Consider the following 115,343-nt stretch of genomic DNA (forward strand, 5'->3'; position numbering starts at 1 on the left):
AGAAGGTGCTGCGCTGGATGAACGAGGCCGGGGTGTTCGGGCGCTTCGTGCCGGACTTCGGCCGCGTGGTCGCGCAGATGCAGTTCGACATGTACCATCATTATACAGTGGATGAGCACACCATCCGCGCCATCGGCCTGCTCTCCCAGATCGAAAAGGGCGAGTTCAAGGTCGATCATCCGCTGGCGAGCGCGATCATCGAGAAGATCATCTCCCGCCGCGTGCTCTATGTCGCGGTGCTGCTGCACGATATTGCCAAGGGGCGCGGCGGCGATCACAGCATTCTGGGCGCGGAGGTGGCGACCAAGCTCTGCCCGCGCCTGGGCCTGAGCGATGCCGAGACCGAGACCGTCGCCTGGCTGGTGCGCTACCATCTGCTGATGTCCGCCACCGCCTTCAAGCGCGACCTCTCGGACTTCAAGACCATCCTCGACTTCGCCGAAGTGGTGCAGAGCCCCGAGCGGCTGCGGCTGCTGGTGATCCTGACCATCGTCGACATCCGCGCGGTCGGACCGGGCGTGTGGAACAGCTGGAAGCGCCAGCTCCTCGCCGAGCTGTACGACTCCGCCGAGGAGGTCATCCGCCCCGGACACAAGCAGCGGGGCCGTCAGGAGCGCATCGAGGAGAAGCGCGACGCACTGCGCGCGAGCCTGGCGCTGGACGACAAGGCCTTCGACAGGCTGGTGAAGCGCTTCCCGCAATCCTACTGGATCGCCGAATCGCAGGACATCTTGGAGCGCAATGCGCGGCATCTGCTGGACGCCGGGCAGTCCGATCTCTCCATCGATGCCCGTTCCTATCCCGAGCGCGGCGCCACGCTGGTCACCGTCTATGCCTCGGACCATCCCGGGCTCTTCTACCGCATCGCCGGCGCGATCCATCTGGCCGGCGGCAACATCATCGATGCGCGCATCCACACCCTCAAGGATGGCACGGCGCTGGACAATTTCCTGGTGCAGGATCCGCTTGGCGGCCGCTTCGATGCGCCCGAGCAGTTGCAGCGGGTGAAGACCTACATCGAGGACGCGCTGCTCAACCGCCACAAGCTGATGCACAAGCTGGACGAGCGCCCGCTGGCCCGCCGGCGCGCCGAAGCCTTCCAGATCGTGCCGCAGGTGCTGATCGACAACAAGGCCTCCAACCGCTTCACGGTGGTGGAAGTCATGGCTCGCGACCGCCCTGCCCTGCTGCTCAGCCTCGCCTTCGCGCTGTTCCAGTCAAAGACCATGGTCCACAGCGCGCATGTCGCCACCTTCGGCGAGCGCGCCGTCGATACCTTCTATCTGACCGATCTTCTGGGCGGAAAGCTGGAGAGCAAGACCCGCCTCGCCACGCTCGAACGGCGGCTGATCGAAGCGGCCGGCAATCAGGCCGGCGAACTGATCGACACCAACAGCTTTGCCATGGCCAACTGAGGCGCGCCCCATTGCGGGATGCGCGCCTCGATGGCGCCTCAGTGAGAGAGCAGGATCGGGATCGGCGCCTTGGCCAGCAGCGTCCGGGTCGTGCCGCCGAACAACTGCTCGCGCAGGCGGCTGCGGCCATAGCAGCCCATCACCGCCCAGCTCGCGCCGGAGGACCGCATGGCCTCGATCAGTTGGTCGCTCACCGCGCCAGCCTTGGGCAGGCGCCGGCTGACGACCTTGCAGCCATGCCGGTCAAGATAGGCGGCCGCCTCGTCCGGGTCGCCTTCCCCTTCGCCGATCGTCACCACCTCGACCTCGCTGGCCATGCGCAGCAGCGGGATCGCCGCCCGCAGCGCGGCATCGGCCGCGCGTGATCCATCCCAGGCGACCAGCGCCTTGCCGAAGAGATCCAAGCGCTTCTGCTCCGTCGGCACCAGCAGGACCGGCGCGGAGGTCAGCGCCGCGAGACGCGAGGCCGTGTCCCCGGTCTCGTTCACCGCGCCGAAGGCCTGCTTGCCGACGACGATCATGTCGACCAGCCGGACATTGTCCGTAATGCCCTCGTCGGACTGGCTCTGCACGCGCGCCCACTCATAGCTCACGCCTTCGTTGGCGAGCCGGGGTTCGAGCGCCTCGATATTCTTGTCCTCCCGGTCGCGCTCATCCATCATCAGCACGCCGGTGCCGCCGCCCGCGCCAAAGCCGTCGGCGATCATGGGAATCTGGACGACATCGAGACACAGCAGATGCCCCTCGACCGCGCGCACAATGTCGAGCGCGGTTTGCAGGCGCGCTTCCTGACTCGGGTCGTCATGGATCAGAACCATCACCGTCTTCATGGCAGCCTCCTTGTTCACCGCATCGGGATCGTGCGAAACTGGTGCCATATTAATGCGACGGGGGCGAGGAGTCGTTGACCGGAGTCAAATCAGGCCCTTAGCTAAGGGGCTTGCGTCGGCGCGCGGCCGCGCTTATACGCCCGCGCTTCCATGTCCTATGGAAGACCGCAAGGACGGGCCGGCCAGTAAGGGCTGCCGTGTTCGTCCGTAATCGTCTGCGAGCATCCTCCACGGTGCTTGCGCTAAGACAAAGGAGACGAAAATGCCCAAGCTCAAGACCAAGAGCGGTGTGAAGAAGCGCTTCAAATTCACCGCCACCGGCAAGGTCAAGCATGGTGTCGCCGGCAAGCGCCACCGCCTGATCAGCCACAACGCGAAGTATATTCGCCAGAATCGCGGTACGGAGGTTCTCTCCGACGCGGATGTCGCTCACGTGCGCCTCTGGGCGCCCTACGGCCTCAAGTAAGGAGCAGGCGACATGGCACGTGTCAAACGCGGTGTAACCACCAAGGCGAAGCACAAGAGGATTTTGGATCAGGCGAAGGGCTATTATGGCCGTCGCAAGAACACGATCCGCATCGCGCGTCAGGCTGTCGAAAAGGCTGGCCAGTACGCATATCGCGACCGCAAGGTGAAGAAGCGGAGCTTCCGCGCCCTGTGGATCCAGCGCATCAACGCAGCTGTCCGCATGGAAGGCCTGACCTATGGCCAGTTCATGCACGGCCTCAAGCTGGCGGGCGTCGAACTGGACCGCAAGGTTCTGGCCGACATCGCCATGCATGAAGGCGATGTGTTTAAGGGCATCATTGCCCAGGCGCGCGCGGCCCTGCCCGCAGCCTGAGCATCTGCACAATCATCGCGAAGAGGGCGTCGGATGCTTCCGGCGCCCTTTTTGTATCATTTTCGGGACTCTCTGGAATTTTGGTTAACACTTCGGAAACCTTTTCCGCACTGCAGCATTGCGAGTGCGTGGGACTATAAGTGGAGAACCAAATGAAGGGACTGCTATTGGGGGTCGCGGCGACGCTCGCCCTCCCGTCCGCTGCGCAGGCAGCAACGTTCATCAACGGCGATTTCGAGACCGGTAATGACCCAGGCACCTATTTCCTCCGCCTGGGCACCGAGAGCACGGCCCTGACGGGTTGGACCATCACATCCGGCAATGTGGAGCTGATCGGTGGCTATTGGCAGTCGGGCAGCGGCAGCCGCAGTATCGATCTGAACGGCAGCGCCCAGGGCGCGATCGCACAGACGTTCGATACCATTGAAGGCATGACCTACAATGTCGACTTCCTGATGGCCGGCAATCCCGAAGGCGGGCCGGCGGTCAAGACGTTGGAAGTCGCCGCGACAGGCAATGACGGCCAGCTGTTCAGCTTCGACAATACGGGCTTCTCGAAGACCAATATGGGCTGGACCAACTACACCTACACCTTCACGGCATCGGGCAATCTCACGACGCTCAGCTTTGCGTCGATGACCGACTCGCCCTGGACCGGCCCGGCACTGGATGGCGTGACGGTTACCGCCATGAGCGCGGTGCCGGTGCCCGAGCCGACGACCTGGGCGCTGATGCTCGGCGGTTTCGCGCTGATCGGCAGCACGCTGCGTCGTCGTCAGTCGGTCGTTCAGTTCTCCTGATCAAAACCGGGTCGCAACCATCAAAGGAAAGGGCGTCGGCATGCCGGCGCCCTTTTCGTTTGCGGTGAATTAGGCTAGCGGACGCGGCCATGACCGACGTCACATCCCTCAAGGACGGCCTCATCGCCGACATCGCCGCCGCCGACACCCTCGATGCCGTGGAAGCGCTGCGCGTCAGCGCGCTGGGCAAGAGCGGCGCCATCACCGCCCTGCTCAAGACATTGGGGCGGATGAGCCCGGAAGAGCGCCAGCAGCAAGGCCCCGCGATCCACGACCTGCGCGAAAGCGTGACGAGCGCTATAGCCGCCCGCAAGACCGCGCTTGAAACGGCAGCGCTCGATGCCCGCCTCGCCTCCGAGACGCTGGACATGACGCTGCCGGTGGACCTGCCGCCGCCGGGCAGCATTCATCCCGTCAGCCAGGTGATGGACGAGCTGGCCGAGATCTTCGCCGACCTGGGCTTCGCGGTCGCTACCGGCCCGGAGATCGAGGATGACTGGCGCAACTTCACCGCGCTCAACATCCCCGAGACGCACCCCGCCCGCGCCATGCACGACACCTTCTACTTCGGCGACAATGCGCGCGCGACCGGCGGAGACGGCAATCTGGCCGCGATGTTGCTGCGCACCCACACCTCGCCGGTGCAGATCCGCACCATGACGAGCACGCCGCCGCCGATCCGCATCATCGCGCCTGGCCGCGTCTACCGCTCGGACAGCGACGCGACCCACACGCCGATGTTCCACCAGATCGAGGGTCTGGTGATCGACAAGGGTATTCACCTCGGGCACCTCAAATGGACGCTGGAGACCTTCCTCAAGGCGTTCTTCGAGCGTGAGGACATCGTCCTGCGCCTGCGCCCCAGCTACTTCCCCTTCACCGAGCCTTCGGTGGAAGTGGACGTGGGCTACACCATCGAGAAGGGCCAGCGCGTCATCGGCGGCAGCGGCGATGCGGAAAATGGCGGCTGGATGGAAGTGCTCGGCAGCGGCATGGTCCACCCCAATGTCATCCGCAATTGCGGGCTGGATCCCGCTGAGTGGCAGGGCTTTGCCTTCGGCACCGGCGTCGACCGGCTCGCCATGCTCAAATATGGCATGAACGACCTCCGCGCCTTCTTCGACGGCGATCTGCGCTGGTTGCGCCATTACGGCTTCTCCGCGCTGGATGTGCCTACGCTGAGCGGAGGAGTGGGCGCATGAGCCATTTCTTGCGAGTTCGTGTTACTGCGAAAGCAGGAACCCAGGGCGCAGCCGCCGTCCTTCACCGCCCTGGGCTCCTGCCTTCGCAGGAGCACGGGTTTGATCTTACCGGCAATACCGGAGCCCGCGCATGAAGTTCACCCTCTCCTGGCTCAAGGACCATCTCGACACCAGCGCCTCGCTGGAAAAGATTCTGCGCGCGCTCAATGACATCGGCCTTGAGGTCGAGGGCGTCGAGAACCCCGCGGAGAAGCTCGATGGCTTCCGCGTCGCCAAAGTGCTCACGGCCGCGCCGCATCCGCAGGCCGACAAGCTGCAGGTGCTGAGCGTCGATGTCGGCGATGGTCCGCTGCAGGTCGTCTGCGGCGCCCCCAATGCCCGCGCCGGTCTGGTCGGCGTGTTCGGCCTGCCCGGCGCCACGGTGCCGGCCAATGGCATGGTGCTGCGGGTCGCGGCCATTCGCGGCGTCGAATCCAACGGCATGATGTGCTCCACGCGCGAGCTGGAGCTGGGCGAAGATCATGAGGGCATCATCGAGCTGCCTGCGGACGCGCCCATCGGCACGCGCTTTGCCGATTATGCGCAGCTTGACGATCCGGTCATCGAGGTCTCGGTCACGCCCAACCGGCAGGATTGCATGGGCGTGCGCGGCATCGCGCGCGATCTCGCTGCCAAGGGCCTTGGTACGCTGCGACCGCTCGATGATATCATCGGCCAGCTCCCGGCAATCGACGCGCAGGGCGCAGGCCCGGACGTGCGCACGGACGATGTGGACGGCTGCCCGGCCTTCTACGCCCGCGCGGTGCGAGGCGTGCGCAACGGCGCCTCACCGGAATGGCTGCAGCGGCGCCTCAAGGCCATCGGCCAGAAGCCGATCAGCGCGCTGGTGGACATCACCAACTTCGTCATGATCGGCCTTGGCCGCCCGCTGCATGTCTATGACATGGCCCGCCTCGATGGCGGCCTCGTCGCCCGCAAGGCGAAAGCCGGCGAGCAGGTGCTGGCGCTCAACGGCAAGACCTATACGCTGGCCGAGGGCATGACGGTGATCGCGGACGCCTCCGCCGTTCACGATATCGGCGGCATCATGGGTGGCGAGCATAGCGGCGCGCAGGAGAGCACCACCGATGTGCTGATCGAATGCGCCTATTTCACGCCCGAGAGCATCGCGCGGACCGGTCAGGCGCTCGGCCTCACCTCCGATGCCCGCCAGCGCTTCGAGCGCGGTGTGGACCCGGCGTTCCTGGATGAGGGGCTGGACATCGCGACGCGGCTGGTCCTCGCCTTGTGCGGCGGCACGCCCACCGAGGCGACGCGCGCCGGCACTCCGCCGGCAGAGCCGCGCGTCATCGAGGGCTATCGGCCCGACATGGTCGATGCGCTGGCCGGCATGACGGTGCGCGCGGAGCGCCAGCAAGCGATCCTCGCGGCGCTCGGCTTCACCGTGGACACTGGCGCGAGCTGGCGGATCACCATCCCGACATGGCGCCGCGATATCCACGGCACCGCCGACATCGTCGAGGAAGTCGTGCGGATCGAAGGGTTGGACAACGTCCCGTCCGTGCCCCTGCCCCGCACACCGGGGGTCGCCCGCCCGACCGCGACGCCACTGCAGCTTATCGAGCGGCGCGCCCGGCGCGCGGCTGCCGCGCGCAGCCTCAACGAGGCGATCAACTGGTCCTTCATTTCTGAAAGTGAAGCCGCGCCCTTTGGTGGCGGCGACTGGACGCTCGCCAACCCGATCAGCGAAGATATGAAGGTGATGCGGCCGACGCTGCTCGCCGGATTGCTCTCCGCCGCGCGACGCAATGCCGATCGCGGGGCATCCTCGATCCGCCTGTTCGAGATCGGCCGGCGCTATTTCCGCGCCGATGATGGCAGCAGCCACGAGAAGCTGACCCTCGGCATCCTGATGGCCGGCGAGAAGAGCCCGCGTGGCTGGCAGGGCGGCAAGGCCCGCCCGTTCGATGCCTTCGACATCAAGGCGGAGGTCATTGCGCTGCTGGCGGCCGCCGGTGCGCCCGCTGCCCGCCTGCAGATGATGGGCGAGGCTGGCGATGCCTATCATCCCGGCCAGTCCGGCACGCTGCGCCTCGGCCCCAAAAATGTGCTTGCCGCTTATGGCGTGCTGCACCCCCGCCTCGCCCGCGCCTTCGATCTCGATGGCACGGTCGTCGCAGCGGAAATCCACCTCGATGCGCTCCCGGTGCCGAAGAAGACCACATTCATGCGCACGGCCTATGCGCCGCCGGCCTTGCAGGCCGTCACGCGCGATTTTGCCTTCCTCGTGCCAGCCGATCTGGAAGCCGACGCGCTGGTGCGCGCCGTGCGGGGGGCGGACAAGAACGCCATCGTCGATGCGCGCCTGTTCGATCTCTTCGCCGGGCAAGGCGTGCCGGAAGGGCAGAAGAGCCTCGCCGTGGAAGTCACCCTGCAGCCCGGCGAAAAGAGCTTCACGGACGAAGAGTTGAAGGCCATCGCCGACCGCGTGGTGGCTGCAGCCACCAAACAGGGCGCGACACTGCGCGGATAAGAACCAGAGGAGCGGCGGAAGTCCGGGTGATCAGTCCGCTTTCCGCTTCTCCTCCTCGGCCGGAGCGGGCGCCGGCGGCACGGGTAGCTTGCAGCCTCGGCTGACCGCCAAGCCGCGCAGATAGCCCCGACGCGCGACGCCACCGTTGATGGCAGCCTGCAGGCGACGCTCGGCCCCTGCCGCGCCGCTCACTTCGCGAACGAGGCCCCGGAACGGAATGATCGAATTGACGATCGCCGCGCCACCGGCGGCCGCGAGGTTGCCGAACTTGTTCTCATTGGCCTTGCTGTTGGCGTCGAAGTCGGGGCCCAGCACCGCATTCAGCTCGGCGATCTGGTCGATCACCGCGTGGCAGCCCTTGCCGGCCGGCGCATAGGGCTGCTCGACAGCGCGGGCCAGCACCTCGGGGATTTTCGTTTTCTCGATGCCCACGTCCCGCGCGGGCTGCGTCACGATCTCGCCCGCTTTCTGCGCCGTCTTGTCCTCCTTCTCCGGCTCGTCCTGCGCAAAGGCAGGAGCTGCCGCAAGGACGGCGCTGAGAAGGGCGGCGCGGATAAGCCTGTTCATGATGACCGTGTCTCCGACCGCAACAGCTGCGATGCCTGCAGAATTGTGATCCCTGCCATCTGGTTCCCGCCTCGGGGCACAATCTTCGCCGGCGGATAGCCCCAAAAACAAGGCGGGCGCAGCCTTCGCCGCGCCCGCCCTTTTCGTCTGACCGCCGGGCGTGTCATCACGCCCGAGGCAGGATCACTGATAGTTGACGCGCAGGCGCAGGCCAATCGTGCGCGGCGTCACCCGGATGCTGGAAGTGTTGAGCGTGAGCACAGCACCATCATAATCGCCGAGATTTTCGCCGAACAGCGTCAGATCATAGGCCTTGTACCGCAGGCCGATGTTGGCGCTGTATACGCTATAGGCCTTCACATACTCGCCGTTGGTCTGGAGGCGGTTGCCATTGTAGGTCCATGCGACGTTGAACAGGCCGTTGAGGTCACCGCCCAACGATGTCTCATAGGTCGCATCCACGCGGGCGTTTTCCTCGAGCGTGTTGACGAGCCGCGTACCGGGACGCAGGTACGGCAGGCGCGCCTGCACGGCGGGATCGACCGTGTCATACTTGCCCTGGTTGATGTTCGCGACTGCGCTCAGCGTCAGCCCGTCCAGAGGCGTCCGCCAGCGCATCTCGATATCGACGCCCTTGCTGGTGCCGTCACCGAAGTTCGAGAAGCCAGAGACGTTCGCGTCCAGCGTCGGCGTCGGCGTCAGCATGTCCTCGAGCTTGTTGACGTAGAAGTTCAACCCGACGTTGAGCGTGCGATCGGGCGAGCGCCACTTGATGCCGGCCTCATAGTTGGTCGAGCTTTCGGGACGGGTCTGGGTGCCGGCAGGGATGCCGACGTCCGCAAGCAGGTCCGCCTGGATCTGCGACTGCACGATACCCGGACGGAAGCCGGTCGCCGCCGTAGCGAACACCGTCAGATCATCATTGGGCACGTAGGAGAGGTTGACGCGCCAGGTCGTCACGTTCTTCTTGTTCGTGTTCGTCGTGTTGGCGTCTTCGAACGTGCGCTTGTCATGATAATAGCGCAGGCCGACGCGCGGACGCAGCTTGCCATCGAACAGGTCGTAACCCAGTTCGCCATACACCGCCCAGTTCTTGGTGATGGTGTTGTTGTCGGCATTGGTGTCGATGCCCGCAACGGGAATGCGCAGATAGTTTTCCTGCGGGCCGCTGCCGTCCTGATAGGCGCCGCCGAGCAGCCAGTGGAACGGGCCGTCGGTCGTGGAGTTGATCCGCACTTCCTGGCTGAACATGTCCGGGAAGAACTGGCTCGAGAAGGCACCCGCCGGCGCGATCGGCACGTAAATGCCGAAATTGCCCTTGAGGTACGTGGTCGCACTGGAGATCGAGAAGGTATCGAAGTCCAGACCGGCCGACAGGCTGTAGAGCTTGAAGTCGCCATTGCCGAAGCTCGGCTGAGCCGCCGTGTTCGCGTAATAAGGCGGCTGGGTCGAGGCGAGACCGCCCAGGAACTGCTGGCGCGGACGGAAATGCCAGTACTGCGCGCGGATATTCAGGTTGTCGACCGGACGGAACAGCGCGACCACGCGAATGTCGTCGTCGCGAACCTCGTTCACGCCCTTGCGATCCGGCGTGCCGTCGAACGCACCATAATATTCGTCTGCCCAGCCCGGATTATAGGAGTGGCCACCGCTGACGCGGACAGCAAGCACGTCCTTGATGATCGGCACGGAGACGACGCCCGCGACGCCATAGTTGAGGCCACCGGCCCCGCGCGTCTGAGAGGCCTGCGCCTCGGCAGCGAACTTGATCTCGGTCAGGTCAGGATCGCGGGTGTGGAAGATGAACACACCGCCGGCCGAACCCTGGCCGTAGAGTGTGCCCTGCGGACCGCGCAGAACCTCGACGCGGTCGAGGTCGAGAAAGCGGATCGGCGGCGCGATGCCGAAGTTGGTGACCACGAACGGCACGTCGTCGACATAATAGCCGATGGCCGAGTCGCCATTGGCAGCGCCGGCGCCGGCGCCGCGGATGCTGAACGAGCGCGAGGCGACCGACTGGCGCTGGCTCTCGGAAATGCCCGGAATCGCCGTGGCGAGATCCGCGATATTGTTGATGTTGCGCTCCTTGAGGTCTTCACCGCTGAACGCCTGGATGGCGAGCGGCACTTCCTGCAGCGCCTGCACACCGGACTTCTGAGCGGTGACGATGATTTCGTCAGGCGCGGTATCAACACTGTTTGTGGTGGTCTGCTGTGCGCGAACTGGCGCTGCACCCATGACAGCCATCAGTGCCAAAACCGCAACACCGGCGTGAAGCCGCTTCATCATCCATCTCCTGCAAAAAACAAAATCGAGCAATCGATTGCATAGAGAGATGCATGACAATGTCCAACGCACGATGCGCGCGCAGAGCAGTTTATGGTGGAGTGTTACCGAAATGCTACGGTCATCGGCGACGCGGGGCGTCCCGATTTACGTCTATCAACCGGCTTTCAGTACAATCGATTACCGGCAGCACGTCAACCCCTTTGGTGCAAGCTAGGACTGAAACACCATGCAGCCCGCTCGTGCGCGGATAGGAAGAGCGCGCGCCTGATCGATGCCCCCCCCACGACACGCTCGCCCTGTGCAAAGCCGCGCCTTGCAGGATCGCCGCCCCAGCCCCTATAGCAGCGCCACATTTGTGCCGGCCCGACCACGCCCGGCGCGCTCGCTCCCTGGATTAAGACGCTTGCTATGACGATCCCTTCCCGCCGCACGTTCGCGATCATCTCCCACCCGGACGCGGGCAAGACGACCCTCACCGAAAAGCTCCTGCTCGCCGGCGGCGCCATTCACCTTGCCGGCGAAGTGAAGGCGCGCGGGGCCAATCGTCGCGCGCGCTCGGACTGGATGAAGATCGAGCAGCAGCGCGGCATCTCGGTGACCAGCTCGGTCATGACCTTCGAGCGCACCCAGCCCGATGGCAGCGTGATCACTTTTAACCTGCTCGACACGCCGGGGCACGAGGACTTCTCGGAAGACACCTACCGCACCCTGACCGCCGTCGACAGCGCCGTGATGGTGATCGACGCTGCCAAGGGCATCGAGCCGCAGACGCGCAAGCTCTTCGAGGTCTGCCGCCTGCGCAACGTTCCGATCATCACCTTCGTCAACAAGGTGGATCGCGAGGGCCGCGACAGCTTCTCGCTGCTGGATGAAGTGGCCGACGCGCTCGCGCTGGATGTCTGCCCGATGAGCTGGCCGGTCGGCATGGGCGGCGAGTTTGAGGGCATCTACGATTTTGCCACCGACCGGCTCTACCAGCCGGTCGGGCCGAGCAAGGAGTTCGACGGCAGCTTCACCCAGCTCACCGGCCTGGACGATGAGAAACTCGCGACCGTGCTCTCCGCCGCAGGCCTCGCGCGCCTGCGGGAAGAGGCCGAACTGGCGCAGGCTGGTTATGCCGCGTTCGACCTGACCGCCTATCGCCATGGCGACCTGACGCCGGTCTATTTCGGCTCCGCCCTCAAGCGCTTTGGTGTCGGCGAGTTGATCGATGCGCTCGCCGCCCACGCCCCGCCGCCGCGCACCCAGCCGGCCGAGCCCGCGCCGGTCGAGCCGGAACGCGGCGATGTGACCGGCTTCATCTTCAAGGTGCAGGCCAATATGGACCCGCAGCATCGCGACCGCATCGCCTTCATGCGCCTGTGCTCGGGCAAGTTCCGCCGCGGCATGAAGCTCACACCCTCCGGCAGCGGGAAGCCGATCGCCGTCCACTCGCCGATCCTGTTCTTCGCGCAGGACCGCGAGATTGCCGACGAGGCCTTCCCCGGCGACATCATCGGCATCCCTAATCACGGCACGCTGCGCGTGGGCGACACGCTGAGCGAAAAGGCGGATGTGCGCTTTACCGGCCTGCCCAATTTCGCGCCGGAAATCCTGCGCCGCATCGCGCTCAAGGACCCGACCAAGACCAAGCAGTTGCGCAAGGCGCTGGACGATCTCTCCGAAGAGGGCGTCATCCAGGTCTTCTACCCGGAGATCGGCAGCCAGTGGATCATCGGCGTCGTCGGCCAGCTGCAGCTCGATGTGCTGATCAGCCGGCTGGAGGCGGAATATAAGGTCGGCGCGGTGCTGGAACCGGCGCCGTTCGACACGGCCCGCTGGCTGACCGGCGAGACCAAGAAGCTGGAAGACTTCGCCAGCATCAATCGGACGAGCATGGCCAAGGACCGCGACGAGAACCCCGTCTTCCTCGCCAGATCGGCATGGGATGTGGGCTATCAGGCCGAGCGCAACCCGGACATCAGCTTCAGCGCCACACGCGAGCGCTGATCGGAGGAGTTAGCCCCGGCCTCCTGCTCACTTACCCGAAATCGCTCTTGATCAGCTTGAGTTCGGTCGGCTGGCCGCTATGCGTCATGCGCCCGTCGATCTGGCCGCCCGTCGCGATGGTGATGCGCTCATAGCTGACATCGCCGGTGATCCGGGCGGTCGCCTCCACCACCAGCTCCTCTGCCGTGATCGATCCCTCGATCAGGCCGCCGATCCGGGCGCTCTTGGCCTTCACATGGCCAGCGATGCGGCTTTCGGCGCCCTGCACCAGCGCCGCGCAGGCAATGTCGCCCTCGATCGTTCCATCGATATGCAGATCCACGCTGGCTTCCAGATTGCCCGTGATCCTGACATCGCTGCCGAGGATCGAGAACGGCGTGTGCTTAGCCCCTGTTGCCGCTGTCGGCGACGCGCCGCTTGGCCGTTTGCTGGACTTCGAGAACATCCCTGCGTGCCTCCAGAAAGGGACGCGGATTGACGGCCGCGCCATGGACATGGACTTCGAAATGCAAATGCGTGCCGGTCGAACGGCCCGTGGATCCCATGCGCGCGATCTGGGTGCCGCGCGCGACCTTCTGACCCGGCCTGGCATTGAAGCCGGAGAGGTGCGCATAGAGCGTCGAGAGGCCCTTGCCATGGTCGACTTCCACGACATTGCCATAGCCATGCTTGGTGCCGACGAAGGTCACCGTGCCGGGCGCGGCGGCGAGGATGGGCTGACCCATGCGTCCCCGGAAATCGATGCCGCCGTGGAACGCGAGGCTGCCGTTGAAGGGGTCACGCCGATAGCCATAAGAACTGGTGGTCATCGGCGCCGCCGTCGGCTTGCCGGAGGGGATCGCCGCCAGCGCAGCTTCCATGGTGTTGAGACGGGTCAGCAGCAGCGCGATATCCCGCAGCTCCGGCTGGTCGGCGACAATCGAGGCGACGGGAATGAATGGACCACCCTGTCCGCGCTCGCGCACCGCCATGCGGGCCGGATCGAGGCCGAAACTGCGGATCGCCTTTTCCACCGCTGCAAGGCGATGTTCGACGGCGCCAGCCAGGCGCGTCTCGAGCACTTCCTGATGACGCCGCAGCGCCTCCAGGCGCGAGGCTTCGGGCGAGGCCGCGCTCAGCGGCTTGCTGACCTCCGGACCGTCAGCGGGCGCGTTCGCGCCGCCCTCTTCGATCCCCGTGCCGAGGCTGGAGCGCAGCAGTTCATCGAGGGCCTTCTGCCGCTGCTCGATATCCTGAGCGATATCGTTCACCGACTCGCGATAGGCCTTCACCTTGGCCTGCTGGGAGAGAACCTCGGCCCGATCCCGCGCGACATGGCCGCGCTCGAGAAGCAGGCTGGCCTGATTCCACAGGATCGCAAACGTTCCGATGGCCCAGAGCAAAGCCAGCACCGCCAGCGCGCTGGCAGCGACGATCTGGAAGCGGGTGGAGATACGGATGAAGCGCACGCGTCCGCCAGTGCGGAGAAAAATCTCCCGCTTGGGCGCGAGAGACAGCAGACGTGCGATCACACCCCCGGAATTGGTTTTGTCAGCGGACAAGGATTGCTCTGTTCTATATCGTTTGAAGTGCCACGGCGGCTACCAGAGCGACCCTGCGCAAGCGAATCGCGGCGCCAAGCCCTGCGATGAGTCGAAAAGTGGACACGACGAGTCGATTAATGATGGTGGAACGGCGGCGCGTGTTCCGCGTTGGTTCGCGTCCGGTTGCTCCGAAACCGCCACCGGGCACTGCGTCGAGTCGCATCATTTTGCGATCCCCGTCACGCCTGCCTACCAGAGCTTGTTGGCGCGATAAATTGCAGCCTTTCGAGAATCAGGCGACACCGGGCGTTGCCATGCACGAACAGCCTGTTTATAGGCCGCTCTCAGCCGGTACGGGACGCCACTTCCCCCGGTGAGCGCGGAGACGTGGGTGAGTGGCTGAAACCAGCGGTTTGCTAAACCGTCGTAGCCTTAAGGGGCTACCGAGGGTTCGAATCCCTCCGTCTCCGCCAGCCGCCTTGTAAGTGTCGGATAATTCACCATCTGGAGATCATCGCCGGTCTCCATATTGGCACACTGTGCCAACTGGTGATCCGCTCACACGGGGCTGGCCCCTCGTTAGGCGAACTCGAACGTGTCCGTATGGGCTGTTCGTGTTGGAATAGGCGACGCGAACCACTCAGGCTTCACGTCGCTCGTCAGCGTCAGCTTCTAGGCCACTCACACTCATTTGCCTCGATTGGGGAGCCTTCGCCATGTCTGGCTTAGGGTCTCCGTTTCTGATGCGTCGCTCGGGCCTGTTCTACGTTCGCGTGGCCGTCCCGAAAGACCTCGTCGAGCGCGTGGGTTTGGTGGAGGTTCGCAGGTCGATGGGACCGAGGCGCTTTCACGAAGCTCGTTCGCTCGCATCGAAGATCGGGGCGCGGCTGAAGGACGCGTTCATGAAAATTCGTAATGCTGATGACCTCACTCCTACCGAGGTCCGCAATCTAATCAGAGACTGCTACGCGACATTGGAAGACGAACGGGGACAAGGATTAAAGCCCACAACCAACGATCTGGATATGGAACAGCGGGAGCAGCGCGTTTTGGCGCAGGATCATGCTACCGCTCTCCAACTCCAAGTCGATCAGCGAGAGTTTGCCCCCGAAACATTAGGCGTTGCCCGCAGGGTCGCAGCACAGCATGGGGTGGACCTGACCGATGGGTCGAACCTTCGCTTGCTCCAAATAGTTGAAGGTATAGCGCGCGCCTTAATCGAGGCTGACAGGCTCTACGTTGCCCGTATCGATGATCGGCTCTCGCCGTATGTCCCGTCCGACCCGCTCTTCGTTGAGAGCGGGCGCAATATCACGGCGGGCATAGGGATGACGGTTCAAGAAATTGCAGACGAATATCTGCGTGTGCATCGCAAAAGTTGGACGCCGAAAACGCAGAAGACCCACAAGCCTAAGCTGGACCTCCTCGTCGAATTTTTAGGCGGAGATCGGCGCGCAGAAGACATCACAAGAACCGATCTGCTCCCCTATCCCGAAGCGTTGCTTCGCCTTCGCCGGAATTATGCTTCGAGGGTGAGCACCACGTTCGCTTCCCACCAGACCGCGTCTGAGGAAGGGAGAATACAGTCGTCAACCGCTGCAACGATCCTGGCACGAGCAACTGCAATGTTCAGGTGGGCTTTCAAGCAAGGATACATCTCAAAAAATCCGGCGGAAGCTCTGTCCATCGTCGAACCCAAAAAGAAGAAAGGGTTGAGAAGCAGGCGGGCGTTCAACGTCGCGGAACTGGAGACACTGTTCACGACACCGCTCTTCACCGGCGTCCGATCAAGGCATCGGAGATTTGAAAAGGGTGATGCCCTAATCCGGGACGAGTATTTCTATCTGCCGATCTTGGGTTACTACACGGGCGCAAGGCTTGGCGAACTGGTGCAACTCCATCTGACCGATGTGATCCTAGACACCGATTTTCCCCACATTTCGGTGAACGAAGAGGGATCGGAAAAGCACGGTGAAAATGGGTTCAAACACGTAAAGACCGAAGCGGGTGTCCGCCTAATTCCGCTTCATCCCGACCTGATGGAGCTTGGGTTTGCCAACTTCGTCGCCCGACAGAAGAAGTTTGAGGGCAAGGGCAAGCGAGTGTTCGAGGGCATCAAATATGGAGCCGATGGCCAGCCATCGACCGTATTCTCCAAATGGTTCGGTCGGTTCATGACCAAAGCGGGTTTGGATGACCCTGCTCTCGTTTTTCACAGTTTCCGACACACCGCCGAGGACTTTCTCAAGGCAAGCTTAGCCCCGAAATATCTGATCGATCAGATCATAGGACATGAGGACCAATCGGCCTCGGCGGACTATGGCGTCGGCATTGGACTGGAGGTGACATTTCCTCTGGTCGCTAACCTGAAGCTGCCGGTGAGAATTCCTGCGTTGCTCGCATAATCTGTCGACGGCAACCAGTCCTGCTGCTAGTCAGAGTGCAGCGGGACTGGTCGCCCCTTCGCCACAAGGCACGTGTTGTTGCTGTTGTTGTTAGGTCGTGAATGCCAGTCAATATCGCGGGCGATGACGTTTCGCCTCTAACAAGCCCCCCGGCACCGATCCCGATACCAGATAAGCCGCTGTTCCATGAGAAGACGCTGTCTGATGGAAGACAGATATGGGTATCAGCACCACAGCCTGACAGACTGAGCTTCGTCATACCGCTGAGCAAGTATGTATATGCGAAGCATATCCCTAAAGAGACATCGGTGCCGGACTTCGTCGGGTTAGTGGTCGAGCAGCTTACCAACCCGAAGACCACCAATGTCGATCTTGTCGGAAAGAGCAAATACGCCAATCAGGGCCAGGATTGGCGGGCAACGACGCTAAGCATGGGAAAGCGGGAAAGCCGCGTCCATTTCAGCTACTACAAGCACAAGACCCTAGGCATATCGCTCAGGGTCGAAATGAACCCCCGCAAGCTGGGGCCTCTCGGGTTCAAGCACCTTGTGCAATTGCTAGCACCGCTTTTCGATATGAAAGGCATGGCGGAAGCTGCGCGTGTAACCCGCCTCGATATCGCTATCGATGTTGTGGGCGTTCATGTCAGCGAGGTGATCGCCCGTCACAAGAAGGAGGGAAAGCGTTCCCTCTACATGGGGAATGACGGCAGGCTTGAGACGATCAACATCCATCGCAAGCGACCTGCGTTCAAACAGAAGTTTGATGAGCTTGGCGAACCGATCAAAGCATTCCATCCGTCGCAGCCAGCGGAAAAGGTTCTTGTCCGGATTTATGATCGGATGAGAGAGAGGACCGCTATCGGTCAGGCACCGCCGTTCGGAGACGCGCCGATCACACGGATCGAAATCGTGAAGGACCGTTTCAAGAAAACACACCTCGCCTCTCTCGCCGGTCTCCCCGATCCGCTGGCGGAAGTTCGCGTCGGATACGGTCCCAGTCAAACAAGCGGCTCGCATAGTCGCTGGCACCGCTACTGGCATCTGGCTCGATCTCTGACACCCGAAGAAGCCGGGGCACTCCTCGTTTTGCCGAAGGGTCTGGGCCAGAGATTTTGGAAATCCAGTCAGGTGCCGACCGCCGACCTGTCAGCACCAGAAACCTCATGGGAAGGCTGGCACACCGGACTAAAGAGCACTGGATTGAGCTTGTTACTGCCGTCAGGCTCGTTGCAATCAATTGCAAAATGATGCGGGCTTTGCCTTCTAGCAGTCGGCATGCCCCTCGCGCATTCACTGTGTCTCAATCGCCTCTCGAATAAGTTCGGACGGCAGAGCAGCGGAAAACCGCATCTTCTCAAGACTGTTGGGAGTGCCCCATTGTCCTTCGAGCCAATTGATGGTCATGCCGATGCAGTGACCGTCGCGACTAAGAACAGGCCCCCCGCTGCCGCCCGGTGAGACCAGATTGGAAATGATGAGGGCGGGGCATTTCTCCGCGTAGAGGTTGGTTCGGGCATTCATCTCGCCTCGATGCCCCAACAGCACTGGTTCGGCTCGTGGGACATAAGGATAGCCTAGGGTAAAAACCTCATCGAAGACCTCGACGCGATCCGAAAGGGCGAAATGGGGACCATGGCTATCGCCTAAGAGGTGGGCCACTGCGATGTCGTATTGCTTGGACACTCGCATAGCACCCAATTTCAGGCGGTCACCCGCTGCGGTCTCGACGGACTTTATCTCAATGCCTTCGGCAGGATCGACGTTGTGTTTGCAGGTCACGAATACGGAACGTCCATTGTGTCTAACGAGGAAGCCGGTTCCTCTGAATGGATCGTCACCCTTGAGCACGTCCACTGCTGCTACCGCGCTCTGATATCGATCCAGGAGGCGCGCAGGCGGCAACAACAGATTGAGAAACGTGCGATCAACAAGATGCCCGATAAGTTGCTTTTCATCGATTTGATGGTCGGCAAGTGGGCTACCTTTGAGAGCGCCCCAAGCGGGTATGACAATACCCGAAGAGACTAAGCGTTGCCATAAAATGGTTACGTATGCTGGCCTGTAAGCCTCTCCTCCACAAATCATCGCCTGAAAGAGTTCTAACGAAAAGAAACTCAGATTGCGGGCAAAATCGATCTTCTTATCCGCATAGCCATCACCGCCTCCAAAGTTCAGACCAGCGCGCAACCTATCTTCAAAAGCTGTCGGATCGGAGTGTCGCAGCCCAAACCATCGTTGCGCCAAAATGGCATACTTCATCAGATCATTTTCGATTTCCGAAGCATACACCGTCGTCATAACCGGTTTCCCTATCCTCGGTCGCTCTTTGAGCTTTTGAGCGAATTAGAATGGACAGCATTTGCTTTTCAGGCAAAGTTTAACAGGCAAACCAACCTTAACATGTTAAAAGTATGGAACGATTTGTTGTTTACTGCAGAGTGTCTACCGGAAAGCAGGAAGCATCCGGCTTAGGTCTCGAAGCGCAGCGGGAAGCAGTAGAGCGATACGTCCAAAGAGTGGGCGGTGATATCGTTGGTGAGTTCGTCGAGACGATCAGCGGGACGAAAGCGAACCGCCCTGAACTTGCTCGGGCATTGGCTTTATGCCGCCGCGAGAAAGCAACGATCCTGATCGCCCGCTTAGACCGGTTATCGCGGTCCCTTTCATTTGTGGCGCAATTGTTGGACGCCAATGTCGAGATACGCTGCGCCGACATGCCGGAGGCAAACAGGCTCCTGCTCCAGATGCTGGCGGTTTTTTCTGAGCACGAACGGCAGATGATACGAGATCGGACGAAGGCTGCTCTCGCAGCGGCAAAAGCAAGGGGAGTTTTGCTAGGGGCGAATGGTCGTGTTCTTGCTGAGAAGAACCGTTTAGAAGCTCGTGCGCATGCCATAGGTCTTCGATCCGCCTTTGCTGATGCGCAAGAAGCGGGCTGCCGTACCTTGTCGCAGATTGCTGCCTTCCTGACCGCACAGGGCTATGCCACCGCTACGGGGGGGAAATGGCATGCCATGACTGTTCGCCGGATACTGGCGCGTTTGGAGCAGACGTCAGCCTAACGTCTCGATTTTAACGCCACATCGATAAGTTCAGTTACGAGTTGCAGGTCAGCATCTGACAGCGTCGCCAGCCTTGTTGTAAGGCGGCTGAGCAACGGACGCTCCAGCTTGCCATGGGGCACTTGCGATGTGAACAACTCCGCTGGATCAACCTGCAAGCTGTCCGCCAGTCGCTGGATGTTGGGAAATCTAACTCCCGTACCACCGCTTTCAATCCGGACGATCATGTCCACGCTGATGCCGGAAGCATCAGCTAACGCAGCCTGCGTCATTCCCATGCGTTTGCGGTGGGCTGTAACCAACCGTCCAAACCGTCTCATGAGTTCTGTCAGATCGCCCATATCGTCCTCGCAGCGGACTTTAGGGCCGGGCCGAGCGAACCGTCTGTGCAATCACTTGCAACATTTCAAATAACTTGCAATTACTTGCAACTTCCGGCTTGGATCAAACCGGTAAATCACTTCCGGGTCTATATCCGAGGGTGCAGTGGAGTTGGGGGACCATGAACGCGCGTTCCATTTTCATGCTTTCGATCATCATTGCCGCCACAGCATGTGGGCAGAACCCAGAACAGGCGCATATAGAACAGGCCCAGGAAGCTGTCCGTGCTCTGCTCACTGATCCGGCGTCCGCCCAATTTCGCAACGTGGTGATACACAATGATCGAGAGGGGCGGCCTCATTCAGTTTGCGGAGAGGTGAATGGCAAAAACCGGATGGGCGGCTATGCGGGGTTCGAGGACTTTTACTACGTTCTGGCTAATCGGCAGGCCGCCATCGATCCAGGTATAGTGCCAAGCTTGGACCCGCTCTTGGGGGCCAAAGGGCATTATGAATACATGAACGTGCGGCTGAAAGTTTGTGAGGCTGTCAGCCTTCCCACCATTGAAGAAAGCAACGCAGCCCGCGACAAAGCATTGCGGGAACTGAAGGCTCTCAACGAGGATGGTAAATGACGTCAATCGGGGGGCGTCGGATCATCGCCAACTGGCGGCAGCGCTGTCCGGTAATAGCCGGGTTTCTGCCGTTTTCTCTGTCCACCGCCTTGTTCAAAAGTTAGTCTCAAGTGGCATAAGTCACTGGAGATGCTATGATTTTTTCCATCGGATACTCAAACCGATCCTTGTGTGAATTCCTCTACGAGGTTGAGAGGCGGTGCATCACCCAGCTTTGGGACGTGCGGTCATCACCTTGGTCCCGGAATACGCATTTCAATGCTTCTCAGATTGAGAGGTGGGCTTGTAAGGCCGGGATTATGTATCGTCGTGAAGGCGAGATTTTGGGCGGCATGAGAGACGTATGCTTAAGAGACCCCCGTTATCTCGAAGCTCTCGTCAGACTGTTGGACGCTTCAGGCCGCGAACACATCGCCATCATGTGCGCCGAAGGTGATCCGGAACACTGCCATCGCACTTGGGACATTGCGGCTTCGCTGCTCGTCCGCTGGGGCGTTGTGGTGAAGAGCGTACGCCGAGACGGCAGAAACGAGGATAGTACGTCATCTCTAGCCAGAGTGCGCAAACGCCATTTTGATCCCGCAATTCGGGATGCTGTTTCCAGAGTGCTCCGGGGCGATCTTATCTAGGGTTCGGGGGAGACGATTGTCGAAAAAGCCCCGATATGTGCCGGCGCCGTCCGAGCATAGCCTACAAGATTTGTCGGATGACCACGTCGTGCGTTTAGCCCACAGCCAACCGAGAAAGGCGGCAGACATTTGCAATCAATTGCACACTCCCGGCTAAAAACTGGTCTCACAAGTGATACAGCTTCTCATCTCCCAGCCTCCATTTGCGTCAGCTTTCTGCCTCCAAGGACGTCTACGGGTGATCCTGAGATCATTAACCGCTCCTTCCTACGTTAGGCTGGATTAGTCGCACAGCGCAGTGTTAAGTCCGCTCACCATACCGAGGGGGATACGTGACAAAGCTGACGCAACAAGAACTTGAGCGCCATCTGTGGGGCGCGGCGGACATCCTGCGGGGCACCGTCGATGCCGGGGATTACAAGCAGTACATCTTCGGCCTGCTGTTCTATAAGCGCCTGTGCGACGTGTGGGAGGAGGAGTTCGAGGCTCTGCTCGCCGAGACGGGCGACCGCGAGGAGGCGGCTGACCCGGATGAGCATCGCTTCCACATCCCCAAGGAACACCGCTGGGAGGCTGTCCGGGAGCAATCCACCCTGATCGGCCAGCGGCTCAACAACGCGCTGGCAACCATCGAAGATGCCAACCTGCGGCTGCGCGGCGTGTTTGGCGATGTTGACTTCGCCAATCAGGATCGCTTCTCCGACGCACTGTTGGAAAAACTGCTCACTCATTTCGAGAAGCACAGGCTGCGCAATGCCGATGTGCCAGCCGACATGCTGGGTGACGCTTATCTCTACGTCATCAAGATGTTCGCCGAGGGCGCGGGCAAGAAGGGCGGCGAGTTCTACACGCCCCGGCAGATCGTGCGCCTGATGGTCGAGATCGTCGAGCCGCGCCCCGGCATGTCGATCTACGATCCCACTTGCGGCTCTGGCGGCATGTTGCTGGAGGCGGTGCAGTATCTGAAGGACCGGGGTGAGGATGCGCGCACCCTGTCGCTCTATGGGCAGGAGAAAAACTTCGCTACGTGGGGCATCGCCGAGATCAACCTGTTTCTGCACAACGTGGATGATGCCTTCATCGCCAAAGGTGACACCATCCTGTCCCCCAAGCGGTATGACCCCAAGGCCCGCGAGTTCGTGGAAGGCATCGGGGCCTATGATCGGGTGCTGGCCAACCCGCCTTTCTCGGAAAAGGTGTGGGGCTACGATGTCTGGCAGAACGGCGATCCGTTCGGGCGCGATACCTATGGCTGCCCGCCCAAGGGATACGGCGATCTGGCGTTCGTCCAGCACATGCTCGCCAGTCTGAAGGATGACGGGATGCTGGCGGTTGTGGTGCCGCATGGCGTCCTGTTCCGTGGTGGGGCCGAGGGGCGGATCAGGGAGGCCATGCTGGCCGGAGACGTGATCGAGGCGGTCGTGGGCCTAGCCCCCAATCTGTTCTACGGAGCGGGCATCCCTGCTGCCCTGCTGGTGTGCCGGAAGAAAAAGCCAGCCGAGCGGCGCGGCAAGGTGCTGATCGTCAATGGCGGTGCCACCTACCAGCCGGGCAAGGCACAGAACTTCCTGACCGACGAGCATGTTCGCACGCTCGCCGATGCCGTCCATGCCTTCGCCGATGTTGAGAAGCTGGCCCGCATCGTTCCGGTCGAGGAGATCGCAGCCAACGGCCACAACCTCAACATCAGCCGCTACGTCCAGACCGCCGCAGATGCCGAGGCGGTCGATGTCGCAGCGGAAGTCGCTAAGCTGCAAGACTTGATCGCCAAGCGCAACGCGGCCGAGGCGGTGATGTTCGGCCACCTGCGGAGGCTCGGCTATGTCGAGTGACGTGGCCGAACTGGTCCGAGGGGCAGATGTTTTGCTTGATGGTTGGCAGGTCGCCGAGCTTGGCAAGCTCTGCAAGATCGCCATCGGGGGCACCCCGGCGCGGGACAAGCAAGAGTTTTGGGCAACTGATGGAGCCGGGCATCCATGGGTTGCGATCTCCGACCTTCGCCAACCAGTGATTGTGGCAACGAAGGAACGCATTACCGACGCTGGCGTCACACACTCCAACGTCAAGCTGGTGAAAGCTGGGACCATCCTGATGAGCTTTAAGCTCACCATTGGTCGTGTGGCTGTCGCGGGCATCGATCTTTTTACGAATGAGGCAATCGCGGCATTTGAGCCGTTCACCGGCCTCGACCAATCGTTCCTACCCTATTGGTTGGAACGTATCGTCGCAGATGCCGACACCGATCAAGCGATCAAGGGTGCCACCTTGAACAAGCAGAAGCTCGCAGTGCTGTCGGGGCTTCTCCCACCGCTCGACGAGCAGCGGCGGATCGCCGAGGTGCTGCGGTCGGTGGATGAGGCGATTGCGGCGCAGTCTGCTCTGTGCTCGCAACTTCGGCAGACCGCTGACAATCTGGCTGACGAGGTTTTCGCCAGCGAGATCGCACACTGCCGAGACGACCTCGTGGCCTACGGCGACGCATGTGAAACAGTGCAAGTTGGCATCGTTGTAAAGCCCGCCTCCTATTACGTGGACGAAGGCGGGGTGCCTGCATTGCGTTCCACCAACATCAAGCGCAACCAGATCGACTTCACGGCGCTTGTCCAGCTTTCCCATGATGGCCATCAGATCAACAAGAAGTCAGCGTTGCGGGCTGGGGATGTGGTGACAATCCGGACTGGTGAGCCCGGCAAGACAGCGGTCATTCCCCCCGATGCACCTTCGGCTCTCAACTGCATCGACATCATCTTCTCGCGCCCGAAGCCGCACCTGCGGTCTTCGTTCGCGGCCTACTTCATCAACTCTCGCACCGCCCGTAGGCAGATCGCCGCAATGCAGGGAGGGCTGGCGCAGCAGCACTTCAATGTGGGCGAGATGAAGAAGCTGACCTTGCCAGTGCCGAGCCCTGATCGGCAGGACAATGTCGTTTCCGTTCTGGACGCCGCGTGGAGGACGGTTCATGCCGAGGAAGCGCAGTTGGATACCCTGCAAGCAACGAAGACTGCCCTCATGTCCGACCTCCTCTCCGGTCGCGTGCGGGTGCCCGCATGAGCGAGTATCGCCTTGCCGAAAAGCCCGCGCTCGATGCGCTGGCGGCGCTCGGCTGGCAGGTGCTGACCCCGGCGCAGGCGCTGGCGATGCGCGAGGAGGAGAACCGGGTCATCTTGAAGCCAGTGCTGATCGACGCAATGCGCGACCTCAACGGCATCGGCGCGGCGGACGCCGAGGCGATCTACAACGATCTCGCCACCCTGTCCGACAACGAGGACTGGCAACGCAAGCTGCGCGGCGGCTATTCCCGTCGCCTGACCGGCGAGAACCGCGACAGCCCGATCACGCTGATCGACTTCAAGGATACCAGCCGCAACCGCTTCCACGTCACCCGCCAGTTCCGCGTTGCCGCCCAGCGCCCGCGCATCCCGGACGTGGTGCTGTTCGTGAATGGCATCCCGCTGGTGGTGATCGAGGCCAAGTCCCCGCTCAAAGCCACGGCGCGGGCCGAGGAAGCCTTCGAGCAGATCAAGCAGTATGAGCGCGACATCCCGCGCCTGTTCGCGCCCAACGCCTTCAACATCGTCACCGATGGCATGGCGACGCAATACGGCGCGACCGGCAGCCCGGCGCAGTTCTATGCCCCGTGGCCCGACGCATGGCCGCGCACCCGCGCCGACTTCCCGGACGACCTGTCGAAAGACCTGTGGTGCCTGTGCGAGCCGTCGCGGCTGCTCGATCTGCTGGCGCACTTCATCGTGTTTGAGGTGGACCCCGAAACGGGCAAGAAGATCAAGAAGGTCTGCCGCTATCAGCAATTCCGCGCCGTCAACAAGGCCGTGCAACGGGTTGCAGCGGGCGAACACCGCAAGGGGCTGATCTGGCACACGCAGGGCAGCGGCAAGAGCCTGACGATGGTGTTCCTCGCCCTCAAGCTGAAAACTCATCTGACGCTCGACGCGCCCAGCCTTGCCAACCCGAACATCCTTGTCCTGACCGACCGGATCGACCTCGACGACCAAATCGCCAAGACTTTCGTCGCCTGCGGCCTGCCCAACCCGGCACAGTGCGGTTCGGTGGCGGCGCTGCGCGAGGCGGTGAACCGGGGCGGCAACGGGCAAATCCTGCTGTCCACCATCTTCAAGTTCGCCGGATCAAAAGACCCGATCCCCAACTCCGGCAACTGGATCGTGCTGGTAGACGAGTGCCACCGCACGCAGGAAAAGGACTTGGGCGCGTTCCTGCAAGCGACGCTGCCCGATGCGCATTTCTACGGCTTTACCGGCACGCCGATCAAAGCGACCGACAAGGACACCTACGCCCGGTTCAGCGTGGCGGGCGAAGGTTACCTCGACAAATACGGGATTGACGACGCCGTGCGCGACGGCGCGACCGTGCCGATCCTTTATGAAGGCCGCAAAGCCGACTGGTCGATCAACGAAGCCGAGATCGACATCCTGTTCGACCGATGGTTCGTCGATCTGCCTGACGACAAGCGCGAGGAACTGAAACGCAAGGGCCTGACGCTGGCTACCATCGCCAAGCACCCCGAGCGTATCCGTCTGATCGCGTATGACATTTGGGAACACTTCAAGCAGGTCTGCCAGCCGGACGGCTTCAAGGCGCAGATCGTGGTCGTAGATCGCGAGGCCATCGTGCTCTACCGCGCCGCCATGTCCGGCGTGATCGCCGCCGATCTGGTCAAGGGCGGCGTGGATGCCGACGCAGCACAGGTGCAGGCCGACGCCATGATCGCCTGTGTGTTCTCGAAGAGCCAAGAGGACAACAAGCCGAGCGAGAACGCCGAGGTGCAGGCGCTGCGCGACGGGCTGGAGGCATACTACCTCGATGCCGAGGGTGAGAAGGACGCCAAGAAGCGGTTCAAGGCATACGGGCAGGAACCCAGCTTCCTGATCGTGTGCGACAAACTGCTGACCGGGTTCGACGCGCCCATTGAGCATGTCATGTATCTCGACAAGCCGCTTAAGGAGCACAACCTGCTCCAAGCCATTGCCCGGACCAATCGCACCTGTTCGATCAAGCTGCCCAGCGGTGGCGAGATCGAGAAGCCCAATGGCCGGATCGTCGATTACATCGGCGTCACCAACCATCTGGACGAGGCGCTCAAGTCCTACCGCGCCGATGATGTCGAGAACGCGCTGCGGGACATCGCCGTGCTGCGCAACGACCTCAAGGAGGCCCACGCCCGCTACCGGGCGCAGAAGCGCGCCATGGGGCTGGAAGGCATGGACGAGAAGGGCGCCGCCTACGCCGCCGCCAAGATCGCTGCCGATGGCCGTGAGGATGAGTGGTTCGACCTCCAGCGCCTGACCCGCATTTTCATCAAGGTCTACGCTGACCTGTCGCCCGATCCGGCCATCCTGGACTTCACCGCCGAAGTGAAATGGGCGGCGGCGTTCCTGCGGCTGGCCACGCAGGCCGTCGCCAAGGACGAAAGCCTCGATCACCGCAGCTACAGCGGTAAGATCAGGGAAATGCTGGAAGAGCACGTCCACGTCACCGGCCTGTCCACCACGATCCGCCTGCGCAACATCACCGATCCTAACTTCGCCGACGACTTTGCCACTGACGACAAATCCGAGGCGGAGTTGCAGGAGGCGTTCGTGCGCAAATCCGCCGAGCTTCGCCGCGTAACCCGCGAACTGGTTGACAAAAACCCGGCACAATATGGCCGCTTCTCCGAGCGGGTGCTGGAGATCATCCGCCGCTTCGAGGCCGGGCAGGTCGCCGCTGCAGATGGCTTGGCAGACTTCGAGGGCCTGACCGGCGACATTCAGGCCGAGCAGGGCGCACACGCCGAGCTAGGCATGGACGAGAACGCCTTCTCGATCTTGCGCATCATGGAAGCCATTGCCCCGAACACCGCGCATGACATCTTGCAGGACGCTGCCGTTACCATCGGCGCGGTCTATGCCGAGGCCGCTGCGACGCAGCCTGCCTTCGCGCATATGGAAGCCTACCTACGATCCTTGCGTCAGCAGGTCCGCCGCATCTTGACCGACTACGACATCGGCGAGACCAAGATCATCCGCGAGAAGGTCGAGGAGTTCGCGGTACACGCCTACGGGAGCGGGTACTGATGCCGACACTCCAGATTGGCCGAGCCGAGATCGCCTACGAGCTTCGCCGGTCGGCGACCGCATCGGAGCGGCGCATCACCATCACGCCAGGCCATGTCGAAGTGATGGCGCTCTCTCGTGACAATGACGCTGACATAGCCGGGTTCTTGGAACGCAAGCGCCGGTGGGTATTCAACACCGTGCGCGAGATGGAGCGGATCACCTCCACGCGCCATTCTGTGCCTCGGTTCGTGACTGGGTCGAAGATACCCTATCGCGGGCGTAAGATGCCGCTGACCGTCCGACGCACGGATGCCGAGCGGATCGCTATCGCCTATCGAAACGGCTTCATCGTCGACCTGCCGGATTGGGCGGGACAGGACGCCGATCACCTTATCGCCAGCGAGTTACAGCACTGGCTAAAGCAACGCGCCCGCCGAGATGTGAAGGAGGTCGCTGCCGAGTATGGCAAGCGGTTTGGCCTCATTCCCCGGTCAATCCGTGTTGTGGACTTGGCCAATGGGTGGGGATCATGTGGCCCGGAAGGCAATGTGCTCATCAACTGGAACCTGATCTTCGCGCCGAGGAAGGTGCTTGAGTATGTCGTGGCGCATGAGCTTGCGCACCTTGGGCATCGTTCGCACGGGCCAGAATTCTGGCGATATCTTGCAGTTTTGTATCCAGCTTTTGAGACGCCCCAAGCTTGGCTCGACCATCAGTACGCGCAACTATCGGCGGCATTTTTGCGAACTTCCTAAGAGGCAGATGGCAAGCAGCCAAAGTGCTCTCTTGCTGATCCATTTTGGTCCACCAACTGTGCCACATTTTCGGGATTGTCCGCAGAAATCCTAGGGTATAGCAGGGCTATAATGGGTCACATTGTCTCCCTCCGTCTCCGCCAGATCCTGAACCTCAGCGATCCCCCTCAACCTAATGCGAGCCCACAGCATTTGAGAAAACTGCGGTTTTCGTGAAATCGCGTGTCGCGCCAGTTCGTCAGAAACGCGTACAACCGAGCCGATTTTATGACCAATTTCATGACTTGATCCCGCGAGACCGCTCTCATAGCTGATAATGGGCTGCGCACTCGAACAAACTAAACGTCAAGCAGGTGGAGCGACTCACGAAGCCTGGAATCTATTCCGACGGCGGCGGTTTATATTTATGCCCGCTCCTTCCTCGTCCCGCGCTTTCGGAATACGATCGGTATCGCCGAGCAGGTCTCGTCCTGGAACTACCTCTACGCCTTCCTGGGCGCAGGAGAGCAGAATCCGGCGCTTCCGACCGGAATGCGATCGTCATGTTTCGCGCAGGCGCCAATCCCGACCTGAAAACGCAGAAGGCCGACACGTTCACATTCGGCCTCGATCTGACAACGGCCTTCATTCCGAACGTAATGATCAGGACGGGCTATTATCGCATCAAAATCGCGGGACGGGTCGTGACGCCATCGCAGGACGACAGCGTGTCGCTTCCCGAGCTTCAAGGGTTCAACATCCGCAATCCCACCCGCGCCCAGATCGAGAACATCATCAAAAATCCTGCCGTGTTCCGGTGGTTTACGGCCGATATCCCATTCATCGCTGACGGCGGAACGGAAATCTACAGCAGCGCGAACCAGATTCCCCAAGGCCTGCTCTCGCAGGTGCAAGCCGTGGCGGATATTCGCCCGCAGAACTTCGCGGTCGAGAAAACCGACGGCATCGACCTCGATCTTAGCTATCGCACGCTGCTGTTGGGTGGCGATGCCTCGGTGCACCTCACCGGCCAATATATCCTCAATCTCGCGCTGGACGCCGGTGCCGGCAGCGCGGTCTCGCGGCTGGACGGCTATGCGCAGCCGGCCGACCTCCAACTGAACAGGACCTTCATCTGGGGACGCGACGGCGTGTCGGTCGGCTCGGTCGTCAACTATGTCAACGGGCTCACCGATAATCGCCCCGGCCAGACCCCGCGCAAGGTCGCGACCTATACCACGGCGTCTCTATTCGTCGGCTTCGACCTCGGGCGCCTTACATCCACACCTGCGCTCGACCAGAGCGAGATGCAGCTTCTCATCGCCAACCTGTTCAATAACCGCCCGCCAAATATCGCAGACTCTGTGCTCGGCTATGACCCGTATAATAATTCTCCCAATCCGCGCATGATCGGCCTGGTGCTCACCAAGCAGTGTGACAGCTTTCAGCCATGTCGGTCGATCGCTGTTGCGGCGATGAATGGCAGCTTCCAGGGAGCCGTTTCTAGCGGAATGTCTGCGATGTTGGCGAAATTTCCGGTTCGCCGACAGCGGCAAGCCCTTCAACCGAAGCTGTGATTACGCTTGATCGCCACGTCCCGATGAGGGCTCACCCCGACGAAACGAGCGCTCAAGTCATTCCAGGATCTTTGAAATCCGCTAGGATCATCCTGTCATGAGGAGTTGATGCCTATGCATTTTGCCAAATTTGCCTTTGTCACCGCTATCCTTGCCATTGCCGCCCCCACGTTTGCCCAAGCCACCTTCGAAGGAGCTGGCGAACACGGCGAACTCGACTGCGGCGGCGGAACCGCAACGATTTCGGGCGCCAGTAACCGGATGACGGTCACTGGTGGCTGCCAACAATTGGTGATTGAAGGCGCCGGCAACGAGGTCCGGGTCGAGCTTGCCTCAAAAGGCGTGATCCGCATTGTTGGTGCCAGCAACCGCGTCCAGTGGACCACGCCCGACGGCAGCAAGGCGCAACTGCGGGTGAGCGGCGCAAGCAATCAGGTATCTATGATACGGTAATCCTGAAAGGACTTAACAAAGGCTAGAGCTTGGAACTTTGCCGGAACGAAAGCACATCAGTCCGGTTTTGTCGCCAAGGTCAGGGAGGGTGTGATGAAACTTATCGTATGTGGCTTCTTTGCATTGGCGACGATTTCACTATCGGGATGCTCAATCGGAAGCAGCAATGAACAGGCTGCGGAACCTGGCGCAGAAAATAATGTTACGGGGGCGCCGACGCCAGCATTGGCGGCAGAAGCCAAAGGTCGCGTTATCCCGATCAGCGCTCAAGGCGTAGCAGATGTAGGCTTGACTGTCCGCGTCAAGAGCGTCGAGCTCGGCGTAGATGCTACCATCCTCGATATCAGCGCCTCGTACGGAGGCACAGCCAGCGGTGATGTCGACCTTGCCTTTAGCCCGACATTCATCAGGGACGAGCAGGGCAACAAGCTGATGCTCAAGCGGATCGCCGGTAATGAGGATTTGAAAATTCGAGCGGGTGAACAGATGGACGGTCGTCTCGTCTTTCTCGGCGCAGTACCGCCCTCTGCCAAATCGATCACACTGGTCCTGAATGAGGGCAACGATGGGTCGGCGATCACGGGTCCGGGGCTCAATATCCCTATCAACCTGCAGGCAGGTGCGCAGTGACACGGCTGTTTGGCGGTGGCTTCGCGATTATCGGCGCCGCCTTGGTGCTTTGTGCGTGCGATAAGATCGATGCTCCACTGCCAAGCCTCAAAAATGAGATCGGTCATTTTCGTCCCGCGCAGAACGCGCCGGAATCCAGGTTTGGGCCAGCGGGTGAGAATAGTTCGGCTGTAGACAGCGATGCCAATAGCAGCTTTACCCCCACATCTGCAGACGCCAGCGAGTTTAGACTGGTTGAAGTGCCCCCTAGTCGTTTGGAAGAGACGCGATCGCTGCTAACGGAACTGGACGCAAAAAAGGATGCCGATCAGGCGATCCGATTTTCTCTTCCGGCCGATATCCTGTTCGATTTTGATAAGGCGAGTTTGCGCCCCGATGCGCTGCCGCCACTGCGCAAGGCAAAGCAGTTGGTTGCTGCTTATCCCAAAGCGCCTGTCACCATCATCGGTTACACAGATGCCAAGGGAGATGACGCGTATAATGATCGCCTTTCCATGGCTCGCGCCAGGACAGTATCGGCCAGCCTGATGGAGGGGGACAATCGACATGCCATTGTAAAGGGTCTCGGAAAACGTGACCCCGTCGCACCCAACGCTTGCCCTGATGGCAGCGACGATCCTGAAGGCCGTCAGCGCAATCGTAGAGTAGAGATCATTCTTTCACCGGTTCCGAAGACGGAGAAAGGGTGAGCATGGCTCTGATGCAATGTCCTGAATGCAGTCGCAGCGTCTCGACCCATGCTGCTGCATGTCCCGGTTGCGGATATCCGATCAGCGAGAGGAAGGCTGGAGAGATCAATGGCAATGTGGCGGGCAAGGTGGTCACAGGTTTAACCGCGTGGTTAGTCTTTCCTTGGATCGCACGAGCCATTTTTGCTGTCGTAGGCGTGATCGCATTGTTCATTTTTCTTGGGACGCGATAATCTCCACGGAGATGCCACTTATTGGACAGTCTTGGTGCTGGATGGCTTCACGATTTCGCGCTTACAAAGATACAGGCGATCGGTTCGGTACAGCAGGTTACCGTGCACAGCTCTACAGCCAGCACGCCGCCGACGTTCCTTGTCCCGAGATTTGCTTTGGATTAAGCGCGCGCTTTGCTCCTATGGTTCTTCCAGCATTCTAGCCTTGGCGCTTGTTCGTAACGGATACGTTTTTCAGGCATCACCATGACTTTTTCTCAAAAGGCCAGATTGATCGTCTGGAAAACACCTCAGAATAGAACTTGCGGATGCGTTGAGGCCTCTGCCGACCAACATTTTCCCCTCGACGGCCGGTAGTGAACGGCAGCCGATGCAGCAGCCTGCCGCTCTTATAAGTCAGCAGAATTAGAACTGCTCACCACAAACGCAAGAGCCAGCAAGGCCTGCAGCGCCCGGCAAAGTGTCGGGTATTGACGTGGGCGGGGGGATCAACGCGTTTCTGGGCATCCCTTACGGTGCGGACACGGGCGGCGAAAACCGCTTCCTGCCACAACGCCGTGGCGCGGCATTCGCCCGGCCGTGTGCCACGAGGACCGACCGAGTCGGCCAGGACAGGAGCTGCCTCAGGGCGTCGTTGAGGCTCGCTGGGTTGAGAGATCTGATCTATTGCTGCTCAATGACCGTCACCGGCGTGGGGGACGTGAATCCTAATTTGGCGATCCGTGATCCAGTGACGATGATCCGGTTGTCTGCCTGCTCGCTACTCGTGACCTAGTTGGACGGGTCAACCTGACCGGCGCGTTCCGTTGGCTGCGACGTGCTGTCCTGTGCGGCCGCAATTGACGGACATGCGATGATCAGCGCCATAACGGACGCTGCGCAATACGAGCGGTATTTCATAATCTCTCCCCATCCGGTAGCCGTTGCCTTCTTTTTGACTGTGCAACGTCGGGGTATCTTTCTTAGGAACCAATGGATGCGTGTCTAATGCGCTCGCACTATCGATCTATGCGATCTCCGTATTGATGCTCGTTGTTCCCCGATGGCGGCTGATGCGAACATAGCGTCTTTGTCCAGCCTCCGGATTTCTTAAGGCTAGCCGCCAGCGAGACACGGCATAACTTCCAATGTCTGCAGGCGGCCGTTCCAGTGCCTATGCGGGGTCCTAGAAGCATGATGCAGGGGAAGGATGAGAAGAGGCGCACGTCCCACAATTTTTGCGCGGCAGCCTAGTGGCCTGGCTCCGTCCGGAGGAGCCAATCAAGAATCTCGGCCCGATTTTCATCGAGGCGAGGCGGGACTTCGCCGACTTGAAGGCCGGGAGTGAGGCGGAAGCCGGCTCCGGGGTAGCGCACTGGTCCCGTAAGAGGTCCCTCGGGGATATCGAAGGATACAAGCGCATCCGGGCGCGCCAGTTCGGCCGCTTCATCGACCCGGCGCACCATCCCGCAGGGGATGCCAGCTTCGCTCAATCCTGCTTCCCAGGCGGCCGCATCCCTTGTGGCGAACACCCTCTCCAGTTCCGCCTTCATGGCGTCGAAATTGGCCCGCCGGGCTTCTGGCGTGGCGAACAGTGGATCAGTCAGCCAGTCCTCTCGTCCGGTAAACCGGGCAAGCGCGGCAAACTGGTTGGGCTGCACGACGCCGAGCGAAATCTGCCGCCCGTCCCTGGCTGTGAACAACGAAGCGGTGGGCAGGCCGCTATAGCCCGTATTGCCCATGCGAGACATCGCTTGCCCGGTCAGCAGATAAGGCGTCACGGCCGACGTCATGAAGGCCAGGCTGGCATCGAACATCGACACATCGATATAACTGCCACCGCCACCCTGCAGTCGCCGCACCAGTGCGGACAGGATGGCAAGTGCCGCGGTCTGGCCGGTCAGCGTATCGACAATGGGAAAGCCGACGCGCACCGGCGGGTCACCCTCTTCACCGCTCAGCATCATCATGCCGCTCGTCGCCTGCACGATATTGTCGATGGCCGGCCAGTCGCGCTGAGGACTGTCCTGCCCATAGCCGGACACCGAGCAAAAGATGATATCCGGCCGCAGTTCTCGCGCCGCTTCGTAGCCGAGGCCAAGACGTGTGATAACGCCGGGCCGGAAGTTCTCGAGCATCACATCACACCGCGCCACGATCGCGTGGGCGATGTCGAGGTCGGCGGGATCCTTGAGATCCAGCATGATCGACTTCTTCCCTGCATTGGCCGCAATGAATGCAGGTGAGAGACCTTCAAAGCGCGGATCCGATCCGTAACTGCGGAAATTGTCCCCCTTGGGCGACTCGATCTTGATGACGTCGGCGCCCATCAGCCGCAACAGGTGCGACGCATAAGGCCCGGCCATCACATGGCTGAAATCGGCGATGCGGATGCCCGCAAGCGGTTGGGTCATGGTTTTTCCGGAAATTGTTTGCGAACGAGCGTCCATGCGGGGTCTTTGCAAAGGCCGCAGGACGCCCCCGTGAAGAGTTGACCCGCCTTCGCGTCACGCTTGAGTTGCCAGTCGAGCCACGCCACCGCGATCCGGCCATAGTCCCCGCCGTTCACCGCGCCGAACGTTCCGCCATGGCCCGTGTTCTTGTTGGCGTAGAAGACGGGCACATGATCAATGCGGCCCACATCGTCATTGCCGTTGGGATAGGCGATGTCGGTCGGTCCGCCCAAGATGTATGCGACCGGTGTATGCAGCTTGCGCAGATCGTCCTTGGCGATCGAGACGCGGCTAAGGCCATTGCCTGGCCGGTTGTACACACCGCTGTTGAAGATGACGGCCGTGCGAATGCGCTGATCGGCAGCGGCGGCAAGCGCCTGCAGGCCACCGCAACTATGTCCCATCACCGCGATCTGCATGGTATCGATGTCGCGTCCGTAGGGGCTACCCTTCACCCAGTCGATTGCAGCGAGGAGCTGGTACACTGAGGTTTCGTCCGCGGTTGCGGGTGGCGGCATGGGCGGCTCGGGTCCCCGCTGGTTTCCAGCAGCCTGTTCCGTCGAGGGCCTCTCCCCTTTCGGAGCCCCATTGGCGATGACGATGTAGCCATGGCTGGCGATCTCGCGCAGGAAGCCACTGGCCGACAGCCCATCATTGCGGCAGCCACCATTACCCCACAGCACCAGCGGCAGGCGTCTTTGTGGTAGCTTCGCCGGGCGATAGATGGTGTAGCCGGGCGCGTCCGCTCGCCCTTCCGCAATCGCGGGCAGAGTGCCAGTTCCGCCGGGCGCTCCGATGATGCCAGAAGGTATCTGGGCCGAGGCGGGCGGGGCCTGCAGGATGGCAGCCAAAGCACAGAGCAGCGGCGCGACGTGCTTCATTGATTTCCTCCACACTGAATTTTGTCGCGACCCTGCACGGAAGCGCGTGCGGTGCGGAACGCCCTGAGACCATCAATGCCGAAGCGGGACAGGTCGCGGGCATTGCCCTCCGAATCGCGCAGATAGAGCGCATCAAACCGCGCCTGCTCCTGACGCGACACGCCATTGATCGTCACATGCTGGGCGCGCGCTTCTTCCAGTCCCTTTTCAAGCGCAGCATAGATCTCGCGCGCGAGCGCTGCTTCCCAGACCGCTTGCGACTCCTCGAGGATAGCCCGATCCTGCGCACTCAGCCGATTCCAGCGCTCCATCCCCATCGCCCGAGCAGGATAGGCGCCGCGTGGAATAGCGAGGTTGTTATAGTGGCGGGCGACCTCGGCGAAATGTAGCGACTTGAACGTGTCGCCAGGTGCGATGACGCCATCGATCACACCCTTCGCCATGGCCGAATAGACGTCAGCCATCGGCATGTTCACCGGATCGGCGCCGAGGGATTCGAGCACGCTCAGCAGCTCCGTCGGCGCGCGCAGACGCAGGCCGCGCAGATCGGCCAAGGAGTTCACCTGCCTGCTGGTGGTGACGACGCCGGCGAGCGATCCGCCCTGCACCGCCAGCACCTTGAGCCCTTCCAGCTCGTGGCCGATCTCGGGGTTCGCCGCCGCGATGCAACGATAGAGCGCAAGTTGGGATTCAATGCTGTCCGCACCGCTGTAGAAACCCGTCTGGATGCGGATGAGATGGGCGCCGCCGCGCGCGTAGATGGGCGTGATGAGCCCCACATCCGCGACACCGTGGCGCAGTTCCTCCATCGACATGTCGGACGAAAGCAGCGCCCCGGACCAGCTCGGCCGGATGCGGATGCGGCCGTGCGAGCGCTGCTCGACAAACGCCATCCACGCCTGATCCGCTTTGCTGAACGGATGATTGGGGCTGTAGGGCGTTGCATAAGTGAGTTCCGTTACGTCCTGCGGCACAGGCCGGGCGCAGGACGCCAGCAGCAGTAGTAGCGAAGGCAGGAACGCCCGCAGCCTCATGCAAGCCCCCGCTCGGCGAGGAAGCTGGCCACCGTCGCCACCATCCTGTCATGGTCCCAGTTCTTGGCATCCACCATGTCGGCATCAATGGTCAGCACCGGCACGCCTGCTGCCTCCAGCGACAGCGCGGTCAGCTTTGTGCCCGATTGCGAGAGGCGGTTGTCCGGCGGGAGCAACACAACGCAGGCGTCGATGCCGCAGCGCTCCGCCTCGCTGGTCATCCAGCCGTTCATCCAAGGCGGCAGGTGTAGCACTTCATTCATGGAGCAGATACGGCTGGCCAGCGCATCCATTGGCTCGCCCTGCAGTTCACGGATATATTGCGGCCCGGCGAACGGCATATACATCGACCAGACGAAGACTGCGCCGAGCCGTTCCTCCAGGGCCTGATAGAAGCCGGGGTCGTGCCACACACCCGCGCCGATCCACATGAGGCGGACCTTCTCGTTGCTGGCAGAGCCAGTACCATTTGCGATGCGCTCCATCACCTCATCGCGGAAACGTTTGGCATGGGCGACCGCCCAATCCGATCCGCGATGCCATTGCGGGATCATCGTGTTGGGCATCTGCTCGGCGATCGACACGGGGCAAGGCCGCGCCCGGCCGATGGCCTGCGCCGCCTCCCAGATATAGCCCTCCTGCTCGTTGATCCGTTCCATCAGATAGTGGAGCTTCGCCTCGTCGAACTTTCGCCCGGTGCGGTTCTCCAGCAGGGCGATAAGATCACGCATCTCCGCGACCATCAGCGCGATACGATCGGCATCGTAGACTTGGCGCCAATCGCCCCGGCTGTGCTCGAACCAGCGCGGGTCCTTGTGCTCCCATGCCGGCGCCTCCATCGCAAAAAATTCGCTGCCCAGCGCCTGCGCCCATTGGCCGAAGACATGCTGGATGCAGTCGCAGGTCAGCCGCGCCACCAGCACGGTCGGCGTGGGCAGGCCTCCCCAGGGGGCGGTCTTAGGATCGTTAGCGAGCGTGCAGGCGAGGCCCAGCGAGCAATATTTGCAGCTATTCTCGGGATAGCCATGCCGGGCCATTACCTCAAAATACTGGTTCGAGAGCTGCTTTGCCGAAATATAGGCCGACCACCACTGGTTGGTGATGATCGGAATATCCATCACGTGGAAGATTTCGTGCGGCGTGTCGGCCTGCACGATAGCAAAAGGCTCGCCCTCATCCACGACCCGTCGCCGCAGATCCGCACCGAACTGCTTCTGATAGGCGCTGGCTGCTGCCGTGCAGGCCAGATCCTTGCGGCTGCGCTGCCCTGTTGCCCGCGTCGTGACATCCTGGCTCATTCAAAAACTCCTGCAGCGTCGAGCTCTGCGATGCGGGCCTCCGAGAGGCCGCAGGTGTCGCGGGCGATGGTGTGAGCATGCTCGCCCATGCGCGGCGCGCGGAACGGCTCCAAGCGATCATGCGAAAACTTGATGGGGGTTGCGATGTGGCCGAACGGCCCGAGCAGCGGATGGTCAAGCGTCACCAACGCGCCGCGCCCGGCAAGTTGCGGATCGTGATCGATCATGTCTTCACAATCCTGCACCACACCGCAGGCGATGCCGGCGGCCTGAAGCTCGGCCATAATGGCATGGTCAGCGCGTTGCGCGACCCACGCCGCGACGTCGCCGCCGGCAATGGCGTGGAGTCTGGCAAGCTCTGCTTCGTCCCTCAGGCTGATCGCCACCCATCGATCCTCGCCCTGCGCCTGGAAGACATCCTGAAAGAAGACAGCGGCATCCGCATTGCCCGAGCGCTGCGGGCGCTCGCCGCGCCGCGCCGCCGCCAGATAGTCCCGCATCTGTTGCACGCAGATCTCGTACATCGAGGCATCGATATGACAACCAAGCCCGGTTTCGCGGCGATGCTGCAGCGCCGCCGCCACTGATCCTGCCATGACGAAAGGCACAATGACGTCGCCATAGGGCACCGCGCCGGGGATGACGGGATCGCGATCCGGATAGCCGGTGAGGAAGGTCCGTCCCGAGAGTGCGCCACCGGTCCCGTCGACACCCCATTCCTGCGCCAGCGGACCGGTCTGGCCGAACACGCTGCCCGACACCATGACGATGCCCGGGTTGCGCGCCGCCAGTGCATCATAATCGAGGCCAAGCTTCTTCATCGTGCCGGGGGAGAAATTCTCGACCACCACATCGGCCCAGTCGATCAGCGGATCGATGAGTTCACGCGCCTCCGGTTTCTTCATGTTCAGCGAGAGGCTGCGTTTGGAGCTGTTGAGATGCGCGAACCAGGGCTTGTCGTCCCAATTGCCTGGGCTGGACGCGGAAACCTGCACGTCGAGACGGGCAAGATCAGGCCGCGTGCGGCTCTCGATCTTCACGATCTCCGCGCCAAGATCACCGAGCGTCTTGGTCGTGATCGATCCGACCAGAGCCCAGGCGAAATCCAGCACCCGAACGCCCGCCAGCGGCCCCGGCCGCTCGCCGGTGTGGATGGCGGGCGCGGCAATGGCAGCGCCCTTGCGGATCGTCGCGAAGCGCTCCGGCAGGCCCGAAGGCGTATCGAAGAAGTGGCGCGCCGCCAGATGCGGATCGGCCAGCACATCGCCCGGCTCGTTCGCCACGCAGGCATTGATGCCGCGCCTCAGCCCTTCGGTCGCGATCTCATGCTTGGTGCGCGAGAGGAAGAAGGCGGCGATCGCTGCCTCCCACAGCGCCCGCGTGTCGGCCGGCAGCGTAGAGCGATTGTAGTTCAGCCAGTCCGTGCCGTGCAGCGGATTGGGGACACCGACTTCATCCATCCAGTCCGAGAGGGCCTGATTGGCGGGCGCGCCGAGCCGCCCGGTCATCAGCGAGTGGAAGCACCAGCCGTCCGCCAGCCGCCAGATGGCCCGCACGGTCGCTTTGCCATAAGCGAGCGCACCGCCCACACGCGTGAGCTTGCGCCGGTCGAACTGCCAGCACAGCACTCCGTTGAAATTGCGACTAAAGGCCACCTGCTGGATCGAGACATCGACATGTTGCCCCTTTCCGTGCGTGCCGCGCGAATAATGAGCGGCCATTGCCCCGGCCCCAGCCACCATATCCGCGTGGAAGGTGCAGGCATCCCCCGCTTCCTTCACCGGTGCCAGATCCGGCTCGCCGGTCACGCGGAGGGCACCTCCCATGGCAGAGGCCACCAGCTCGCCGCCTTTCCATTGCGACCGTGGACCACCCGAGCCGAAGCTGGTGACTGACACGTGCACGGCAGTTTCCGGGATGGCAATGCCCCCCAACCCCTCCAGCCCAATATCGTCGATGACGAACGATGCGCCCTCCACCGGACCGCCCAGCTCCGCCCCAATCGAAGCCAGGAAGCGGGCCAGTGGCCGATCCGCCATGCCGCCCAGAATGGCGACGCGATGACCGGATAACGGCATCATGCAGAAAGCTCCTTCAGAAATTGCGTAATCTCGCCGGCCGCGCGGTCAGTTCCGCGCCAGTCGCGCCGCGTCATGATGAGGTGGGGAATGCCGGCCTGTGACAAGGCCTCACGCTGCGCGGGCAGATGCCAGATGCGCGCCTCATCCTCCTCCGCAAACCAGAGCACGACCGCCGAGGTGCCGAGTGTCCGCGCCCTGTCGACCAGATCCGATGCGCGATCGAAAAAGGCGCGGCCGCTCTGCGAGGCGGCATGGAGCTGGCGCGCGATAGCAGTTATCGGATCGCCGCTCGCCTTCTCAATCGCCACGCCCGGATCTTGCCAGGCGTCCGCCAGCGTCGGTCCGCATGCGGACCAGCGGGCCGCCTCGATGACGGCATGGAGACGGCGATCAGGCGGCGGCGTGCCAGCCAGCAGGCAACAAGGCGCAGCCATGCCCGCCATCCCGTTGGCCGATGCGCGACGCCGGTTCGTTTCGGCGATGCCACGCTCCAGTGCGGGGGCATCCAGTCCCAGCCGATCGGCAAGCTGGCGGACAGCGGCCACCATATGCGCCGCGCTGCTCGATCGGGCGATCCGCGCGACGTCGAAGATCAGCGGCTCGGGGCCCTTGACCTCTCCCTGTCTGCGTAGCTCGCAGATATAGTAATAGAGCCGTTGCGCAGCGTCGTCCGCTCGGGAGAAGATGACGGCATCGAAACTGTCCAGAGCCCCGTCCGCCCAGTCCTGCACGATAGATCGCGCCCAGAACGGGAATTTGCTTTCCAGCCAGCGGTCGGCAGTGGGCATGGCGCGATCGACGTTCCAGGCCACCGGGCCGGAACAGGCGCCCGTCGCGGCGAGCAAGTCTTGCGGCAGATCGGGGCCGACATAAGCGATCATGGTCATTGTCCAAATACGGTGGGCAGCCACAGCACCATGGCCGGGAAGAGAATGATGAGCAGCAGGTGGATGAGATCGCTGGCAAGGAAGGGCATCACGCCCCGGAAGATGCGGCCGAGCGGCACATCCTTCGCCACGCCCTGAATCACGTAGAGGTTCATGCCGAGCGGTGGATGGACGAAGCCGATCTCCATCGCGCGGGTGATGAAGATGCCGAACCAGATGGGCGACATGCCCACGCTCTCGACGATCGGGAGCAGGATCGGCGTGGTGAGCAGCATCAGCGCAAGGCCATCCAGCACCGATCCGAGCAGCAGCAGCAGAACCGCCACGACGAGGAGCGTGGGGATGGTGCCGAGGCCCATCTGCGTCACGCTGCTGCCCACTGCCTCGGTGAGACCGGTGACGCTGATGAAGACCGAGAAGGTGATCGCCCCGATGATGACGAGGAAGATAAGGCCCGCCGTGCGCAGCGTTTCCGAGAAGGCGCGGAACAGCACGTCACGGTTCAGGCGGCCACGCCAGGCGGTGATGACCAGCGCGCCAGCCGTGCCGATGGATGAGGCCTCCGAGGGACTGAACCAGCCCAGCACGATGCCGCCCAGTACCACGGCGACCAGCAGCAGCATGTCTGCGATCTTAAGCATCGCCCAGCCACGCTCGGGCCAGCTCGCACGCGCGCTGGCCGGGGCGATCGAGGGCTTCCAGCGGCAGAGCAGCCAGATGACGAGGCAGTAGAAGAGCATTTGCGAGATGCCCGGGATCAGCGTCGCGGTGAACAGCTTGCCGATCGATTGCTCGGCAATGATGCCATAAACGATCAACGCGCCGGATGGCGGCAGCATCTGGCCGAGCGTGCCGCCCGCCGCGACCGTGCCGGTCGCCAGGGCGTCGGAATAGCCGCGCTGGCGCATTTCCGGCAGGGCGACGAGGCCGATGGTCGCCGCCGTCGCCAGGCTCGATCCGTTGATCGATCCGAAGCCGGCGCACCCGCCCACCGACGCATAAGCGAGGCCGCCGCGCCGGTGACCGATCATCTTGGCCGCGGCATCGAACAGGTCGCCGCTGGCATTGGCGGAAAAGAAGAGATGCGCCATCAGCATGAAGAGCGGCAGCGTACCCAGCTCGTAGCGGGTCAGCGTCTCGACCACGACGACGCCCGCCTTGATGAGCGCCGCTTCCGGCCCCAGCACGATCATCAGGCCGCCCACGCCGACAAGGCCGAGCGACACGCCGATCGGCAAGCCGGCCATGAGAATGGTCAACAGAATCAGCAGGCCGATAAAGCCTGTCTCGGGTGTGGCGAACATCATGAGCGGGGCCGCTCGGCGAGCTGGCGGACCAGCAGGACAATGACGACAACAAGCGAGGCATTGAGGAAGGCGCGCATCCACCGCCATGGCACGCCGACCAGTTCGCTCACTTCTTGGCTATTCCAGAGATCGGACGCGAGCCAGCAGGAGCCGGCGAGCAACCCTGCATAGAAGACGATCGAGAGCGCCGTGCAGGTGCGCTCGGCAATGTCGCGCCGAACGCCCGTCAGCCGATCGAGGATCAGATGCACGCGGGCATGGTTCCGGGCGATCGTCGCCGCCACGAGCGCCAGCGCTCCGGCGACCAGAACCGCGACCTGAACCAGCTCGATCGCGCCCTTGAGCGGCAGGCCGGTGTGCCGCCCGATCACGGCGAGCAGGTTCAACAGCGCGGCCGCGATCAGGGCGCCCCCCCCGATCCAGACCATCGCAACCCTGGCAGAATTCATGCGCCAACCTCTTCGACGCGACCATCGGCCGCTATTGTGATGGCAGGCAGTCCCGCCTTTTGCGTGATACGCTCGACATAGGTCCGGATGTCCGCCGCGCGGGCTGGCGAAGCAAGCACGGGCCGCCCCGGCGCCTCGACATCGACGGGGATAATGCCCACGTCCATCGCGCCGCCACCATGGAGACGGATGGTGCCGAGAAAGGCGTTCACCGCTTCAGGATGAAAGGGCGCGAGCGTGTAGGCCGGGTCCGGCTCGAAACCGAAAAGCTTGCGCCGCCGATCCGCCCATTCCGCGCGTGCCGGATGATCCTGCGCCGGACTGAGCGCACTGGTGACGACGCAGCCATTGCCAAGTCCATGGAAGATCGGTTTCCCGCGATAAAATTCGATGCCGCGCACGATATGCGCATGGTGACCGATTACGACGTCCGCCCCCGCATCGATCGCAGCATGAGAAACCGCGCGTTCGTAAGGCGCGAGTTGCGCCGGTGTGTGAACGATACCCTTGTGGAGCGCCACGAGCACGATGTCCGCTTGCTGGCGCGCGGCCACGATATCCTCCCGCAAGGTCGCGACGGCCTCTGCGGTCAGCGTGGTGAGCGCAGCCGCCGGCGCAATCGGCGCGCCGTCTGCCGTATCGACCCGCAGAAAGGCGCAGCCGGCAGTATCCTTACCGGCCCAACTGTTTTCCGGGCCAACGCAATTATAGCTCAGCAGCGCGATCCGATGGCCACCGCGCGTCACGATCGCCGGCGCGCGAGCAGCTGCAAGCGTCAGCGCCGCGCCGGTGTGATGCACGCCTTGCGCATCGAGACTGGCCAGCGTGTCGGCAATGCCCTGGGGACCGCAATCGGCGATGTGATTGCCGGCAAGACTGAGCATCCCGAACCCTGCCTGCGCGATGGCGGCAAGATTTTCGGGCGGCGCACCGGGGGCCGGCACATCTCCCTTCAGTTCGACGACACTCGCCGTGTGGGGCACTTCCAGATGCCCCACCGCGAGGTCGGCAGCGCGCAGGGCGGGGGCGATCCCGGCCAGCCAGTAGGCGCCATCCGGCTCATCCAGAACCAGATCGCCTGCCAGCACAATCGAGATCGCCTCCTTCCCCACGCTAACTCAGCTCCCTTAGAAGGACTTGCGCACGCTGACGGCGAAGAGCCTCCCAATGGGATCGCTCGCCGTCGCGTCATAGCCACCGCCGCCATTGCCGTTGGGCGCCAGATTGACATAGGGGGGCGCAATATCGAAGACGTTGCGCACTTCCATCGCGAGCGTGAGCCCCTTCTCGAAGAAGCCGGTCGCCTGTGGATCCCCGATGCGCCACGTCAGCGTCAAGTCGACAGGGGTGTAGCTCTTCACGGACTGCACCGGGTTGGAAAGGTTGTTGGTGTATCCACCAACATGCGTGGCCAGAACACGCGCGCTCAGTGGCCCGTGATCCCAGGTAATGCTGGCCCGCGCCTTGAACTTGAGCGGATTGAAGATGACGTTGCGCCGGTCGACCAGCGGCGCGGCGGGCGTCACGGCGATGTTATATTTGGTGAGGTAGGTACCCGACACGTTGAAGAGCAGATGGTCGTCCGCACCGATGTCGGCTTTCCAGGTTCCGCTAAAGTCGATCCCGCGCGTGATCGACACGCCCAGATTCTGGCTGCGTCCGTCCACGAACAGTGTCACATTGGCCGGATCGCCGCCGGGGAAGGAACCTCCGGCCAGCGCGACGCCCTGGCTCAGCAACTGCTGCACCCGCGCCGCCGCCGCCGATCCGCGCAGGATGATGCCCGTGCCGGCATACTGCGCCTCGTTACCCAGGATGGTGAGGTTGGAGAGGTTGGCCAGCACCTGATTCTCATATTTGACATCCCAATAGGTGACGCCGAAACTCAGATTGGATGTCGGCTCGAAGTCCAAGCCGACCGACCAAGTGGTCGCCGTCTCCGGCTTCAGGTCCAGATTGGGACCGGAAAGCGCATAGCCCTGCAGCGGCGCACCGCCCGCCGGGTTCTGGTAGCTCTGGCCGAATATGTTGTTCGAGTTGCCGTAGATCTCCGGGATAGTCGGCGCACGGAACGACGTGCCGTAGCTGCCGCGCAGCTTGACGCCGCGCACCGGCTGCCAGTTCAGGCCGAACTTGGGGTTGGTGGTGCTGCCCACGTCACTATACTTGTCGTGGCGCACGGCGGCATTGAGTTCCAGCCGCTCGAAACCGGGAACCGCGTTGTTGGCCCCGAAGATCGGGATGTAGAGTTCGCCATAGAAGGAGTCCACCTCGCGGCCGAAATGGCGGTAGGTAATCGGCGTCGTCGGCCCGCCGCGCGCGGAGCCGAGCGCGACGTTGAAGTCCTGCCGCTCATAACCCGCCGCCAGCTTCACGTCGCCGCCGGGCAGCGCGAAGAGCGAGCCGTTGAGGCGACCTTCATAGGTCTTGAGGTGGCCATTGGTTGGAGCCAGGAAGATCTGGTCGGCAATCCCGGCCAGCACTGCGGCGCTGGTGCGACCACGGCTGTACGGGTCAAACGCCGTCGCGGGGTTGCTACTGGCGAGCGCAGCGTTCAGCGCGGCGTTGTTGATGCCGTGATAAGAGCCTGAGAAATCATTGGTCTTGCCATAGCCGAACAGCACTTCGGCTTCCCAGTCATGGGGCAGCTTCGCACGGAGGCCGGGCGTGATTTGCCAGCTTTCCGCAGAACCGAACGAGTCATTGATCGGCACGCTGTTGCCGAAATTATAGTCGAGCGTGTAGCTGGTTCCGCTGAATCCGGCCGGCCGCACGAAGAAGGCGTTCGTCTGCGGCACCGTCAGGCGCGCGTTGGAATAGGCGGAATTCCGGTAAAAATTACGCTTTGAATAGAAGCCGTCATAGAAGACGCTCAGCCAGTCGGTCAGGTCGAAGCGACCCGTGCTATTGAATGAGTCGTAGCGCTGCTTCGGAATGAGATCCTGATTGTCCAGCTCGTCGCACCTGTTGAGCGTGCCTGCCGCCAGCGATCCGGCCGTCGCCTGCGTCACACCGCCCGCCGGGATGGCGTAGGTCGTACCGTTCGCATTGATGTTGCCCGGGGCGCACCGCACGATCCGGTAATCCCCGCCGCCGAAGCCCGTCTGGTTGCTGGTAAAGAAGCCGCGATCGTCGCCGCTCAGGTTCGAGCGCTCGACATGCTCGTAGGCGACCATGATCTGCCCGCGTTCAAACACCTTGCCGAGGGCCGCGCCCAGCGTCGTCTCATGGAAGTCGCCCCGTGACGATATGCCCGATCGCGCGAACACCTCGCCGCCGTCTAGGGACCGACGGGGGATAAGATTCACCACGCCTGCGACCGCATCCGAACCGTAGATGGCGGATGCGCCGTCGGCGACCACCTCGACCCGCTCGACACCCAGTGACGGAAGCACCGACGGATCGATCGAACGGCTGTTGTTGGTCACGCGGTGCCCGTCGATCATCACCAGTGTCGCATAAGGCCCAATGCCGCGCAGGTTCACCGAGTTGCCATAGGTGATGTTGCCGCTTCCGCCCGACTGGCCACGCGAATTTTCCGAGACGCCGAGGTCGAAGACCTGCGGAATTTCCTTAATCATGCGATCGACGGTGACCGCGCTCGAGGCCTCCATCTCGGCCCGGCCAAGTGTGGTGACGGTCGACCCGACCGGCGCTTCGCCACGCACGCGGCTGCCGGTGATGACGATGTCCGGCGCTGCCCCCTCCTCGTTCTGCGCCACCGCCATGGCGGGCAGAGCCAGTGCCATCAGGCTGCTGCTCAGCTTCAGTGCCGTTCCTAGAGTGATCCCGCCCTTATGATCCTTGCTCATCCCAACCTCCCTCGCCGCCCCTGCGGCTTTTATGTTTAATCGACGTCTCAGTTCGCGACCGGCAATTTGACCCAGGAGCCGCCCGCGCTGCCCCGCTCGACCGTGAAAACCGGGGCGGGAGTCTGTTGTATTTCCTTGAGATTGCGCTGGCGGGGGTCCGCACCAGCGATGGTGACGCGCAAACGGGCGCCAGCCGGCACGATCCGCGACACCGGCGTCAGATCGATCGCCAGATTGGCCTGCTGGCCGACCGGGAGAGGTGCTACATCCGCCTTGCGCCCTGAGTGCCAGGGCAGACCCATGACGTGATAGGGTGCCTTGCCAGTCTTGCGATGCGCGAGTGCCAGCCGGCCGAAGGCCACGACCTCCGCCTCTCCGTCGGCCGCCACCTGATCCAGATAGACGAAAACATCGGCATCGGGCTTGTCCGCCGAGACGCGCAGGTTCACGACCGGAAAGCCGATCAGCTTGAGCGGCTTGTCCAGCGGGGCGCTGGTATAGCTCAGCCCCTTGTCGTCCATGGGCTTGGCCCAGAAGGCAAAATAGTCTGCGCCGGGCAAGTCGTAGCGCACCGTGAACTTGTCCGCGCCCGCGCGATCCGGCTTTGCACCGAGCGTTCCGTCATTCACCGATCGCGCGGTGCCACTGCGACCGCCGTTCAGGAACCACTGCATTGGCGTGACGTTGGCACCCGGCAACGCGTCGGAGCGGGCATAGCCACCTTTCCCGTCCAATCCCTCGACCCAATAAGTCGCACGCGGCTCTTTCTCGATGCCGTTGTCCGCGCCTTTGAGATAATGATCGAAATAGCGCACGACTTCGCCAGTGAAGTCGAATCCAGGCGGCGGCACGCAGTGGCTGCCAGGCCCGGCGAGAAACTTCGATCCCTTGAGGTTCGCCGCGCTTAAGATGGACTGGGCCGTTGGCTCGTCATGCCAGTTGCTCCAGAAATAAGTGGCGATGCCCGCCCGCTGGATCGCGTCGAGATAATTATAGACGCCGACTTCCTCCCAGAAGCGATTTCCAGTGAAGGCGGAAACGCTGTCGCGATAGGGCATTCCATACCAGAGCGCGGCCATCGGCGTGTTCTGGGCATGCTGGGCAACGGCTGATTTAAGCTGCTGCCCGTCCGCGTCGCCATCGACCGGGACGCTCGCCAGATCGTCGCTCAACGGCTCGTCCGGCCGGGTGTTGAACTGGGCGGTGATGCCGCCGCGCCGCACGAAGGCATATTTGTCGAGGTCCGACGCGCCGACGAACACCGCCTTGAGCGCCGGGGGCGCAGTGGTCGCGGTGTGAAATGTTGTACCCCCTAGATAGGAGCATCCGATCATGCCGACTTTGCCGGTGGAAAAGGACTGACTCGCCAACCACTCGACCAGATCATGGCCGTCTTTCGCCTCGGTGCGGTCCTGAAAACCCCGGCGCGCGCCAAAGGACGCGCCCTTGCCGCGAATATCGGCGACCGCGACCACGTAACCGGCGGAAATCAGCGAGCGCAGCGCCAGGCCGTCCTCCAGCGCGACTTCCCTGATCGCGCCGTCTTTATCCTTGAAACGAGCGCGATAGGGCGTGAACACGAAGATGACCGGAAGGCGCTTTTCTTCCACCTTGCCGTCACTGGCCGGTCGATAGATGTTGACGGCCAGCTTCGTGTCGTCCCGCACAGGCACGTAGAGCGAGGTACGCTGCACGTCTGCATAGTCTTTAGCCGGACCCGGCACGGCTGCCGTAACAGCAGCCAGCACGCCGATCCATCCAACCGCCCGCATCCTCGCTCTCCTATTGTTGACAATTTCATCAGCGATCAACCGGCCGGATGCAATCAAAAAACAGATGACAATATTGTTGACAATATTGTCGGGAGATTAGACGTTCCTCACATGAACGAGCAGTTGGACAAGCGGGCACCCTCGGCCGTCGAGGTCGCCGACTGGGTGCGTGACCGCATCCGCACAGGCCGTTTTGTGCCCGGCCAGCGGTTGGTCGAAGTGGACATCATCCGGCAAACCGGCGCTAGTCGGTCGAAGGTGCGCGAAGCGTTGCAGCGGCTGGAAGGCGAAGGCCTGGTGCTGATCGAGGAATTCCGCGGTGCATCCGTCCGAAGCACCAGCCTTGAGGAAGCTGCGCAAATTTATCGGGCGCGTCTTGCCTTAGAAGGTATCTGCGCCGCCGACTTCACACGAAACGCCTCGGAGGAACAGAAGCACCAGTTGTGCATCGTCCAGGAGCAACTCGACAAATGCGTGAACGATCGGGCGCCGGATAAGTTTGGGCGGCTGAATATCGAGTGGCATCGACTCATTGTGGAGGGCTCCGGCAACACGGTCATTGCCGAGTTGCTCAAACGCCTGAATGTTCCCATTCACCGAATGTTGTTCGAGAGTTTCTACGACGAGGAGCGCCTGCGTACCGCGAACGCGGACCACCAGAACATGCTGCGCCTCATTTTGGCCGGAGAGGCCGATGCGGCCGAAACGGCCATGCGCAGCCACATCGGTGACGGGTTCAAAACACTGTCAAAAATCGAGAGTGAATTTTATCGGTGAGGGTCGTGAGAGCGGTGCTCATCGATTGTCAAGAACGGTGGCCACTGAAAGAATCGGCTAACCCGCGATAAATCCGGGGCGCGAACCTCAGCGCTGTTCCACTCCGCCATCTTCGACCGCGCTTGAAGCGCTCGCGGCAGCGCGTGCATCGGCGAGCGCCTTCCTCGCCTTGCCAGCGAAGGAAGCCTTCGGGTCCAGCTTCAGGGATCGTTCCAGCAAGGCAATCGCTCGCGCATGATTGCCATCCCGACCTTGCTTCCCGTCCAACTCGGCCTTCCCAAGCATGAAGCAGCTTTCCGCCTCCCCGATCCCGCACGCCTTGTCGAACATGTCGAGCGCGCCGCTCCGGTCTTTACGGACTCCCTGGCCCCGATGGATCATCATCGCGAGATTGCCGCAGGCGCTCGCGTCGTCAGCCTGACACGTCTTCTCGAACAATTCTGCCGCTCGCGCGTAGTCACGCGACACGCCGAGGCCGTCGCGGTAGAGAACGCCGAGGTTATAGCATGATTTGTCATCGCCCGCGTCGCAGCCCTGCCCGAAAAGGCGCGCGGCTTCTGCATGATTACGGCGCAGTCCCTTGCCCAGCGAATAGGCAGCGCCGAGGTTCATGCATCCGTCGGACGATCCCTTGTCGCAGGCTTCCCGGAAGAGAGCAGCGGCACGGACGTCGTCCTTCACAACGCCATCCCCGCGAATATAAGCGAGACCCAGGTTCGAGCATCCGGTGGCATCGCCGCTCCGGCAGGCATAGGCGTAATAAGCAGCGGCTCGGTCCATCGACAGGGCGACGCCCTGCCCCTGCCCATAAGCGAAGCCGGCCATGGTGCAGCTTGCCATGTCACCGAGATTGCACGCCTTGCCGGCAAAATAGGTCGCCCGCACCAGATCGCGTGCGACACCCCGGCCTTCACGGTAGCGCTCGCCCAGGTCGGCGCAACTGTCCGCATGCTCTTCGTCGCAGCGCGTGACAAGGTCCGGCACGGAGGTCGGCGCGTCCTCCTGTGACGGCTCCATTTGCGGTGGCGTTTGCGTTGCTGTCGCGGCTTCCTGCGCCTGCGCAGGAAGCACCACGAAGAAGATTGCCAGCGCGAGGACGACTATGGGCCGCAAGGCCGATGTCATCCCCCTTGTCCCTCGGCCGCGTCACGGACGAGCTGTGCGCGAAAGTGCAGCGATTGCGGCGTAGCCTCAAGCACGTCGATCATGAAATCGCCGATGTGAACCGTCTTTTGCGTTTGCGGAACGCGCATGGGCTGGCCAGAACCGGCATGGGCGAGGTCGTCAATGCTGTAGCCACGCTTCTCGAACACCAACTCGCCGTTCTGCACCCCCAGATAGGCAATGTCGTAAATCTGACCGACCACATCCGTGTCATAATCTGATCGTCCGTTCAAAGTGCGCTATGGCCGGCAATCAGTTGAACTCATCCTGATCAGGATGCCTCCACATGCAGCTCTTCCAGCGCCTTCCGGAGCAGCACCACGGCCTCCATCAGCACTGCGGGATTGGCAGGGCCATCATGAGAGGCTAGGCGGCTGAGCAGATGCTCGACGCGCTTGAGCGACTGGGCGATCTTGGCGCGGTCGACACATTGCCCGTCCACGGTTGCGGCCTGGGCGCCGAGCGCCGAGAGCCGTTCTTCCAGTCGCATCCGCTGAGCGATCTCGCGCGTGAGCCGGTCTTTCAGCTCGCGCCGTTCCAGCGCGCCGGTGGACTGGCGCCGGTCCATTGAGGCATATTCACTGCGCACGGCCCGGGTCGCGCGGGATGCCTGCAGCTGCTTTTCGATCCGCGCCTTGAGGGCGATGAAGTCGATGGGCTTTGGCACATAATCATTGGCGCCGGCTTCCAGAACATCGACGATCGTCGTGGCTTCGGTGCGCGCCGTCAGCATGATGACCGGCAAGTCGGCATAATGGGGGTTGGACCGCAATTCGCGCAGGACAGCGAGGCCAGTCAGATCCGGCATCATATAATCCAGCAGCACGATGTCGGGCCGGGAGGCGTAGATGGCGGCCAGGCCGCTGCGGGCGCTGTCCGCCGATTCCGGCATATAGCCCATGCGCGCCAGGTGGCGGCAGACGATCACGCGATTGTCCGCGACGTCGTCGATAACCAATACGACCGGCGCCTGCTCCTGGGCCGACGCCACATCAATCTTAGTCGAGTAGGACATGATGCATTCCATCATCAAAGGGTTGATCGGTCCGGACGCGTGCCAGAGCCTCGCGCTGGCCTTTGACCAGCTTCACGGCAGCCTTGACGAGGGCTTCCGGCGCGAAGCTTCGCGGATCGAGAAACGCATCCCCGCCCAGCCGGCGCAAAACGTCGTCTTCGGGCCGGCGCTCCCCCATCACCAGCACCGCACTGGCCCGTCGCGCGCGCGTCCCGCGATGAACATGGTCGCTGGCGATCTGGGCAAGGTCGACCACGGCCAGGTCGGGCCGGTCTTCCGCCCTGCAGAGAGTGAAGCCAGCCTGTTTCAAACTCCGCTCCAGCTTCGCGCTCATCGTCGCGTCGAACCCGGAGACGCAGACCCGCGCCGCAAGCTGCCGCGCGTCGGCATAGAGCCCGAGCAGAGACAGCAGCCGGTCCCGCTGCAGCGGCTTGGGAAGATAGGCAGCCGCACCCAGGGCAAAGCTGGAGGCTTCCATATCGTGGACGCTGATGATGAAGCAGGGGATCGCCGCCAGCGCTTCGTCCTCGGACAGCTGACGCAGCACGGCGCGCCCATCGGTGCCCGGCATGACGAGATCAAGCAGAATGGCGCACGGGCTTGTCTCGCGCACCATCTGCAGGCCTGCGTCGCCGCCGGAGGCCAGCCGCAGATCATATCCGGCCGGGGAGAGCCAGCGATCCAGAATGGCAAGACAGGCCGGATCATCATCGATAGCGATGATATGGTCCGGCTTTGTCCCGACCGGCGTCATCTCTTCGATAGACAGGACGCCCGACTGCGCCTCCCGCTCGATCGGGATGGCGACGGTGAAGATGGTGCCCAGCCCTTTTTCGCTGGAGACGCTGATGGTCCCACCCATCAACTCGACGAACCGCAAGGTGATGCTGAGGCCAAGCCCCGTACCGCCCGCCCGGTAGGAGGCTGTGCTGCCCTGCACGAACGGCTCGAACAGACCATCGATCTGCTCGGCATCGATGCCGATGCCGGTATCCGCCACGCTGAGGATCAACAGAGTGCCTGCGCCCTCCTCCTTGAGCGAGGCGCTGAGCACGATATGCCCCTCGTCCGTGAATTTGCAGGCATTGCCGCCCAGATTGAGCAGACATTGGCGGATCTTGAGCGGGTCGATCCGCATCGGCGTGGGCGGAACGTTGATCTGCAAGGCGACGCTATTATTGCGGCGGGAGGCAATCGGCTCGAGTGTCGCCAGCACGTCGCGCATGATGTCGCCCAGATCGATCATTTCGAGATCGAGGGTCATCCCGCCCGCTTCGATCTTGGCGAAATCGAGCACCTCATTGATCAGGGTGAGCAACTGGAGCGCCGACCGGTGGATGACCGTTACGTCGGCGAGGTTCTCCTTATCGTCGAGCGCGGCCAGTTCCTCTTTCACCAGTTCGGCATAAGCGATGATGGCATTGAGGGGCGTGCGCAGTTCGTGGCTCATGCTGGCGAGGAACTCGGACTTGGCGACATTGGCCGCCTGCGCCTGATCGCGCGCTGCCTGCAAATCCGTCAGCGTCGCCGCCAGCGCGCCCTCGCGGCGTTCGATTTCGGTCAGCATCCCATTGAATGCCTTCACGATCCGGCCGAGTTCATCTCCGATCGACTGCGGCATACGGGCCGAATAGTCCGCCGTCTGCCGGATGCGCTCCATGGCCTCGACCATCCGGTCCATCGGGAAGAAGAGCAGCGTGAGCATCCTGCGGGCGATGAGCCAGGCGACGAGAAACGCAATGCAGCCAAAGGCACTTGCGATGCCCAGAGTTCGCAGCATCATTTCGGTCAGCGTCTCGGTTTCGGTGGAGAGTTTGAGCCACCCCACGGTGTCCCCGGCCACCATGATCGGCGTGACGACCTGCAGGCCCGCCTGGTCCGCTTTCGATCCGACGAGGGCGGCGGGTTTATCCTGATTGCCCGTCTGCGGCGGTTGCCCGCGGACGGCGATCCGGCGCTGCTGCTCGTCATAGACCTCGATGGAGCGGATCGTCTTGATGGTCGCCATGGACGCCAGCGTTTCCTGGATCGCCTTCACGTCGTTGAAGACGAGCGGCGCTCCCAGCGTGGCAGCGACCACCTCGCCCAGCTCGCTTTGACGCTCGGCATTGGCGGCGCTCTGGACATGATATTGCCAGGCCGCCAGACCGGCGCAGCTCAGGAGCAGGGCGACCATGCAACTGCTGAGCACCGTCGCGATCAGGCCGCGGCGGAAGCTCCAGGGGGAGAACCATGGCATGCGTCCTCAATCCCTGACGGCGCGTGCGAGGCGGAGCAGGCGTGAACTGAAGACGGCCCCGCCGCGAGCCCCGGCCTTCAGGTTCACCTCGAACCCGATCTGCCTGCCGAAATTGACGAGCGCGACGCTCCCCTGCCGATCGAGAAAGTCCGATCCTTCGCCGATGAGCAGCGGTGGCGGGGACGAGGCGACGAGCGGCGCAGTGCTCGTTCCGGGGCCGACATAGGCGATGCGGCAGTCGACGCTCCACGTCGTCCGCTTCACGATCCGCACCTCCAGCCGGCCGCCAGCGACATTGCGGCCTTCATAGACCTGCAGGGCGCCCGCGAGAGGCTCGTCACTGGAAACGCACAGGACCACACGGTCACGCGGCGGGCGCAGGTCGACGAAGCGGATGATGTTGTAGATGATCGCAGCCTTGAGCTCGCTCTGCTCGTCAGCCGCGCGCGCGGGCGCGCAGGCCGCGAAGAAGGCCAGAAGCGCGATGAAGGGGCCCGTGAGGAGATGAACGAGGCGCATCATCTCAAAAATCCACCGAGAGACGCAGGGCGACGGAGCGACCGACATAGCTGCGGGGCGCGGGATAGAGCTGCTGCGCGAACTCGACCCGCCTGTCGGCCAGCAGGTTCTGGCCGATCAGCGACAGATTGAGGCGCGGCATGAGCACATAGTTGATGCGAAGATCGAGGTCTTGATAGGCTGGAATATCGCTCGCCGGCAAAGCGCTGACATGGCGCAGCCACGCATCGACTTCCAGATTGGGTGCCACATCGTAGCTGACCCGCATGCCGGCCTGAAACTTGGGCGAGAGGCCGGCGAGCGCATGGCTGATCGATGTCGGACTGTCTGTCTCGAAGGAGAGATGCTGCATCGAGGCATTGGCCTGCACCTTCAGATCGGGCGCGGGACTGAAGGTGATCGCGGCTTCCACGCCATAGGTCTGCCCCTTGCCGATATTGGCGCTCTGATAATCCAGCAGCAGAACAGGCGTGGGCGAGAAGACCATGGACTGGCCGCGCGCGGCGTAGCCGATGAGGTTGCGATAGCGATTGTAATAGGCCGCGATGTCATACGTGAAGGAACTTGAGAGGCTGCCGCGAATCCCCAGCTCAAAGGCGTCGAGATTTTCAGCGGCCAGATCGGCTTGCCCTTCGATACGCGCGACCATGGGCATCGGGGTCGGATTCATCGGCGTTCCGGCGGGGATCCCCAGATTGACCCGGACGGCCTCCTCGAACCGTGCCGGCGTCCGCACCGCGCGGGAGGCAGCGGCCCAGATGGTCATAGACGGCGTGGGCTTGGCGAGCAGGCGAACGCTGGGCTGAAGGGCAAAGCCGCTGATCGTGTTATATTCCGCCTTGGTCCCCACCGAGAGCCGCAGGCGATCCGGCACCAGCCAGAGATCCTGCTGCGCGAAGCCGCTCACCCAATGATGGGTTTCGCGCGGTACGATGAAGGAGACGAAGCGGTCCGAAGAGCCCAGAGAATCGGTCGTCCGCCGGACGTTGAGGCCAAGGACCAGTTCCTGCCGGTCGCCGCCCAGCCTCAGGCTTGCGTCAAGGTCATCCACGGTGCGGGAAATGTTGACGCCGAATTCGCGCCGCTGAACCCAGTCATGATAGGCCTGCAGATTGAACTCGCGCTGGCTGTCCCAGCGATGTGACCAGCGCCCGAGCAAATTCATCCCGGAGAAGCTGCCGTCGAACGGGTACATGCCGGTCTGCTGAACCTGCGGCGGCGTTTGCAGCAGGTCCGCGACGAAGGTGCCATGCTGCACATCGCCCTGTAGCGTGATCGTGTCATTCTCGTCCGGCACCGCGTCCAGGCGGAAGCCAGCCTGCACGGCCCGCGAGCCGCTGTTCCAGCTTTCGCCATTCGGTTGCTCGAGCCCATCGATGTCGCGCGCGGTCACATAGGCGCGATAGCTGAGCTTGTCCTTGCTTCCCCCGTAGCGCACCGTGCCGTTGCGCCCGTCGGCGGAGATGAACGCATTCGCCTGCCAGCCCTGGGTCTGGATGCTGTCCTTGGTGATGATGTTGATGACGCCGTTCACGGCGTTGGACCCCCACAGGGTGGCGCCCGGTCCCCTGACCACCTCGATCCTCTCGATGTCGGACAGGGGCACGAGTTGCTGGTCCCACAGCACGCCGGAGAGGCTGGAGACATAGAGCGAGCGGCCATCGATCATCACGAGCAGATTATTGGCAAAGCGCGTGCTGAAGCCGCGCACGGAAACCGCCGTCGAGACGCTGTCGATTTGGCCCACTTCCACGCCCGGCACCAGCCGCAGCACTTCGGGAATGCTCTGCGCCCCGGAGCGCAAAATGTCTTCCTGGGTCAGGATGGTGACAGCGGCGGTGCTGTCACTGAGACGCTGCCTGCGCTTGGCGACGGAGGTGGATTCGGTGGTCAGCAGGTCTTCGAGCGAATAGCTGCTCAGATCCTGAGCATGGGCGCTCCTGACGCCGGGAACGCAGGCGCCGACCAGCGCCGCCGCTGCCATCAGCCGCCAACGGGAGGCCTTGACGCTCATCGGTCGCTCCCGGCGACGGGCAAACCGGCCATGTGCGGACAGCGCAGCCAAGCCAGCGCGTCCGCCTCATTGAGGGGCCGCGCGATGGCGTAGCCTTGCAGCGCGTCGCAGCCCATCTCCTTGAGCATCTCAGCCTGGGCCGCCGTCTCCACGCCTTCTGCCACCACTTCGAAGCCGAGACCGTCCGCGAGGCTGACGAAGGTGCGCACGACCGTTTGATAGTCCCTGCGCGTGGCAAGGTCCGTCACCAGCGAACGGTCGATCTTGATGCAATCGATCGGGAGAAGCAGCATTCTGGCCCAGTTGGAATAGCCGGTACCGAAGTCGTCGATCGCAATGCGGATGCCTAGCGAGCGAACCTCCAGCAAGCGCTCGACGAAGATGGGCGAGTCCTCCATCAGCATCGATTCCGTGACTTCAAACTCCAGAAGCTCGGGAGATGCGCCTGTCTGCGCCAAAGACGCCCGCACGAAATCCACGAAGTCCGGCTGGCGGATGTCCTGCACGGTGATGTTCAGCGAGAGCAGGCAAGGCATGTCTTGCCGCGCCCAGTCTGCGGCGACCCGCATCCCTTCCAGAAGAGTCCAGCGGCCGATCTGCACAAGAAAACCAGCCTCCTCCGCCAGCGGGAGGAAGCGGCCGGGCAGCAACATGCCCCGCTGCGGGTGGCGCCAACGGACCAGCGCCTCGACAGAGGGACGCACATCGGGTGTGGTGGGCAGCTTGGGCTGGAACGCGAATTCCAGCTCGCCCCGGTCCGCCGCGAGCCGCAACTCGGCCTCCAGCCTTGCACAGTCCTGCGCCCGTTCGATGATCTGCGGATCGCATAGGCAGACCTGATTGCCGCCTCGCGCTTTTGCCTGATGCATGGCCATGCCGGCTTTCGCCATCAGTCGCTCATAGATCCTGGCGTCGTGCGGCATCCGCGCGGCGCCAGCGCTCGCGGTGAGCGTGGCCGGAAGCGTCCCGCCATCAAGGTCGAACGGTTCTGCCAGCAGGCGCAGGCACCGGGTCGCCAGTTCCTCCAGATCGTCCGCTGTCAGCGCACCCGAGCAGAAGATGCCGAATTCATCGCCCGCGAGGCGCGCGATGATCGGCGCGGGGCCGGTCGGCCGCAACTCCCGGCACCAGTCTGCGGCCAGTCGCAACCGCCCGGCAATCGCCTGCAGCAGGCGATCGCTCTCCCACAAATCGAGCCGGTCGTTGATCTTTCGGAACGAGTCCAGGCCCAGATAAATGATGGCGCCGACCGGGCTGGTCGCACCGCTTTCGTGGATGGCGGCCTCGACCAGACGACGAAAGCTGACACTATTGTCCAGAGCCGTCGCCGGGTCGGTGAGCGCCGCCCGCTCACTGGCGCGCAATAATGTGGACACCCGCCTCATCAGTTTCGCCAGGGCAAGTCTGAGTTTTTCCGGCTCGGCATCGAGATCGGTCTCGGGGTTGAAGGCCCACTCCCCAAGCGCGGTCGCCTCGATCATCTCGCAGACGCGATCCAGCCACGTCTCATCCACACGCTCCCCTGTGGCGCGAGGCGTGAAAGCCGAAGGGCTATCGCCGCTATGGGAGGGGATTGGATCGTGCTTCACCAGTCGCCTGCCTTGCAGGAGAGAAGCGGCTTCAGTCGCATGGGTCCACTGCGCCCGCGTCGCAGCGGCCGGCATAAGGTCAGATTTTGGGGGCGGGATTTCGCAGGCACGACAAGGGATTGCGCCACACGAAAACGATCGATGAACATCCGCACGAGCCTTTCAGTCCAGCGCGGCTCAGCGAGACCGCGACCGATGGTCGGCCGTGACAAAACAGGGCAAGCCGCCGAGGAGAGAGAAGCGGCCCGGCCCTATCTGTTGCCAATCATCGAGTGCAAGCGGCTCATTCCCGCCCCCTTAAGACAATGATTGGCACAACTATTCGAGAAATTTAAGTTTCTTCTTGTAACATATTGAAAGCATCTGCAGCTGCGAAAGTATTAATTTTCATTAACTAAGTTATTGCGGCGGACAGTTCTTCAATAAGATCATGAAGAGACTTTGATGCCCGCTTGAAACGGTCGATATCCTCCGCTTCCTGAGGATCGTAATTTGCTGTCGGCGGATGCATGAGTTCGAACGTTCCATCCATAACGCCTAATTTGTTCCGCATCTTGTGCTGCAGATCCCGCACACGCGCGACAGACAGCGTCGTGGGTGAGTCCAAATTTTTCGGCTGTTCCATCATGACACCATATAAATTTTTGCCGCAGATGATCGTCTGCTATTGATTGCACGATAGGGAAGGCATTTAAACGGGGGAAAATAAGCCCGCCGTTCGGCTTCATGCCGTTCGCATTGGATAGGGTAAAGACATGTCGCAGGTCGCAAGTGTCGGAAAGTCCACCCAAATACTCTATGCAGACGATGAGGATGATCTTCGAGTCGTCGTAACGCGTCTGTTGGCCCGCGTGCCTGATTTCGAGGTGCAGGACGTGAATAGTGGCGCAGCGCTGCTTGCACGGCTCGCCGATCCGGCCTGCAAGCCCGACGTCATTCTGCTCGATGTCATGATGCCCGGCCTTGATGGCCTGGAGACAGCCCGCCGGGTGCGGCGAACCGACCAGCAGACCCCGATCATCTTCTTCACCGCCAATGCCGAACTCACCGAGCAGTGGCGCGCCAGCGACGGGCCAATCCTGGGCACGCTCAAAAAACCCTTCGATCCCGACATGCTGGCGCTGGATATTTTGCGGATGCTCGGCCGCCAGCTGTCATCAGACCCAGCAGCGCCATTCCCTGAATGAAAGAAGAAGGCTTGTATCTGGCATTCAAGCGAGGAAAGCTGACCGATATGCCGTTTTTAGCGCCGTCAGAAGCCAGGCGCAGGTCAAGAGCCTCTAGCCCTTACCGCCTAGCGCGTCTTCCTGGCTCATCCGGCTCTTGCTGACCCGCCCCGCCAGATTTCTGATAACGCTCTCAAGATCGCGCAGATCGATCGGCTTATGCAGATAATGGTCAACCCCCATGGACAGGCTGAGCAGCTTGTCTTCGTCCGCCGTGCGCCCGGTGAGGATGATAATCCCCACTTGCGATGATGATCGAAGCCGGGCCGCAGCCATGATACCGTTCTCGCCCGGAAGATTTAGATCCAGAATCACGACATCGGGCGGATCAGCCCGCCAAACATTGTCTAGATCAGCCGTATTGGCAAAGGGAGCGACCTTCATCCCAGCGCCGGACAAGAACCGGCTCAATATATTTCTCAGATCATCGTCGTCTTCCACGATGCTGACTGAGACACTGTCTGGCATACTGGCTCCTATCAGCTTCCGATCACCCCCAGTCCCTCGCCAACCCCTTATTCCTCTTCAAATATTGTCAAAATTATCTTAAAATCAGAACGTTCGCTTTCGCATCATATCTGGCGACCACGCGCGGGATCTGCGCCCCCGATGGCTCGACGGCTGTCGGCTGGTTCATGAACATGCGAGCACCCGCTCGCAGAACACCTCAAGATTTTACGACCATGCGAATACGCTGGGCCAGCGTGATCGGATTGAAGGGTTTGATGATCACGTCCGCCGCGCCCAAATCCCGATAATTGGCGAGGTCCTTTTCCCGACCCATGGCAGTGATGAAGATAAAGGGCTTATCCTCAAGCCCGTAACTCACCTGCATGATCCGCATCAACTCGGGACCGCTCATTTTCGGCATCATCACATCGAGCAGAATAACATCGGGCCGCCAGTCATCGGCGTCCAGCAGGGTCAACACCTCCTCCGGGCTCGCCGCGGTCCGCATATCCATCCCGCGGTCGAGGGATATCGCAAGCTTCACAATGTGCCGGATATCGGCGTCGTCGTCCACGTATAGCAAGGCAAGGCGGGCCTGAGCGGTCATGACCGAAGCCTCGCATGGCGCTCTGCAATGACCCTGCGAATGGTCGCCTTGAGATCGGGCATCGAGGCGCGGGATTTCAGCAGGACAGCATCAACCGGACTGAGATCATCGAACCGCAAGTCCTGCGCGGAATAGATGATCGCCGGAATGGCGACGCCCTCCACCGTGAAGAGATCAGGGAGAAGATCGAGCCCGGTGCCATGCTCGAGATGATAATCGAGGATCACCAGATCAGGTTGTCGCCGGGCAAGCAGCAAGCGGGCCTGCTCAAGGGAGCGCGCCTTGAACATTTCGGCTTCCCCAGCGAGCGCCATTGCGGTCACGTCCAATGTATCCTGATCGTCATCGAGATGGAGAACGGTCGGACGCTCCGTCATATCGCGCGGAACACCCTCCGAAATTGCCGCTTTCAGCCGCCGGGCATCAATCGGCTTTTCGATCCAGTCGATGAGATCGAGCGACAGACGGGTCGTCGGTTCCTCCAGAGGCTGAGAGGACACCACCAGGATCGAGAGACTGTCCGGCCCTGCCCGCTGCCGCAGATCGCGGGCAATCTCAAAGGCGTTGGCATCTTCCAGCGCCATGTCCAGCAACAGCATTGTGTACTCGTGCGCGGCGATGGCATCGCGCGCGGCCATGGCGCTGGTGACGAGATGGCTTGCATAGCCCTCGCTCGCCAGGACGGACTGCAGGGACAGCCCCAGCTGCGGGTCGCTCTCGCAAATCAGGATGCGGGCCTCGACGTCCCCGCCGCCAGTGGGAATCTCGGACATTTTCGCCGGGAGCGAGAAGGCGAAGCGGGTGCCGCCAGTCGGTCGGTCCTCAAACCAGATCTTGCCGCCATGAAGACTGACGATCTCCTGCGCGATAGCGAGCCCGAGACCGGTGCCGGCAGTCCCCTCATGCTCGACGGCGCGCTCAAAACGGCCGAAAATTCGCGAACGAAATTCCGCGGCGATGCCTGGCCCTTCGTCGTCCACCTGCAGGATCGCCTCGCCATCCTGCCGCCCATGACGCACCGTGATCTGCACCCGCCCCTGCCCCGGCGTATATTTGAGCGCGTTGGATACGAGGTTGCCGATCACCTGCAGAATGCGGTCATCGTCGGCTTCGACGGTCACCGGCATATCGGGCACGTGACATGTCAGGACAGCGCCCCGCGACCGGGCGAGCCCGTCGAAATTCTCGCAGGCGCGCAGAGCGATATCGCGCAGGTCGGCAGGGGCCATCATCATCTGGAACCGCCCGGCTTCGATCCGATCGATATCGAGCATGTCATTGATCAGCCGGATCAGGCGGCGGCCGTTATTTTCCGCGATACCGACCAGTTCGCGCGCGCCTTCGGGCAGTTCGCCACCCGCTTCGGCGTTTAACAAGGACAAGGCGCCAATGATCGACGTGAGCGGCGTGCGCAGTTCATGGCTGACCGAGGAGATGAGGTCGTTTTTCTGCTGGTCGAGACGGCGGCGCTCGGTGATGTCGCGCAGGGACATCACGAGATGGTCTCCATCCGGCAAGCGCATGGTGCCCAGCGCGATATCGAACGGGATCATCTTGCCGCTGCGGTCGCGCACAAGTTGCTCATGGAAGAAGCTGACCTTCAACACGCCGTCGATCAGGCCGACCCGCTCGTGAAAGCTGCCGCTTCCCGGCGCGATATCGGTGACGACACTGATGTCACGACGATCGAGCTCGTGCCCCTCATAGCCCAGCGTGCGCGTGACGGCGGGATTGATCATCTCGATCGTCCCGCTTGGGTTGATGATGAGGATCGGATCGGCCGTGCCATTGAGGATTGCCTGATTGCGCTTGGCGGCATCGTAGCTCGCGAGCGCGATACGGTATTGCGCTTGCCGTTGCCGCCACAGCAACCAGAGCATGACGGCTAACACAATGCTTCCGATGGCAAGGATGATCCACATCGCCCGCTGAATGGTCGCGGATCGCGCCTGCACGGCCTGGACGCGCTGTGCGCCCGTGGCGATCTCGCGTTGCATTAACTGGCCCGCCAGTTGTTCGAACCGGGACATCAACCGCTGACCTTGGCCATCGCTGATCCGACCAAGCGCGACGGCAGTGCCCTGTGTGTCACGCAGATGGATCACCTCCTCCATCTCGGCGAATTTCGCATCTGCTGTCTGATCGAGGTCGGATAGCTTGGCTTGCTGAACGACGTCACCGCCATACGCGCCGTGCAGCTCGCGCAATAAACGGCGCGTCGCGCGCTCGCCCTCGACAAATCGGGCTCGGAGCGCTTCATCGCCACTGATCGCGTAGCCCCGCTGGCTTGTCTCAGCCGATCGCATGATCGACAGAAGGTCGCTGACTTGGTTTCTGCGGGTGTTGGATGCGATGGCTTCCACACGCAGCGTTTCCCAGCGGTCATATTCGCTCTGCAACCAGGTCAGCGTCGATGCCAGCATCAGGGGGATCATCAGCGCAGGCACCAGGAAGAGCCATGCAATGGGTCGGCGCGGTTGTAGCCGATTCATCCGGCCGCGCCCGAAGCCTTCCGGCACCGCGCCCTGCGGCGTCCCAAGAAGAGGTAGGCATGGCACATGTCCATCGTATCCGGAGACCTCCCGCTTAGCATTTCCTCTCCATTCTAGCTCTCAAGTCATGATGGTTGACCAAAGTAGCCTTGTCTAGAATAAGTGGCGGCTTAATTCTCTCCCACGCGAGGCAGACAAATTTAATCCCGCACCTGGCGGGAGAGAGATGAGCCGGTCCGCGGAAGAGATGTTTACCCTTAGTCATAGGAAGCGATAGTGCAGCTTGTCTTGAGACAGCCAAGCACGCAGCCTAGGAGCAAAGTATGGCTAGGCCTCCATTCAACCTTGTAAAAACGGCTCCCTGAAATCTGTTCTTTGCTCACCAAGCCGTCTCTTCGATGCTTCGACCCTAGTGAGGGACGCCGCCCTCCGTCTTCCTGTCGATCCGCGCCTCGCCGGCGAAGACATAGCCGGTGCCGCGCGCAGATCTTAGCGGGAATGACAGGCTCGCCGCTTCTTCCACCTTACGTCGGAGGCGCGACACGAGAACGTCAAGGCTGCGATTGTCAGGTCCGAGACGGGGCTTGCCGAGCACTTCATTCAGCATCTCCCGCGATCGTGCCTGGCCCGGCTCCTCAAGTAGCGACTGCAGCACCTGATACTCGGCGGACGAGAGATCGACCGCGCAGCCATTGGGCGCCGTCAGCAGCCAGGTACTGGGATCGAGGCTCCAGCCCGGCCGATTGCTCGCCATGACAGGCGCCTCGGTGATGACCGGCTTCGTGCCGACGCGGCGGCCGAGATTGCGGATAACGCTTTCGAGCTCCCGCAGATTGACCGGCTTGCTGAGATAATGATCGACACCCATGGAGAGCCCCAGGAGCCGATCCTCTTCGGCGGTACGTCCGGTGAGGATTACGAGGCCGACCATCGAGCGGGCGCGGAGACGAGCCGCTGCCATGAAGCCACTTTCGCCGGGCAGATTGACATCCAGAAGAATGACGTCGGGCGGCGTCGCCAGCCAGGCTTCGTCGAGGCTACTCGTATCGCCGAAACTCGTGACCTCCATCCCGACGCTCGTAAGGAAACGTTCGAGCAATATCCTCATGTCTGCATCGTCCTCAACAATGCTGACAATAAGCGGCTTGTCCATGTTCCGACCTCCTAACGTTTCCCGCACTAATCCGACACGGAGCGCCCTCTGGTCTGAGAGCCGGCCATCAGGAGGGAGACCGGGAAGACGTTGAAAAGATAAATGATCTTATTGCCATTTCTTTCCAAGAAAAAGTCACCCAGGTCAACGTCGCCTTGCTTTCAGAGCCGGCGGCGGAGCTGGGTTCATTGGCCTCGACTTGTCACCGGGCCGGGGGTGCGCAGGCTCTATTTGGCGAGCAGGTGCCTGAAGCGGGACTGGCGACCAGATGTTATCTGGTCGCCAGGAGCAATCGGCTTTGGGGATTTAAGACGATTGCCTCGTTCCATCAGGCTGCGACGAGTTCGTCTTCCTGGCTCCGTTCAAGCTCGTCTTCCGAGCGACCGGGACGGCGAACTACCAGATCGTTCCACCGCTGCAGCGAAAGAAGGTGGGCGTCGATCATCGCCACGGCGCCGCGCTTGACCAGATTTGCCAGTTGCTCATCGCCAAGTGCGTGCAGCTTCTCCTCGGAGATACCGTAGTAATCAGCGACAAGTTCCTGCTCGCCCGTCGGAGTGACGGACAGCGTGTGCTTGATTTCGAAAAGGTCGGCTTCGATCAACGCTTCAACGAACGCATGGGTGCGCTTGCGCTCGCCTTCGAACTCATTGAGAAACGCGATTGCATTCTTCGTGAATTCGGTAGGCTCACCAGCCTCGAAGAGAGCCTGGCCATCCTCGCCCTCACCGAAGCCCGGCGCCTCGCGGTCGATGCAGACCACGAACTGCTCTTCACCGGCACCGGCAAGCGTGAACGGATAGCGCCGCAAATATGCCGGAACATACGCGCCATTCTCGAAGCGTCCGTCCTTAACGAACATGTTCTGACCTTCCTTGAGGCCCATGATCGCCATCGGCGTCTTCTCCGGACCGCCGAACACAATCGGGTAATGCATCATTGCCTGAGCGAACTCGCCGACAAGCAGGGGCACGATGTGCACGCCTTCGGCCTTCGCAAAGGGAGCTTCCTGGGCGACGAACTTCAGGTTGCCATGGTCCTCCGAATGCAGCGCCTCGGGCTGACCATAGAGAAATTGCGAACCGGCAAGCTCAATGGTGTTCTTGGTGGTCTGGGTCATGATGTGGTCCTTGCAGTGTTGGGGTGTGGATTTCAGTGGGGTGTTGTTTGGGGTGTTGGATTTTCGGGGTTCAGAACGAGACGGTGGCGCGTGCCTGGATGCGCCAGTCGCCGGATTGGGTGCGCTGACCATCAGTCAGCGCCCAGGCGGAATTCACGCCGGCCGAGAAGTGACGGCCGATACGATAGTCAGTGCCGACACCGACTGATGCGACGGTATCGTTCGAGCGCAGCGCATGGTCGCGGCCGTAGGCGGCATCGACGAACAGGTAAGGCGAAACGAGATCGCGCTTGCCGGGAGCGAGGTTGAATGGCGGGAGCCGCAGTTCATTGCGCATTACCACGCCGGTGTCGAAGCTGCCGTCATCCGGAGTGTAGCCGCGGACGAGGCCATCGCCGCCCAAGCCGATCTGCGCGGCGAGGGGCACGGCCCTGCCGGCATATTGCGCGGACACTTGGCTTATCAGCGCGAAGTTGTGCGGGAGCCGCGCCTGAGCAGAGAGATCGAGCGTCGCATAGGCATATCGGTCCGACGTAACCCGTCCGTTGCTGATCTCGGTCAGGCGCTCGGCCGTATTTCGGCTGGTCACGCCGCCGGGGCTGACGTGGAGATTTAAAGCCGCGGACGCGCGACGCCCGTTTCCAAGCCAGCTCTTCGACCAGCCCACAAGGCCTTGCCAGAGGTCTGCAGATGTTTCGAGCGCGACCTGATTGCCGAACAAGACGACGCGCTGCTGGCTCTTGCCTTCGATGCCGATCAGCAAGTCCCCTGATCCAGCGGCCAGTCCCAGGTTGGACAGGGCCATGCGATAGCCCAGCGTTCCTTCCACGGTCCGCTGACGGACGGAGAAATTGGCGTCAACGACCTGGTTCGTCAAAGCGTCGCTCAGAGTGAGTTCCAGATTCTGCCGCGCGCCGGTGGGGATGTACAATCGGCCGCCATGCGCCCGGTAGCGCGGCTCACCGCGCAGGATACGCCCGCCCTGCGCCCAGAAATCTCGGCTTCCGGTCAACTGGTAGGACGCATAGCTTCCGGCGAGCGCAGGCAGTTCAACCATTCCGCCGACATAGAAGCGATCAGTCCCGGTCGAGCGCGAACCGGTGTTCGACCAGCCGCCATAAATCCGGAAAGGCCGGGTCACGTCCGCCGCCAGGGTGAGATCGGTCACGCCTTCCTGCCGCGAAGGTGCGAATTGAGCACCGACGGTAACGAACGGGTTTCGGCCGAGCCAGTCTAGATCCTCGGCGAGTTGATCCGCATCGACCGGTTCACCCGGAGACGTGCGAACCTGACTCTCGATCGCCCTCGCTCTGCGCCCGTCAGCGCCGCGGACAGCGACGTTGCCGGTCCGGAATTCCAGGACGCGGACCTGCAGAACGCCGGTCGTGATTTCCTGTTCGGGCGTCGAAAGGGAAATGAAGGGGCGCCCCGCTGCACGAGCCGCCCGTGCGATCTCCGCCTGAATTTCGGAAATCAGCTTCCGGCTGAGGGGCCGACCGATGAAGCGGGCGAGACGGCGATCCAGGCGCTTCTCCCCGAGCTGGGGAAGCTGGCCTGCATGTACGCCCGGCGTGACTGTGGCTGCGTCCGCAACGGCGTCGTCGCCATCAAGCAGAACGATCGCCTTCAGCGCCGCGCCAAATGGTGCATCATCTTGTGAGATCGACACGTTCGTATCGGCATCAATTGCCGCCTGCGACGGCGGCGGCGCAGGGGGCAAGTTCCGTTCGACTGCCGTTTGCGCATTCGCCACCGAGCTCAGCGCAACCAAGCCGCCACAGGAAAGAAAAACCGCCTTCAATTTCATTTAAGCCATCCAATGAACTGCGATCTTAATAAAGACCACGTTGATTTCATGAATAGCTATTTGCCGTATCGAGGTTAACAATTGGATAATATCCAGATTAGTATCAAGATATCATGAATTGATACAATATGTTACGATGTAACAGCGAGTCTACACTTCAAATATACGATGATTATACTCTGAAATTCTACATGTATTGACGAGATAGGCACGCCCTGCGGGTTGCAGGGCGTGCCTATCCGTTACCGGGAGGCGCGACACCCCATCGCGCCGGCACCGGTCACTTGAAGGTGAAGCGCAGATTTGGCGCGATCACCCGGTTCGCCGAATAGGGAAGACCACGTCCCTGAATCGTCGAACACTCGTCGTCAGTCGCACCCGCACGGCAGACCCCGTCAAGCTCACCGTCCTGGTCAACGACGGGGACATACTGGCCGTTCGCGGCGTCGAAGGTTACCTGGACATTGTCCGGGGCAACACCGGCGAGGAATGCTGCGCCGCCGGTACCGAAGGCGGCGTAGGGATTGAGCCCGGCTGCGCCGGCGGGGAGAATTCCCCACTGGAGCATTGCGCCGGAGAGCGGGCGGGTCACCTGATCACCGACCTGCTGACCTTCCTCGACGATCTCAGGCGTGATGACACCGCCACCATTGTTGCCGCCTGTGCCGCCGCCGCTGTTGCCGCCTGTGCCGCCACCATTGTTGCCACCGGTGCCGCCACCATTGTTGCCGCCCGTGCCGCCGCCATTGTTACCGCCGGTGCTGCCGCCATTGTTGCCGCCGGCCCCGCCACCGCTGCTGCCGCCAGTGCTGCCACTATTGTCGCCGCCGGTGCCGCCGCCATTGTTGCCGCCGGTCCCGCCACCGCTGCTGCCGCCAGTGCTGCCACCATTGTCGCCGCCACCGTTGTCACCGGCCACGATGGTGAACCGCCCTGCCGTGAACTGGATGCTATAATTGGCACCCGCCGATATGCTGCCACCGTTTATCGAGTAGGTGCCGGCAGACTCGCCCGCCTCACGCTGGGCCCTCCCGCTCACTGCGTCGCCGCTGACCAGTCCTTCCCCGCCGACCGTGAAGCTCAGCGCAGGATCAACAGTGCCCTGCAGCTTGCTGGCATCATCCAGCGCCACCACGAGGGTTCGTTGGGCGATGTTACCGGTCGTGGTGCCGAGCATCACAACATAGTTGGCACCGTCATTGCCATCGCTCAGAGCGACATCGCCGACGCGGAGCATGTGAGTGCCGGCATCCTTGCCATCAAACCACTGGGTTGCGCTCACGCTGTCACCCTGGACGAGGCCCTCAATTCGAACCTGCCCGGACGACAGGCTGTTGCCGTCATAGACCTTGCTGTCTGTAACCGCATCCAGCGTCAACCGTGCCCTAGCCACGTCGGCGAGACCATGGGCGGTGCCGGAAGCCAGCACATAGTTGCCCAGCGCGTTGCCGCTAAGAGCGTAACCCGTCAGGTCGACGCTCTTGCCCGTTCCGGCGTTGCGGTCGGCAAGAATGCCGGTCGCAAGGCTGGTGTCGAGCCAGACTCCGTCCGCTGCCAGCAGGCCCTGCGTCTCCGCATCGCCATCGGCCATCAGGAAGGTGAGCGAACCAAGCTGGCCGGAGCCTAGGCTTGTCGTCCCGTCATATGTTTTGGCGCCACGTCCGAAGGTGGTGACGTCGACCGTGCGGGCTGTGATCGTGCCGACATTGGCCGAAGCGCTGTCGTTGAGCAGGATGTAGTTGCCCGCATCCTGACCGCCCAGCACCATGCCGTTCACCGTGACCAGCTTGTTCGTGCCGGCATTCTTGTCGGCATAGCTCGCACTGGAGGTCGAGACCGTCACGGCGTCGCCGGCGATCACGCCGTCGAGATTGGCGCCCAGCAGGGTCGCGTCGACGTTGCGGTCGTAAACCTTGCCGACCGTGCCGACCAGGGCGCCGGTGAGCAGCTTCTGCCCGATCGTGCCGGCCGCATCGACCTTCACCACCGTGTAGTTGCCGCCGTCATTGCCGTCAGCCAGCGTCCAGCCGTTCACCTTCATGATCCGGTTGCCCGCAGCCTTGCTGTCGAACGCCTGCGTCACACCGCTGATCGTGTCGCCGCTGACCAGACCGGTCACGCCGACCAGACCATTGGAGAGAACCGTGCCGTCATACACCTTGGCATCGTCCGATGCCGTCAGCGTCAGCACTGCCTTGGCGATGTTCGCCGTGCCGTTCGCCAGCGCACCGAGCACATAGTTGCCCGCGTCCGCGCCCGACAGGGTCACGCCACTCACCGTCACCGCCTTGCCGTTGCCGGCATTGCGATCCACGAACGTGAACTGGCCGCTGCCATTGACCGTGACGTCGTCGGACCCGATCAGCCCGAACAGGCCGGTCATCGTGCCGGTCGCCAGGGTCGTGCCGTCATAGGTCTTGTTGTCGACCTGCGAAGTGACCTGCACTTCCTTGCGCGTGATCCGCCCGGCCGCGCTGTTGCCGACGGTGACGACATAGTTGTTGCCGCCATTGCCGTCCGCAACCGTCCACCGATCGACCAGCAGCAGGTGATCGCCTGCATTCTTGCCGTCGAACTTCTGGAACGCATTGACCACGTCGCCGCCAACCAGGCCGATCGCTTCGACCTGACCGTTCGAGCCCGTGCCGCCGTCATACACCTTGGTGTCGGCAACCGCGTTCAGGACAAGATTCTTCGCCGTGATCGTTCCGGTGCCGCTCGCCACCGTGCTCAGCACGTAGTTCCCGGCATCCACGCCCGCCAGCGTCGCACCGCTCACATTCACTGTCTTGTTCGTGCCCGCGTTGCGGTCCGCGAACGACAAGGTGCCGCCACTCAGCGTCACATCCTCGTTCCCGACCACATTCTCAAGCCGGCCAAAAAGACCCGTCGCAAACGTCGTCCCGTCATATTCACGGCTGTCCACCAATACCGACGTCGAAACCGTGCGCTGCGTGATTGCACCGGCCGCGCCGTTGCCGATGGTGACGGAATAGTTGTTACCGCCGTTGCCATCGTCGATCGTCCAGCCTTCATTGACCTTCAGGATACGGGCACCGGCGTTCTTGTTATCGAAGAACTGGGTAGCCGTGTAGCTGTCGCCAGCGACCAGACCACGAGCCTGGACCGTCGCAGCCGAGTCCGTCGAGCCATCATAGACCTTGATGTCGCTAACGGTCGCAAGCACCAGGTTTGCCTTGCCGATCGAGGCAGTGCCCTGAGCGACCGGATCGAGCACATAGTTGCGCGCGTCCGTCCCCGTCAGCGTGGCATTGCTGACCGTCACCGTCTTGCCAAGTCCGACATGCTTGTCATTGAAGTTCAGCGTGCCGGTAATGCCCAGGCTCTCGCCGTCCACCACGTTCTGCAGAGGCGCGAAGGTGCCTGTCGCAAACGTCGTGCCGTCGTAGACCTTGTCATTCACGGTGACCGAGCTGGACACGGTCCGCTTGGCGATCGTGCCAGCCACGTCGACCGTGCGGACGGCGTAGTTGCCACCGTCGGCGCCATCGTCGATCGACCAGTTGCCCACGATCAGGGCGCGGCTACCCGCATCCTTGCCGTCGAACTTCTGCGTCGCGGTCGCCGTGTCTCCGCTGACGAGCCCGTCAAAGGTGACCGTTCCGGACGATGCATTGTTGCCGTCATAGATCTTGCTGTCAGTTGCGGCGGTTAGCACCAGTGCCTTGCGGGCGACATCTGCGAGGCCATGCGCCGGAGTGGCGGCCAGAACGTAGTTGCCCAGCTCGTTGTGGTTCAGAGCGTAGCCGCCCAGGATCACGATTTTGCCGGTGCCCGCGTTGCGATCGGCCAGCGTGCCGGTGAGCGAGCTTCCGTCGAAGTTGACACCGTCCGCGAACATCAGGGCTGCCGTATCGGCATCTGCGACGCCAAGCTCCAGAGCAGCAAGCTGCGCAGATGTGAGCGTCGTCGTCCCGTCATATGTTTTGGCGCCACGTCCGAAGGTGGTGACGTCGACCGTGCGGGCTGTGATCGTGCCGACATTGGCCGAAGCGCTGTCGTTGAGCAGGATGTAGTTGCCCGCATCCTGACCGCCCAGCACCATGCCGTTCACCGTGACCAGCTTGTTCGTGCCGGCATTCTTGTCGGCATAGCTCGCACTGGAGGTCGAGACCGTCACGGCGTCGCCGGCGATCACGCCGTCGAGATTGGCGCCCAGCAGGGTCGCGTCGACGTTGCGGTCGTAAACCTTGCCGACCGTGCCGACCAGGGCGCCGGTGAGCAGCTTCTGCCCGATCGTGCCGGCCGCATCGACCTTCACCACCGTGTAGTTGCCGCCGTCATTGCCGTCAGCCAGCGTCCAGCCGTTCACCTTCATGATCCGGTTGCCCGCAGCCTTGCTGTCGAACGCCTGCGTCACACCGCTGATCGTGTCGCCGCTGACCAGACCGGTCACGCCGACCAGACCATTGGAGAGAACCGTGCCGTCATACACCTTGGCATCGTCCGATGCCGTCAGCGTCAGCACTGCCTTGGCGATGTTCGCCGTGCCGTTCGCCAGCGCACCGAGCACATAGTTGCCCGCGTCCGCGCCCGACAGGGTCACGCCACTCACCGTCACCGCCTTGCCGTTGCCGGCATTGCGATCCACGAACGTGAACTGGCCGCTGCCATTGACCGTGACGTCGTCGGACCCGATCAGCCCGAACAGGCCGGTCATCGTGCCGGTCGCCAGGGTCGTGCCGTCATAGGTCTTGTTGTCGACCTGCGAAGTGACCTGCACTTCCTTGCGCGTGATCCGCCCGGCCGCGCTGTTGCCGACGGTGACGACATAGTTGTTGCCGCCATTGCCGTCCGCAACCGTCCACCGATCGACCAGCAGCAGGTGATCGCCTGCATTCTTGCCGTCGAACTTCTGGAACGCATTGACCACGTCGCCGCCAACCAGGCCGATCGCTTCGACCTGACCGTTCGAGCCCGTGCCGCCGTCATACACCTTGGTGTCGGCAACCGCGTTCAGGACAAGATTCTTCGCCGTGATCGTTCCGGTGCCGCTCGCCACCGTGCTCAGCACGTAGTTCCCGGCATCCACGCCCGCCAGCGTCGCACCGCTCACATTCACTGTCTTGTTCGTGCCCGCGTTGCGGTCCGCGAACGACAAGGTGCCGCCACTCAGCGTCACATCCTCGTTCCCGACCACATTCTCAAGCCGGCCAAAAAGACCCGTCGCAAACGTCGTCCCGTCATATTCACGGCTGTCCACCAATACCGACGTCGAAACCGTGCGGCGATCGATAACACCGGCAGCGGCAGCCCCACGGGTGACCACGTAATTGCCGCCACCATTGCCATCATTGATCGTCCAGCCATCGACCTGAAGGGTGCGGCTGCCCGCGTCCTTCCCGTCAAATATCTGCGTGGCCGTGAAGCTGTCGCCGGAGACGAGGCCGCTCTGCTGCACCGCAGCCAACGACAGGTTTGTGCCGTCGTAGACCTTATGATCGGTGCTGGCCGTCAGGGTCAGGAGCGCCTTGTGGATGGTCGCAACGTTGCTGGTCACCGCGATGGGATCGAGCTGATAGTTGGCCGCGTCCGCCCCTTCGAGGCGCGCATTCACAACCGTTACCGTCTTGCCCGCGCCGGCATTCTTGTCGGCAAACGCAAGATCGGCATTCACTGTCAGTTGATCGCCGGACACCTTGTTCACGATTTCGCCGAACGCGCCGGTTGCCGTGACGGTGCCGTCATAAATCTTGTCATTGGCGCTGACCGAGCTGGACACGGTCCGCTTGGCAATCGTGCCTGCGGCGTCGACCCTCACCACGGTATAGTTGTTGCCGTCGTTGTCGTCGCTGATCGCCCACTCGGAAACCTTCAGCGCGCGGTTGCCCGCATTCCGGCTGTCGAAGGACTGCGTCGCGACGATCGTGTCACCACCGACGAGACCGTCAGCCTGGACAATTCCAGCCGAGAGGACCGAACCGTCATAGACCTTGCTGTCGCCCGAGGCAGTCAGTGTCAGCGTCTTGCGAGCCACGTCCACGACGGCCTGAGCCGACGAGGAAGCCAGGACGTAGTTGCCAGCGCCGTTGTTGGCGAGGGTAAAGCCGGAAAGGACGGCACTCTTACCGGAGCCGGCATTCCGATCGGCCAGCACGCCGATGACGCCGCTGTCGTCCAGCCACACGCCGTCGGCCTGCAACATGTTCCAGGTGTCGATGTCACCAGGCGCCGCGGCAAAGCTGATGCTGCCCATTTGCGACGCCCCGAAGCCGGTGGTGCCGTCGTAGACCTTGGCGCCGCGTCCGGTGGTGCTCACATTCACCTGACGCGCCGTGATCGTGCCGACATTCGCCGAGGCGTAATCCCGGTCGAGCACGTAGTTCAGCGCATCCGCGCCGTTCAGCGTCATGCCTGTGACGGTCACCAGCTTGTTCGTGCCGGCATTCTTGTCGGCATAGGTCGCGCTGGCGGCCGAAACCGTGACAGCGTCCCCTGCGACCACGCCGTCCAGGTTGGTCGGCAGGATCGTGGCAACGTCCTTGCCGTCATAGACCTTGCTGACCACGCCGGCGAGCGCACCGCTGATCGTCTTGCGATCAATCGTGCCGGCCGCATCGACCTTCACCACCGTGTAGTTGCCGCCCTCATTGCCGTCAGCCAGCGTCCAGCCGTTCACCTTCATAATCCGGTTGCCCGCAGCCTTGCTGTCGAACGCCTGCGTCACACCGCTGATCGTGTCGCTGCTGACCAGACCGGTCACCCCGACGATGCCGTTGGAAAGAACCGTGCCGTCATACACCTTGGCGTCGTCCGATGCCGTCAGCGTCAGCACTGCCTTTGCGACGTTGGCGAGACCCTGGACCGTGTTGTTCGCGAGAACATAATTGCCGGACGTGTTGTTCGCGAGCGTATAGCCGCCGAGTGAAACACCCTTGCCCGTGCCGGCATTGCGATCATCGAAGCTGCCGAAGACCGTCGAAGCGTCAATCGTCACGTGGTCGTCAAGCAGCAGAGCCGCGGTCGTGGCGTCACCGTCCGCCATGACGAACTCAAGCGTACCCATTTGCGACGCGCCGAAGCCCGTGGTGCCGTCATAGACCTTGGCGCCGCGTCCGGTGGTGCTCACATTCACCTGACGCGCCGTGATCGTGCCGACATTCGCCGAGGCATAATCCCGGTCGAGCACGTAGTTCAGCGCATCCGCGCCGTTCAGCGTCATGCCTGTGACGGTCACCAGCTTGTTCGTGCCGGCATTCTTGTCGGCATAGGTCGCGCTGGCGGCCGAAACCGTGACAGCGTCCCCTGCGACCACGCCGTCCAGGTTGGTCGGCAGGATCGTGGCAACGTCCTTGCCGTCATAGACCTTGCTGACCACGCCGGCGAGCGCACCGCTGATCGTCTTGCGATCAATCGTGCCGGCCGCATCGACCTTCACCACGGTGTAGTTGCCGCCGTCATTGCCGTCAGCCAGCGTCCAGCCGTTCACCTTCATGATCCGGTTGCCCGCGGCCTTGCTGTCGAACGCCTGCGTCACACCGCTGATCGTGTCGCTGCTGACCAGACCGGTCACCCCGACGATGCCGTTGGAAAGAACCGTGCCGTCGTACACCTTGGCGTCGTCCGATGCCGTCAGCGTCAGCACCGCCTTCGAGATGTTGGCCGTGCCGCTGGCCACGTTGCCGAGCACGTAGTTGCCCGCGTCAGCGCCGCTCAGATTTGCGCCGGTAACTGTGACCGCCTTGCCATTTCCGGCGTTGCGATCGAGGAATGCCAGCGTGCCGCTGCTGCTGTCCATCCCAATGTCGTCGCCCGAGACGTAGCCGGTGAGGCCCGCAAAGGTGCCCACCGCCGCAGTCGTGCCGTCATAGACCTTGTCGTTGACGATGACCGCCGCGTTGATGACGCGCTTTTCGATCGTGCCGGCCACGGCGTCACCGATGCGAACGGTGTAGTTACCGCCACGGTTGCCGTCGCTCACCGTCCAATCGTGGACTTGCAGCAGGTGGTCGCCTGCTGTCTTGCCGTCGAAGACCTGCGTCGCGATCACATTGTCGCCAGCCACCAGCCCATCGATATGGACGAAGCCGGAAGAGGCGACGCTCCCATCATAGATCTTGGTATCGCCGACCGCCGTGAGCGTCAGCTCCTTGGCGGTGATGGTGCCCGTGCCGTTGGCAACATTGCTCAGCACGTAGTTGCCGGCATCGGCGCCGGTCAGCGTCGCGCCAGTCACGGTCACAACCTTGCCTACGCCGACGTTCCTGTCGGCGAAGGTGAGGATACCGCCGTCCATCAGGACGATTTCGCCGGTCAGGACATTGTCCAGCACGCTGAAGCTGCCCGTGGCGTCGGTGGTGCCGTCGTAGACCTTGCTGTCGACGATGACGCCCGTCGTCACCACGCGCTTCGTGATGGTGCCGGCGTTGGTGGCAAGGGTGACGATGTAGTTGTCGCCGCCATTGCCATCCAGGATCTGGTAGCCGCCATTCACGTTCAGCGTGCGAGCGCCGGCGTCCTTGTTGTCGAAGCTCTGCGTCGCCGTGAAGCTGTCGCCCATGCCGAGGCCGGTCGCAAGGACAGTGCCCGTGGAGTCGGTCTTCCCGTCGTAGACCTTCGTGTCGGCGCCCGCGGTCAGGGTCAGGTTCGCCTTGCTGATCGAAGCGCTGCCATCGGCAATCGGGTCGAGCACATAGTTACGCGCGTCCGCCCCGGTGAGGGTGGCGTTCGAGACGGAGACCGCCCGGTTGGCGGCGGCATTGCGGCTGTCGAACGTCAAGGTGCCGATAACATTCAGCGTCTCGCCCGACACGACATTGTTGATCGTGCCGAAGCTGCCCGTCGCAGCCGTCGTGCCGTCATAGATCTTGTCGTTGGCGATGACGCTCGTGCTGACGACCCGTTTTTCGATCAGGCCCGCCACGGCGTTTTTGGTGACGGCGTAATTGCCGCCGCCATTGCCATCCGCAATGGCATAGTCGTTGACGACCAGCATCCGGCTGCCGGCATCCTTGCTGTCGAAGATCTGCGTTGCCGAGACGGTGTCGCCGGCGATCAGGCCGGACGACTGAACCACGCCCAGCGAGGTCACTGCGCCGTCATAGACCTTGTGGTCAGTCGTCGCGGTGAGCACCAGCTCCTTGCGAGCGACGTCCGCCATGCCCTGCGCCGTCGAACCGGCCAGCACATAGTTTCCATAGCCGTTATTGGTGAGCGCATAGCCCGAGAGGGTGACCACCTTGCCCGTACCGGCATTGCGGTCAACGAGCGTGCCGCTAACGACGCTGCTGTCGAATGTCACGCCATCGGACGCCATCATGGCGCGCGTGTCGGCGTCCGTGGCGACGAATGAGATCGTCCCGAGCTGGCCATTGGCGAGCAGGTTCGAGCCATCATAGGTCTTGGCGCCAGCACCGGTGCTGGAAGCGACGACCTGGCGAGCCGTGATCGTTCCGACATAAGCCGATGCGTGGTCCTGAGCGAGGACATAGTTGCCCCCGTCAGCGCCACCCAGAGCCATGCCAGTGACGGTCACCAGCTTGTTCGTACCAGCGTTCTCGTCGGCATAGGCCGCAAGCCCGGCCGAGACGACGACTGTGTCTCCGGAGAGAACGCCGTCGAGGCTGGTGCCGGACAGCACCGCATCGACTGTGCGGTCATAGACCTTGCTGATGTTACCGCTGAGCTGTCCCGAGATCGTTTTCTTTCCGATCGTCCCGAGCGCATCGACCTTGGCGACGATATAGTTGCCGCCGCCATTTCCGTCGCTGATCGTCCAGCCGTTGACAGAGAGATTGCGGCTGCCCGCAGCCTTGCTGTCGAATGCCTGGGTGGCCACGACCATGTCACCGGCAACCAGGCCGGAGGACAGGACCGTCGCCGCCGAGAGGGCGTTGCCGTCATAGACCTTGCTGTCCGCTACGGCGGTGAGGGTCAGCGTCGCCTTGCTGATATTCGCCACACCCGCACCAATGGCACCCAGCGTGTAGTTGGCGGCATCGGCCCCGGTGAGGCCATAGCCGCTGGCGACCACCGCCTTGCCGGTTCCGGCATTACGATCCAGGAAGGCCAGCTGACCATTGCTGGTGTCGAGCGAGACATCGTCGCTCAGCAGGCGGTTGGCGAGGGAGGTGAAGCTCCCCGTTGCCCCGGTCTGCCCGTCATAGATCTTGTCCTGGGCATTAACCGTGGTGGTCACGAGGCGCTTTGCGATCGTTCCGCTGGCTACCGCGCCCTTCGTGACGACATAGTTGGCGCCGCCAAATCCGTCGGAGATCACATAGGCATCGTCGACCTGCAGGGTGCGAGCACCCGCATCGCGGCTGTTGAACGACTGCGTCGCGCTGACCTCGTCGCCGAGCACGAGACCGGTGGCCCGAACGGTTCCACCGGAGAGGGTCGTGCCGTCATAGGTCTTGCTATCGGTCACGGCCGTCAGGGTGAGCGCCTTGGCAAGGATCGTACCGATCGCGCCGGAAACGCTGGAGGAGACGGTGTAGTTTGCGGCGTCGACGCCGGTCAGCCTCAGGCCTTGGACGTTGATGATTTTGCCCGTGCCCGCATTTCTGTCCGCATAATTGCCGGTCAGACCGCTGGCGGCAGTGACTGCGTCCAGCCCGAGCACGCCGTCGAGCGCCACATTGGAGGCCATGATCCCGGCGAGAGTCGTGCCGTCATAGGTCCGGCTGACGGTTCCCGTAAGGCTCGCGGTCAGCGCTTTCGGCGTAATCGTGCCGATATTGCCCGAGACGCTAGCGGCAACCGTGTAGTTCGACGCATCGGCACCGCTGAGCGTCAGGCCGTTAACGGTCACCAGTTTGTTGCTGCCAGCATTCTTGTCGGAAAACACGCCTGTGCCGGGCTTGACGAGATCGACTGCCTCCGTACCGATCACGCCGGTCAGCGTGTAGTTGGAAGCCTGCATGACTGCCGACACGCCGGCGTCATAAACCTTGCTCACATCACCTGTGAGACCGGCGGTGAGGAGCTTGGGTGTGATCGCGCCGATCGCGCCCGTCGCGGAGAAGTTGGACAGCGCGTAGCCGAACACCTTCACATTGCCGTCGCGGACTACCACCGCCAGATCGTCGGCCAGGATGGTCTTGCCGGTTCCCACATTCTTGGTGTCGAACGACGCGGTGGAGTAGACTGTAGCCCGCTCCGTGCCCGAGAGGCCAGTCGCCACGAAGTTGGACTGTGCCAAGGCGGCATCGGTGGTACCGTCATAATCCCGGCTGTAGGTGCCGGTCAGCGCCACCGAGACCGAGGGCGTGGCCGTGTAGAGCATGCCATTGCCCGTGGCGAGGGCCGGCGTCGTGGCGCCATAGACGGCACCATATTGACGGAAGCCATAAGAAAGCGCGCCAAGCGAGTCCGCCGTCGGCGATTGCGACCAGATCAGCCAGCGGCCGCCCGGCGCGGCGAGCGCCGACGCGCCTGCCTGGTTGATCACCTTCGTGGCGGTAGTCAGGTTGAGCGCCGTTCCTGAGCCCGAAGCGGTGATGGAGCTTCCTGCGGCGAAGGTGAGATCACCACCCGCCCGGATCAGACCGGTTCCGGTCGTCACCGCTCCGTTGATCGTCAGCCCAGTTCGCGTCGCGAGTGACAGATCGCCTGTCACTGCCATCGGTCCCAGCCCAGTGATATCGTTCAGCGCATTGGTGAAGCTCAGGGAGCCTGCAGTACCGCGCAGCGCATTTGTCGTAATGGCCACCGACTGCGTGACAGCCCCGCCGGCCCGCAAGACGAGACCGCCGGCAGCCGTGAGCGCATTCGTGCCACCAATTGCGATGCTTCCGCCGGACGCAAGGTTCAGCGGCGCGGTTGCCGCATAGTTGTTCGCCGTCGCCGTGGTGTTGAAGATCAGCGAGGCGGCATCCGTCGACCCGAAGGTGACCGACGAATAGTTCGCCCGATAGCTGTTGTTGGCGACCAGCGCCGGCAGGATATTGCTGTCGACGATGAAGGCGCCACCCGCCTGCGGGCGCAGCACCAGGGCGCCAGTGGTGTTCAGCAGTGCGGGGTTTCCGCCGCCATTGTTGAGTGCCATCTTGTTGGCGATCAGCGTGAGACCGCCGCTGCCACCGTTTCCGATCAGGGCCGAACCGTTCGGACCCTGATAGATGCCAATGTCCGTGCCGCCAAAGGTCTGGTTGTCGAGACCTCCGGTACGGCCTTCCAGCGTCACTGCACCGCTGCCCGTGGTGTTCACGAGCGGAGAAGCGCTACCGTTCTGGTCGAGATAGATGCCGTAGTTGGTCGTTCCGGAACCGCCGCCGCTTCCGCCGAGGATCGAGGTTGTGCCAGAGGAGGTCGACACCACGGAGCCGCCGGCGAGATAGACGCCGACGCCGCCTGTGGCACCGCCGCCGCCCTGACCGATGATGGTGAGATTGCTTGCCGCGCCGGCGCCATTCACGCCGACGGTGGCATTCTTCATGACCACGCCGGTCAGGTTTCCGGCGCCCGCAGCGCCACGCCGGGATGCGCCGACGATCAGGACATTGCCCTTGGACGAGGTCACCGATGCGTTTTCGATGTGCACGGCGTCCGAAGTGGCGAGCTGGTTCGTCGCCCCCATGATCGTCAGATCGCCATCGACGGTCGACACGTTGGCGCCCGTGATATTGACGGCACTCCCCGCGCCGCTCGCCGTCGCCGACGAGCTGTAGCCGTAGAGTTTGATGGCGCCGGTGCCAGTGGTGGCCAGCGTGCCGGTGGTGAGGCTGAGCCCAGCCGTCGCCGTGGTTCCGCGAAGCTGGATGTCGCCGCCACCCGCATTCAGCAAGCCTGCGCCGGCAAGGCTGATAGCCGTTCCGGTCTTGCCCATTTCCGTTGCGAAAGCGGTAAATGCCGCTGTCGAAGCAGACGGATCACCGATCGTCCCGAGCGCTGCGGAGCCGCCGCGCAGAAGGATGTTGCCGCCACGGGTAGTGATGGCGGTGGACACGGTCACCGTGCCGCTTGCCGCATCGGCTGCACGGCTGTTGAGGATGACGTTGAGCGGTCCCGCACCGGCGGCCGCCTGGATCGCATTCGCGACAGTGACGTTGCCGTTGGACTTCACAGTGAGGGTCGAGGTGCCCAGGGCGCCTGCGATTTTCGTGATCGTCGCCGGGGTCAGGTCCGAACCGGAGCTGAGCGTCATGTTGCCCGTCGCCCAGTTAATCGCGCCGGTCGAGATTGTGGTGCCGGCCTTCAGGGTGAGATCGCCGGCATTGGTGTTGGAAGGCTGAGTGATCGTGCCGGTGGTGATGGACGTTGCGGCATCCAGCATCATCGATGATTTGGCGGTGACCGTGCCCAAATTGATGGCCGTGCCAGTCGCGGTGGCGGAGAGCGCTCCACCGACAGTCAGTACGCCGGTGGTGACATCGAGACCGGAAGCGGTGAGCGCGCCCTCGAAGCTGGTGTCCACAAAACCGGTCCGACCGAGCACGACAGCCCCGCCGGTCGACGTAATAGCGCTGGCGGCCGACCCGGTCTGGGTGATCTTGCCATACATGAGCACGCCCTTGTTGGACGTCACGTTGATCGCGCCTGCCACATTATATTTGACGGCCGAGGCACCCGAAGGCGAGTAATTGTCAAAGCCCCAGGCAGCGGTGCTTTCGGCATTGGCTTCGACATTTAGGCCACCAGCCCCTGCGTTGATTGTGACAGCCGTGTTGTAACTGCTGCTGCCGAACGCGATCGCGGACGCACTCGAGTCGCCGCCCGCGACGGCGCCGCCTGCGCCCTTCAACGTCACCGAGTTTGAGCCCGTTAGGGTGATCGCGCCGCTGTGGTTAAGGTAGATGCCCTGGACGCTGCCCGCGCCGCCGGTGGACTTGCCATCCAGCGTCACGTTCCGGCCGGTGACCGTCAAAAGACCAGCGCTTGATTTCCAGACACCGCTGTTGCTCGACGCGGAGCCGGTCAGTGTGACATCGCCGGCCGTGGAGATCAGCGTGTCCGTGGTGTTGTTGATACCGAGCGCGGCCCAGGTGTTCGACTTGGCCGTCAAAGAGATGGCGCCGGTTCCGGTCTGGATCGTGCTGCCGCTAATGGTGATACCGCGTCCCCCCGTGCTTGCAGAGGCGTCGCCGTCGAGCGTGATGGAGCCCGACCCACTGCTGAGAAGCGAGGTCGAGGTGTTGAGCCAGATCGCCGAGTTCGCGGAGCTGTTCTTGGAGATCAGCGAGATGTTTCCGCCGTCCGTGCCCGCACGCCGGGCATCGAGCTTGATGCCGCTCGCGACCAGAATGCCGGTATTGGTCGAGCCGATTGTACCTTCGCTGCCGGTCGTGCCGCCGCCGATTGCGATGGCACCGCCCTGCGTGACGACATCCGCATTCACCGCGACCGTGCCGGTCGCCGCGCCGCCAGAGCGGGCGTTGATCGTGACGTCGAGCTTGCCGGCATTGGCCTCCGTCGTGATCGCGTTGGCGATGGTGATGTCACTCGCCGACTTGAGGGTCAGGGAGGACGCACCGGTTGCGATCGCCTTCTTGGTGATCGCGGCCGGAGTCAGGGCCGCCCCCGCGTCAAGCGTGACGGCGCTGGCGCCGTTCAGGGTGATGGCGCCGGTCGTCAGCGTCGTTGCCGCCTTGATGTCGGTGCGAGCCGCAGTTTTGATATCGATCGTGTTGGTAGAGACCGCAGCCGTATCTGAGCGGATTTCGACCACGCCCGTCGCGCCCGTCTGGCTGAGCGTCTGGGTGGTGACGCTTCCGAGCGCCGTGATGCTGAGCCCGCCACCCGAAATGATCGCCGCATCTGCGGGAACTGCATTCGTCGCAGCTCCGGCTACGAGAACCGCCCCCCCGGCCGCCTGGATCTTAAGGTCCTTGGTTGTCGTAATCTTTCCGATCACGCTAATGTCGCCGGACAGATTGCTGAGCGTCAGCGAGTCGGCATTTGTGCCGGTGTACTGGTATAGCACCACACCACCGGTCCCCGTGCTGAGCTTGCTCGCGCCGCCCCCTGTCTGGGTAATGGTTCCACGATAAATAACGTTTTTGTTGCCGATCATTTCAACGGCGCCTGCCGAGATGATCTTGAGATTCGGCGCGGCCTGATCAGCCGTGCTGCTCCAGCTGTCGATACTGTGGACGGCGTTGCTGTCCGCGCCTGTCCCGTCGATTAGCACACCGCCGCTGCCGGCCTCGATCGTCGCTATGGCCGGATTGTTGGTAGCGGTGCCAAAGGAGATTGCAGACCTGGCTGCGCCGCCGGCGGTCGTAGCCCCGCCGGTTCCGGTGATCGAAACCTTGTTCGTTCCCGTGATCTTGAAGTCGTTGGCGTTGGAGAACAATATGCCGTTGGTGCTGTTCGCGCCGCCCAGCGAGTAGCCGTTCAGCGCGACATTGGTTCCCTTAAGGACCGCACCTGTCGCGCTCGTATCAACGCGAATCCCCAGATATCCGGTGGAGGTTCCGGTAAGCGTGAGGTCGCCCGTCGTGGTGATGTTTGTCGCGGCGCTGCCCGCGATGCGAATTCCCGAACCATTTGCAGGCGAAACGGTATTGCTGCTGACGCCGGTGAGCTTGATGCCCCCATCACCAGCGGTCAAGGTTGCGCCGCCGATGTATACGCCAGTGTAATTGGTAGCAGTGTTACCGAAAGCAGTGATGCCGCCGAGGCCGCTCGTCGTGACAGTACCGCCGAAAAAGACGCCGTTGGCGGCGACCGAGTTCACGAGGTCACCGCCGCGCAGGAAGATGTTGCCTCCGTTCGCGTCAAGCGTCGATCCAGCGCTGAGCGAGATGGAAATTCCGCTTTCGCTGTTGCCGATGGCGGCACCGCTCATGTCGGCCGCTGTGCCACCATAGAGGTTGATGTCGCCGCCACCCGATGCAATCTTCTTGTTGACCGTGATGTAGCCCGTCGCACCGTCATTTGAGCGGCTGTTCAGGGTGACGTTCATCTTGCCGGCACCACTTTCCGTGGTGATGTCATTGTCCACCACAATGTTCGTGATCGACTTGATGGTCAGATTGGAGGCGCCGGCTGCGGAACCCTTCTTGGTGATCGCACCGAGCGATAGGCCATCGCCCTGGAGCAGGGTATTGCCGGTGGTCGCGAGATTGATCGCGCCAGTCGTCAGCTTGCCCGCGGCCTTCACCGACACAGTCCCGCCGTTCGATGTAAACTGACCGAAAGTGATGTCGCCGCTGCTGGACGCGATCGACGCGTTGCTGCCCGCAGTGATCGCCATGTCGCCCATGACGATGCCCTTGCTGGGCGCAGTGCCATTGATTGACAGGGCGCCACCGCTGCTGATCGAGGAACCGTTTGGCAGTTGCGAAGATACTCCACCTGCCTGAGCTGTGATCGCCGTGTCGGCTCCGCTCGTCGCACTAGCAGTGATTGTCAGATCGCCGCCCGCGCTGATCGTGAGAGGGGTAGACCCGGCGCCGAACAGCAGCGCTGTCTTGGGCCGCACGCCATTGAAGGAGGTCGAGCCGCCGGTGGCGGTCATGCTGATCGCGCCGCCGGTGCTGATGGTCTGAAGGCCCGCGCCGATGAACGCGATACCTTCAACGGCGTTCGCGCCGCTCGCCGTACCGGTCAGGGTGATCTTGCCGCTGGTGGACGTGATCCCCGCTGCAGTACTGGAGTTGATCATCAACCCGGTGTCGGCGCCCGTTGCCTGACCCTGCATTGTGATATTGCCGGAGCCGGTCGACACCGAAGCGCCGTTGGACAAGAGTACGCCGACACCTGCGAACGCAGCGCCGGCGCTGGTCCCCAGGATATTAATGGCGCCGGACGCGGTGGACATATTCGCGAGACTGACAAGGCCGTAGTTGGCATTGCCGGTCGCCTTGATCCCGATCGATCCGGTTCCGCTGGTCTTGACGACGGTACCGGTATCGAAACGCACCCCAGCTATGCCCGCGCTTCCCTTGACGGTATGAGCCTCGCCCGCGAAACCGATGTTGCCGCCGGCTGCATCCAGCGTGGTGCCCGTGCCCGTGACGAGAATGCCGTTGGAATCCGCAGCAGACTTCGCCGAACCCGTGGTCGTCAGATCCGCGACATTGGGCAGGGCCGATCCGCCCCATGCCACCAGGTCGCCGCCCGCCGTGCTGATGCTCTTGCTGATCGAGATCGTGCCCGATGCGCCGTCGCTGGCGCGGCTGTTGAGATAGACATTCAGCTTGGCACCGGTCGACGCAGTGATTGCGCCGCCGACGGACAGGTCCGTGGCCGCCTTCAGCGTGAGGGTCGAAAGGTCTCCGCCGGTCTTGTTGATCGCAGCGGTGGTAGAAAGCGCGCCAGCGCTGGAGAACAGCATATTGCCGGTGCCGTTCTGCGTCACGGCGCCGAACGTCAGCGTGCCGGGGCTCACAACGTTGATGTCGCCCGAACCGCTGAGGGCGCCCAGGCTGATGTTGCCGGCGGTCGTGCCAACGGTGATCGCGCCGGACGCCCCGGAGGCAACCAGCTTGTTGGCGATCGTAACGTTCTTGTTGCCGGTGATCGTGATGCCGCCGGCACTCGTGATGTCCGAGGTAGACGCGCTTGAGAGCGCCGAACCAGTCTGCGCGGTGCCCTTCAGGACGATGCCGCCGCTACCCGCGGTAATGGCGCCTGAACCGCTCAGGATCGCGATCGCGTTGTTGCTCCCGGTTGCCGAACCCTCGATCGATATGCCGCCGGTTGCCGAGGTGATGATCGAACCGCCGATGCCAAAGCGGACGCCATTGCTGGCAGAGCCGGTATTGGCGCCCTTGATGGCGACGTTGCCCCCGCCTGCGTTGATTACGCCGGTGATATCGACGCCGCTGGTCGCGGCATCCTGCGCCGCCCCCGCGGCATCCAGACCCCCGCCGATGAAGAGGTTGCCACCATTGGTGTTGATGCTGCCGGCGACGGCGACGCTGCCGACACGCGTGCCATTTGCGGCATCATCATATCGGCTGTTCAGCACGACGTTGAGCTTGCCGGTCCCGACACCCGATGCACTGATCGAGCCATTCAGCTTGATGTGTCGGTATGCCAGAAGGCTCAGCGTTGCGTCGGCCGATCCGGTCTTGGCGATCGTGGCACCCGCGTCGAGCGTGATATCACCCGATCCACCGGTCGGAGAGGTTGTGCCGGTCGCGATCCGGACGCTTGTGCCGGCGCTGAGAGCGCTGTTGATCTGGGAAACGTTGGCGATCGAGGTCGAGGTGGTCGGCGTGAAGGTGAACGGGTCGCTGCCCGAGAAGTTACCGTTACTGGTCGTTCCCGTGGAAATGGTGATGTCAGCGGGATCGAGCAGCCATTGGCCCGCCATCCCGGCCGCGCCAGCCGCATCGACCTGGCCCACAGCCTGCAGGTTACCCGTGGACGACGTCTCGACCATGCCGCCGTCTGTCGCGCCATGCGCGTCGATCCGTCCGGCGAAGTTGGTGTAATGGTCCGACCACAGCACGGCCTTGCCGCCAGCGCCTTCCGTCGCCGAAACGTCGATCTTGGCCGTATCCGCCATGACGACCGCCTGTGCTCTGGAGACGTCATGGTCGGCGACCTTCAGCGAAGCGTCCGCGCCGCCCTGCCAGTCGCCTCCGACAAGCACGGTGCCCCCACTGGTGCCGGAGGCGTCGAGGATGGCGCCCTGACCAAGAAGGATGTTCGTCGCCGCGACTTCGATTGCGCCGCCGGCGCCGTCCGCCTTGCGGGCCGTCAGCGTGCCGGAAACATGCGCCTCGCCGCCTTCGCCGGCGGTGAGGAAGATGCGGCCGTCCTTTGCGGAAACGCCGGTGGCGTTGATCACGCCTGAGCTATTGCCGGCGAGCGCATAAACATTGCCCCCCTGGGCGCGCAGTTCTGCGTTCAGCGCTTCGATGGAACCGGCATTGGTCGCCGACGTGCCGGCACCGCCGATGACGACGGAGAACTTTCCGTCCGAGAGTGCTTGGTCGCGCAGAAGCACCTGATAGCCGGCGAGCAGGCCGACATCGCCCTTTTCAGCGCGAATCTCTCCTTCGTTAACAACCTTGGCTGCGATAAGGGCGACATCGCCCCCCACGCTGCCAATCTTGCCGTAGTTCACGATCGTCGCTTCGCTCGCGCCTGCGAGTGTGAGGTCCCCGCCCGCCAGAAAGCTCTCGTTGGACATGTCCTGAGTAGAACCGACGAAGCGGCCGCCAACGTTGATCTCGCCCGTCTTGCCAACGACGATGCCGTTCTTGTTGATGAGATAGACCGAGCCTTCGCCCTTCATCAGCCCATCGATCAGGCTTGCCTCGCTGCCTTTGACCCGGTTGAGCGTCGCGCCGCCAGTGCCATTGCGGAAGTCTACGGTCGCGCCCTTAGCGATGGAGAATCCGTTCCAGTCGATGATCGCCTTCGACGACGACTGTTGCACGGTCATCGTGTCGTTATGCGACTCAATTGTCGCCTGACCCATCACGATTTGACCGGCGGTGGGAAGCGTCTGCGCAAACGCGGGCGCGGTCATCGGGAGAAGACCTGCCAGCGAAAGCCCAAAGATCGGCAGTGACTTCAACGTTGCGGAGCGAACAGCGGAACGAGCAGGCATCAATTGCTTCCTTAATTTTTAGACTGATCACTCAATTACGCCCTTGGCATATCTTGTGACTGCTAAATAAATTTCAGAAGATCCCACTATTTTATCGTCGTAAACAAATTCCTAATTGATAGTATTAGTAACAATAAGCATAAGTCAGACAATAACTGTTGCAATGTAACATTAAGTTACGTGTAAAATTACTTGAATATTTCTCCTGCCTGCACGAGGGACGAGTGAGTCTGGAAACTCTGGTGTCGGTGAACTCGGTGTGCTGTGGACGGTGGCACCAATGGGGGCCGAGGCTTTCACCGCACAGAAGGCGCCTCGGGGATATCCAAATAGAATGTCGCGCCTTCGCGCGGCCGCGATCGGCCGTGGATCGAGCCGCCCAGCCGTTCTATATCTTGCTTGCTGATCGCCAGACCCAAGCCCGTGCGTTGTGACGTACCCCTGATTTTCTTTACGAGCGTTAGAGTCTGGTTCTGAGGACGGACAGACGATGAAGCGCGAGAGGTTTACAGAGAATAGATTATTGGGAGTGCGGAAGGAGGCGGAGGCGGCCCGAAGACCGCTTATCTTGCTCGGCGTCACGGCATTATCGGAAGCGACGATCTAGAACTGGAAGGCCAAGTATGGCGGGCTTGAGGTGTCCGACGCCCAGCGTCTGCGGGAGCTCGAGAGCGAGGACGCGAAGCGCAAACGGTTGCTGGCCGATGCGATGCTAGACAACGTAGCGCTGAAGGATCTGCTTTCAAAAAAGTGGTGACGCCGGCTGCGAATCGAGAAGCTGCCGCTCGTCTCTAGGCGTGCCGCGGGATGAGCGAGCGGGGGGCGTGCCGTATCATTAACGTCGATCGCACGAGCGTGCGTGACCGTTTCACCCCGAACGATGAAGGTGCGCTTCGTGAGAAGCTGCGCGGCTGACCAACGGCGCCGGTTCGGCTACCGCCGTCTGCATTTCTTGCTGCGCCAGGAGGGCGTGATGATCAACCGCAAGAAGATCCAGCGGCTATCATGAGGAAGGGCTTCAGTGAGGCGACGACGCAGCGGTAGACGCGCTGTCGACACGAGCGCGGCGGCTTCAGTGCCGGCACTTCCAAACAAGCGCTAGTGCCTCGACTTCGTTCACGACTAGATGGTTTCTGGAAGGCGGTTCCGGGTGCTCAACGTGGTCGATGATCTGACCAGAGAGTGCCTGGCAGCGGCGCCGGACACCTACATCTCCGAACATCGAGTCGTGCGCGGGCTGGCCCAGTTGATCGCCTAGCGGGGCAAGCCCGGCATGGTCGTCAGCGATAATCCAGCAATGCCGTCCTGGCGTGGTGCGGTCAGATATGGGGGGAGGTTCAAGCCCGATGTTTCCTGCGCTACAAGAGAAAATCCTGCGACCGCTCGCTCTCTTTATCTCGAGGGCAGCGACCCTCTCGCTGAGCGCATGGTGATCGAAGTCGAACAGAAGCCAGCGACATTCAGTGCGTTCGCGATGGGGCTTCTTGACACAATTGGAGGCCGATCAATCTCGCCATCCTGCGAAGCATTAGAGCAAGTGTCGGACTCACGGTTCACCCAGAAGAATGGACGCCCGTCGCGGGCTCGCCACGCGCGGTTTTACCCTAACGTCAGAGTTTCTTCTGATTTGGGTCGATCTTGGGTTCGCCCTTCAGCATCGGGTCCCAATGCTCCGCGATCTTGCCGTTTTCGATCCGGAACATGTCGAACCAGGTTGTGTAATAGGTCTGCCCGTTCGTGTCCTTCTCGGGGCGCACAAATGCAATGACGACCTTGTCCCGCTCTGCCGTGATGTCGACCATGGGGAGGCTCAATTTTGCCTCCACAGGCCGCTGCGGGCGTGAGGACCGGACATAATCCATCACGCCGGCCAAACCCTGGGCGGCATTGGGATTGTGCTGGATGTAATCCTGCGCGATGAACTCGTGCGCGCGATCAACCTGACCAGCTACAAGCACGATCCGATACATGTCGTACACCAGCCGCTTGTTCCGCGCGAGCTTGGGGTCCTTGCTGGCGAGCAAGGCAGCGTGATCCGTAGGAACGGACGGCGCTGCCGCCGGCGCTTCATGCGATGAGGGCGGGGCCACAGCCGGCGTCGAGTCCGGGGCCATGGCAAGAGCGGTAGCAAGCAGGATCGATATCATGGGAGAAGCCTAGCATGACAGAGGCGGAAAAAGGTAGGACTTTTAAGCGCCGCCAATCCCTCTCGGTCAGAGATCGGACGGCGAGGCAACACTCTGTTGTAAAACGACAATAATCTGTGCCAGCGGCGAACGATTTTTACCATCTTTGGGCGAAAGCGGCTTTGCGCGGGGAGCGCCGACCTTAAAAACCAGAGTATTGATCGACTGTTTCGCCCTCGCTCGCGATGGCTCCGTCACGCGCCGCCTTGAGAATTCCCGCGACCGCTCAATCGCGCAAGGCGGCCGCGACGGTTGCCAGTTCGGCCTGGTCGCTGCCGGTGTCGAGCCGGGTCTGATCGTCGTAGATCATGGTCGCAGGTCGGTCCCGATTTGCAGGCGTCCAGCGCGGCAAACCCGGTCCGTTGGGGTCGCCGGTCCCGGCAAATCGGGTCCAGGCGCCGGCCATGAGATTGGACAGCTTCAGGGCGGCCCCGTCCCCTCCGGTCATGGTGGCGCAGCGTTCGGCATTGGCGAACGCGTAGGGAATATCCGCACAATGGAATGCGCGTGGCCGGCCATCCAGCACCGGCGCAGGGCGTGCGAACTGGTACAGCCATGCGCCTGCTCCGCCGATGGCGGCCTTGCGACGGGCAAATTCCATCGCGCTGAGGCGCAGCGGCGCGGTCGCGATGCGTGACCATAGATCGCAGGGCAAAGCATGCGGCGTGCGACCTTTGAAGGCCTCGATAATGCCGTCCGCACGATCGCCGAACAGGCCGGTGACCCGTTCCCGCAATTGCGCTGGCGATAAAGCCTCGAACGCCGGGTCGTTGATGCCGGTTGCGAATTCGTTGAGCGTGGTGCCGACGATCAGCGGCACATGCGCGGAATTCGCCAGTGCGCCATCGGAGAGCACGCCGCCGGGAAGAGTGGCCCCGCCGATAACCGGCCCAAATGAGAAGCGCGGCAAATTTCGCGGATCGATGGGGCTTCCCGCAAGCTTGGGATTGAGCCGCCGCGCTGCCGCATTCGATGCCGCAAGCAATTGCGGATAGGGCACATCCTGCACGGCGCGCGCCGACGTCCTCGCAATGCCCAGTTCAGCGAGCGTTGCGGCGGCCAGGCTCGCAGCCTCGTCTACCGTCACGCCGGTGGGGACATAGCCGCTCTGAACGATCGCCCGATGGAACAGCCCGCGCGCCTGGGGCATGGCCATCAGCGCCGCAACCTTGCGTCCGCCGCCGGACTGGCCGAACAGCGTGACGCGCGCCGGATCGCCGCCGAACGCTGCGATATTGTCGCGCACCCATTGCAGCGCGGCTACGATGTCGAGCAGACCGACATTGCCGGAGTCCGCGAAGGCGGAATCGAACGTCGACAGATCGAGAAACCCGAGCGCGTTGAGCCGATGGTTCAACGTGACCACCACCACGTCGTGCAGGTCGGCCAGATTATGGCCGTCGAAGGCGGGCAGGTCATGGCCCGATCCGGCGATGAACGCGCCGCCGTGCAGCCAGACCATCACGGGTCGGGGGCGACCGGCATCGCCGCGCGTCCAGATATTGAGCCGCAAGCAGTCTTCGCGCTCGTAGCTGTCATTCCATTGAAAAATGAACGCTTCTTCGTCATTGGCCCGCCCCGATCCGCGATCTTGTGGACAGACCGGTCCGAAGCTCAGCGCGCTGCGCACACCCGACCATGGACGGGGCGGACGTGGCGGCAGGAAGCGATTTGGCCCGGCCGTGTCATCCGCATAAGGAATGCCCTTGAAGGTCAGGACGTCGCCTTGCCGATAGCCGGCCAACGTCCCCGATTGCGTTTCCACGCGTGCCGTATCCCGGCCTGCGGATACCGCCTGCCCGCCAGTGCGCGAGGGAGCAACAGCGGCGGCTGCCATGCGAGGGGTCTGGGTGCTGGCAGCGACGATCGCGGCGCCGCCCGTTAATATCGCTCTCCGACCGACTTTCACCCTGCCGCCTCCACCCTATTTCATCTTATGGTTCTCGCGGCGGGGCAGAGATCGCATCGCAACCACAGCCCCGCCGCCGATCATCAGAACGAACGCTTCACAGTCAGGCGCCACTGCCGCGGCGCGGCCGGGAAGCCATTCACCGTGCCATTGGTCGCACGGTTATCCAGATAAGCGTAGTAATAAAGCTTGTTCGTCAGGTTCATGACGTTCGCAATCACCTGCCAATCGCCGCCCGGAGCATCCCAGGTCAGGCCTGCATTGAGCAGCGTGTAGGCCGGCACCTTGTTGAACGTCGTGTTGGGGATCGACGTCTGGAAGCTGGACTGGAACGTCATGTCCAGCCGTGGCGTCAGAGTGCCGAAACTGGCCGTATCGATGCGATACTGGGCGCTCGCGCTGCCCTTCCAGTCGGAGATCAGCGGGAACTTGGAGTCCAGCGTGGTGCCGGCGCTGATCGCCGTCGCCTGCAGCGACTTGAAGCCGATGTTGATGTAGCCGACTGCCGCCTGCAGCGTGAGATTGCTGGTCGGGCGAGCGGTCAGTTCCAGTTCACCGCCCTTGGTCACCGCCTTGCCGACGTTCAGCAACGCGCTGCACGGCTGTGCATAGCTTGCCAGAGGCACATCCGGGTAAGCCGGGTTGGCCGGGCACGCGCTGACCGGGAGCTGGAGATCGGTGTAGTTGCCATAGAAGAAGCTGCCGTTGACGCGCAGCTTGCGGTCGAACAGGTCGCTCTTGAAGCCAACCTCATAGGAGGTCAGCTTTTCGGGCGCGAACGGGATGACCTGATAGATATTGTAAGGCCGCGGGTTGATGCCGCCGCCCTTGAAGCCGGTCGCGACCGACGCATAGGTCATAATCGTGGGGGTCCACTGATACTGCGCTGCAATGCGATAATCGACATTGTCGCCCTTGAAGGTGCCCGAGGCGTCATTCACCGGGCAGACCGCCACATTAACGATCGTCCCGCCCGCTTCGGGGCAGGGCAGATAGGGCGGGCCATCGGGATGGCCGCCGAGCTGCGTGCCCGGTACGCCGAGGCGGCCGAACTTGAAGGTCTTTTCCTGCTTCGAGTAACGCAGCCCGCCGATCAGCTGCAGCTTGTCGGTCACGCTCCAGTCGACGTTGCCGAACACGGCATAGGTCTTCGCGGGCACGCGATCCCGCCCGATGAAGTCGAAGGGCGGGATGTCGATGCGCGAATCCAGCGCAGTAAACTCATCCATGAAGAAGCCGCCGAGCGTCAGATTAACCGCATCCTGCATCAGGCTGGCATTGACGCGCAGCTCCTGCGTCACCTCGCGATAGGTCAGCGCATTGAAGCTCTGTGCCAGCGGGACGGGCGTCGCATCGTTATCCTGCGAGAACTCCATCTTCTGCTTGCGGTAGGCTGTGATCGACTTGAACGAGACATTGTCGGCAAGCTTGTAGTCGATCGTCAGGGAGACGCCGCCGCCCTTGGTCGCCGAGCTTGAATCCAGGCAATAGGCGCCGGAGCGGCTGCTCGGGGTCGGGTCGCAATAGGTCGCGTAGTTGGTATAGGGGCTCGTGCTGAAGCTGTCGCCAGCGAACGCCCCGAACGGGGAATAGCTGATGAATTGCGACGCGCCGGTCGCGGTGCCAACGCTGACGCCATTGATGCTGTTCTTGGGCGTCAGGCTGTCATTGCGGGCATAAAGCAGCGTCTGCGGCGTGCCTTCCGACTTGTCGCTGACATAGTCCGCAGCAAGGTTGACCTCGAGCGCGTCAGTGGGCACCCAGCGCAGCTGGACGCGCCCGGCTGCCACGGCCTTCCCGCCTTCAGTGCCGAGCTTGCAGTTCGCATCGCGCGCGAAGGACGGAACCTGCGTACCCGGATGCGTGCAGGCATAATCGTACCGCGTGACATAGCCATCCTTGTGGTCGGTCACGCCGGTGATCCGCATGAACAGGCGATCGGGCACCAGCGTCATGTCCGCTGCCGCATTCACGCGCACATTATTGTAGCTTCCGTAAGAGAGCGAGATGAACCCGCCGCCATTGCCGGTCGGCTTCTTGGAATACAGCTTCACCGAGCCGCCGATCGAGTTCTGCCCGGCCAACGTGCCCTGCGGACCGCGCAGGACCTCGATGCGATCGAGGTCGACCAGATCGAAGTTCGCGCCAGCGATGGTGCCGTAATAGACGTCGTCGATATAGGTGCCGACGCCGGGCGAAACGGCGGGATTGAAGTCCACCTGGCCCACGCCGCGAATGAAGGACTGAACCGACGGACCGGCGCCAGCGGGAGCCGGCTGGAGCACGACATTAGGAGCTTGGGCCGCGATATCGCTGACGGTGGTCAGCCCCTGCGCGGCGATCGTCTCAGCCGACAAGGCCGTGATCGCGAGCGGCGTTTTTTGGGCGCTCTGGCCACGGAACTGCGCGGTCACGACGATTTCGCTGATGCCGTCCTCGGCCTGTGCGGTCGGTTCCGCCTGATTAACGAGTGCCGTCGACGGAGCCGCCTCCTGCGCAAAGGCGGGTGCCGCACCAGCGATTGCCATCGCGCCGACCGCGACGGAGTTGCGCAACCAGGTCGCGCCGTTGATTTGCCAGATGCTCATGGTCTTCATTCTTTCCCTCCTAAAAGCACCGCTCTCTACGAGCGGGCCGAACCATTGAATTTCAATCGATTGCAAAACTGAACGAAAAAGAAGGCGCGCGGGGCGCCCGGAATTACTGCTTTGGTTTCAGGTCTTTGCCAGCGCCAGTTGGGTGGCTGGCACCCATGTGCCATGCACCTGAGCGCGCAAGGGCAGCGGCACATGCACCTTGGCAACCGGCCCCGCCCCGACCGCGCCGGCATCGATGACCCATAGCTGCGAGGCGAAGGCCTGATCGCCGACCTGGCGATCGACCACAGCAAGCAGCCACCCGTCATGCCCTGGCGCGGCCGAGGGCACGTGAACGGGCTCGCTGATTGCGTGACCGGGCGGCAGTGCGAGCGCGTCGAGCCCGCCATGCGCCACATCGATGCGGATAAGCATGTTGAAGGTCATGCCGACCGGGCCGCCGGGCAGCGGAGGCGGCCCATTCGGATTGACCGTCAGATACCAGCCGAAGCTGTACGGCAGGCCGGTATCGGCATCGCGAATGCGCGGCATGTCGCCCGGGGGGCCGAGCGGCCGCACCTCGTAGGAAGAGCCATCCTTGGTGAGGTCGAACGTCCAGCGTTCGAAGGCACCGCGGATCTCCTGCTGACCGCGCTGGATTCCTCCCGCTTCGCGCATGAACGGAAATGCGTTCGTGTCGGATACGAAGATATCGAGATGAACCCGATCGCCTTCATCAAACGCGTTCATGATATGAAAAGCAGACGCGCCAGCCGCGCCTTCGAACCAGCGCATCGCAGCGACATCGCCATCGCGGGGCATGATTCCAACGCGGCAGGTCAGGTCCTGCTCATGGGCCCATTTCGGCCCGCCGGCGCGCAGCCGCTCAAGATCGGTGGTGGTCGGAAAAATCGGGAAAATCGCGCGGCTCTTCGTGATCGCAAAGTCATGGATCATGCCGCCATAGGGCTGGTCGAACCACTGCTCGCGAACCAAGTTGCCGTCGCGATCCGCAATCCCATAGGCGATCGCCCGCGAACATTGGCCATCGGCCTCATAGCCGAAGAAGAACAATTCGCCGGTCTCGGGATCGATCCGCGAATGGGCCGTCATCGTCTCCGATTTGAGGGCGCCGCCGAAATCCCAGGCACCGAGCGTGTCCAGGGTCGTCGGGTCCACGCGATAGGCGCGGCCATCCTCCTTCGTCATGAACAGCCGACCTGCATGCCAAAGCGGCGTCGTGTTCGCGACCGTGCGATCAACCCCCGCAACGCTGGGGTCATCGGTAAAGGGATTGCGATACTGGCCGAACAGCGCGCGCCGGGCTTCGCGCTCGGCCGCATAACGCGCGGTTTCGACATAGCGAATGTCATAATCCACAGCGCCGTGTTCGAACTTGAAACGCGCGATCATCCCGTCTCCCGACAGGATATGATCGTCATCGAACATGGGCGGGTGGGCCGGATCCGGGACGGCGCGAAAGAAGGCGCCTTCAATCTCGGACGGGATCTCGCCTTCCACCAGCAGGTTGCGGACAGACGCTTCGGTGCGAACAGGCGTATTAAGGCCCGTGAAATGAATGGTCTGAGGAAAAGCGGTCATGACAGGACTCCGGCAGAGCTAATCCGCCGCAGTTGGTCCGCATCTAGCGAATCGCCGATTATCTGACCGCCCGCCATCCCAAGCCCCTCACATCTATCTCTTTTCAGCATCTTAAGATGCTTCAGCCCAATAAATATTCACCGTCCGGCCACCCGTCTGGCCATAACGCGCCGGCGCCGATACCAATATCGCGCGGGCAGGGCTACAAAAAAACAGACAATTCAGGGAAACGCGCAGAATGCTCATGGCATATACTGCGCAATAGCGAGTGCTACGGGGCAGGGCGCTTTATGATTGGCAGAGCCCGGTAGCCCGCGTCGCAGGTCAGGTGCTGCGGATCAGGCCTTCCATGGCAGCGGATGCTTCCTCGGCTGCGCCCGCGGCGACGGCATCAAACAGCGCCCAATGTTCGCGCACGGTTTCGCGCGGCGTGCTGCTGCCGCCCTGAAATTCGGTATACCACAGCACAAAAGTGCCAAGGCTGTTGCCCAGATTGACCAGCGGGGGATTGGCCGTCGCCTGCAACAGCACTTCATAGAACTGGCGGTTCGCCGCCTGTCCCTTCTCGCTTGTCAGGCCAAAACGTTCCATATCCTGCAAAGCCTCGCGCATTCTCGCGATCTGCTGGAGCGTGCGCCGCTGCGCTGCAAGGCTCGCAATTGCGGGCTCAATGATCAGCCGCATCTCGACCAATCCCTCGAGCACGGATGTGGAGGCGCCGCCCTCGAACATCCACTCCATCACATCCGGGTCAAGCAACGCCCAGCGCGTGATGGGCATGACAACGGTGCCGGTGCGCTGGCGGGACTCAACCAGGCCCTTGGCGGCAAGCACACGGATCGCCTCACGGTAGGCGCTGCGGGAAACGCTCAGCTCATCGCTGGCATTGAGCTCAGTCGCGAGGATATCGCCGGGATGATGCTTGCCCGTTACGATCGCCACGCCGAGATCGTGCGCGATCCGACGGTGCAGGCTCGTTTTCTGCCGCTTCAGCTGCACCGGCCGGCGGCTCGCCTTGTTCGTTGCGGATTTTGTCATTGCCCACCCATGGTTGCGCCGAGTTTTGCAGCGTCAGCTAGCCGGATTGCGGCCTTAAAGCCAGCACGGCGCGCACAAGCTGTCAGATTATGCAGCGAATTTATGCCTTTGCCGCCCGTGCAGAGAGCCCTGGCGCGACGAACTCTCAGCCGATTTGCGATGGCGCGGCGGGGCCGGAACCGGGCGTCCCCGCGTTCGTGACGCTCTAAGAAGATTGGAATATGGGCGCTTAATAGCCGTTTTCCGATGTGCGCGGCTGTTCATGCAGGAATGGGGTACGAAATTGGAGCCATCATACCATCAGCAGACCGCCAATCTTGCCAATGATCTGTTTTTTTGCGACCAAGCTCCGCCTCACCGGTCCTCGACTGGTGTTTATGGTCTGACAATTCTGCGGTACCCGTGTTTCTGCATCCCCATCGTCAGCCTGCGAGAGCCTTCGGGCGATAGAGAGGAAGTCTATATGAGTAATGAGTCATTTTCGCGCCGCAGCTTGTTGTCTGCCGGCATCGGCGCTGCTGGTGTCGCCACTGCATTCCCGGCCATGGCCGCTGCCCAAACGAGCGCAGCGGCCGCGCGGCAGCAGCAGATCTCCGACATGACCGGAAAGGCGCTGACGCCGCCGAGCTTCGAATTCGCATTCGAAATCAAGATCGAGCTGGGCAAGCGCCTGCGTTACGGCCCGACCTTCTGGGGCATGGATCGCGGCTATGTTGGTGTTCTCGGCGGCACCGTGAAAGGCCCCAAGCTGAACGGCAAGATCATCCCGCACAGCGGTGGCGATTGGCCGACGGTGAAACCGGACGACACGGTGCGGTTCGACGCCCGCTACCTGATCGAGGCCGATGACGGCACCATCATCGAGCTGCACAACACCGGCGTTCGCTATGGCAGCAAAGAGGTGCTGGAACGGATGCGCAAATATGAGCCCGTCGATCCTTCCGAATATTATATGGGCCTTACCCCGCGCTTCGATGCGCCGGTTGGCCCGCACGACTGGCTGAGCCGCACGATTTTCGTCGGCAAGGCGGACCGCCGTGAGTCTCAATCCATCTTCACTTATTGGGCGATGGTGTAACGAGGCGCCGCTGCTCCCGGGGGGCATCGGCTGATGCCGTCGCGCCCCCCGGGGGACGGCCATTCTTAGCCATCACGCCAGATGGCGAGATGCTCGGGATCAATCTCCTTCCAGGTGGAACCGGGATAAAAAATAGCGGCTCCTCGTCATATAAGAGGAGCCGCTGTTTGGCAGCCTATCGGCACGGACTGATGATCCGTCCCGCCTAGGGAATATCATGTCGCGCCAGCGTCCACTTGCTGTCGCTGCAAAGCGTACAATCCGCGCCCCGGAACACCTGGGCCGCCTTCTTGTCGCCCTGTAATTGCCATTGCAGCCAGGCTGCGGTCACCCGGCTATATTCGTCTTCATCCTGCGGCCCCCAATATTGCGCGGTATGGCCCGCGCCGCTGCGATAGGCCCACACCGCTGGCACAGAGCGCAACCGGCTGAAATCATCCTTGCTGTTCGCGTGGGCGCCATCGGATGGATCGCCGCTGAAATAGGCGATGGGCACTTTGACTCGCGCCAGATCGGCTTTGGTCACGCGCGCACCCGGCAGACCGCCCGGACCGGTGGACCAAACCCCGCTGTTGAGGATGACCGCTGTCGTCACCCGAGGATCGGCCACCGTCACCGCCAGCGCCTGCAGCCCGCCACAGGAATGGCCCATCACGGCAACATGGCGCGTGTCGACCCGCTTGAAATAGTCGCTACCGCGACGCTGGCTCTCCGCCGCAGCCCAATCGATCGCCCTGCTCAGTTCCACGGATTCGGAAGGGCCAGGCGCGTTGAAATCGATCGGGCCCGTCGGCATGTAGGGCTCGGCATCATGATCCGTCTCGTATCGCGCATCGCCGATCTGCCCGACCGCAATCACCAAAAAGCCCCGCGATGCGATATCCGTCAGGAACCTGCGGTAGCGATTGCCCACCGCCGCGCAGCCGCCATTCCCCCAGGCGACGATCGGCATACGGCCTTTGACGCCCTCAGGGCGGTAAATGACGTGGTTGGGCAAGCTCGGCACCGTCTCCATCGTCACCTTGAACGGCCCGGTACGCGGCAAAAGTCTGACCGATTCAACAGGTGCCGCTGCGGCCGGGGCCGCGATAAGTGGAGCGGTCGAGTTCAAGCCCGCCGCGGCCACCGCGATCAGCGCATATCCCCCGATGCGGGGACCAGGCGACTTCAAGCCGATGTTAAGCGACAGTTTTCCAGACATTTGATGCGGTCCTTCCTGAGGCAGGCGCACGGCTGCCTGCGATTCACATCATGGGTACACAGCCCCTTGTTAAAGCCGCTGTCTGAAATTTCTCAGATGAAAGCAAGGAGAGGACTGTGATTTGCCATCAAAGGTCAGACAATTTTTCGCCACTCACAAGGCGGCCGCGAGGAGGTCAAGATGTTCACGGTCTGCTCGGTCGTCTGACCAACAAGGAACAAGTGGTGCTTCCCTCGCCCGGGGCAGGGGCATGTCACTATGCTCGGCTACTGCGTCTCGTGCGTTCTTCTCGGTGAGAGAAAGACAGCGTTGATGGAGCTTGAGCCTCGCTTTGAGTAGACGCGAAATAAAAATCCCAAAATAAATCAAGAGCAGGTTGCGCGGTTGTGGTGTCGTCAAATCAACATCGTTGATCTGCCGAGCGGCGGAACTCTGCTAGACCTAGCGACAGTCAACCAACAGAAAACCGGATTGGCCGCAACGCGAGATATGATTGGCGCGCGAAAAGTCTGCTAATGCGGCGCTCTTGCCCTGGAGCGACCCGGGATTTGCTTTCCTAATCGGATAGATTATCTGGGCCATCAGCAAACGGATCAATGAAATGGGTTCGACAGGGGGCCTGGAGAGCCGCGGCCGCGGTAGTCATTCTACGCCGCGCAAAGGTCCCGCGCTGCTCTATGAGGCAGTAGGCAACCTGCGCGCCGCCAGATCTTGCGGGGCCGTGAAAAACTGAACCCACGGTTAAGTATCTCGGCATTGATGTCGACAACGGGCTGGCCTTGTCAGAACGAAACGAGATGACCTTCTCCGGTTCCTTTAAGGTGCACGGGACGCCGGCTCGTTTGGTTGAATGACGGACAGCTTACGAGGCAGATCCATGTTAAATTTACGCCCTTTTTGAGGACGTAGCTGCCACTCAAGAGCCCGATTGCCGGATCGCCCGAGCCGCGAGGAAGAAATGGAGCGCAGACCACACAGGCAGCAGAACGCTCGTCATAAGCGCATAACGAATGCCGCTTGTGGAGGCAGCGGTGCAGGCGCTTTGCACGGCGGCGACCGTTGAGACGGTTTTGCTGCCGCACAAGGCAGCATAATTTCCATCCGCAAAGAGCGCGTTGGCATAGAGATCGCTGATAAAGCCGATGAGCGCGGGCCCCAAGCCGACCCCGACCAAGGTGGTGACAAAGAAGAAGACAAACGCCGCCGTCGCGCGCATTCTCGGCCCCACCATATTCTGGAAGGCGACAAGCGTCGGCACATTGTGAAAGAAGGCCAGAACGGCGCCGCTGATGAGCAAGACCAGCGCCAGCATGGGATGCGCCACGCTGTAGCCTGCCAGGGTAAACGGCGCGCCGATCAGCACCCCGAGCGCGGGGAGAAGCGCATACCATTGGGCGCCCCATCTCGAAATCAGGTCCACACCAAATCCGGCGATGGCGAGGCCCAGCGTCGCCGCGATGCCGCTCTGGACGGCATAGAACACGCCAACCTGGCTCAGGCTCAAATCATGCACACGCATGAAGAAGGGCGCATAAAAGGCACCGGAGCCATACATGCCGAGCGTGACAAGGGCCAACCCGATCAGCATGTGGCGAAACTCGGGCCGGGCGGCCATCATCTTGAGCACCGCCCGCAGCGGAGGTGGCTCGCTCTTTGCCTCTGCAAGATCCGGATCGGACAGGCCGCGCGGCGGCTCGCGCAGTGTCAGTCGGAAGAGAAGCGCCACGACGAGCCCGGGCGCTGCGATGCAGATGATCGCCGCGCGCCAGCCATAGGTCGATCCTATCCAACCCGCCGTGAGCGCACCGATCACGGAACCGACCGGGTTGCCGAGCTTCATGACGGTCATCACGGCCCCTCGCCGCTCCTTGGGGAAGTGATCCGCAAGGAGCGAAACCGCGGGCGCCTGCACGCCGGCCTCGCCGATGCCGACCCCCACGCGCAGCAAAAAAAGTTGCCAGAAATTTGCAGCCATGCCGCAAGCCACCGTCGCGGCCGAAAACAGGGCGACCGATATGGAGATGATATTGATCCGGCTGCGGCGCTCGGCCAGTCGCGCGATCGGCAATCCCATTGTGCTGTAGAGAATGGCGAAGCTGAGGCCGCTCAGGATGCCGAGCTGGAAATCGGAGAGCCCCAGGTCATCCTTGATTGCCTGGCCCAGCGTGGCAACGATGACCCGGTCGATGAAGCCGAACGCGCCGACCGCCATGGTGAGGGCGAGTAGCCACGCGCGATAACCAGGCCCGAACTGTGGCTTGCCTGCAGGCTTTGGAAGGCCTTCAGCCTGCATGATATCACCCTCTCGATCTGGCGTGGTCGACGGATCGGACATCGCCTTGATCCCCCTCGCGCGCGCTTATGCTTTCCAACAGCCGATGCTTTGCGGCTGCCTCGATCATGGCCGCGGACGGATGCCGCGTGCAAGATGTGCTCTCAGCAGCAGGACAGTTCCAGACGGTTATGCTGAACCGGATGAATCCCGCCGCATGAGCGGGCGGCGATAGGAAATATCGTCCCTGTCCCACCGCCCATTGCCCGGCGGGCTCGCGAGTTCGCGACGAGGGCCTGTCGGAACGGTCACGCCCATTTCCGGCAGGAATTCCCGCAGGGCAATCCGCCACTCACCATTGCGGCGCTCGAACTGGTCTATGTATCGGCCGCTGCCGATGTTCTGCAGGTCCTGTTTCTGGCGCAGCATGTAGATGACATAGCTGCTGACATGCGCCCGATCCCCGTCGAGATCGATGTTCACATTGGTGATGTGATGTTGATGGCAGACATAGCGCTCTTCGTGCCGCTGGTTGCCCCAGTCGACGAACGCGTCCGTCGGCCCCGAAAAATCGTCGAGATAGTTGATCTCCGCGTCCGGCCAGAAAGCACTGGCGATGACCGCATCGTCATGACGGTCGAGGCCGCGAGTATAGCGGCGGAGGACTTCGCGAATGTCTTCCATGTCGAGCAAGCGCTCGAGGCGCGTCTGAAGATCGGGGGAATCGATATTGGCCATCACGGCATCCTCTCTTGTCACATCGGCACCAGCGCTCGTCGTGTTGCGAGCTTCCTGAAAGGCAGCCAAGCCAAGGCTACCGTCTGAAATTTAGTTATCACGTTAATTCAATGTGTCGCTGAGACCCTCAGGTGTCAAGCGGATATCGCGCGTGGCAGTGCGGAAGCCTGGGCCCGCCTCGCATGGGCAGACAGGCTTCGATCAACAGAATGAGATTCTGATGATTATAAACAGATATATCAATATTTTAACTAGACATCTCGCAATTGTCCGGGCGCGATGACATCTCGACGGTCAGAGCTTTGGGGACGCTAAGATCACATCGGCCGGCGATCCTGCCTCCTCGACCATGGCGATCAATCATGTTGCCGGCTAGCAGTTATCATGTTAACTCGATGCCAAGCCCGCAAAGCGAGTCGAGCAGGAGGGCTGTGGATGAGGGAGGATGTAAGGCCGTGCGACGGTCCGCTCTGAACGCGCAGACGCAAGGCCAGCTGTGTGGCCCTGTGACAGGCGGTGAGAACCGGAAAGGCAAGTGTCGACATCATTGATCATTCGTTGCTGCGCGGCTTCAGGCGAAGGCGCGAAAGCGATGGGGCGTGCGCGCGACGCCGGATTTCTGACGCGCGCTTTCTAGAAATGGAGTGGTTGCGTGAATTCTGAATCTAGTCTGCAGGAGATGATCGATGAGCGTCTCATCACCAAGGTGCTCAGCCGCTATTGGCGCGGTGTCGATCGCTGCGACGTCGACCTCATCATGTCGGCCTTCCATTCCGACGCCATCGATCATCATGCCGGGCACGACCGGCTGGCGCATGATTTCGCAAAAGCCGCGGTCGAGCGCATGCCGCAGGTCGCACCGGGCGGCACCCAGCACCATGTGACGAATATCTCGATCGAAGTGGATGGGGACACCGCCTGGTGCGAGGCCTATTACCATGCCATCCACAATGCCGACGCCCAGCTCAACCAGATGTTCGGGCGCTATGTCCACCGCTTCGAGCGCCGCGAGGGAGAATGGAAGATCGCGGAACGCTGGGCCGTTCTCGACTTCACCGACACCGGACCGCGCACGCCGTTCGGTTCCGAAAATAACCCGGCAACGCTGCGTGGGCGGGCCGACAAAACCGACATTTCCTACCAGCGGTTTAGCTGAGCCAGGCCGAACCCGCGCCTGAGAACGACTTTGGGCGGTCGCGCTGAGAAAGACGATCGCCCACAGGACCGCCCGATCAAAGGGCGGCCGCACCGAAAAGAAAAACGAGAGGAGAGATGAGCATGACCAAGAAAGGAAAGGGCATCGTCTGCCGGACCAGTCTGTTCGCGATGGGGATCGCCTTGGCGGGCGCCGCTGGCGCGCAGGCCCCGCAGGCTTCGACCAGCGGTCAGGCCGAGAGCGCGTCGACGGCCAGAGACGTCGAGACGATCATGGTGACCGCGCAGTTTCGTGAGCAGAACCTGCAGGACACCCCGCTGGCCATCACCGCTGTGTCCGGGGCGATGCTCGAAGCGCGCAGCCAGACCAGCATTGCCGATGTCGCCAATCAGGCGCCCTCGGTCACCCTCAAGCCGCAGGGCGCATCCTATGGCTCCTCGCTCGTCGGGAACATCCGTGGCGTCGGCCAGCAAGACTTCAGCGCCGCGCTGGAACCCGGCGTGGGCCTGTATGTCGACGACGTCTATTATGCGACGCTGACTGGTTCCATCCTCGACCTGCTCGATCTTGACCGGGTCGAGATCCTGCGCGGCCCGCAGGGCACGCTGGCCGGCAAGAACTCGATCGGCGGCGCGGTAAAGCTCTACTCGAAGCGGCCGACGGGATCGAACACGGGCTATGTGGCCGCGACCTATGGTAGCCGCAACCGGATCGACCTGCGTGGATCGGCCGACTTCAAGCTGACCGACACCATCAGCGCGCGGATCGCCGGCGTCTCCAAGAAGCAGGACGGCTATATCAAGCGGCTGGATTTTGGCTGCCTGTTCCCCGCTGGCGGCTCGACGACGGTCGTCAACAATGCTGGCGCGACGGTTCCGATCAATCCCGCTGGCGGGATCCCGCGCATGACGGCGTCCGACAACTGCGAACTCGGCCGCGAGGGTGGTGTGGGATACACGGCGGCGCGCGGCCAGCTGCGCTTCCAGCCGAGCAGCGACCTCGATATCAATATCGCCGTCGATTACACCAATGAGGACCGCGTCAATGCCGGCAACGTCCTGCTGGACCGGAGCATCGCCGGGGTTCGGCGCAGCCCGAATTTCACGGATCGCCTGCCCGGCAATCCGCGGGGCGCGACGGATATCAACCCCTTTGGCGGGGTCATTCCTTATGACGCCCGCTTCGTCTGCGGCAACTATTGCAATTACGCCACCTATATCGGCGCGCCGGACAGTTCGACGGGCCCTCAGGGCGCCTTCGCGAACACCGGGGGCGTGAGGGCCGGAACTTATTACGATGGCCGGCTCACCTACGAGGGTTGGGGCATCTCCGGGCAGATCGAATATGATCTGTCGGACGATCTGCAACTGGTCTCGATCACGGCCTACCGGGCCTATCATTCCAAATGGGATGCCGACGACGACCTCTCGCCGCTCGCGCACCAGAACAATACCAGCAAGCTGCGCTACTGGCAGTTCACCCAGGAGCTGCGCCTCAACGGATCGTTCTTCGAAGATGCCCTTCAATATACGGTCGGCGGCTTCTACATGAAGCAGTTCTCGAGCATTCTCGCCGGGTCCGACATTCGCTACACGACCGATCCGGCCTTCTTCAATAACGATCCCACTGATGCCAATACCAAGGCGGCGTTTCTCCACCTTGCATGGAAGCCAGTCGATCGGCTGACCTTGTCGGCGGGCCTGCGCTATACCGATGAGTATAAGCGCTATGAGTTCGGCCGCCGTTTGCCGGATGGCAGCCCCCTGCCCGCTGGCTCGGCGGTCGGTGCGCTGGATGGCCGCGTGGGCATCTATGATGGCCCGATCAGCACCAACTTCGATTACCGCCTGAATGCGCAATATGAGATCACGCCCGACATTTCGATTTATGGTCAGGTGGCGACAGGCATCAAGGGCGGCGGCATCAATCCCCGCCCCTTCAACTTCGCGCAGGTGCTGCCCTTCGGTCCGGAGAAGCAGACGACCTACGAACTGGGCTTCAAGAGCGACCTGTTCGACCGGCGGGTGCGGCTCAACGCGGCCTTCTTCTTCTCCAAATATTCCGACATCCAGCTCAGCCTGTCGAACTGCATCGCCATCGTGGGCGCCACACTGGGCTCGCCCTGCAATCTCATCACCAACTCGGGCGATGCCGACGTGAAGGGCTTCGAGGTCGAGGCTTCGGTCCGGCCGGTCGAGGGCATGATGATCGATGGCGCCGTCAGCTTCGTCGATTTCGATTACACCAGTTTCCGCACCTTCGGGACGGCGACGGTCGGTGGCCCCGGCAACCCGGCAGGGCCGCAGTTCGGCGATTATCCGCTCTATACGCCACGCTGGAAGTGGAGCATCGGAGCGCAATATGAGATCGATCTTGGCGACGCGGGGTCACTGACGCCGCGCATCGACACCTCGTTCCAGGACGAGATCTACTTCGGCGTCAATCTGCCGACGAGCCTGATCGACAGCTACGTCGTCTCCAATGCCCGACTGACGTGGAGCAATGCAGATGGAGACCTGGACGTCTCGGCTGAAGTCACGAACCTGTTCGACAAATATTATCTGCTGACCGGCTTCGACCGGTCGAGCGGTGCGGCGGGCTTCTCCATCGCGCAGCCCGGCCGTCCGCGGGAATGGGCCGTGACCGTGAAGAAGAGGTTCTGAGCCTCATCGGTACGGGCAGAATGCGGGTGCGGCAGCCATGTCGCACCCGCATCCGCTCGCAGCAAGCCAGCCTGTAGAGGACGCCATTGTCCCGAGCCATCGCGTCGATGGCAAACTGGAGTTGAAGAATGACCGTTGATGTTTCGCCTCTTTATGCGCCCTTGCAGGTGAACGGGCTGACCCTGCCCAATCGTCTGGTCATGGCGCCGATGACCCGCGCCAAAAGCCCCGGTGGCATCCCGACCGATGAGGTCGCAGCCTATTATCGGCGGCGCGCGGAAGGTGGGACAGGTCTTCTGGTCAGCGAGGGAACGGTCATCGATCGCCCCCTTTCGCGTAACAACGCCGACCTTCCCAGCATTCACGGTGATGGGCTGGCGGGCTGGCGCAAAGTGCTGGCAGAAGTGCATGACGCGGGCGGGCGGATGTGGAGCCAGTTGTGGCATGTCGGCGCCCTGCCGGATCCACGCGCGCCGGACTGGCCGAACAATTTCGAGGGGCCTTCCGGCCTCACCGCCCCAGACCAGCCGCTCGGCCACGCGATGACCGAGTCCGACATCGCCGATACGATCGCCTCTTTCGCGCGCGCCGCCGCGGATGCAAAGGCCGTCGGCTTCGACGGCATAGAGCTGCATGCCGCGCATGGCTATCTGATCGACCAGTTCTTCTGGGCCGGCACCAACCGCCGGGACGATCGTTGGGGTGGCCCCACGCTGGCCGAACGCGCGCGCTTTGCCGTGGAGATCGTCCAGGCCGTCCGCTCGGCTATTCCTGCAGACATGCCGCTCGGCATGCGCGTCTCGCAGTACAAGATCCAGGATTATGACACGCTGCTGGTCTCCAGCCCGTCCGAGGTCACGGACTGGCTCGGGCCGCTCGCGGATGCAGGCGTCGATATCTTCCACTGTTCCCAGCGCAATTTCACCGCGCCAGCGTTTCCCGGCAGCGATCTCAATCTGGCGGGGTGGGCGAAGAAGGCGACAAACAAGCCCAGCATCACGGTCGGGTCGATCGGGCTGGAAGAGAGTTTCTACGGGGACACTGCCGAGGCCGGCGTGGCGACTTTGCGGGAACTGGTCGAACGCCTTGAGCGCGATGAGTTCGACCTTGTGGCCATCGGCCGGGCGATCCTGAGCGAACCGCAAATTTCAGAAAAGGTCCGCGAAGGGCGGTTCGGCGAGATTGCCCCGTTCACCCGCGAGGCAATTCTTCAGCTACGTTAAGTCAGCGCGCCGGGAGCGATCCGCCAAACCGTGGGCGGATCGCTTCGGGTGAGCCATGGCAAGGGGCTACTCGACGCCACTGATCGTCGCGGTCAATGCCCGAAGTTCGTTGATGAGACGCTCCAACCTTTCCGCTCCAAAGCGCTCTGAATATTCCGCCATCACCCGCCTGACATCATAGGTCAGCGTCTTGACGAGTTCATGCCCGTCGGGCGTGAGTGCCACCAGAACGCGGCGCCGGTTGTCCGTCTCGCGCGCCACAAGATTGCGCGCCTCGAGTTCCTTCAGGATGCGGGTGACGCTGGGCTTGTGCAGCTGACCAATTTCAGCGACCCGGCTCGCATCCGTGGGGCCGTGATCGTTAATGACCCGCATGACCCGACATTGCGGCTCGGTAATGTCATGCTCCCGCATCTTCGGCCGCATCGGCAGTATCACGGCTTCCTTGGCGCTCAACAGAACTGCTGAAAGCGTCTGCTCGTACTTCGGCAATTTAGGAGGCTTGCTCACATATTATCCCGGAATTGGTGAAGTTGGATGAAATTATCGAGAGCGACAAATATATCGTAACGTTCCAGCCAATGATAACGAGAACAATAGTACATGACCGGGGTGGCCGCCAGACCTCAAGGCCCGAGCATCAAACATCGTCGGCTGCTGAGCTGATGTCGAGAACCGCGCTGCTGAGCTAATGTTTGATATGCTGCATGACCGCGACCATGAGGAATGGCCCGACGCCCTTGGCATGACCAGACTCCGATTTAGGCGCATCGTTCGGCGGGAAGCCGGCATGAATTTCACGCAGCGTCGCCAACAGGCGCCTTTCCGTTCCGCCTTCCAAGCTGGCGGCGGGCGAGCCTATCACGTCCGTGGCGCTGGATCTGGGCGGTGACGCGCGCGCAATTTCTCTACGACGTTAAAGCGCGTTCTAGGCGTGCCAGTCATCCCCTTGTCCAGAACAAGGCGTATGAACGCTGGTGCGCAGTTTCCACATGTGGCGCTCTCCCGCCGACCCCATACCCTGTTCAGTCGACTCGTGGGACCCTAGGATAGTGATATGAGTGGTACCAAATCCGGTCTTCAAATCCTTCTTTTCGAAACCGATACGCATTTCGCCGAGTGGCTGTCGCGTCAGGGAGCCGATGCCAAGGGTGCGTGGCTTCGGTTTGCGAAGCGGGGGTCGAGCCTTGTCACCTTAACCAAGGCAGAAGCGATCGACACCGCCATCTGCCACGGTTGGATCGACGGACAACTGGATAAGTATGACGAGCACAGTTGGCTGATCCGTTTCACGCCGCGCAAGCCTCGCAGCAAATGGTCTCAGGCAAATCGAACACGCGCACTTAGCCTCATCGCGGAGGGCCTCATGGCTGCGCGCGGGATAGAAGAAGTAGAAGCGGCGAGAGCCGACGGACGATGGGATGCCGCCTATGCCTCTGCCAGCAAGGCTGAGGTGCCACCCGACCTGCAAGACGCTCTCAACGCGAACACGAAGGCTGCTGCCTTTTTCGCGACGCTCGCGGGCGCGAACCGCTACGCCATCCTCTATAGAATCAGCACGGCTAAGCGGGCACAAACGCGTATGCGCAAAATCGCAGAATTCATCGCCATGCTGGAACGTGGTGAGACAATTTATGGATAGCTTGCCGGCTGCACAAGGCAAGCTTTGGTGGGCAGAAATCGGACCGCAAAGGTCGGCTGTTGAACCGACCTCATGTAAAATACAGCACGCCGCTATGAACCGGGTGTCACGCTCGCCGCGCCAGGCGCCCTATATCAGTAACGCTTGCCTCGCTTTTCGAGAATGGCCTTGGTCGTGGTGTGGGTATTGCGCGGCGTCGGCGCAGGCATCTGCTGGATGCGCCGCACGTTGAGGCCGTGGCCCATCGCGCTCGTCACCAACTCTCCGTCACGCATCACGAAGCGTCCGCGCACCAGTGTATGGATCGGGGCACCCTTGGTCTCGTAACCCTGGAAGGGCGTCGAGGAGCCCTTGGACTTGAGCAACGCGGAGTCGACCTTGACCGCCTTCTCCATGTCGACGACGACGATGTCCGCATCGGAGCCCGGCAGCAGGGCGCCTTTGCGCGGATAGAGGCCGAATGCCTTTGCTGGCGCCAGCGAGGTCATGCGGACATATTGCGTCAGCGTCATCCGACCATTGGCGATCTGGGTGAGCATCAGCGGCATCTGTGTCTGCACACCGGTAAAGCCGCAGTCGGCCCTCCAGATGTCATCATTATGCTTTTCTGCATGGCTGTGCGGCGCATGGTCGGTGGCGATCATGTCGATCGTGCCGTCCGCAACGCCCTGCCAGAGCTGCTCTTGATGGACCTTCTCGCGCACCGGCGGATTGACGCGGATGAGCGACTTCTTCTCGGTATAAGCGCGCTCGTCGAGCAGCAGATAATGGGGGCAGGTCTCGGCCGTGATGTCGACACCGCGGGCTTTCGCCTCGCGCAGCGGACGCAGTTCGTCGCCGGATGAGACGTGCAGGATGTGGATGCGCGCTCCGGTCCATTCCGCGAGAATGGCCGCTCGCGAGACCGCTTCCACCGCGACGACGGGCGGGCGGGCGTCGAGATGCGCCAGCGGGTCGCAGCAATCCTGCTCGCGCAGCTTCTTCGAGCGACGCGCCATGATCGAGGCATTCTCGGCGTGCAGCGCCACGCGATAGCCGTGCTTTGCGACGATCTCGAACCCTTCGAGGATCGCACCGCTCGGCGGGGATGGGAGGTTGCCGAAGGTGTTGCCCATGAAGCATTTGAAGCCGGCGACGCCGCCCTCGATCAGTGCCTCGAGCTGGTCGAGATTATCCTCGCCGAGCAGGCCGTAGATGCCGAAGTCGACATAGGCCTTCTTGGCCGATTCCAGCTTCATGTTGAGTGCTTCCACCGTGCCCGTCGGCGGATTGGTGTTTGGCATCTCGAACACGGTGGTGACGCCGCCCATCGCAGCGCTGGCCGTACCGGTTTCCCAGGTTTCCTTGTGCGTGTAGCCGGGATCGCGGAAATGCACATGCGCGTCGATGGCGCCGGGGAGAATGTGCTTGCCGGTCGCGTCGACCACCTCGGCGGCCTCGGGCATCGCATCCTGCGCGCCGATGGCCAGGATGAGGCCGTCCTTGATCGCGATCGAGGCGGGGAACATGGCGCTGTCGGTGACGATTGTGGCGCCGTTGATGACGATATCGGCTTTCATGGCGGGTTCCATGGTTATGAGAGGATCAGAGAGCGGCCCAGCCACCATCGACGGGCAGGTCGATGCCGGTGATCTGGCGCGAAACGTCGGAGGCGAGGAACAGGCAGGCATTGGCCACGTCCTGCGCGCTGCTGATGCGGCGCAGCGCATATTCGGCAGCGTGCTCGGCGATGATTTCCTCTTCGCTGCGCCCGGCTGCCTCGGCCATACCCGGCATCACCTTGGTGCGGAAGCGCGGACCATCAACCATGCCGGGCGCGACGATATTCACGTTGATATTGTAAGGCCCAACCTCGATCGCCGTCGACTTGGTGATGCCGCGCAAACCCCATTTGGAGGCGGAATAGGCCATGCGGCCGGCGCGTCCATGCATGCCGAAGGTGCCGCCGACATTCACGATCTTGCCATAGCGCCGCGCGATCATGCCGGGCAGGACGGCCTTCATCATCAAAAAGCAGCCGCCCATGTTGAGCTTGATGATTTCATCGAAACCTTCCGGCGTGGTCTCCCAGGCGGTGTCGCCGACCGGCCCTGTGCCGCCAGCGACGTTGACCAGCACATCGACACGGCCATGCGCCGTCTCGGCCTGGCTCACCGCGGCTTCGCAGTCGGAGGCACTGGTGACGTCACAGCGGATGACGGTAACGGAGGCCTTTGGCCCGATCTCTTCCTTCAGGGTCTCCAGCGCAGTCATATCACGGCCAAGGATGACGATCTTGGCGCCTTCACTAGAAAAGGCCTGTGAAATTGCAGGCCCCATACCTTTCCCGGCGCCTGTAATCATCACAACTTTACTATCGAGATCGAGATTCATTGCCCGCCCGTGACGTTATTGTTCGAAAATAGACCAGAATCAAAATTGATATTGACTTCTGATATTCGATTCGACTTTAAAGAGGTGCGTTTCGACCGAAGCCGACTTCAAAGACGATATTCGATACATCGGTGCATAAGGGATGTGCCGGTGACCAAGTGGTGCTAAACCAGGGGCATGGTGTAGCCGAAAATCGAACGGAGTCGCTGATGGCGCTACGCAACCAGAGGATCTGGCAGTATATCGATGAGGTCGCGCGCGTGGGTTCGGTCCGTCAGGCGGCCGAGCGGTTGAACGTGACGCCCTCCGCCCTGCTCCGCCGCATTCAGGATGTCGAGCATGACCTGAACGCCGTTATTTTCGAGCGACATACCTCTGGCGTCCGCCTCACTGCCGCCGGCGAAGTGCTGATCAGCTGGATACGGATGCAGACCTCCGAATTGCGGCGCGTCTACTCGCAGATCGAGGAGCTGGAAGGTCTGCAGCGGGGCGAGGTGCGCATTGCCTGCAGCCAGGCAGTCGCCCGCAGTTTCGTCCTGCGTCACATCGTCAGCTTTCGCGAAAAGCATCCCAATGTGAAGTTCAAGCTCTCCGTGACCGATCACAGCACGGCGGTGCGCGCGTTGATCGATTATGAAATGGATATCGTGCTGATCTTCCGTCCGCTTCGCTCGTCGGAGCTCCACCCGATCATGTCGATCGGTCAGGGTTTGGTCGCCGTCATGGCGGCGGACCATCCGCTCGCCCAGCATGAGGTGCTGCGTCTGCGGCAATGCGCAGAATATGACGTCGCCATGCCGGACATGGCCTTTGGCGGGCGCGAAATCGTCGAGAACCGGCTGCTCTCAAGCTCAGCCAAGCTCAATGTAGCGGTGGAAGCCAACAGCTTCGACTTTCTGGGCGAACTGGTTGCCGGCGGCGATCTCATCACCTTTCAGATCGACATTGGTGCCGATGTCTGGCGCCATGATCCCCGGTTCGCGGTGCGCCGGATCAGCGACATCGACCGGACCTACGGGCCGCTGGTGCTGGGGCAGCTCAAGGGCCGCCCGTTGCCATTGGTCGCTGCGAAGTTTGCCGAGCAGATGGCGCGCGATCTCCATGAGTGCCGGTCCCTGCCGACCCTGCCGGGGGCGGCGGAATGGTCCATGGATGAGGACGACGACGATGCCGCCCACGGGTTCACGCTCGACGCCTGACCGGCATGGCCGACCGGGTCGGTGCTAGAGGCCCTGGCCGTAGATCGCCTTCGCGCTCGCGTGGGAAATCATGCCTTCATCCAAATCGGCACGGACGCTGTCCGGCCTGCGCTGGGCTGGGTCGCCCAGGCCCGCGCCGCCGGGGATCTGCAGCACCAGCCGCTCGCCGGCGGGTATCGCCTGCAGGCCCTTGGCGCGCATCATTTTGCCGCCGGAGGTCGACACCGTCCCCGCCGCGCCATCATGCCCGCCATCGCGGCCCCTGGCCGGGCGGTCGACCCGTTCGAACATCGCTAGTACTTCGAAGCCGCTGCCATCACGCATCCCGACCTCCACGGTCTGCCCCAGGCCGCCGCGCAACGCGCCGGCCCCGCCGCTATCGGTACGCAATTCCTTGCGCCAGATGACGATGGGCGCACCGCTCTCGGTCACCTCGACCGGCATAGCGCGTACACCGCTGGGGAAGGCAGTGCCAGAGAGGCCATCCTGCCCGGGTCGCGCGCCAGAGCCGCCGGAATTGAAGAAGATCGCATCAAATGGATCGCCCTGTCGGCCATTGCCTTCCGCCGGCAGCCGACCGCGCAATTGCACGGACCACAAACAGGACGAGCCCTCGGCCGGTACCCGGTCGGGGATGGCCTGCGAGAGGCAACCGAACACCACATCCGGCAGCATCTGCCCGATGACATGCCGCGCCGCGACCGGCCAGGGGCGCTGGACATTGAGGATAGAGCCTTCCGGCGCGGTGACCTCAAACGGCTCCAGCGCGCCGAAATTGTTCGGCACTTCCGGCGAGATCACGCAGCGCAGGCCGAAAACGGTGTAAGCGCGGCAATAATTCAGCACGACGTTGATGCCGCGCGGCAGGCAGCCGTCCGTGCCCTCATAATCCATCGAGAGGGTGTCGCCATCGATGGTGAGCGTCCCGACGATGGTCACCGGCGCATCATAGCCATCGATCACCAGCGTGCTGGACCACTGGCCATCCGGCAGCTTGGCGATTTCCGCGCGCGTCGCCGCCAGCGAGCGCTCGATGATGTAGTCCGCGACCTGTGAAAGATCCGCCATGCCGAATTCCCCGAGCATGGCGCTCAGGCGACGGGCGGCTGCCTCGTTGCTAGTGATGTAGGAGAGCACGTCGCCCTTCACCTGCAGCGGCATCCGCACATTCTGGCAGAGAATGTCGATGAGATCCTGGTTGATGCGCCCGGCATCGGCCAGCTTCATCAGCGGAATCTGCAAGCCTTCCTCGTAGATCGAGCGGCCATCCGGCCCCTGACCGAGGCCGCCGATATCGACCTGATGGCAGCACACGCCGAACAGCCCGACGACCCGCCCCTCATGGAAAGCCGGGGAGACCACGGTGACGTCGTGGAGATGTCCCGCCGTCAGCCAGGGATCGTTGGTGATGAAATGGTCGCCCTGCTTCATCGTCGCGACCGGGAATTTGGCAAGGAAGTGCCGCACGCCTTCGGCCATGGAGTTCACATGCCCTGGCGTGCCCGTGACCGCTTCTGCCACCAGTCGTCCGTCCAGATCGAACAGCGCGGCGGAAAGATCGCCGGCATCGCGCACCGTGGTCGAGAAGGCTGTGCGCATCAGCGTCTGGGCCTGCTCTTCGACAATGGAGATCAGCCGCGTCCAGATCACCTGCATCCGCAGTTCGGTCAGCGCATCGCTCATCGGGCGTCTCCTGTCTCGCGGCGCGTCAGCACCAGATAGCCGCGCTCGTCCATTTGCCCGTCGAAACGGGGCGAGACCACGGTGGTCGTCTCACGCTCGGCGACCAGCGCCGGGCCGGAGAACCGCTCGCCGGGCTGCATCGTCTCGCGGGCGTAGAGCGCGAAATCCATCGCCTGACCGGTGGTGGGATCGACCACGCGCCTGCTGCCGACCGGCGTGGCAGTGCGGGTTGCGACCGCCGTGCCGGATGCTTCCGCGCGGAAGCCGCTCGCGCTCACATTGACGCGCCAGGTCAGCATTTCGATGGGAAGGTCGAGCACCATGCCGCCATATTGCGCGCGATAAGCCTGCTCGAAGCCAGCTTGGAGGACGGCGATGTCCGCCTCGCCGAGCCGGCGCGCCGGAATCTCGAACGGGATTTCATAGCCCTGTCCCTGATAGCGGGCGAAGCAGACGCGGCGTTCGCTCTGGTCCGCTCCGGTCGCGCCGGCGCTGACGAGGCCGCGCGCTTCGGCGGCCATTTCGTCCAGCAGAGCATTGAGGCGGGTCAGATCGGCCTGATCGAGCCGCATGGTGAGGCTGCGGGCAATCTCATAGGAAACCGGCGCGCGCAGGAAGCCGACCGCCGATCCGACGCCGGCGCCCGACGGGATGATCACGCGCCCGATGCCGAGCTTTTCGGCAAAGCTCACCGCATGGAGCGGCGCAGCGCCGCCGAAGGCGATCAGCGTGCGCTCGTCCAGCGTCATGCCCTGCTCGACGGCGTGGACACGCGCTGCGCTCGCCATTGTCTCATCGACAATCTCGCTGACGCCGACTGCCAGCGTCTCCGCCTTGCCATCCCACAGGCCGAGGCCGGCCAGCGCGGCGTTCGATTTTTCGGGGTGCAGCGTTACCTTGCCGCCGGCAAAGCGGCTGGGGTCGATGCGGCCGAGCGTGATATCCGCGTCGGTCACGGTCGGGCGCTCGCCGCCACGTCCATAAGCGGCCGGGCCGGGCTCCGATCCCGCGCTATGCGGCCCTACCGTCAGGCGCCCGGCGCTATCCACCGCGGCAATCGATCCACCGCCGGCACCGATCTCGACCATTTCCACCACGGGGATGCGCAACGGCAAGCCGCTTCCCTTGCGGAAGCGGTGGGCGCGTCCGACCTCGAACACCTGCGATGTCTGCGGCGCACCATCGTTGATGAGGCAGATCTTGGCGGTCGTGCCGCCCACGTCGAGTGCCAGCACGCGGGCCTCACCGCATTCGCTGGCCACGGACGCGGCGAAGATTGCGCCGCCCGCCGGGCCGCTCTCCACCAGCCGCACGGGAAACCGCGCGGCGATGTCCACGGTGGTCAGGCCGCCGGAAGACAGCATCAGGTAGAGCGGGCAGGCAAAGCCCATCTCCGTCAAACGCGTTTGCAGCCGGCGTAGATAGGCATCGACCAGCGGCTGCACATAGGCATTGGCCGTGGTGGTGGAGAAGCGCTCATATTCGCGCATCTCCGGCGAGACCTCGCTGGAGAGCGAGAGAGCCACACCCGGCATTTCCTCGCGCAGAATTTCCGCCGCGCGCAGTTCGTGCGCCGGGTTCACATAGCTGTGCAGGAACGCCACGGCGACGCTCTCCACACCCTCGGCGCAGAACTGGGCAGCGGCGGAGCGTACGGCTTCTTCATCGAGCGGCAGCAGCACGTTGCCAAATGCATCCATCCGCTCCGCCACGCCGAGCCGCCACTTGCGCGGCACCAGCGGATCGGGCTTCTCCATGCCGATGTCATACTGGTCGAACCGGCTTTCAGTGCCGAGCGCCAGCACGTCGCGGAACCCGTCGGTAGTCAGCAGCGCAAGTTTGACGCCGCGTCGTTCGATCAGGGCGTTGGTCGCCAGCGTCGTGCCGTGAACGACCAGCGAGACATCCGCCGGCCCAATGCCGGCCTCGTCCAGCAGCAGGCTCACCCCGTCAAGAAGAGCGCGCTCGGGCGCGTCATAGGTGGTCAGCAGCTTGGTCGAATGGCGACGATCGCCAACCTCCAGAACGACATCGGTGAAGGTTCCGCCGATATCGGCACCGATCTTCGCGCCGATCCCCGCAGCGGCGGGGGAGGCAGCCTCAGTTATAGACGTCATGGGGGTTCTTGGAGAGCTGGCTGTAGAAACGGGCGAGATGATCGGCAACGCGCACCGGCTCGTAGCTGGGGCCGTCTGCGCCAACGAGCTCCGGCAGCGGCGCTACCGTCACATTGCGATCAGGATTCGCGAAATAGGGCACAGAAAAGCGCTCTACATCCGTGCGATTGCGCACGCGGTGATAGTTGGAGATGAAGCGGCCATTCGACCACCACATCATCATGTCGCCCACATTGATCGTGAACGCGCCACGCAGCGGCGGCGCCTGAATCCATGCGCCGTCGCGCCGCTTGACCTCCAGGCCGCCGATCTCGCCTTGCGCCAGGATCGTGAACGGCCCTTCGTCGGTGTGCGAAATCATGTTGGACACGTCGCTGTCCGCCGCGTTCGGCAACACCGGATAATAGTTCATACTCAACTGCGAGGGTGGATGCTTGAACCAGCCATCGAACCGATGCTCGTCAAGACCCAGACCGATCGCAAAGGCACGCAGCAACTCGCGGCCAAGGGTCACCATGGCATCGAGATAGGCCTCACCCGCCGCCTGGAACTCCGGCATGTCAGCGGGCCAGCGATTGATTTGATCGAAGATGCGCGCATGCTCCATGTCGTCCGGATCGGCCGGCCACTCATGCTGCATCCGATATTGCTCGAACATGCGGGTGTTGCGAGAGAGCGGTTGCTGCGGGGGCATGGGAATGTAGCCGCGATACCAGTCCGGTGTGGCGAATGCCTCAGCCCGCTCCGCCATGGGCTTGGCGAAGAAATCCGCAGCAGCTTTGAACACGGCGTCGATCACCGCCTGCGGGACCCCATGGCCAGTCAGATAGAAGAAGCCGATATTCTCGCAGGCAAAGGCGATTTCTTCGGCGACAGCCTTGCGAGCGGCCGGGTCGCCGGACAGGAAAGGCGCGAAATCCACGATGGGAATCTCGTCCAGCGACACGGCAGCTGCTGCTGCAATATCGTCCTCGCTTCTTTCGCTACGGCTCATATCTGACCACTCCAATGGCTGTCCGTGACTCGTTTAGGACAACGCGGATGGGGCTAGCGGTGCTTTTTAGGTACGGGCCTGTCGCCGAATGATCAACTTCCCGCGCAGCCGATTTGCGGTAGGCATGTGAAAGAAGTCCCCCTGCGGATGATGCCACGAATGACTAACATGAAGACTGCCCCCGATCTGACCGGAAAGACCGCTCTGGTGACCGGCGGCACGCGTGGCCTCGGCCTTGGGCTGGCACGGGCGCTGGGGCGTCAAGGTGCAACGCTGGTTCTGGTCGGTCGCGATCCTGACACCGGCGCGAAGGCCGTCGCCGCGCTCGCCGCGGAAGGCATCGATGCACAGGCCGTTGCGGCAGATGTCTCCGACGGAGCCGGTTTGCGCGATGCCGTCGCACCACTTGGCGCCATTGATCTTCTGGTCTGCGTGGCCGGTGTGGGCGTGCCGCGCCGTCCCGTGTGGGAGGCGACACCGGAAGACTATCGCGCCTGCTTCGATATCAATGTGCTGGGCGTGATGAATGCCATGGCTGCCGTGATGCCCAGCATGGTGGAACGGGGCGAAGGCCGCGTGGTCGCCATTGGCGGGACCTATGGCCATAAGGGCAACGCCGGCTTCGCCATATATTCGGCGTCCAAATGGGCCCTGCGCGGCCT

At 62.4% G+C, this 115,343-nt stretch carries 78 protein-coding genes, 1 tRNA gene and 2 pseudogenes (2 of these 81 cut by a window edge); 33 read left to right on the forward strand and 48 right to left on the reverse strand.

Going from position 1 to position 115,343, the window contains the following annotated elements; all coding sequences use genetic code 11:
• Nucleotides 1-1,415 carry the 3' portion of a [protein-PII] uridylyltransferase gene (locus tag M2331_RS13335; RefSeq protein WP_181560725.1) on the forward strand. The gene continues 1,372 nt to the left of window position 1, outside the view, so only the last 1,415 of its 2,787 coding nucleotides appear in the window; its start codon lies off the left edge, out of view; its stop codon occupies nt 1,413-1,415.
• A 38-nt stretch (nt 1,416-1,453) separates the two neighbouring features.
• On the opposite strand, the gene M2331_RS13340 is transcribed toward M2331_RS13335, so the two are convergent.
• Entirely contained in the window at nt 1,454-2,293 is an 840-nt protein-coding gene (locus M2331_RS13340) for a universal stress protein (RefSeq protein ID WP_184117271.1), read from the reverse strand.
• A 214-nt stretch (nt 2,294-2,507) separates the two neighbouring features.
• Here M2331_RS13340 and rpmI point away from each other — a divergent pair, with 214 nt between their 5' ends.
• The 5 genes from rpmI to pheT all read left to right on the forward strand — a co-directional run bounded on the left by rpmI (nt 2,508) and on the right by pheT (nt 7,621).
• A complete protein-coding gene (rpmI, locus tag M2331_RS13345) occupies nt 2,508-2,711 on the forward strand; it encodes a 50S ribosomal protein L35 (RefSeq protein WP_014078133.1) in 204 nt (67 codons plus the stop codon).
• Between the two features lie 12 nt (nt 2,712-2,723).
• Nucleotides 2,724-3,086 carry a 50S ribosomal protein L20 gene (gene rplT, locus M2331_RS13350; protein ID WP_181560727.1) on the forward strand — a complete coding sequence of 121 codons (363 nt, stop codon included), beginning with the start codon at nt 2,724-2,726 and terminating at the stop codon, nt 3,084-3,086.
• Between the two features lie 152 nt (nt 3,087-3,238).
• The gene (locus M2331_RS13355) at nt 3,239-3,886 is read left to right on the forward strand and encodes a choice-of-anchor C family PEP-CTERM protein (RefSeq protein ID WP_181561531.1); all 648 of its coding nucleotides are present in this window, start codon (nt 3,239-3,241) and stop codon (nt 3,884-3,886) included.
• Between the two features lie 89 nt (nt 3,887-3,975).
• Nucleotides 3,976-5,088, forward strand: coding sequence for a phenylalanine--tRNA ligase subunit alpha (pheS, locus tag M2331_RS13360; RefSeq protein WP_181560728.1), 1,113 nt, complete (start codon nt 3,976-3,978; stop codon nt 5,086-5,088).
• Nucleotides 5,089-5,218: 130 nt separating this feature from the next.
• On the forward strand, nt 5,219-7,621 hold the full coding sequence (gene pheT / locus M2331_RS13365) for a phenylalanine--tRNA ligase subunit beta (protein WP_181560729.1): 2,403 nt from the start codon (nt 5,219-5,221) through the stop codon (nt 7,619-7,621).
• A gap of 30 nt (nt 7,622-7,651) precedes the next feature.
• On the opposite strand, the gene M2331_RS13370 is transcribed toward pheT, so the two are convergent.
• Together M2331_RS13370 and M2331_RS13375 are read right to left on the reverse strand one after the other, a co-directional pair.
• A complete protein-coding gene (locus M2331_RS13370) occupies nt 7,652-8,188 on the reverse strand; it encodes a hypothetical protein (protein ID WP_181560730.1) in 537 nt (178 codons plus the stop codon).
• 183 nt (nt 8,189-8,371) lie between these two features.
• A complete protein-coding gene (locus M2331_RS13375; RefSeq protein WP_181560731.1) occupies nt 8,372-10,477 on the reverse strand; it encodes a TonB-dependent receptor in 2,106 nt (701 codons plus the stop codon).
• Nucleotides 10,478-10,885: 408 nt separating this feature from the next.
• Here M2331_RS13375 and M2331_RS13380 point away from each other — a divergent pair, with 408 nt between their 5' ends.
• On the forward strand, nt 10,886-12,466 hold the full coding sequence (locus M2331_RS13380) for a peptide chain release factor 3 (RefSeq protein ID WP_181560732.1): 1,581 nt from the start codon (nt 10,886-10,888) through the stop codon (nt 12,464-12,466).
• Between the two features lie 31 nt (nt 12,467-12,497).
• Here the strand turns inward: M2331_RS13380 and M2331_RS13385 are convergent, their stop codons facing one another.
• Both M2331_RS13385 and M2331_RS13390 read right to left on the reverse strand, forming a co-directional pair.
• Nucleotides 12,498-12,911, reverse strand: a complete 414-nt coding sequence (locus tag M2331_RS13385; RefSeq protein ID WP_181560733.1) for a bactofilin family protein — start codon at nt 12,909-12,911, stop codon at nt 12,498-12,500.
• A complete protein-coding gene (locus M2331_RS13390) occupies nt 12,850-14,007 on the reverse strand; it encodes a M23 family metallopeptidase (protein WP_220128564.1) in 1,158 nt (385 codons plus the stop codon). Before M2331_RS13390 ends, M2331_RS13385 begins: the two co-directional genes overlap by 62 nt.
• Nucleotides 14,008-14,370: 363 nt before the next feature.
• Between M2331_RS13390 and M2331_RS13395 the strand changes: the two genes are divergently transcribed.
• The 4 genes and pseudogenes from M2331_RS13395 to M2331_RS13405 all read left to right on the forward strand — a co-directional run bounded on the left by M2331_RS13395 (nt 14,371) and on the right by M2331_RS13405 (nt 17,644).
• A tRNA-Ser gene (locus M2331_RS13395) sits at nt 14,371-14,462 on the forward strand.
• A 270-nt stretch (nt 14,463-14,732) separates the two neighbouring features.
• A pseudogene (locus tag M2331_RS16625) lies at nt 14,733-14,891 on the forward strand (DUF6538 domain-containing protein); the annotation flags it as partial.
• A complete protein-coding gene (locus M2331_RS13400) occupies nt 14,892-16,394 on the forward strand; it encodes a tyrosine-type recombinase/integrase (RefSeq protein ID WP_181560734.1) in 1,503 nt (500 codons plus the stop codon).
• A 101-nt stretch (nt 16,395-16,495) separates the two neighbouring features.
• Nucleotides 16,496-17,644 carry a hypothetical protein gene (locus M2331_RS13405; protein WP_181560735.1) on the forward strand — a complete coding sequence of 383 codons (1,149 nt, stop codon included), beginning with the start codon at nt 16,496-16,498 and terminating at the stop codon, nt 17,642-17,644.
• Nucleotides 17,645-17,686: 42 nt separating this feature from the next.
• Here M2331_RS13405 and M2331_RS13410 read toward each other — a convergent pair whose 3' ends face one another.
• Nucleotides 17,687-18,694, reverse strand: a complete 1,008-nt coding sequence (locus tag M2331_RS13410; RefSeq protein WP_181560736.1) for a S1 family peptidase — start codon at nt 18,692-18,694, stop codon at nt 17,687-17,689.
• A 113-nt stretch (nt 18,695-18,807) separates the two neighbouring features.
• Between M2331_RS13410 and M2331_RS13415 the strand changes: the two genes are divergently transcribed.
• Nucleotides 18,808-19,458, forward strand: a complete 651-nt coding sequence (locus M2331_RS13415; RefSeq protein ID WP_181560737.1) for a recombinase family protein — start codon at nt 18,808-18,810, stop codon at nt 19,456-19,458.
• Here M2331_RS13415 and M2331_RS13420 read toward each other — a convergent pair.
• The gene (locus M2331_RS13420) at nt 19,455-19,799 is read right to left on the reverse strand and encodes a helix-turn-helix domain-containing protein (protein ID WP_181560738.1); all 345 of its coding nucleotides are present in this window, start codon (nt 19,797-19,799) and stop codon (nt 19,455-19,457) included. The genes M2331_RS13415 and M2331_RS13420 overlap by 4 nt on opposite strands.
• Before the next feature lie 161 nt (nt 19,800-19,960).
• Between M2331_RS13420 and M2331_RS13425 the strand changes: the two genes are divergently transcribed.
• The 10 genes from M2331_RS13425 (at nt 19,961) to M2331_RS13465 (ending at nt 31,199) form a co-directional block, all read left to right on the forward strand.
• Complete coding sequence (locus M2331_RS13425; RefSeq protein ID WP_181560739.1) at nt 19,961-20,413, forward strand: hypothetical protein; 453 nt, start codon at nt 19,961-19,963, stop codon at nt 20,411-20,413.
• Nucleotides 20,414-20,547: 134 nt separating this feature from the next.
• Nucleotides 20,548-21,042: a DUF488 domain-containing protein gene (locus tag M2331_RS16630; RefSeq protein ID WP_181560740.1), complete on the forward strand. Its 495-nt coding sequence runs from the start codon at nt 20,548-20,550 to the stop codon at nt 21,040-21,042.
• Nucleotides 21,043-21,374: 332 nt separating this feature from the next.
• Nucleotides 21,375-22,874: a type I restriction-modification system subunit M gene (locus M2331_RS13430; protein ID WP_181560741.1), complete on the forward strand. Its 1,500-nt coding sequence runs from the start codon at nt 21,375-21,377 to the stop codon at nt 22,872-22,874.
• On the forward strand, nt 22,864-24,093 hold the full coding sequence (locus M2331_RS13435) for a restriction endonuclease subunit S (RefSeq protein ID WP_181560742.1): 1,230 nt from the start codon (nt 22,864-22,866) through the stop codon (nt 24,091-24,093). Before M2331_RS13430 ends, M2331_RS13435 begins: the two co-directional genes overlap by 11 nt.
• Nucleotides 24,090-27,134 carry a type I restriction endonuclease subunit R gene (locus M2331_RS13440; protein ID WP_181560743.1) on the forward strand — a complete coding sequence of 1,015 codons (3,045 nt, stop codon included), beginning with the start codon at nt 24,090-24,092 and terminating at the stop codon, nt 27,132-27,134. The genes M2331_RS13435 and M2331_RS13440 overlap by 4 nt, the downstream gene beginning before the upstream one ends.
• A complete protein-coding gene (locus tag M2331_RS13445) occupies nt 27,134-27,871 on the forward strand; it encodes a M48 family metallopeptidase (protein WP_181560744.1) in 738 nt (245 codons plus the stop codon). Before M2331_RS13440 ends, M2331_RS13445 begins: the two co-directional genes overlap by 1 nt.
• A gap of 353 nt (nt 27,872-28,224) precedes the next feature.
• On the forward strand, nt 28,225-29,427 hold the full coding sequence (locus tag M2331_RS13450) for a TonB-dependent receptor domain-containing protein (RefSeq protein WP_181560745.1): 1,203 nt from the start codon (nt 28,225-28,227) through the stop codon (nt 29,425-29,427).
• Between the two features lie 114 nt (nt 29,428-29,541).
• Nucleotides 29,542-29,880 carry a DUF3060 domain-containing protein gene (locus M2331_RS13455; protein ID WP_181560746.1) on the forward strand — a complete coding sequence of 113 codons (339 nt, stop codon included), beginning with the start codon at nt 29,542-29,544 and terminating at the stop codon, nt 29,878-29,880.
• A gap of 93 nt (nt 29,881-29,973) precedes the next feature.
• Nucleotides 29,974-30,510: a hypothetical protein gene (locus M2331_RS13460; RefSeq protein ID WP_181560747.1), complete on the forward strand. Its 537-nt coding sequence runs from the start codon at nt 29,974-29,976 to the stop codon at nt 30,508-30,510.
• Nucleotides 30,507-31,199, forward strand: coding sequence for an OmpA family protein (locus M2331_RS13465; protein WP_181560748.1), 693 nt, complete (start codon nt 30,507-30,509; stop codon nt 31,197-31,199). The genes M2331_RS13460 and M2331_RS13465 overlap by 4 nt, the downstream gene beginning before the upstream one ends.
• Before the next feature lie 1,462 nt (nt 31,200-32,661).
• Here M2331_RS13465 and M2331_RS13470 read toward each other — a convergent pair.
• The 11 genes from M2331_RS13470 to M2331_RS13520 are packed head-to-tail and all read right to left on the reverse strand — an operon-like array spanning nt 32,662 to nt 47,385.
• A complete protein-coding gene (locus M2331_RS13470; RefSeq protein WP_181560749.1) occupies nt 32,662-33,825 on the reverse strand; it encodes a CaiB/BaiF CoA transferase family protein in 1,164 nt (387 codons plus the stop codon).
• On the reverse strand, nt 33,822-34,745 hold the full coding sequence (locus M2331_RS13475) for a hypothetical protein (RefSeq protein ID WP_181560750.1): 924 nt from the start codon (nt 34,743-34,745) through the stop codon (nt 33,822-33,824). Before M2331_RS13475 ends, M2331_RS13470 begins: the two co-directional genes overlap by 4 nt.
• Nucleotides 34,742-35,779 carry a TRAP transporter substrate-binding protein DctP gene (dctP, locus tag M2331_RS13480; protein WP_181560751.1) on the reverse strand — a complete coding sequence of 346 codons (1,038 nt, stop codon included), beginning with the start codon at nt 35,777-35,779 and terminating at the stop codon, nt 34,742-34,744. Before dctP ends, M2331_RS13475 begins: the two co-directional genes overlap by 4 nt.
• Nucleotides 35,776-37,077, reverse strand: coding sequence for a 2-hydroxyacyl-CoA dehydratase subunit D (locus tag M2331_RS13485; RefSeq protein ID WP_181560752.1), 1,302 nt, complete (start codon nt 37,075-37,077; stop codon nt 35,776-35,778). The genes dctP and M2331_RS13485 overlap by 4 nt, the downstream gene beginning before the upstream one ends.
• Nucleotides 37,074-39,158, reverse strand: coding sequence for a CaiB/BaiF CoA-transferase family protein (locus M2331_RS13490; protein WP_264592398.1), 2,085 nt, complete (start codon nt 39,156-39,158; stop codon nt 37,074-37,076). The genes M2331_RS13485 and M2331_RS13490 overlap by 4 nt, the downstream gene beginning before the upstream one ends.
• Nucleotides 39,155-40,045, reverse strand: a complete 891-nt coding sequence (locus tag M2331_RS13495) for a hypothetical protein (RefSeq protein WP_181560753.1) — start codon at nt 40,043-40,045, stop codon at nt 39,155-39,157. The genes M2331_RS13490 and M2331_RS13495 overlap by 4 nt, the downstream gene beginning before the upstream one ends.
• Nucleotides 40,042-41,352, reverse strand: coding sequence for a TRAP transporter large permease (locus M2331_RS13500; RefSeq protein WP_264592399.1), 1,311 nt, complete (start codon nt 41,350-41,352; stop codon nt 40,042-40,044). The genes M2331_RS13495 and M2331_RS13500 overlap by 4 nt, the downstream gene beginning before the upstream one ends.
• Nucleotides 41,349-41,801 carry a TRAP transporter small permease subunit gene (locus M2331_RS13505; protein WP_181560754.1) on the reverse strand — a complete coding sequence of 151 codons (453 nt, stop codon included), beginning with the start codon at nt 41,799-41,801 and terminating at the stop codon, nt 41,349-41,351. Before M2331_RS13505 ends, M2331_RS13500 begins: the two co-directional genes overlap by 4 nt.
• On the reverse strand, nt 41,798-42,913 hold the full coding sequence (locus M2331_RS13510; protein ID WP_264592400.1) for a CapA family protein: 1,116 nt from the start codon (nt 42,911-42,913) through the stop codon (nt 41,798-41,800). The genes M2331_RS13505 and M2331_RS13510 overlap by 4 nt, the downstream gene beginning before the upstream one ends.
• A 15-nt stretch (nt 42,914-42,928) precedes the next feature.
• Nucleotides 42,929-45,613 carry a TonB-dependent receptor domain-containing protein gene (locus tag M2331_RS13515; protein ID WP_181560755.1) on the reverse strand — a complete coding sequence of 895 codons (2,685 nt, stop codon included), beginning with the start codon at nt 45,611-45,613 and terminating at the stop codon, nt 42,929-42,931.
• A 47-nt stretch (nt 45,614-45,660) separates the two neighbouring features.
• On the reverse strand, nt 45,661-47,385 hold the full coding sequence (locus M2331_RS13520) for a CocE/NonD family hydrolase (RefSeq protein ID WP_181560756.1): 1,725 nt from the start codon (nt 47,383-47,385) through the stop codon (nt 45,661-45,663).
• A gap of 111 nt (nt 47,386-47,496) precedes the next feature.
• On the opposite strand from M2331_RS13520, the gene M2331_RS13525 reads away from it, so the two are divergent.
• Complete coding sequence (locus tag M2331_RS13525; protein ID WP_181560757.1) at nt 47,497-48,162, forward strand: GntR family transcriptional regulator; 666 nt, start codon at nt 47,497-47,499, stop codon at nt 48,160-48,162.
• An 87-nt stretch (nt 48,163-48,249) separates the two neighbouring features.
• Here the strand turns inward: M2331_RS13525 and M2331_RS13530 are convergent, their stop codons facing one another.
• From M2331_RS13530 to M2331_RS13565, 8 genes are all read right to left on the reverse strand, one after another.
• Nucleotides 48,250-49,287 (reverse strand): tetratricopeptide repeat protein, encoded by a 1,038-nt coding sequence (locus M2331_RS13530; RefSeq protein ID WP_181560758.1) that lies wholly within the window; start codon nt 49,285-49,287, stop codon nt 48,250-48,252.
• Complete coding sequence (locus M2331_RS13535; protein ID WP_181560759.1) at nt 49,284-49,559, reverse strand: hypothetical protein; 276 nt, start codon at nt 49,557-49,559, stop codon at nt 49,284-49,286. The genes M2331_RS13530 and M2331_RS13535 overlap by 4 nt, the downstream gene beginning before the upstream one ends.
• 38 nt (nt 49,560-49,597) lie before the next feature.
• Nucleotides 49,598-50,341 (reverse strand): response regulator transcription factor, encoded by a 744-nt coding sequence (locus tag M2331_RS13540; RefSeq protein WP_181560760.1) that lies wholly within the window; start codon nt 50,339-50,341, stop codon nt 49,598-49,600.
• The gene (locus M2331_RS13545; protein ID WP_181560761.1) at nt 50,325-52,580 is read right to left on the reverse strand and encodes an ATP-binding protein; all 2,256 of its coding nucleotides are present in this window, start codon (nt 52,578-52,580) and stop codon (nt 50,325-50,327) included. Before M2331_RS13545 ends, M2331_RS13540 begins: the two co-directional genes overlap by 17 nt.
• A 6-nt stretch (nt 52,581-52,586) precedes the next feature.
• The gene (locus tag M2331_RS13550; RefSeq protein ID WP_181560762.1) at nt 52,587-53,102 is read right to left on the reverse strand and encodes a YfiR family protein; all 516 of its coding nucleotides are present in this window, start codon (nt 53,100-53,102) and stop codon (nt 52,587-52,589) included.
• Between the two features lies 1 nt (nt 53,103).
• Nucleotides 53,104-55,113 (reverse strand): TonB-dependent receptor plug domain-containing protein, encoded by a 2,010-nt coding sequence (locus M2331_RS13555; protein WP_181560763.1) that lies wholly within the window; start codon nt 55,111-55,113, stop codon nt 53,104-53,106.
• Nucleotides 55,110-56,702: a putative bifunctional diguanylate cyclase/phosphodiesterase gene (locus tag M2331_RS13560; protein ID WP_264592401.1), complete on the reverse strand. Its 1,593-nt coding sequence runs from the start codon at nt 56,700-56,702 to the stop codon at nt 55,110-55,112. Before M2331_RS13560 ends, M2331_RS13555 begins: the two co-directional genes overlap by 4 nt.
• A 394-nt stretch (nt 56,703-57,096) precedes the next feature.
• Entirely contained in the window at nt 57,097-57,330 is a 234-nt protein-coding gene (locus M2331_RS13565; protein ID WP_184117274.1) for a hypothetical protein, read from the reverse strand.
• A gap of 127 nt (nt 57,331-57,457) precedes the next feature.
• Here M2331_RS13565 and M2331_RS13570 point away from each other — a divergent pair, with 127 nt between their 5' ends.
• Complete coding sequence (locus M2331_RS13570; RefSeq protein ID WP_181560765.1) at nt 57,458-57,889, forward strand: response regulator; 432 nt, start codon at nt 57,458-57,460, stop codon at nt 57,887-57,889.
• 93 nt (nt 57,890-57,982) lie between these two features.
• Here M2331_RS13570 and M2331_RS13575 read toward each other — a convergent pair whose 3' ends face one another.
• The 6 genes from M2331_RS13575 to M2331_RS13600 form a co-directional block, all read right to left on the reverse strand.
• A complete protein-coding gene (locus tag M2331_RS13575) occupies nt 57,983-58,396 on the reverse strand; it encodes a response regulator transcription factor (protein WP_181560766.1) in 414 nt (137 codons plus the stop codon).
• 199 nt (nt 58,397-58,595) lie between these two features.
• Nucleotides 58,596-58,985, reverse strand: coding sequence for a response regulator (locus M2331_RS13580; RefSeq protein WP_181560767.1), 390 nt, complete (start codon nt 58,983-58,985; stop codon nt 58,596-58,598).
• On the reverse strand, nt 58,982-61,432 hold the full coding sequence (locus M2331_RS13585; RefSeq protein WP_264592402.1) for an ATP-binding protein: 2,451 nt from the start codon (nt 61,430-61,432) through the stop codon (nt 58,982-58,984). Before M2331_RS13585 ends, M2331_RS13580 begins: the two co-directional genes overlap by 4 nt.
• A gap of 454 nt (nt 61,433-61,886) precedes the next feature.
• The gene (locus tag M2331_RS13590) at nt 61,887-62,630 is read right to left on the reverse strand and encodes a response regulator transcription factor (RefSeq protein ID WP_181560769.1); all 744 of its coding nucleotides are present in this window, start codon (nt 62,628-62,630) and stop codon (nt 61,887-61,889) included.
• Between the two features lie 328 nt (nt 62,631-62,958).
• The gene (locus M2331_RS13595; protein ID WP_181560770.1) at nt 62,959-63,750 is read right to left on the reverse strand and encodes a SapC family protein; all 792 of its coding nucleotides are present in this window, start codon (nt 63,748-63,750) and stop codon (nt 62,959-62,961) included.
• Nucleotides 63,751-63,820: 70 nt separating this feature from the next.
• The gene (locus tag M2331_RS13600; protein WP_181560771.1) at nt 63,821-64,918 is read right to left on the reverse strand and encodes a ShlB/FhaC/HecB family hemolysin secretion/activation protein; all 1,098 of its coding nucleotides are present in this window, start codon (nt 64,916-64,918) and stop codon (nt 63,821-63,823) included.
• An 81-nt stretch (nt 64,919-64,999) separates the two neighbouring features.
• On the opposite strand from M2331_RS13600, the gene M2331_RS13605 reads away from it, so the two are divergent.
• Complete coding sequence (locus tag M2331_RS13605) at nt 65,000-65,410, forward strand: hypothetical protein (protein WP_181560772.1); 411 nt, start codon at nt 65,000-65,002, stop codon at nt 65,408-65,410.
• Between the two features lie 427 nt (nt 65,411-65,837).
• Here the strand turns inward: M2331_RS13605 and M2331_RS13610 are convergent, their stop codons facing one another.
• Nucleotides 65,838-84,863 carry a YDG domain-containing protein gene (locus M2331_RS13610; RefSeq protein WP_319801504.1) on the reverse strand — a complete coding sequence of 6,342 codons (19,026 nt, stop codon included), beginning with the start codon at nt 84,861-84,863 and terminating at the stop codon, nt 65,838-65,840.
• A gap of 464 nt (nt 84,864-85,327) precedes the next feature.
• On the reverse strand, nt 85,328-85,477 hold the full coding sequence (locus tag M2331_RS16635; RefSeq protein WP_181561536.1) for an ATP-binding protein: 150 nt from the start codon (nt 85,475-85,477) through the stop codon (nt 85,328-85,330).
• Nucleotides 85,478-85,521: 44 nt separating this feature from the next.
• Here M2331_RS16635 and M2331_RS13615 point away from each other — a divergent pair.
• Nucleotides 85,522-86,357: pseudogene (locus tag M2331_RS13615) on the forward strand (transposase); the annotation flags it as partial.
• 284 nt (nt 86,358-86,641) lie between these two features.
• Here the strand turns inward: M2331_RS13615 and M2331_RS13620 are convergent.
• The 5 genes from M2331_RS13620 to M2331_RS13640 form a co-directional block, all read right to left on the reverse strand.
• Nucleotides 86,642-87,178, reverse strand: coding sequence for an ester cyclase (locus tag M2331_RS13620; protein ID WP_181560774.1), 537 nt, complete (start codon nt 87,176-87,178; stop codon nt 86,642-86,644).
• Between the two features lie 265 nt (nt 87,179-87,443).
• Nucleotides 87,444-89,054 carry a carboxylesterase/lipase family protein gene (locus M2331_RS13625; RefSeq protein WP_181560775.1) on the reverse strand — a complete coding sequence of 537 codons (1,611 nt, stop codon included), beginning with the start codon at nt 89,052-89,054 and terminating at the stop codon, nt 87,444-87,446.
• A gap of 155 nt (nt 89,055-89,209) precedes the next feature.
• Entirely contained in the window at nt 89,210-91,723 is a 2,514-nt protein-coding gene (locus tag M2331_RS13630) for a TonB-dependent receptor (protein ID WP_181560776.1), read from the reverse strand.
• A gap of 117 nt (nt 91,724-91,840) precedes the next feature.
• The gene (locus M2331_RS13635) at nt 91,841-93,304 is read right to left on the reverse strand and encodes a carotenoid oxygenase family protein (RefSeq protein ID WP_181560777.1); all 1,464 of its coding nucleotides are present in this window, start codon (nt 93,302-93,304) and stop codon (nt 91,841-91,843) included.
• Nucleotides 93,305-93,628: 324 nt separating this feature from the next.
• On the reverse strand, nt 93,629-94,342 hold the full coding sequence (locus M2331_RS13640; protein ID WP_181560778.1) for a FadR/GntR family transcriptional regulator: 714 nt from the start codon (nt 94,340-94,342) through the stop codon (nt 93,629-93,631).
• Nucleotides 94,343-94,805: 463 nt separating this feature from the next.
• Here M2331_RS13640 and M2331_RS13645 point away from each other — a divergent pair, with 463 nt between their 5' ends.
• Complete coding sequence (locus tag M2331_RS13645; protein ID WP_181560779.1) at nt 94,806-95,420, forward strand: DUF3237 family protein; 615 nt, start codon at nt 94,806-94,808, stop codon at nt 95,418-95,420.
• 205 nt (nt 95,421-95,625) lie between these two features.
• On the opposite strand, the gene M2331_RS13650 is transcribed toward M2331_RS13645, so the two are convergent.
• The 3 genes from M2331_RS13650 to M2331_RS13660 form a co-directional block, all read right to left on the reverse strand.
• The gene (locus M2331_RS13650) at nt 95,626-96,621 is read right to left on the reverse strand and encodes a dienelactone hydrolase family protein (RefSeq protein ID WP_181560780.1); all 996 of its coding nucleotides are present in this window, start codon (nt 96,619-96,621) and stop codon (nt 95,626-95,628) included.
• Between the two features lie 916 nt (nt 96,622-97,537).
• Nucleotides 97,538-98,956, reverse strand: a complete 1,419-nt coding sequence (locus M2331_RS13655; RefSeq protein ID WP_181560781.1) for a spinster family MFS transporter — start codon at nt 98,954-98,956, stop codon at nt 97,538-97,540.
• A gap of 126 nt (nt 98,957-99,082) precedes the next feature.
• Nucleotides 99,083-99,631, reverse strand: coding sequence for a nuclear transport factor 2 family protein (locus tag M2331_RS13660; protein WP_181560782.1), 549 nt, complete (start codon nt 99,629-99,631; stop codon nt 99,083-99,085).
• 652 nt (nt 99,632-100,283) lie between these two features.
• On the opposite strand from M2331_RS13660, the gene M2331_RS13665 reads away from it, so the two are divergent.
• From M2331_RS13665 to M2331_RS13675, 3 genes are all read left to right on the forward strand, one after another.
• On the forward strand, nt 100,284-100,787 hold the full coding sequence (locus tag M2331_RS13665) for a nuclear transport factor 2 family protein (RefSeq protein WP_181560783.1): 504 nt from the start codon (nt 100,284-100,286) through the stop codon (nt 100,785-100,787).
• Nucleotides 100,788-100,909: 122 nt separating this feature from the next.
• The gene (locus tag M2331_RS13670) at nt 100,910-103,450 is read left to right on the forward strand and encodes a TonB-dependent receptor (RefSeq protein ID WP_181560784.1); all 2,541 of its coding nucleotides are present in this window, start codon (nt 100,910-100,912) and stop codon (nt 103,448-103,450) included.
• A 128-nt stretch (nt 103,451-103,578) separates the two neighbouring features.
• Nucleotides 103,579-104,673 carry an NADH:flavin oxidoreductase gene (locus M2331_RS13675; RefSeq protein WP_181560785.1) on the forward strand — a complete coding sequence of 365 codons (1,095 nt, stop codon included), beginning with the start codon at nt 103,579-103,581 and terminating at the stop codon, nt 104,671-104,673.
• Between the two features lie 66 nt (nt 104,674-104,739).
• Here the strand turns inward: M2331_RS13675 and M2331_RS13680 are convergent, their stop codons facing one another.
• On the reverse strand, nt 104,740-105,129 hold the full coding sequence (locus tag M2331_RS13680) for a MarR family winged helix-turn-helix transcriptional regulator (RefSeq protein ID WP_264574225.1): 390 nt from the start codon (nt 105,127-105,129) through the stop codon (nt 104,740-104,742).
• A gap of 601 nt (nt 105,130-105,730) precedes the next feature.
• On the opposite strand from M2331_RS13680, the gene M2331_RS13685 reads away from it, so the two are divergent.
• Entirely contained in the window at nt 105,731-106,315 is a 585-nt protein-coding gene (locus tag M2331_RS13685; protein WP_181560787.1) for a YdeI/OmpD-associated family protein, read from the forward strand.
• Nucleotides 106,316-106,449: 134 nt separating this feature from the next.
• On the opposite strand, the gene allB is transcribed toward M2331_RS13685, so the two are convergent.
• Together allB and M2331_RS13695 are read right to left on the reverse strand one after the other, a co-directional pair.
• Nucleotides 106,450-107,874 (reverse strand): allantoinase AllB, encoded by a 1,425-nt coding sequence (gene allB / locus M2331_RS13690; protein ID WP_181560788.1) that lies wholly within the window; start codon nt 107,872-107,874, stop codon nt 106,450-106,452.
• Nucleotides 107,875-107,899: 25 nt separating this feature from the next.
• Nucleotides 107,900-108,688 (reverse strand): SDR family NAD(P)-dependent oxidoreductase, encoded by a 789-nt coding sequence (locus tag M2331_RS13695; RefSeq protein ID WP_181560789.1) that lies wholly within the window; start codon nt 108,686-108,688, stop codon nt 107,900-107,902.
• Between the two features lie 209 nt (nt 108,689-108,897).
• Here M2331_RS13695 and M2331_RS13700 point away from each other — a divergent pair, with 209 nt between their 5' ends.
• Nucleotides 108,898-109,887 (forward strand): LysR family transcriptional regulator, encoded by a 990-nt coding sequence (locus M2331_RS13700; RefSeq protein ID WP_181560790.1) that lies wholly within the window; start codon nt 108,898-108,900, stop codon nt 109,885-109,887.
• Nucleotides 109,888-109,911: 24 nt separating this feature from the next.
• On the opposite strand, the gene M2331_RS13705 is transcribed toward M2331_RS13700, so the two are convergent.
• The 3 genes from M2331_RS13705 to M2331_RS13715 are packed head-to-tail and all read right to left on the reverse strand — an operon-like array spanning nt 109,912 to nt 114,681.
• Nucleotides 109,912-111,570 carry a hydantoinase B/oxoprolinase family protein gene (locus M2331_RS13705; RefSeq protein WP_181560791.1) on the reverse strand — a complete coding sequence of 553 codons (1,659 nt, stop codon included), beginning with the start codon at nt 111,568-111,570 and terminating at the stop codon, nt 109,912-109,914.
• Complete coding sequence (locus M2331_RS13710) at nt 111,567-113,687, reverse strand: hydantoinase/oxoprolinase family protein (protein WP_181560792.1); 2,121 nt, start codon at nt 113,685-113,687, stop codon at nt 111,567-111,569. The genes M2331_RS13705 and M2331_RS13710 overlap by 4 nt, the downstream gene beginning before the upstream one ends.
• Nucleotides 113,671-114,681 carry an isopenicillin N synthase family dioxygenase gene (locus M2331_RS13715; protein ID WP_181560793.1) on the reverse strand — a complete coding sequence of 337 codons (1,011 nt, stop codon included), beginning with the start codon at nt 114,679-114,681 and terminating at the stop codon, nt 113,671-113,673. Before M2331_RS13715 ends, M2331_RS13710 begins: the two co-directional genes overlap by 17 nt.
• 168 nt (nt 114,682-114,849) lie before the next feature.
• On the opposite strand from M2331_RS13715, the gene M2331_RS13720 reads away from it, so the two are divergent.
• On the forward strand, nt 114,850-115,343 hold the 5' portion of the coding sequence (locus M2331_RS13720; protein ID WP_264592403.1) for an SDR family NAD(P)-dependent oxidoreductase. 283 nt of this gene lie beyond the right edge of the window; only the first 494 of its 777 coding nucleotides appear in the window; it begins with the start codon at nt 114,850-114,852; its stop codon lies off the right edge, out of view.

Source organism: Sphingobium sp. B10D7B, assembly GCF_025961955.1.
Lineage (GTDB): Bacteria > Pseudomonadota > Alphaproteobacteria > Sphingomonadales > Sphingomonadaceae > Sphingobium.

Excerpts from the sequence above, each read along its gene's own strand:
- M2331_RS13375 (WP_181560731.1), bottom strand. The coding sequence starts at position 10,477 with ATGATGAAGCGGCTTCACGCCGGTGTTGCGGTTTTGGCACTGATGGCT.
- M2331_RS13380 (WP_181560732.1), top strand. The coding sequence starts at position 10,886 with ATGACGATCCCTTCCCGCCGCACGTTCGCGATCATCTCCCACCCGGAC.
- M2331_RS13500 (WP_264592399.1), bottom strand. The coding sequence starts at position 41,352 with ATGATGTTCGCCACACCCGAGACAGGCTTTATCGGCCTGCTGATTCTG.
- M2331_RS13675 (WP_181560785.1), top strand. The coding sequence starts at position 103,579 with ATGACCGTTGATGTTTCGCCTCTTTATGCGCCCTTGCAGGTGAACGGG.
- M2331_RS13435 (WP_181560742.1), top strand. The coding sequence starts at position 22,864 with ATGTCGAGTGACGTGGCCGAACTGGTCCGAGGGGCAGATGTTTTGCTT.
- M2331_RS13650 (WP_181560780.1), bottom strand. The coding sequence starts at position 96,621 with ATGTCTGGAAAACTGTCGCTTAACATCGGCTTGAAGTCGCCTGGTCCC.
- M2331_RS13370 (WP_181560730.1), bottom strand. The coding sequence starts at position 8,188 with ATGAACAGGCTTATCCGCGCCGCCCTTCTCAGCGCCGTCCTTGCGGCA.
- M2331_RS13400 (WP_181560734.1), top strand. The coding sequence starts at position 14,892 with ATGAAAATTCGTAATGCTGATGACCTCACTCCTACCGAGGTCCGCAAT.
- M2331_RS13715 (WP_181560793.1), bottom strand. The coding sequence starts at position 114,681 with ATGAGCCGTAGCGAAAGAAGCGAGGACGATATTGCAGCAGCAGCTGCC.
- M2331_RS13545 (WP_181560761.1), bottom strand. The coding sequence starts at position 52,580 with ATGCCATGGTTCTCCCCCTGGAGCTTCCGCCGCGGCCTGATCGCGACG.
- M2331_RS13445 (WP_181560744.1), top strand. The coding sequence starts at position 27,134 with ATGCCGACACTCCAGATTGGCCGAGCCGAGATCGCCTACGAGCTTCGC.
- M2331_RS13565 (WP_184117274.1), bottom strand. The coding sequence starts at position 57,330 with ATGATGGAACAGCCGAAAAATTTGGACTCACCCACGACGCTGTCTGTC.
- M2331_RS13470 (WP_181560749.1), bottom strand. The coding sequence starts at position 33,825 with ATGACCCAACCGCTTGCGGGCATCCGCATCGCCGATTTCAGCCATGTG.
- M2331_RS13405 (WP_181560735.1), top strand. The coding sequence starts at position 16,496 with ATGCCAGTCAATATCGCGGGCGATGACGTTTCGCCTCTAACAAGCCCC.
- M2331_RS13645 (WP_181560779.1), top strand. The coding sequence starts at position 94,806 with ATGAGTAATGAGTCATTTTCGCGCCGCAGCTTGTTGTCTGCCGGCATC.
- M2331_RS13495 (WP_181560753.1), bottom strand. The coding sequence starts at position 40,045 with ATGACCATGATCGCTTATGTCGGCCCCGATCTGCCGCAAGACTTGCTC.
- M2331_RS13555 (WP_181560763.1), bottom strand. The coding sequence starts at position 55,113 with ATGAGCGTCAAGGCCTCCCGTTGGCGGCTGATGGCAGCGGCGGCGCTG.
- M2331_RS13385 (WP_181560733.1), bottom strand. The coding sequence starts at position 12,911 with ATGTTCTCGAAGTCCAGCAAACGGCCAAGCGGCGCGTCGCCGACAGCG.
- M2331_RS13490 (WP_264592398.1), bottom strand. The coding sequence starts at position 39,158 with ATGATGCCGTTATCCGGTCATCGCGTCGCCATTCTGGGCGGCATGGCG.
- M2331_RS13570 (WP_181560765.1), top strand. The coding sequence starts at position 57,458 with ATGTCGCAGGTCGCAAGTGTCGGAAAGTCCACCCAAATACTCTATGCA.
- M2331_RS13635 (WP_181560777.1), bottom strand. The coding sequence starts at position 93,304 with ATGACCGCTTTTCCTCAGACCATTCATTTCACGGGCCTTAATACGCCT.
- M2331_RS13640 (WP_181560778.1), bottom strand. The coding sequence starts at position 94,342 with ATGACAAAATCCGCAACGAACAAGGCGAGCCGCCGGCCGGTGCAGCTG.
- pheT (WP_181560729.1), top strand. The coding sequence starts at position 5,219 with ATGAAGTTCACCCTCTCCTGGCTCAAGGACCATCTCGACACCAGCGCC.
- M2331_RS13630 (WP_181560776.1), bottom strand. The coding sequence starts at position 91,723 with ATGAAGACCATGAGCATCTGGCAAATCAACGGCGCGACCTGGTTGCGC.
- pheS (WP_181560728.1), top strand. The coding sequence starts at position 3,976 with ATGACCGACGTCACATCCCTCAAGGACGGCCTCATCGCCGACATCGCC.
- M2331_RS13620 (WP_181560774.1), bottom strand. The coding sequence starts at position 87,178 with ATGATATCGATCCTGCTTGCTACCGCTCTTGCCATGGCCCCGGACTCG.
- M2331_RS13455 (WP_181560746.1), top strand. The coding sequence starts at position 29,542 with ATGCATTTTGCCAAATTTGCCTTTGTCACCGCTATCCTTGCCATTGCC.
- M2331_RS13355 (WP_181561531.1), top strand. The coding sequence starts at position 3,239 with ATGAAGGGACTGCTATTGGGGGTCGCGGCGACGCTCGCCCTCCCGTCC.
- M2331_RS13520 (WP_181560756.1), bottom strand. The coding sequence starts at position 47,385 with ATGCGGGCGGTTGGATGGATCGGCGTGCTGGCTGCTGTTACGGCAGCC.
- M2331_RS13685 (WP_181560787.1), top strand. The coding sequence starts at position 105,731 with ATGAGTGGTACCAAATCCGGTCTTCAAATCCTTCTTTTCGAAACCGAT.
- dctP (WP_181560751.1), bottom strand. The coding sequence starts at position 35,779 with ATGAGGCTGCGGGCGTTCCTGCCTTCGCTACTACTGCTGCTGGCGTCC.
- M2331_RS13440 (WP_181560743.1), top strand. The coding sequence starts at position 24,090 with ATGAGCGAGTATCGCCTTGCCGAAAAGCCCGCGCTCGATGCGCTGGCG.
- M2331_RS13515 (WP_181560755.1), bottom strand. The coding sequence starts at position 45,613 with ATGAGCAAGGATCATAAGGGCGGGATCACTCTAGGAACGGCACTGAAG.
- M2331_RS13695 (WP_181560789.1), bottom strand. The coding sequence starts at position 108,688 with ATGAATCTCGATCTCGATAGTAAAGTTGTGATGATTACAGGCGCCGGG.
- M2331_RS13700 (WP_181560790.1), top strand. The coding sequence starts at position 108,898 with ATGGCGCTACGCAACCAGAGGATCTGGCAGTATATCGATGAGGTCGCG.
- M2331_RS13340 (WP_184117271.1), bottom strand. The coding sequence starts at position 2,293 with ATGGCACCAGTTTCGCACGATCCCGATGCGGTGAACAAGGAGGCTGCC.
- allB (WP_181560788.1), bottom strand. The coding sequence starts at position 107,874 with ATGAAAGCCGATATCGTCATCAACGGCGCCACAATCGTCACCGACAGC.
- M2331_RS13525 (WP_181560757.1), top strand. The coding sequence starts at position 47,497 with ATGAACGAGCAGTTGGACAAGCGGGCACCCTCGGCCGTCGAGGTCGCC.
- rplT (WP_181560727.1), top strand. The coding sequence starts at position 2,724 with ATGGCACGTGTCAAACGCGGTGTAACCACCAAGGCGAAGCACAAGAGG.
- M2331_RS13415 (WP_181560737.1), top strand. The coding sequence starts at position 18,808 with ATGGAACGATTTGTTGTTTACTGCAGAGTGTCTACCGGAAAGCAGGAA.
- M2331_RS13710 (WP_181560792.1), bottom strand. The coding sequence starts at position 113,687 with ATGACGTCTATAACTGAGGCTGCCTCCCCCGCCGCTGCGGGGATCGGC.
- M2331_RS13580 (WP_181560767.1), bottom strand. The coding sequence starts at position 58,985 with ATGACCGCTCAGGCCCGCCTTGCCTTGCTATACGTGGACGACGACGCC.
- M2331_RS13475 (WP_181560750.1), bottom strand. The coding sequence starts at position 34,745 with ATGAAGCACGTCGCGCCGCTGCTCTGTGCTTTGGCTGCCATCCTGCAG.
- M2331_RS13705 (WP_181560791.1), bottom strand. The coding sequence starts at position 111,570 with ATGAGCGATGCGCTGACCGAACTGCGGATGCAGGTGATCTGGACGCGG.
- M2331_RS13505 (WP_181560754.1), bottom strand. The coding sequence starts at position 41,801 with ATGAATTCTGCCAGGGTTGCGATGGTCTGGATCGGGGGGGGCGCCCTG.
- M2331_RS13575 (WP_181560766.1), bottom strand. The coding sequence starts at position 58,396 with ATGCCAGACAGTGTCTCAGTCAGCATCGTGGAAGACGACGATGATCTG.
- M2331_RS16630 (WP_181560740.1), top strand. The coding sequence starts at position 20,548 with ATGATTTTTTCCATCGGATACTCAAACCGATCCTTGTGTGAATTCCTC.
- M2331_RS13425 (WP_181560739.1), top strand. The coding sequence starts at position 19,961 with ATGAACGCGCGTTCCATTTTCATGCTTTCGATCATCATTGCCGCCACA.
- M2331_RS13550 (WP_181560762.1), bottom strand. The coding sequence starts at position 53,102 with ATGATGCGCCTCGTTCATCTCCTCACGGGCCCCTTCATCGCGCTTCTG.
- M2331_RS13460 (WP_181560747.1), top strand. The coding sequence starts at position 29,974 with ATGAAACTTATCGTATGTGGCTTCTTTGCATTGGCGACGATTTCACTA.
- M2331_RS13610 (WP_319801504.1), bottom strand. The coding sequence starts at position 84,863 with ATGACCGTGCAACAGTCGTCGTCGAAGGCGATCATCGACTGGAACGGA.
- M2331_RS13410 (WP_181560736.1), bottom strand. The coding sequence starts at position 18,694 with ATGACGACGGTGTATGCTTCGGAAATCGAAAATGATCTGATGAAGTAT.
- M2331_RS13625 (WP_181560775.1), bottom strand. The coding sequence starts at position 89,054 with ATGGCAGCCGCCGCTGTTGCTCCCTCGCGCACTGGCGGGCAGGCGGTA.
- M2331_RS13660 (WP_181560782.1), bottom strand. The coding sequence starts at position 99,631 with ATGGCCAATATCGATTCCCCCGATCTTCAGACGCGCCTCGAGCGCTTG.
- M2331_RS13590 (WP_181560769.1), bottom strand. The coding sequence starts at position 62,630 with ATGGACAAGCCGCTTATTGTCAGCATTGTTGAGGACGATGCAGACATG.
- M2331_RS13540 (WP_181560760.1), bottom strand. The coding sequence starts at position 50,341 with ATGTCCTACTCGACTAAGATTGATGTGGCGTCGGCCCAGGAGCAGGCG.
- M2331_RS13655 (WP_181560781.1), bottom strand. The coding sequence starts at position 98,956 with ATGTCCGATCCGTCGACCACGCCAGATCGAGAGGGTGATATCATGCAG.
- M2331_RS13420 (WP_181560738.1), bottom strand. The coding sequence starts at position 19,799 with ATGGGCGATCTGACAGAACTCATGAGACGGTTTGGACGGTTGGTTACA.
- M2331_RS13485 (WP_181560752.1), bottom strand. The coding sequence starts at position 37,077 with ATGAGCCAGGATGTCACGACGCGGGCAACAGGGCAGCGCAGCCGCAAG.
- M2331_RS13595 (WP_181560770.1), bottom strand. The coding sequence starts at position 63,750 with ATGACCCAGACCACCAAGAACACCATTGAGCTTGCCGGTTCGCAATTT.
- M2331_RS13530 (WP_181560758.1), bottom strand. The coding sequence starts at position 49,287 with ATGACATCGGCCTTGCGGCCCATAGTCGTCCTCGCGCTGGCAATCTTC.
- M2331_RS13670 (WP_181560784.1), top strand. The coding sequence starts at position 100,910 with ATGACCAAGAAAGGAAAGGGCATCGTCTGCCGGACCAGTCTGTTCGCG.
- rpmI (WP_014078133.1), top strand. The coding sequence starts at position 2,508 with ATGCCCAAGCTCAAGACCAAGAGCGGTGTGAAGAAGCGCTTCAAATTC.